The sequence below is a fragment of the Ruegeria sp. ANG10 genome (assembly GCF_040705255.1).
Classification (GTDB): Bacteria; Pseudomonadota; Alphaproteobacteria; order Rhodobacterales; family Rhodobacteraceae; genus Ruegeria.
Window position 1 is genome coordinate 1 of sequence record NZ_JBFCVU010000011.1, and the last position, 115,343, is coordinate 115,343.

The window sequence follows — 115,343 nt, forward strand, 5'->3', positions numbered from 1 at the left end:
CTTCGCCTTGTCGTGGCCGTAAGGCAGCAGATCGTCACTGGAGATGCCAATTTTCGCACCGATTTCCTGAATCGGCTTCTTGTTCGCCTCACGGGCGATTTCGATGTCGGATTTGTAGCTCATTGGGCAGGGTCCCTGATTGAATGCCGTGCATGCCGACGCAATACGTCGGTGCTGATCAATCCATACCGTCGTGTACAATCGCAATGGATATGAATTCCGACATAATCATGGCGTGAAACGGCGTTGACCCAGTTCTGGCGCTGTTAGCGCAACATTCCGAGGCTTATAAGGGTTCCCACGCGCGCTGATCCGGCACAAAAAGCGAGACGGAGTCGTTCAGCTTCAACGTTCCCGGACGTTCAATCCAGGCCGTGACGCCACGACGGCCCCTGGCAGCGGGTTTGAACGTCTTGCCATAGCCTGGAATGTCAGATTCGATTTCTTTCCCTGGATAGATGCAAGGGCGGTTCTCCATATCAACGGTCATCGTAAGCCCATCGAGGGCCTGCAGCCGCGATGAGGGCGGAATATGGGTAAAATCCGGTATTCCCTTTAGCACGATCGACGCCCCCAAATAGGTTGGGTCGAGCGTTTCCAGCCCCATTTCACTTGCGATCTCGTCCAGTTCTTCGGACGACAGAATCGTCAACTGACGCACATTTCGAATTTCAGTATCTTCGGGGTACAGGTTCTTCATACGTATACATGAGGCTCGATTGACCCCTGCGTGACGGGCGCCTGTTTCCCCGGCGAAATCAAGATCCAACCGATCGACCGGACGGGCGCGCAGCGAGCCACCTGACGGTACATGCCCCAACCAGACAACCTGCGCCGAATACTCGGTTTTTCGCATCACCGGCATGTGGGGTCTCGCTCCAAATTCCTGACAACGGTTCTTCGCACCGTACGTATCCCAACTGTGAAGTGAAGCAAAAAAGACCCGGGACAATGCCCGGGTCTAATGTCTTTAAGCTGAAGGTTCCGGCTCCATCCCGCCATCGGGCGGAGACTTCTTTACTTTGGTCTTGGGAATCGCAGTCACGCTGGGCGCGCTACCCTCGTCTGGATTGTCGCCATCATCATCACCCTCACTGGGCGATTCACCGTTCATGACGCGCTTGATCTCGTCCCCGGTCAGCGTCTCATATTCCAGAAGGCCCTGTGCCAGACGCTCCCATTCCTCGTTCTGTTCGGTCAGAATCTGGTGGGCGCGTTCATAACCCTGCTGGATCAGACGCTTCACCTCTTCCTCAATCAGCTCTTTGGTATGAGCCGACACCGAGAACCCGGCGGTATTGCCGGAATATCCATCGTGCGCTTCGGCATAGTCGATATTGCCGACCTTGTCCGACATACCCCAGCGCATCACCATGGCGCGCGCCAGTTGGCTGGCCTGCATGATGTCACCGGCAGGTCCGTTAGAAACATGGTCTTCGCCGTATTTGATCACCTCGGCGGCCTTACCCGCCATGGTCATGGCCAGCTTCTGCTCACATTCGTCACGGTGATAGTTCAGTCGATCCATTTCCGGCAGCGAAACAACCATGCCCAGCGCACCACCGCGCGGGATGATCGTCGCCTTATAGACCGGATCACACAGTGGCAGGGTCAGCCCGACAACGGCGTGACCGGCCTCATGATAGGCGGTCTTTTCCTTCTGATCCTGGGTCAGCACCATTGAGCGACGCTCGGCCCCCATCATCACCTTGTCCTTGGCGTTCTCAAAGTCTTCCATCGTGACAAAGCGACGACCCACGCGCGCGGCCATCAGCGCGGCCTCGTTCACGAGGTTCGCCAAATCCGCACCCGAGAAGCCTGGTGTACCGCGCGCGATGATGCGCAGGTCCACATCGGGGCCCAGAGGCGTCTTGCGCGCATGTACGCCCAAAATCTTCTCACGCCCTTTGATGTCGGGGTTACCAACAGTCACGTTGCGGTCGAAGCGGCCCGGACGCAGCAGCGCAGGGTCCAGAACGTCCTTACGGTTCGTTGCCGCCAGAATGATCACGCCTTCGTTGGCCTCGAACCCGTCCATCTCGACCAGCAACTGGTTGAGCGTCTGTTCGCGTTCGTCATTACCACCACCGTAACCGGCACCACGATGGCGACCCACAGCGTCGATCTCGTCGATAAAGACGATACAGGGTGCGTTTTTCTTAGCCTGCTCGAACATGTCACGGACACGGCTGGCACCGACACCAACGAACATCTCAACAAAGTCAGAGCCCGAGATAGTAAAGAACGGCACACCCGCCTCACCCGCAATGGCACGGGCCAACAGCGTTTTACCGGTACCAGGAGGGCCAACCAACAGCGCGCCTTTCGGGATCTTGCCGCCAAGACGGCTGAATTTCTGCGGGTTGCGCAGGAATTCCACGATCTCTTCCAGCTCTTCCTTAGCTTCGTCAATGCCTGCGACATCATCAAAGGTCACGCGACCATGCTTTTCGGTCAGCATCTTGGCCTTGGACTTGCCAAAGCCCATCGCGCCGCCTTTGCCGCCACCCTGCATCCGATTCATGAAATAAATCCAGACACCGATCAGCAGCAGGAAGGGCAGCAGCGTGATCAGGAAGGACTGAAACCCGGATTGCTGCTGTTTCACGGCCTGAACGGGAATGCTTTCGTCGATCAGCAGCTTGGTGACTTCGGCATCGGCGGGTTTGATGGTGACATAGGTCGCGCCGCTTTGCGTGGAATAGCGAATCTGTTCACCGTCCAACGTCACATTTTTGACTTCGCCACTTTCAACTGCGCTGACAAAATCGGAATAGGTTCTTTCATTGCTCTGAAGCGTTCCGCCCTGACCACTGAAGAAATTGAACAGTGCAAGGATCAGCAGAAACAGAACGACCCAGAAGGCGATGTTACGAGCGTTGCCCAAGGAATATCTCCCAAAAGATTTCGGCAGGTGGGGGTCTGCCGGTTTGCCCTATAAAATAGAGATGATTCAAGCATGTTCAATGCGATAAAAGCGAAGAGTAAAACTCGGGCCTTTGTGGGGCCATTTCGGCTGTCCAACCGTTGGAATAATCAACCAGGGGTGCAGCAAGCAGATTTTCACCGCTCCACACGGCAGGTGAGGCCAAAAGCGCCATGCGTGGTTTGCCCAATGCGCGCCATTCCGGCACCTGCGGCAAACCAGCCTCACCCAGCGCACGCACCTCGGCGCCCACGACCCGCGGGCCGGACAGAACCCAGCGGTCATCCCATAGCTTTTCCGGGGTGGTGATTTCTATCGCCACGGCGTTTAGCTCTCTGCAAAACCACATTTTATCGCCGTGTGGGATCAACAAACAGCCCGCCAGAGTCAGGGTCTTTGCATCCCGAACGGCTGCCACAGCCTGATCCACTGCGGACCCGCGCGGCGGATAGCCCGGCCCTGCAATCCACGTGGTGATTCCAACGATCAACCGCCGTTGGATCTCTACCGGAAGCAGTTCAAAGCCGTTGCGGTCCACGCAAATGTCCCCGCCATCCTCCGCAGTAACCCGACGTGCGGATTCCAACGTATAACGCGCCAATGCTTCACGCGCTTGTGCAAGATTTTCGGCCACGCGCGACAGCGATTGTGCAGAAATCCCCAGCGGTTCCAGCCCTGTCAGGGCTTCACGCGCTTTGATCCGGTCGAATTTGAAGTCCTGATTCGACGGGTCCTCGATCCAACTTGCGCCGATCCGTGACAGGTAGCCGCGCAGGGTTTGCCGGGTGATTCCCAGCATCGGGCGCAGCAGCGACACGCCGTTTTGGTCCCGCACCCAAGGCATCCCCGACAATCCTGTCACACCGGCCGCCCGGCCCAACCGCATCAGAACGGTCTCGGCCTGATCATCGGCTGTATGTCCCAAAGCAATCGCCGGGATGTCATTCCGGTTCGCCCAGTCTGTCAACAATCGATACCGCGCCTGACGGGCCTGATCCTGCAGGTTGCCTGCACCATCCCAACCCTGCCACCGCAGCGTTTCGTGCGGGATATTCAATCCAGCGGCCTGTTCGGCCACGCAAATGGCCTCGGATGCTGATTCGGGGCGCAATCCATGATCCACGGTGGCCGCAAACAGATCGACCTGCTCGGACCGCGCGATTTCAAGCAGCAGATGCAGCAGCGCCACCGAATCCCCGCCACCAGATACGGCGACACCCAAACGTGGCGGCAGCCGGTTAGGCAACCGCGCGCGGAGTTCAGATCGGAGTGTTTCGGCCTGGTTCGTCAAGAACAGCCCAGCGACGCCATTTCCTGAGTGGCGGCGGATACTGTGGCCGAGGCCGGGAAGCGCACACCAACCTCTGTCAGGGTGATACAGGCCTGTTCGGTTTGTCCCAGACGCCCCAACGCGGCACCCAGTTCAAACAGGGCCTCGGGGGCAAACGCACCCTCGGAATCGCCGGTAAAGCTGGCCAGGAACGCCCGTGCGGCCTCACGCGTGTCGCCCAATCCGTCCAGCGCCTGCCCGCGTTTCAAATGTGCTTCGGGAGCAAGCGGGCTGCCAGGGTACGACGTATCGAACTGCGCGAACTGGTCGGCTGCGGCCTGAAAATCCCCTTCGGACAGTGCGAGTGCAGCAGCTTCGAAGTCGGATTGTTCGCCAATTGCCAGTTCCCCTTGCTCGATGACCGAAGGAGTTGCGGGCTCTTCGGTCGCCACAGGCCCGCTCGCCGCGCCTGTATCACCGCCTAGGGTCGAGGTTTCTCCTAGGGTGCTCAGATCTCCGCCTTCCAGTTCGACCAGACGGAACTCCAGGTCGCCGATCCGGTTGGTGCCATCGGTCACAACGTTCTGAACCCGCTGATTCAGCTGCTCGGTCTGGCTCGTGAGGCGTTGCAACTCGGCCTCGATCGCGTCGACGCGTTCCAGAATAGAACTTCCAGACAGGTTCGGCGCCGGAGAGCCGGTCGTCGAAAACTCACGCTTTAGGCGTTGAATTTCCACGTGCAGCACCGTCAATTCCTGACGAATATCCGCCAGCGTCTGCTGATCCTGCGCTTGTGCCACACCGGCGGTCGCAATAACTGCGGCAAGAACCCATCCTGCAAGTCTCATCGTTTTACCCCAAGGTTGAACCGGTCAGCACCGTAACCGCACGGCGGTTCTTGGAATAGCATTCCTCGGTGCTGCAAATCTCAATCGGACGTTCCTTGCCGTAGCTGACTGTTGTCAGGCGATTGCCCGCCACCCCGCGCGAGATCAGATAGTCACGGGCCGCATTCGCCCGTTTCGCGCCCAGACCAAGGTTATACTCGCGCGTGCCCTGTTCGTCTGCGTGACCTTCGATGGTGGCCACAAAATCCGGGTTGGCCAGAAGCCAATCAGCCTGCCCCTGTAAGACCGTCTGCGCCAGCGGCGTCAGCGTGGATTGATCCACTGCAAACAAGACCCGGTCGCCAACAGTTTGCTGGAAATAGGCGGGTGAGCGCGGATCGCTGGGCGAGCCCGGCGCAATGGCACCATTTGCGCCATTTCCAATACCGCCACCCAGTGCAGATGGATCGTTGTTGGTGCAGGCGGCGATTACACTCAGCGCGCCTATAGCCAAAACTTTGCCCAATACGTTCATTTCAAGTGCCTCGTTGTTTTATCGGTTTATTGCCGTCTCTGTATCACAGTGCAGGATTTTTGTGAACTTTTCCAACCGCCTGCCCCGATCAATTCTGCAAGGGTCCCCAGGACGGATCGCTGCCGCCATCCGGAGTGCGCACCGGGCGCAGGTTCCGCCCCGAAATATCCACCGAGTACAGCGTTGCTCGCCCGCTGGCCCCCTGCGTTTCACGGGTGAACATGATAACGCGGCCATTGGGGGACCAGGTCGGCCCCTCATCAAGGAAGGATGAGGTCAGCAGGCGTTCCTCACTGCCGTCCGTACGCATGACACCGATGTGAAAACGGCCCTTGTTCTGCTTGGTAAACGCAATCAGATCGCCGCGCGGGGACCAGACTGGCGTACCGTATCGGCCCTGACCAAAACTGATCCGTGTCGCCTCACCCCCGTTGGCCGGCATGATGTATAGCTGCGGTGTGCCCGAGCGGTCGCTTTCAAACACGATCTGAGACCCATCCGGGGAATAGCTGGGCGCGGTTTCAATGGCCGTCGTATTCGTCAGACGAACACTTCGGCCCGAAGCCAGATCCATCTTCCAGAGGTCGGTATTGCCGCCTTGGATCAACGAATAAACAATCGAGCGGCCATCAGGCGAGAAGCGTGGCGAAAAGCTCATCGTGCCTTCCTGCGTCTGCAATTCGGTTCTTTTCACTCGGTCGACGTCCAAAACATAGATGCGTGGCTGACCGGTTTCATAACTGGTATAGAGCAACCGATCGCCCGACGGCGAAAAGCGCGGGGCCAGAACGATGGCAGCACTGTCGGTCAGGTACTGCACGTTGGCACCGTCATAATCCATGATCGCCAGACGTTTCAGGCGCTGATCCTTGGGCCCGCTTTCCGAAACAAAAGCCACACGACTGTCGAAATATCCGCCCTCGCCGGTAATGCGGCTGTAAACCTGATCGGCCACCTTATGCGCCATACGCCGCCATCCTTCGGTGGTGCCCGCAAATTGCAGACCGTTGCCCAGTTCCTGACCCGAAAACACATCCCACACCCGGAACCGCACAGTCAGGCGGTTGCCCGAGACATTTACGGCACCCGTCACCAGCGCATCGGCGTTGATGGCTTTCCAGTCGGCAAACTGAACCGGCGCATCAAAACTGCTGACCCGGCTGATGAACGCGTCCGATGAGATTTCGCGGAACAGCCCGGTACCGGTCAGGTCGGCGGCAACGACCCGAGAGATGTCGTTGGCATATTGCGCCGCTGCTGGCCCGTCAGGCACGAAGTTCGGCACCGCAAAGGGCAAGGGTTCGATGATCCCCTGATCCAGTTCCAGACGCAGCGGTCCGCTCTGTGCGTATACCGGCGCTGTCAAAATCGTCAGGCCAAGCAATAGGCTGGTCAGAAATCTCATCATTTGATCCGCATCCTCTCGGGATTGAATGTAATCTCAATATCTTTCCACTGCGCGTATTTGTCAGCAGGCAGGGTGTATCCTTTGGCTCCGCAGCGCAAAATTGCCCGGCGGGCAGCCTCATATGCTTGTTTTGCAGAGGCTGCCGTACCGCCAGAGCTGTCGATCATGCGCGGGGAGCCGCCAACAACCTTGCCATCCGGTGTCAGAGAGAATCCCACGACCACGACCGTTTGCAAAGCGTCTGTGGACAACGAGCCCACATTCCAACACTGCGACACGGCCAGACGCATTGCATCTTTCTCACCGCTTGTCAGTGGCGGACCAGAAGGCTCACTGCTCTCTTGCAAAGCCTCGGCCAAAGCATCTTCAACCGCGCTTTCGTTTACTTGCGTTGGCGGGGTCGGTTCCTGCTCCTCGGCCACTTCTGTCTGTGCTGGGGGCGTAGGCCGGTTGGGTCGGACCCTTGGGCGCGGAGAAGTACGCGGAGCGTTCTCTTTGGTTTCCTCGGCTTCGGTCACGATCTCATCCGTGGCCTCTTCCGGGGCGGTCTGATCTTGTTGTTCCTGCTGCGTCTCGGCACCTTCATCCAGCGACACGGCGGGCGTTTCCACTTCATCCGGCTCTGCCTCGGGTGGCGGAGGCGCGATAGGTTCCGGTGCAACCCTGTCGGCGGGGCGCGGTTGCGCCTCGGGGCCCGGAGGTGCGGGCAACACCTCGGTCACAGGTTCGGGCTGATCCAGTGTCGGCGCTTCGTCGACCACTACGGGTTCTGGCGGGGCTTCGACCGGTTCGGGCACAGGATCGGGCTCGGGTTCAGGTGGGGTCACAACCTCGGGCGGAGTCTGTTCTTCCTCAACCGGCGCGGGCGGTGTCGCGTCTTCGGGTGGCACTTCGGGCGGTTGCAGGGCAACGGGTGTCGACACCTCGGGCGCGGTGCGCTGTGCGGTCAAAGCATCGAACTGATCAACCGAGACCACCGAGACCTCCTGCACCGCCATGGGCAGGGGTTCGGACCGGAACGTACCGCCGAGCAAGGCCCATCCGATCAAAGAGACGTGGGCAATAGCCGAGATCTTGGTGCCGGTATCCACCGCGCGGCCTCACTCTCCACCTTCGTCCAGGGCCGGCCCGCCGCTATCGGTCACAAGACCCACATTGGAAAACCCACCCGCATTCAACGCACCCATTACCTGCATCACCTGCGCGTAAGGAATCGCCCCGTCGGCGCGCAGGAACACGCGATCACTGCTGCGTTCTGCCGCAATGGCACGCAGTTTACCAATCAACTCTTCCCGCACCACATCCGTCGTCTGAATCTGCACTCGCCCATCCGCTGTCAGCGTCACGGTCAGGGGTTCTTCGTTATCGCCAGGCAATGCACTTGCCGCCGTTTTCGGCAAGTCCACCGGCACACCCACGGTCAGCAGCGGGGCCGCGACCATGAAGATGATCAGCAACACCAGCATGACGTCCACAAATGGCGTCACGTTAATTTCGGCCATCGGCTGCGCCCGACCGCGACGCCGCCCGCGCCTGCGTCCGTTCCCACCACCGTTTTGCTGAACCGCCGCGCCCATCGTTAGCTGTCCAATTGCCGCGATAGGATGGTGGCGAACTCATCGGCAAAGGCTTCGTACCCGCCAACGATCCGGTCACTATCTGCGCTGAGCTTGTTGTAGAAAATCACCGCCGGGATCGCAGCCAGCAGGCCCAGACCCGTGGCCAGCAACGCCTCGGCAATACCCGGCGCCACAACGGCCAAGTTTGTGTTCTGTTGCTCGGCAATCTCGATGAAGGCGTTCATGATGCCCCAAACGGTGCCAAACAGACCGATAAACGGCGCGGTCGAGCCGACGGTCGCCAGAATTGGCAGGCCCTTTTGCAGCGTCTCAGATTCTTTCGCTATTGCAACGTCCATGGATCGGTCGATCCGCGCCGTGGCCCCTGCGATCAGCCCGCCATCAGTGCGATGAGACCGCCGCCATTCGATCATACCGGCGGCAAAAATCTTTTCCGAACTGCCATCAGGCTGCGTTCCGATCTGCTCGAACAGCTCATCCAAAGGGTTCCCTGACCAGAAACTTTCATCAAACACCTGGGCCTCACGTCGCGCCGCGCGGTAGTTGATCAGCTTTTGAATGATGATGCCCCAGGACCAGATAGATGCGCCGATCAGCATCAGCATCACCAGTTTGACGATAAAGGTCGCGCGGGCATACAGCCCCCACATGGAGAAATCGATCTCCTGCGCCAGCGCCAGCGTTTCAGCTTCCATGAACCTGCTCTTTGTTTTGCCTGTCGGCCGTTCGTTTGGCCTTGTTTTGCCAAACGCTAACCCAGATGGTCCTGAAAAGCCAACAGAACCACCCCAACGCCGCAATTTGTTACACTAATGCGCGAATCTCTGCCGGAAGCCGCACCGGTTTGCCCTGCGCATTCATGCAAACGGCGGTGACAGTGGCGCGAAAAATCTCGGTCTCGCCACGTTTTACCAACTGCCCCATTGTCAGCCGCACGCCCGAATGTGAAATGAAATGAGTTTCAATGGTCAACTTATCGTCGAACTTGGCCGGGGCCAGGTAATCCGCCTCAATCCGCCGGATGACCCAAACGATCCCATCATCGCGCATCGCATTTTGGTCATTGCCCAACCGGCGCACATAGTCCGACCGGGCGCGCTCGATGTATTTCAGGTAATTCGCGTGATAGACCACGCCGCCCATGTCGGTATCTTCATAATAGACCCGAACCGAATAGATGTGCTTTTGCGGGGTGGTCATACTGGCAATCCATCCTGTTGAAATCATTGGAACGGGGCAGGACATGCCTCACACAGATACAGGCCGGCGCGCAATCCCCATAAGGTTACAAAAATCAGATCACCCAACACTTGGTATCGAAATTCATCCCATTGCTGGCTAGGCTGACCAAATAGAGGTTTGAATTTAAAGGGGATCCCATGGCCACCCCCCACCGAGAAGAGGGCAAATTCCCACTGCCCATCCTGCAGGGAATCGTGCCGATCAAGCGGTCGTCCCTGCCGGCTGAGGTTCTTGCCGGGCTGACCTTCGCCTGTCTCGCGATCCCCGAGGTGATGGGCTACACCAAAATCGCAGGCACCCCTGTGGTGACGGGGCTGTACACGATCCTGATACCGATGACGCTGTTCGCATTGTTCGGATCATCGCGGCATCTTGTTGTGGGGGCGGATTCCGCCACGGCGGCCATAACCGCCTCGGCTCTGGCGGGCGTGGCGGTTTCTGGATCGTCCGAATACCTGGCGCTGGCTTCACTGCTGGCGCTGATGGCAGCAGTGCTGTTGATTGCCGCGCGCCTGATCGGCCTTGGATTTCTGGCAGATTTCTTGTCTCGCACAGTATTGGTCGGCTTTCTGACAGGTGTAGGAATTCAGGTGGCCACGGGAGAGGTACCCGGAATGCTGGGGATCGAGGCGTCGGGCCACGGAACGCTGGCCAAACTTCAGGGCTTGATACGGCACTATGACCAGACAAGCTGGCCAACGATTGCGGTATCTTTGTCCGTTCTGGTCGTCGTCATTGGGTGCAAAAGGTTATCGCCCAAAATACCCGGCCCGCTGATCGCAATCTTAGGCATCATCCTGTGCAGTTGGGTTTTCCAGTTCAGCGCGGAGGGCATCACCGTGCTGGGCGCGGTTCCCGGCGGCCTGCCCGCCCTTTCGATCCCGGATGTGGATTGGAGCTGGTCTCTGTTCAAGCAACTGACCCCCACTGCCCTGTCGATCTTTGTGGTGATCCTGGCCCAAAGCGCCGCAACCTCGCGCGCTTATGCGGCACGGTACGAGGACAAGTTCAGCGAAAACACCGACCTTGTCGGGTTGGGTTTGGCCAATCTCGGCGCGGCCTTTACCGGCACCTTCGTCGTCAACGGCAGCCCCACCAAAACCGAGATGGTGGCCAGCGCCGGAGGCCGCAGTCAGATTGCACAGCTGACGACGGTTGCGATTGTTCTGGTGGTGATCCTGTTTCTGACCGGCCCGCTTGCGTTCCTGCCAAATGCCGCGCTGTCTGCTGTGGTTTTCCTGATCGGTCTAAAGCTGATCGACTTGAAGGGCCTTGCTGCCATCTATCGGCAGGCACGGTCAGAATTCTGGATCGCGGTGGCCACAGCAGGTGTTGTGGTTCTGATCGGGGTTGAACAAGGGATCATCTTTGCCATGGTTCTGTCGCTGATCGACCACACGCGCCGGGGATACCGCCCCAAAAACGCAATCATCGCTCAAAGCCCCTGTGGCGGCTGGCATATAAGCCCCGTCACCACGTCAAACCAGTTCAAACCCGGCCTGGTGATCTATCGCTTTTCCCACAGCCTCTACTACGCCAACACGCAACGGCTGTCGGACGAGGTCGCCGAAATCGTCAAAAGGGCCGACCCCAAGCTGCGATGGTTCTGCATCGAAGCTTCTGCCATCGACGATGTGGATTTCACCGCAGGTTACTCATTGCGCAATATCCACGGCTTGCTGCAGTCCAAAAACATTCGACTTGTTTTTCTTCTGGTCGAACCGGATGTCCGCAAAGAACTGGACCGCTACGGTGTCACCGATCTGGTCGGGCCTGAGGCATACTTTGACACCGGCGGCGAACTGGTCGATGCGTTTCAGCACCAGAGCAAACCACCTGCCTAAGCTTTATTGCGGTGCTTGCAACCGCGCAAACAGCCTCAGCGCGTGTGATGCATCCTGCGCGGCCCCGGGCAGGATCGGATCATAGGCCGCGCGGATCACTTCGGCGATTTCGGGTCGCAGAACGGTTGTTTCCCCGGCCACAGCCAATGGGGATTGGGTCCGAAATGCGGTGTCCGACCACAGCAAGATGGTCTGCACCACCTGGCTAAGCGCCAGAGTTTCCGCCGGAACCTTGGACATTTCCTTGTCCATCCTCAGAAAAACAAAGGCCGCGCGGATCGCTCCGTCTTCCTCAAAGCGGAAAATCCGGTACTGGTTGGCATCCGCAGCCATCAGACGATCCACCAGCGGTGCCAGATCGGGAATCAGCCGATCCAGATCGGGAACCTCCAACAACTCGTGCCAGTCGCGGAAAAAGAACACCATGCAATTGGCACCCAGTTCCGGATCCGTTTCGGCCATCTTGTGCCCGGCCAATGCCACCACGGCCTCTATCGCGCCTTTGACGGTGGCTAATGTTTCATCCTCAACACCAAAGACAATCGGCACGAGGGGGCGCCCCCAACGGGCAAACAGAAACTCACCACTTTCGCGCGTAAACAGCGCCTCGATCTGATCGGGTGTCACGCCCTGCCCCTTTTCTGAATCAAATACGGCCGCTGGTGGCATAAAATCTAAAGGCTCGCACTTCAACCAAACAGATCGCTCTGTCCCTTCGGCGCGGTCATGCCCAGATGCGTCCACGCCTTTCGCGCCAACATCCGGCCGCGCGGGGTGCGTTGGATCAGACCCTGTTGCAACAAGAAGGGCTCGATCACCTCTTCCAGCGAGTCGCGGCTTTCCGACAGCGCAGCCGACAGAGTCTCAATCCCCACTGGACCACCTGCGTAATTCTCGGCAATCAGCTTCAGATAGCGCCGATCTGCGCCATCCAGCCCCAGATGATCCACACCCAGCCGCGTTAAGGCCCCGTCCGCCAGTTCGCGCGTGATCCGGCCGTCGCCTTCGACAATGGCGAAATCGACGACCCGCCGCAGCAGCCGCCCAGCAATCCGCGGTGTTCCGCGCGAACGGCGCGCAATCTCTCGCGCGCCGTCATCATCCGCAGGTGCCCCCAGTTTCCGGGCATTACGGGTGACAATCTCATGTAACTCATCGACCGTATAGAACTGCAGCCGAGTCGGTATCCCGAAGCGGTCGCGCAGTGGCGTGGTCAGCAGACCCATCCGCGTGGTCGCCCCGACCAGCGTAAAGGGCTGCAATTCAATCCGAACGGTTCGCGCAGCTGGGCCTTCGCCGATCACCAGATCCAGCTCGAAATCCTCCATTGCCGGATACAGCACTTCTTCGACCGCAGGGTTCAGACGGTGAATTTCGTCGATAAACAACACATCGCGCGATTCAAGATTGGTCAGGATCGCCGCCAGATCCCCCGCCTTGGCCAGCACCGGCCCCGAGGTCATTCGAAAGTTCACACCCAACTCACGCGCCATAATCTGCGCCAGCGTGGTTTTGCCCAACCCCGGAGGACCATGAAACAGTGTATGATCCATCGCCTCGCCCCGCTGACGGGCTGATTGGATGAAAATACGTAGATTGGCGCGCGCCTCGGCCTGACCGATGAATTCGTCCAGGCCCTGCGGACGCAGCGCGCGGTCATTATCCTCGGGCATTGGCTCGGGCCGCAGGGTGGGATCAGCATCTACCATTCAATCACCCCTTCGGAGCAAGCAGTTTCAGCGCTGCACGGATCAGATCAGCCTCGCCTGCGTCCGGCAGGTTGGCTGCAGCCTCGGCCACCGCGGATGCCGCGTCAGACGGCCCATACCCCAGATTTGACAGCGCCGACAACGCCCCTGCCGAGGCTGCTGCCGCGCCCGAGGCCTGCTTCACCGCCCGCTTTGGCGCAGATGCCAGTTCCGCCAGTTCGACAACCTCTAACTCTGGACCGTCCATTGCCTCGGTCACGGTTCCACCCATCGCCATCACACCCGGCGCCTTGTCCTTGAGGTCCAGCACAATGCGCTGCGCGGTCTTTGGTCCGACACCCTTGGCCGCCTTAACCGCGCCCCAATCGCCCAGAGCAATTGCGCGGCTGACCCCGTCGGGCCCCAGCGCCGAAAGGATAGCCAGCGAAACCTTGGCCCCAACGCCCTGCACCGAGCACAGCAGGCGGTGCCATTCCTTTTCCACCAGCGATAGGAAGCCATATAGCTGCATCAGGTCTTCGCGCACCACCATGTCGGTGTAGATCGAGACCGCCTCACCCACACCGGGCAGCGCCGCCATTGTCCGGTCCGAGCAATAGACGAGGTAACCCACGCCGCGCACGTCGATCAGCACGTGATCCGCCGCGCGATAGTCCAGCCGCCCTGTCAGTTTTCCAATCATGCCCGCACCTCTTTCATGCGCGCCTGTGGCGCTGTGCCGTAATACGAATGACAGATGGCAATCGCCAGCGCATCAGCCGCATCCGCCCCTTTGGGCTGACACCCCGGCAGCTGTAGTTTGACCATGTGAAGTACCTGCTCTTTTTCGGCATGACCGACACCCACAACCGTTTTCTTGACCCGGTTGGGCGCATATTCCCCCACCGGTAAACCGGCCTGCGCCAGTGTCAGCAGCGCCACGCCGCGGGCCTGACCCAGTTTCAACGTTCCAGCCCCATCCTTGTTGACGAAGGTCTGTTCGATTGCGGCCTGATCAGGTTGATGCTCGGCGATGACCTCGACGATCTGATTGTGCAGCGACAACAACCGCTCACCCAGATCATCCCCGTCTGACTTACACAAACCGTTGGCTACATGGCTCAGGCGGCTGCCATGTGATTCGATGACGCCCCATCCCAGGGTCCTTAGCCCCGGATCAATGCCCAGAATTCGCATGTTGTGCCTCGGCCTGCTCGGGTTTTTTGTGATCTTTGTTTCCGATTAGCACGAAGCGTGAACATTTTCCAAGCGAATTGACACGAAGTCTGAAAACGACACACCTGCTTCACCCGCGACAGCGCGGCCTGTTTGCGACAGTGAAATGCCTGAATTCGACACGTTTCATGACCGTTAAATGGCCAATAAATTAAGGGTTTTTTAGAAAATCCTACCCTTGCAGAAATTGCATAGGACACATGCAATTTCTGCTCTTGCACGGCCAAATCGGCATCACTAGATGCCCGCTTAGTATCAAAACTGTAACACCAACTAGAAGGAAACAGGATATGGCTGCACTGGACACAACCCGCACCACCACTGGCTCATTCGGCCTCGTCGGCCGTATCGGCGCAACTTTCGCATCGGTCGTGAACGCCGTTGCCGAATGGAATGACGCCCGTGTAACCCGCAACACGCTGAGCGGTCTGACAGATCGCGAGCTGGAAGATATCGGCATGTGCCGCGGCGATATTGACGTCGTGGTGGAAGGTCGTCGGTAAGACACAACCATCACTCATTCGCCCCTTCCTCCCACAGGGGCACAAAAGAACGCCGCGCATTTCACGATGCGCGGCGTTTCTTTTAAACGCTGACCGAATTCAGCGAATGAGGCTATTGATATTCGTCGCCAGAAACTCTGACACCGGGTCGACCTGCATGACCCAGGCGCCGGCCTGTTCAACCGACGTACCCTGCGCCAGACTGTCAACGCGATATTGATAGGCCGAAGCGCCAAGGCTGGTAAGCAAAAAGGTCTTGAACGCAAACAGCCCTGCAAGACAGAGCAAAAGCATCTTGGCCGGAACCGCAGATTTGATCCGCTGCGGTTTCATCACCACCAGGCCATCTTTGCGCATCGTGGCGCGATAACCGCGGCTGAGCTTGGCGTGTTTCTTGTTCAGGCGATGAACGCGCTGACCAAATTCCAATTGTTTTCCCGTCATGGCAGCCTCCAATAAACCGCCCCCGTAACCACGTCCTGACGGTAGTTACAGATTGCGACAAAAAAGAGGCAAGAATCCATGAAACTCCTGAAAATGGTCTAAATTACGCCCTGTTTGCTTAAGATTAGCGTTGTCCATTCACCAATCTCATCTCTTTTAGTCAAATTGAACTCGTTTTGCAGATAAACCGAGATCACATCATCGGCCTGCTCATTGAGGATTCCCGAAAGAATTGCATATCCTCCGGCCCGCAGATTCGCTCCGATTTCGGGGGACAAGGCAACCAGTGGGCCTTTGAGAATATTCGCAAAAATCAGATCGTAAGGGGCGTGCGACTGCAAATCCGGGTGATCAATTCCGGCGGCTTCGATGCATTGAACCCTACCGGCCATGTCGTTGGCCTTCAGATTGGCTTCGGCCACATCTACCGCAACCTGATCTATGTCACTGGCGATTATATCACCGTCCCAGACCCGAGCGGCGGCCATGGCCAAAACGGCTGTCCCGCAGCCGATATCGGCAACTTTGGATGCCGTGAATCCATCGTCCAGCAGGTAATCCAGCGCCTTGAGGCAGCCCAAGGTCGTGCCATGGTGACCCGTGCCAAAGGCCATCGCGGCCTCGATCAACAGCGGGATGCGCCCTTCGGGCAGCTTATCGGCATCGTGGCTGCCATAGACGAAAAACCGCCCCGCTTCGACAGGGGCGAGTTCGCGGCGTACATGGGCAACCCAATCGGTTTCGGGCAGTTCCGAGACCACAAACGGTTTGGCCTCGAATGCTGCGGCCAGAACGGCCAATGCGGTGTCATCGGGGGCTTCGGTGAAATAACCGCCGACTTCCCATAGGCCCGAGCCGTCCTCGACCTCGAACACGCCAACGCCTGTGGGTTCCGGGTCTAGCCGCTCCATCGCTTCGCCCAGACCTTCGGCGGCTTTCTTGCCGGTCAGAGTGGTAAGCGCGGTGAATGTGGGCATGGGGGCCTCCTGTCTCAGTTGAAACAGCGCCTAGGGGTTGGGCCCGCCAAGGTCAAGCAGTTGCGCCTATTCGGCAGGGGCCGGGGCGTATTTCGACAGGATGGTTTCGTTGCCGGCCTCAGGATGGCGAGGGATCAGCAACGACAAGCCCAGCGACACCATCGCCATCGCGGCGGCCAGAGCAAAGACCGCACCAGGCGAGGCCACCCAAAGCAGGCCCAGCAACGCAGGCAGGAACACTGCCGCGATGTGGTTGATGGTAAAGGCCACGGCTGCCGTGGGCGCAATATCGGCCGGATCGGCGATCTTCTGGAAATAGGTCTTCAGCGCCAGCGCCAGCGCAAACAGGACATGGTCGATCACATAGAGGGTTGCGGCCAGTATGACGCCCCAGCCAAACCAGTAGATGCCTCCGTACGCGGCGAACACGATGGCCAGACCGGCATATTCAAAGATCAGCGTACGCCGTTCGCCGAACCGTGCCACCGCCTTGCCCAGCAAGGGGGCGGCCATCATGTTGATCATTAGATTGATCAGATAGAGGCTGGTCAGTTCATGCACTTCAAATCCGAACTTCTCGACCATCATAAAGCCCGCGAAGACGACGAATATCTGCCGCCGAGCGCCAGCCATGAACTGCAAGGCATAATACAACCAATACCGGCGACGCAGGACCAATTTCTTGGTCTGCGGCGTGGGCGCATCAAATTGCGGGAAGGCGAACAAGCAAAACAGCGCCAACAGGGCCGTCGCTCCACCTGCTGCCATAAACACGAAGTTATATGACAGATCGAACCGTTCCCAAGTCAGTACGATCAGACCGTAGACAACCGCCGTAGCGGCCGAGCCCGTGGCCACAAGCCAGCCCAGCACTTGCGGCGCGCGTTCTTTGGGCAGCCATTGCAATTGCAGCGACTGATTGACGGTTTCGTAGTAGTGAAACCCGATCGAGCTGAACAGGGTCACAAACAGCAACCCGCCCAGGCTGGGAAACCATGCCGTCACGGCAGTCGCCACACCCAGCATCATCAGCGATATCATCGCCAATACCTGCTCGCGGACGAAAATGATCACTGCGATCACGCCCACCGCCAAAAAGCCCGGAATCTCGCGCACCGTATGCAGCAGACCGATATCCGCGCCGTCGAAATTCGCCACTTCGATGACGAAGTTGTTCAACAGCGCGCTCCATGCGTTGAAAGCAATGGGCATAGTCAGCGCCATGACGAACAGCAGTGTCATGGGGCGGCGCCAGAACGGAAGGCTCTTCGCCTCGGAAAGGGGCATGGGTTTCAGCATGGGACCCCTCTACGCCCATTTATGCTGCTTGGCGAGAGGAAAGCTGCACATGCACAATCGCTCTGCGCCAGTGCAGAGTCAGTAAAAGCTCTGCGGGTCGATATCCACAGTCAGGCGGATGTCACCTTTCAGGCGCAAGAGGGCGATCCAACGGGCAATAGCGTCCTGAATTGGCGCACCTTTCGGGGCTTTGACCAGCAGGCGTACACGGTGTCTGCCCCGGATACGCGCTATTGGCGCGGGGGCCGGGCCGAACACCTGCGCCCCGATATCACGCAGCGGCGCATCGTTTCGGGCCATGGCATTGCCGATATCGAAAACAGGGCCGACCTCAGGGCCGGACAGAACAATCCCGGCCATCCGACCATAGGGTGGCACCCCAGCGGCTTGTCGCCCAGCGGCTTCGGCCTTCCAGAACCCCTCTTCATCTCCTGAAAGAATGGCGCGGATCACCGGATGTTCCGGCTGAAACGTCTGTAACAGCGCCTGCCCCGGTTTGTCCGCACGACCAGCACGCCCCGCGACTTGCCGCATTAACTGGAACGTACGCTCAGCAGCGCGCAGATCAGCACCATGCAGGCTAAGATCGGCGTCGATAACCCCCACCAAGGTCAGTTTGGGAAAGTTATGTCCCTTGGCCACCAACTGCGTGCCAATCACAATGTCCGCGTCCCCGGCTGCAATCTCTTCGATCTTAGCCTTCAGTGCGCGCGCCGAGCCGAACAGATCAGAACTGAGCATCGCGATTTTGGCGTCGGGGAATGTCGCCTCGGCCTCTTCTGCCAACCGTTCGATCCCAGGCCCGACCGGGGCCAGCTTGCCTTCGACACCGCACGAGGGGCAGGCATCAGGCATTGGTTTGGTCTCACCACATTGATGGCACATCAGACGCTTGAGGAACCTGTGTTCAACCATCCGCGCATCACAGTGATCGCAGGCAATCTGTTCGCCGCACGCCCGGCACAACGTCACCGGCGCATAGCCGCGGCGGTTGATGAACAAAAGCGACTGCTCGCCCCTTTCAATCCGCTGCCGCACGGCCTGCCGCAAGCTCGGAGAAATCCACGTACCCGGCTGCATCTGCTCGGCCCGCATGTCGATGGGTTTCATCTCGGGCAAAACCGCTGCACCGAACCGCGAGGTCAGGTCGAGTCGTTCATATTTCCCTGCCTCAGCGTTGGCCCAGCTTTCCAGCGACGGCGTGGCGCTGGCCAGAATCACCCGCGCACCGCAAATGGCCGACCGCAGGACCGCCATGTCGCGGGCACTGTAATGCACGCCGTCTTCCTGTTTGTACGAGGTGTCGTGTTCTTCATCGACCACAACCAAACCCAAATCCCGAAACGGCAGAAACAAAGCCGAACGGGCCCCCACCACCAGTTGCGCGTCGCCCTGCCCGACCATCCGCCAGACCCGGCGGCGTTCGGTCATGGTCGCACCCGAGTGCCATTCGGCCGGGCGCGCGCCAAAACGCGCCTCGACCCGCGTCAGGAATTCGGCGGTCAGGGCAATCTCGGGCAACAACACCAGCGCCTGCCTTCCCATCCGCAACGCCTCAGCCACCGTTTCCAGATAGACTTCGGTCTTGCCCGAGCCGGTCACCCCCTTCAGCAAAGTCGTTCCATAGTCGCCGGTTCGCTGACCCGCCTGCAATTTGGCAACCGCTGCCGCTTGATCTTCCGTCAGCGTCTTGCCCGGCAGATCCGGGTCCAGATGCGGATAGGGTAAATCCCGCGGGCTTTCTTCTTCGCGCACGGCGCCCTGTTTTACCAAGCCTTTGACGACAGACGATGTCACACCCGCCTGTTCCGCCAGTTCCTTCAGCGTGAACGCTAACCCACCATAGTCCCGCAAAACCTCCAAAACGCGGGTCCGCGCGTCGGTCATCCGGCCTGGCTCGCCTTGTCCAAGGCGGTAAATCTTGCGCATTGACGGTGGATCACCCAGTCCCGGCGCGCGCGTCGCCAGCCGCAGCATCGAAGGCATCGGCGTCAGCGTGTAGTCAGCCACGCGCCCCAGAAACACGCGCATTTCTTCGCGCATCGGCGCAACCTCAAGCACGCGGATCACCGATCGGGCCTTGCTCAGGTCAAAGCCGCCCTGCCCTGGCCCCCAGACCACGCCTAAAACCTTGCGCGGGCCCAGCGGCACCTCGACAAACGCGCCCAGAAAACACCCGCCCTCGGGCGCCTTATAATCCAGCGTCCGGTCCAGCGGCTGTGCGGTCAGCACGGCCACCAGCTCACCTTGGTCGAAATACTCCTGAGTACTCAATGCATATCCTTGGGCCAGGGGGTTTCAGCATGGGTCTCTTTGAGGTAAAGGCATCCGCGACCAAGGCCAACCCATCAAAGGACTGCCCTCATGAAATTCTTCGTAGACACCGCCGAGATTGACGCCATCGCCGAACTGAACCATCTGGGCATGGTGGACGGCGTAACCACCAACCCTTCACTGATCCTGAAATCGGGCCGCGACATTCTGGAAGTGACCAAAGAGATCTGCGATCTGGTCGACGGCCCCGTGTCTGCCGAAGTGGTTGCGACCGAAGCCGACGAAATGATCGCCGAAGGCCGCAAGCTGGCCAAGATCGCGTCAAACATTGCCGTCAAAGTTCCGCTGACCTGGGCCGGTTTGAAGGCCTGTAAAACACTGACCGACGAAGGCCAGATGGTTAACGTGACCCTTTGCTTCTCGACCAATCAGGCGATTCTGGCCGCCAAGGCGGGTGCAACATTCATCTCGCCCTTTATCGGCCGTCTGGATGACATCAACCTCGACGGCATGGACCTGATTGCCGACATCCGTCAGGTTTATGACAATTATGGGTACGAGACTGAAATTCTGGCAGCTTCGATCCGCACCGTGAACCACGTGACCGACAGCGCCCGCATCGGTGCAGACGTAATCACCGCGCCGCCCGCGGTGATCAAAAAGCTGGCCGATCACCCACTGACAGACAAAGGTCTTGAAACCTTCCTGGCCGACTGGGCCAAGACCGGCCAGAAAATCCTCTGATCATGTAACACACCCGCGCGGCGCCGTCAGGCGTCGCGCCCGACCCAACTGCAAAATCTGATCTTTTGATCAGGGCATTGCAGGCGGGAGCTTTTCCGACACAGCCCAAGTTTAATTCTACTTTTGCCTGTATTTTTTCCAAGGCAAATGCACCAACCCGTGTTATAAGCCGCTCAACAAAAAAAAGACCGGACGGGACATGAGCAGCAACACCAAACTCAAGGATAATCTCCGCGCCGCGATTCTGGCCGAACCGGACGCCGTTCTGGACGACAAGGATCTGATGCAGGCGCTGGTCACCGCCAATGAACAGGCCCGCGGTGACAATGTCATCGACCTGCGCGGCATCGCCATGCAACGGCTTGAGGCGCGGTTGGATCGGCTTGAGGACACGCACCGTTCGGTCATTGCAGCGGCGTACGAAAACCTGGCGGGCACAAATCAGGTGCATCGCGCCATCCTGCGCCTGCTGGAACGGGTCGAATTCGAAGATTTCCTGCGCGCGCTAGGCAGCGACGTGGCCGAGATTCTGCGCGTCGATCACATCACGTTGGTTCTGGAAACAACGGCGATGCAGGAAGACCAGGCAATCGAAAAACTGGGCGGCGTGCTGACCGTGGTCGAGCCGGGCGCGATCAACGCCTATCTCAGCCAAGACCGCGGCGGCCCCGCGCGCGAGGTTGTTCTGCGTCAGGTGCCAAACCCAAATCCCCGGATTTTTGGGGCTACGGCCAATCAGTTCAGGTCCGAGGCCTGTCTGAAATTGAATTTGGGTGACGGGCGTTTGCCGGGCATGATTGTCATGGGCTCCAAAGACGCCAACCATTTCACGCCGCAACTGGGCACCGATCTGCTGTCGTTTTTTGCCAGCGTGTTCGAACGATCAATGCGCCACTGGCTATCATGACTTTGATCTCTCCGGCCTGTCGCGATGCGTTACAGCATTGGTTGGACAGTCTGGGGGCATTGGCCGGACGATCAGAGAATACTCAGACCGCCTATCGGGGCGATATTACCGATTTCCTATGCTTCATGACCCTGCACCACAGCGAGCGGCAGGGCCTGGCGGCGCTGGCGCGGATCACCGTATCCGACATGCGCGCCTGGATGGCCGATCAACGCGCGTCTGGCGTGGGCGCACGCTCGCTTGCCCGCAAACTTTCAGCCGTCAAAAGCTTTTATCGCTGGCTGTCAGAACGTGAGGGGTTCGAACCCACTGCCGTGCTGTCGACCCGCGCCCCGAAGTTTACCAAGAAACTGCCCCGGCCACTGGCCGAAGACGCCGCCCGCGCCATAATCGAAACGGTCGAGCTGCAATCGACCAGCGATTGGGTCTCGGCCCGTGATGTGGCGGTGGTCACGCTGCTCTATGGCTGCGGGCTGCGAATTTCCGAGGCGCTTTCTCTGACCGGTGCCGATACGCCCCTGCCCGAAACCCTGCGCATCATCGGCAAAGGCAACAAAGAGCGGATCGTTCCGGTTCTGCCCGCAGCCCGTGCCGCGGTGGACCACTATCTGCGACTTTGCCCACATCCACACGCCAAGGACAAAGCCCTGTTTCGCGGTGTACGCGGCGGCCCGCTGAACCCACGCGCCATCCAGGGGGTAATGGCCAAGGCCCGAATGCAACTCGGCCTGCCGGCAACCGCCACGCCGCACGCACTGCGCCACAGCTTTGCCACGCATCTTTTGTCCGCCGGAGGAGACCTACGGTCCATTCAGGAACTGCTTGGACACGCATCGCTTTCGACCACACAGACATACACTGCTGTGGATACAGCGCGGTTGATGGAGGTCTACAACCGCGCCCATCCCAAAGCGTGATGTCGCTACATCGTAACGTTGGGTACTCACTCTAATTTTGCTTTTGGTTTGCATCTGCCGAATGCATCGTACATGAACCCTGCATGACTCTTAGATTCAAAGCCCTTTCCGTCCATCTGTTCACGGCCACAGGTGCCGTTTTCGCAATGCTGGCCATGCTGGCGGCCGTCGAAGAAAAATGGAGCCTGATGTATCTCTGGCTGGTGGTCTCGTTCATCGTGGACGGCATCGACGGCCCACTGGCGCGGCACTACCATGTCAAAAAGAACGCACCCGAATTCGACGGGGTGCTGTTGGATCTGATCATCGATTATCTGACCTATGTGTTCATCCCGGCCTTCGCGCTGTTTAAATCCGGATTGATGGATGGCTGGACCGGCTGGTTCGCCATTATCGTCATCACCTTTGCCAGCGCGATGTATTTTGCCGACACACGGATGAAAACAAAGGACAACTCTTTTTCCGGCTTTCCCGGGTGCTGGAACATGTTCGTGATTGTCATCTTCGCGCTAGAGCCCAATTTCTGGGTCATTCTTCTGCTTGTGTCGCTGCTGTCGCTCGCGATGTTCCTGCCGCTGAAATTCATCCACCCAGTCCGGACCGAGCGCTGGCGTGCAGTGTCGCTGCCGATGGCGTTTGCCTGGACATTCTTTGCAGGTTGGGCGGCCTGGGTCGATTTTCACCCCGAAAGCTGGGCGCATTGGGGTTTGGTGATTACCAGCCTGTACCTGGTGTTCGCAGGAATTGCGCAGCAGATCATTCCACAGCGCAAGAGCGCAGATTACAAGACTTCCTGAACCTCAAACTCGGTCCCATTGTGGGTGAACACGTCACCCTCTTGCAGGCCGATCATGGCCAGATAAATCGGGCTTTGCGTTGAGATGCCCATATAGGTTTTGCCGTCCACGTCGAACCGTGTGGTTGAAACGCAGACCACGAACCGGCGGTTGTTGAACTTGACGACAGCCCCGGGCTGTACCCTATCGGTGATGCTAAAATCGGTGTTTTCGATCACGTCGATCTTAGCGTGATGGGCGTGTACGGGAGCGTCAAAGGCTGCTGCCAGATCCGCGTTCTCGCGCGAGGCCGCGATATCGTCCTTGTCATGCCCTTCCCGGTCATCCAGCTGAGAATCCTTCAGGAAAGCGTCGTAATGGGCCTGTGCCGTCGCCAATTCCTGTGCTTCCAATGACATCAGTTTATCAATGATGGCCTTTTTTCGGACGGCCGGGTCTGTTGAGGCAGTCATGCAATGCGATCCCTTGAATTCTCTGTCTGATACAAGTTGAGCCTCAACCAGCCGGATTGCAACAGATTTCCGTGATCAGATCAGCAAGCCCGCCGCCCGTTCATGGCGCAGCAGGGCGACCTTGGTCTCGACCCCGCCCTTGGCCGAGAACCCACCCAGACCGCTAGCCGACAGAACCCTGTGGCAAGGAATGATCACAGGGATGGGGTTACCGCCACAGGCCTGCCCCACAGGTTGTGGTGGTTGGCCGACTTCCTTGGCAATGTCACCATACGTTCGAGTTTCGCCGAACGGGATGGCATACATCACGTCGCAAATCTGCTTTTGAAAAGCTGATCCGGCGACGAAATATGGAAGATCAAACTGCTCCAACTGCCCAGCATCATAGGCTTCCATCTGTGCGGCTGCTTCTTGCAACAAAGCGGAGTCTGGTTGGTCGTCTTCACCGTCCCAGACAACGCTTGTGATCGCACCATCTGTCTCTTCAATTCCAAGGCGACCAAACTGGGTATCTACAGCAATCATAGGCATGACCGCAGCGTTTCAGATCGCCAGGCTGGGCGCAAGAAGAGAAAACCCCCGGCGTGTGGGCCGGGGGTTCAAAGGTTAGCTCAGCGCCTCGTCGCAGCGTCCGCAGACGCCTTCATGGGCGTGGCGGCCCACATCGGGCAGGATTTTCCAGCAACGCTGACATTTGTCGCCCTCGGCCTTTTCGAACAGCACCGCGACGCCTTCGATTTCCGGCACGCGGAACGCCTCGGCCGGGGCCGGGTCCCCGGTCACCGTCAATCCGGATGTGATGCACATGTCATCCACGTCGAAAGTCGCCAGCAGGTCGCGGGTGTCGCCATCCTCGACATGCACGATCGGGGCCGCTTCGAGGCTGGAACCGATCACCTTGTCCTGACGTTGGATTTCCAACGCGGCGGTTACAGCCCGGCGCACACGACGAACCTTGGCCATGTTGGTCTCAAGCTCGGCGTTGCGCCAGTCGGCGGGTGTTTCCGGGAAATCCACCAGATGGACCGAACTGTCGTCGCCGGGGAAACGCTCCAGCCAGACCTCTTCCATGGTGAAGACCAGAACCGGGGCCAGCCATGTAGTCAGGCGGTGGAACAGGATATCCAACACGGTGCGCGCGGCGCGGCGGCGCAGCGTGTCGCCATCGCAGTACAGCGCGTCCTTGCGGACGTCGAAATAGAACGACGACAGGTCGACAGTGGCAAAAGTGAAGACCGCGCTAAATACGCCCTGGAAGTCGAAGGACGCATAACCTTTGCGCACTTGCTCATCCAGATCGGCCAAACGGCTAAGGACCCAACGTTCCAGACGCGGCATTTCCGCCGGATCAACCCGATCCGCTTCGGTGAAATCAGCCAGCGAGCCCAGCATGAACCGCATCGTGTTGCGCAGACGGCGATAGCTGTCGGCGGTGCCTTTAAGAATCTCAGGCCCAATCCGCTGGTCAGCGGTGTAATCGGTCTGAGCCACCCACAGGCGCAGGATATCTGCGCCGTATTGCTTGACGACCTCTTCCGGCACGATTGTGTTGCCCAGCGACTTGGACATCTTGTTGCCTTTGGCGTCCAGCGTGAAGCCATGGGTCACCACGTTGCGGTACGGCGCGCGACCTTTGGTGCCGCAAGCCTGCAGCATGGACGAATGGAACCATCCGCGGTGCTGGTCGGTGCCTTCCATATAGACGTCGGCGATGCCGTCGTCGGTCCCGTCCTCACGATCACGCAGAACGAAAGCGTGGGTTGAGCCGGAGTCGAACCACACGTCCAGCACGTCGAACACTTGATCGTAGTCGTCGGGGTTGGCGATGCCGTCGAGGATCTTTTCCTTGAACCCGTCGGTGTACCAGATATCCGCACCGTCATTCTCGAACGCCGCCTTGATGCGGGCGTTCAAGTCTGCGTTGCGCAGCAGGTAGTCCGCATCGGTCGGCAGCGCGCCCTTCTTGGTGAAACAGGTCAGTGGTACGCCCCAAGCGCGTTGACGCGACAGAACCCAGTCCGGGCGAGCTTCGATCATCGAGTACAGACGGTTGCGGCCGGTCTGCGGGGTCCATTTCACCAACTCGTCGATGGACCGCAAGGCACGTTCGCGGATGGTGTCGCCCATCTCACCCATGCCATCGTCCAACTTGCGGTCGACGGAGGCAAACCACTGCGGTGTGTTGCGGTAGATGATCGGCGCTTTCGAGCGCCACGAGTGCGGATAGCTGTGCTTGATCTTGCCACGCGCCAGGAGCCCACCGACCTCGACCAGCTTGTCGATCACGGCCTTATTGGCGTCACCTTCGCCACCCTTGCGGGACAGGATGTATTTGCCACCAAAGAACGGCAGATCAGCCCGGAAAGAGCCGTCATCCATGACGTTATAAGTGATGACCTGCTCGAGCATGCCCAGATCGCGGTACAGCTCGAATTCCTCCATCCCATGCGACGGCGCGCAGTGAACGAAGCCAGTGCCTTCGGTATCGGTTACGAACTCAGCGGCGCGGAAGTCGCGGATGTCATCCCATTCGCCGTTGCCACCTTCGGCACCGGCCAGCGGGTGGCTCAGTTGAACATTGACCAACTCATCCGTCGTCACGTCGCGGACGCGTCTCCACTGATCGTCGTTCAAACGCGCACGGCCCAGAACGTCAGCGGCCAGATTGTCTGCCAGCAAGAATTTGTCGCCGACACTGGCCCAACACTCGTCCGGTGTGTCAGTGACTTCGTACAGGCCGTAAGAGATGTCCTGGCCATAAACGACCGCTTTGTTCGACGGCATGGTCCACGGAGTCGTGGTCCAGATCACCACAAAAGCGTCATCCAGGTCGCCTGCATTCACGACTTTGAATTTCACCCAGATCGTGAAGCTTTCCTTGTCGTGATATTCGACCTCGGCCTCAGCCAGAGCCGTCTTTTCGATGGGCGACCACATCACGGGTTTCGAACCCTGATAGAGCGTGCCGTTCATCAGGAACTTCATGAACTCATCGGCGATCACCGCCTCGGCATGATAATCCATGGTGATGTAGGGATCGGCCCAGTTGCCGGTGATCCCCAGACGCTTGAACTCTTCACGCTGAATGTCGATCCAGCCCTCGGCGAACTTGCGGCATTCCTGACGGAAATCGACGACGTTCACCTCGTCCTTGTTCTTGCCCTTCTTGCGGTACTGTTCTTCAATCTTCCACTCGATCGGCAGACCGTGGCAGTCCCATCCGGGCACATAGCGCGCGTCATGACCCATCATCTGATGGGATCGCACGATCATGTCCTTGATGGTCTTGTTCAGCGCGTGACCGATATGCAGGTGGCCGTTGGCGTAGGGGGGGCCGTCGTGCAGGGTAAAGGGCGTGCGGTTCTCTTTTTCACGCAGGCGGTCATAGACACCGATGGTCTCCCACCGTTCCAGCCATGCGGGCTCGCGCTTAGGCAGGCCGGCGCGCATGGGGAAGTCGGTTTTGGGCAGTTTCAGCGTGTCTTTGTAATCAGGTGTCTGGATCGTGTCGGCGCACATTGGGGGCGTCCTTTGGATGATCTGGTCGTCTTATGGCTCGAAGCGGTCGGTGCGAAGTCTCAAACACCTTTGCCCGGCGTCTCAATGGGTCAGAGCGCCGGGGATATAATTCGAATAATGATGGCCATCCGGTCATACATGGCCGCGCTTATAGGACGCCCGCCCTCAATGGTCCAGAGGTTCCGGGTCCTGCGGCGAATGGCGCAGCTTGGCCCAGCGGTTCAGCCATGCCAGACCGGCCAGTGCGAGGCCCAGCGCCAACAACGAGAACACCCGGATCAGCCCGCCCAGGCCAGCGATATCGATCAGGAACACCTTGGCCACGGCCAGCCCGATTACCGCCAGACCTGCCTTGCGCATCAGGTCGGATCGGCGCGCCAGCGACTGGTAGAACAACACAGCACCAATCGCCAGCAGGGCCATGGTATAGGTATAAAGTTCAGGCTGAGACACGCCGTTGCCTTCATACATCCCCGCAGCGCCCTGCCAGATATGGCGGATCATCAGCCCCAACCAAAGGGCGGCAAGTACACTGGCCATTCCCCAACAGGCGCGTTTCAGCCAAAGCGGGGTTGCGTAAATGCGCCAGACCGAGAAACCGATGATCAGCGCAGGCAGCAGATAGGCGACCGCCAGCGTATTCAGAACCGGCGGTCCCAGAACCGGTGGCACGGCTGTGCTGAGCAGCGGGTTCGCCTCGACCACTGCCTCCACCAGCCGCAACACGCCATGACCGGCAAAGAATGCGGCTAGCAGATAGCGGACGTAGTTCAGCTTACCCCCCAGCTCCAACCGCTGGACTTGCGCGAAAGCGAGCAGCAGCCAGATAATCGCCAGCAAGCCCAATCCCCAGTGACTGTTGGTGGCATTGCCTTCGCCAAAGCTTTGCAGCCAGCGTTCCAAAAGCAGGGACAGCAGTATGCCCCCGGTTGCCCAAGCCGCGCTTTCCAGCAACAGGCTCGCCACCGGGCGGTGCAGCGGTCGCAGCAGCAACCACCCAACTACAAATCCCACGGTGGCCCCGCCGTAGACCAGCGACATCTCAGGCACCGGTGCATAGCTGGCCCAGACTAGGCCCGGGGTCAGAACCAACCGAACGGTGACGGTGAACACGCCTGCCCAGATGAACCAAGTCATCGGTGGCAGTTTGAATTGGCGGTCCAGCGCCGCTGCCACCACGACCATCACAACCAGCGCAATGGTCAACGCGGCCGAGCTGAGAACAATGATGCAGGCAAAGCTGAGGCAGGACAGGGCCGATATCGTAGCCAAAGCCGGACGCATCCGATCCTCGCCATCTACGCGCGCAAAACGCTCTGCCAGAACGACCATCAGCACGCCCAACGCAATTGCGTGCAGGGCCCAGGGGTATGCCCCGATGACGTGGGCCGGATGCCAGCCGACCTCAAGCGCGATGGCCAACGCGGGGGCAAAGACCGCCGCTCCTCCGGCCCAGATTGCCACGTATCTTTGCGCATTCATCGACCGCCACGCCGCAGTGATCGAAATAACCACGCCAAGGGCGGTGAGAATGGTCACCACCCAAGGAAAATCAGCCTCGGGCGTCTCTGCAAAGGTCTCGGCAAATTGACGCAAAGCGATCCCGTTGTCCCAGCCATGCATCAGGACATACCAGACCAGGCCAAGCGCAGGCAGTACTGTGGCGTCCTGCAACGCCTCGGCTCGCCGCCCCCAAATCATCAATCCAAGGGTCATCCCCGACAGCAGAGTAACGCCCAGCCAGAACTCATCGACGCTGTCCGCCCAGTGCAATGACACAATCGCTGCACTGACAGCAATGGCGCTAAATCCAAGCCGGGTCGGGAATTCCGGCCATGCGTCCCCCTTTTTCCGCCTAACGATTTCGCTGATCATCGACCCGCCATGATTGGGCCAAACGCGCCGGACCGGAATTGCGATGGCGATCACAGCCAGCGCCGTCACGCAAATCAAGTATACGCCCTCGGTCAGGGGCGAAGACAGCACCAGCAGAAGGCAGGTTGTATAGGCCCCAAACAAGGTCAGAACCGAGATCCATGCCCAGCGCCGCACCGTGTCGATCCCCAGACCCAGAACAGCGATGACGAGGAAATAGGCATACAACCAACTTGGGTTCTCGGATGTGCCACCAACCACGTAGGGGGCCGAGAACGCTCCGATCAATCCGACGGCGGCAAGCAAAGGGCCGTGAAACCAACCCAACACCAAACCCACCAGCGCAACCACGACCATTGCGGTCAAAGCGACCTCGGGTCCGATCAGGTCATAAAGCTGTCGCGCGGCCAGTACGCCTCCGAACAGCGTGACCAGCCCAGCACCGGAAAAGACCGACGGCAAATAGGCAGTCGCTGTGCTTTCGTCATCACCATATCTGCGCCGGATGACCTCTCCGGCAACGATCAGCACTGCGCCGAAAAGCAACGCCGCGATCACCCGAGCGGATGGCGGCAACAGCCCGTTTTCGACGCCGTATTGGACCAGAAATATCCCCGCCAGCGCCAGAGACAGGGCCGAGACCGCGTAGAACCAGTTCTCGCGCAGCCAGGTAGTCAGGGCGGCCATTCGATCTTCGCGGAACACAACGGCTGCGGGTGGTGTTTCTTCGGCCGGGCGATCGACTTTCTGAGCCTTAGCGGGGGACCACGGGGCGGGTTTTGAAGGTTTGTCCGACTTTTCGGACGGCTTGCGCCGCTCGGCCTGTTGCGCTTCGGGGGCATCACTGCCAAGTGACCGAATTTTCTGCTCCAAATGCTCTACCCGGCGGCGCAGGCGCGTCTGGTTCACCAACAACACGACGATGGCGACCGGAATGGCCAGCACAATCAATCCGACTAGGACAAGAAGGGATTCCAAGGGGTTCTCCGAGTGGTTTAGACTTCAGGCTATCTGACGCGCACAGTCAGCAACAGTCAGAAATCCAGATGAGTTGCTTGTCGAACCCTCTGCTAGATCCAACCAATCGACGGGCGGGCGATCATCAGCCAGATGATAATCAAAACCGACGCAAAGGCAGGAAATCCGCAAGCGAACCATATGCGGAACAGGCGGTGATAGGTCCGGGGTAGTGGCGTGTTCGCCTCTGCGGCGGCCTGCGCCAACCCGCGCAACCGAACCTGTATCCACACCACAGGCAACCAGAACACCCCGGCCACCGCAAAAAGCACCAGCGAGGCGAGGACCCACCCCTCGGTCATGGGCCAACCCAGGCGCCAAGCCAGCAACCCGCCTGTCACCGGTTGCAGCACAACCGCCGTTGCCGTGAATAGCAGATCGGCCAGCACCACGGTTCCTGCGGTCTGCGCGATGAACCGGGCGTCACCGGAACGATGCGCGATCAGCATAAAAAACGCGATGCCTGCCCCCGTGCCCAACAGGACGCATGCGCCGACAATATGCAGCCATCGCAGGATCAGGTCAGGGTCCATCAGCGGCTCTGCAATAGAGGCCAGGCGACAAGCGAGAGTGTCATCGCTGGCAGGGTTTTGATCAACGGGCCAAGCGGGTCCAGCCACAGGCCGGGTACGGTGAAACTGGCCGCCAGCAAATAGAACAAGGCCACCGCGACCTGCGCCAGACAGGCGCGCGCAGCCCAGGGTCGCCACAGGATGGCAAGCCCTAAAGCAATATCCAGAATTGACCACAATAGAACGCTGGCAACGGCCATTCCGGTGCTCCACCCGGCCCCGGTCAGAACCGATGTAGCCTTAGGCAGACCAATCAGCCCGAACAGGCCAGACAGCAGCCAGAACAGGCTTAGCACGGCAACGACCAATGGCATCAGCAACGACATCCTGGCAGTCAGCCGATGTTCGTGGGAACAGGCCAGGCCCGCATAAATCCGGGGCAAGCGCGCCAGAGACTGACATGTGGCGGCGCGATAAGGTTCCGGATCGCCAATTACTCCGTCGCTCATCAAGGTCATTGCATTACTGCGCAGGGGCGAACGCCACCCCAAATGACCCAAGGCATCCGCGCCGCCTGTGATCAGGCCTGCGATGGCCGCTGGCATACGCGCCGTGATCCGTGCCGGAGTGAAGCCCATCCATCGGCGTGTCTCGGCCAGAACATCAGATAATGGGGCCGGGGTATCTTCGACTAGATCGTATGTGCCCTGCGGGATCTCATCGGCCACGGCTGCAATCACGGCGCGGCACAGGTCCGGCATGCCCACACATTGAACAGGCGTTTGCGGATACGCGATGGGTTGCACCAAAGGGACGGCCGCCAGCATGCGCAGCAACGCGGTTCCACCGTAATCGGATTGGCCGATCACCAGACCGGGTTTGAATATCCAAAGCGGCACATCACAGGCCCGCAGCGCCGCATCCCCAGCCGCCTTGGTGCGCATGAAATCCGTGTCTGCATCAGGGTCAGCACCAATGGCAGAAATTTGGACCACAGCAATGCGCTGTCGCGCACAGGCTTGGCCCAGGGCTGCGACGGCGGTGTGGTGAACCGCCTCAAGATCGTCGGAAGGACCATCCTGCAACGCTCCTGCACAGTTCACGACACAGTCGACATGTTCCAGATGCGCGACCCAGTCCTCAGGCTGTAGGCAGAACCGCAAGTCACCTTGCACCTGTGTGACACCTGGCAGGACCTGCATCCCGGTTTTCACGTTGCGCACAAAGGCCGCCACATGCGCGCCCTCAGCTTGAAGAGACCGCGCCACCGCCGCGCCGATGAAGCCATAAGCCCCCAAAACCAGGACATTTTTGCTCTCAAGCCGCAATAGTTGCTAATTCCCCTGAACCTGTTCGCGGCAGCCTAGCCGCTGGCTAGGATTTAACCAGCCCCATGGGACGTCCTGCGACAATCTTGGCCGTCAGGGGTGAAACAGCGAGCCGACAAGATACGCGATCAAGGCCGCCGCCCCGCCGATCAAAAAGGTCTCGAGCCCGGACCGCCACCACGGGGACAGCGACCAATGGGCTTTGAAGGCCCCAATGGCAAAGAAAACACCCATCGTCATGCAGGCCGAGACGGCAAAGGCATGATCGACCGACAAAAGGAATGGCAACAAAGGCACCATGCCGGCGACAAGAAAGGCGATGAAAGTCGCCATGGCGGCTTTGAGCGGATGGGGGTCGACGCTGCCCAACCCATATTCGCCTTCGACCATCAGGTTGATCCAATTGTCGTGGTTGGCGGTGATTGCATCGGTTGCTTCTTCCAGAACGTCGCCTGACAGGCCCTTTTGGGCTAGTATCTCGCGCACCTCACGGCGTTCACCATCCGGGTAAAGGCTGATGTGGCGTTCCTCGATGGCGCGGATGCGGCGGATGTTGTCCAGCTCGGCCTTGGTGCCTGAGTAATTCCCGGCAGCCATGGAAAACCCGTCGGCCAGAACATTGGCCAGCCCCAGCGCCACGATGATGAACGGCGAAAGCCCCGCTCCGGCAACCCCGGCTACAATAGCAAAGGTGGTGACCGATCCGTCGATGCCGCCATACACCACATCCCGCAGTACCCCTCGCCCCGGAGGCGCATTGATCCGCGCGGCGATTTCCTGCTGGCTGTGTCCGTGATCGGTCATGGCTGGCTCCGGCTTTGTTATGCACGCCAGCGGGCCACAGGACTTTGCGTCAGGTCAAGTTTTGGAAAACAACCCGCTGAGCGCGCGTTTGATCATCCCACGCGTGGACGGCTTGTGCCGGTCTGAAAATGGCAGTGGTCGGCAGACTTCCATCGCAGCCACGCCAACTCGAGCGCTGAGCGCACCATTCACCAACCCCTCGCCGAACCGGCGCGACAGTTTGCTGAGGATCGACCCGCCCAGAATGGGTTCCAGCAGATCGTCACCCACAGCCACGGCCCCGGTCGCCACCAGATGCACGAACACGGCGCGGGTCAGGCGCCAGCTGCCCAGAAATCCCGCGCGCCCGCCATATATCTCGGCCACTCGGCGGATCATCCGTAATGAGGCCGCAAGCGCCGTCACAACATCCGCCAGTGCCAGCGGAACCAGTGCGGTCACCGTGGCAACCTGCCGGGCGGCGGCTTCGACCTCGCGGCTGGCGGCGGCGTCCAGCGGGGCCAGCAATTCGTCCTCGGCCAAGGTCAACAGGGTTGAGGCGTCGAATTGCTCACCCATCCTTTCAGCCAGACGGTCGCGGCCCCACCGTGTTTCCTCGCGCCCTTTGTAAAACGCGATCAGGCGGTTGGTGACTGTGCGAGCCTGCGCCAAATCACCCTCGGCCAGCGCGGCATCTGCGGCGCGGCGCATCCCATCCACGCGGGACAAGCGCCCGATGGCTGCCAGCTCCCGAAGGGCGATGATCAGGGCGACCAAGACCAGCGCACCGATCAAGCCGGTTACGGCCCAGCCCAATATCGGTGACCGCAACAACAGCGAGGTGGCGAAATCCCATGCGGCAACAGAAACGACCGCGCCAATCACGGCCAGTGCCAGACCCCAAAACCAGCGTGACAGGACCGAGGGTTTCCGCGCAGCCAGCCGCGCAGCCGCTTGCATCGCTTGGCCCTGCGGCGGCTCAATATCGGGAACCGGCGGGGCCTGTGCTACGTCGGCCGCAGACTCTTCCGTATCCAGATCGATCAGTACCGGACCTTTAGCCATCCGCCGCCCCTTTCCGCCACCAGACATATTTGATGTCGGGCAGGTTTTCATCATTGTCAGCCCCGTCACTGCGGGCCACTTCGGCAAAACCGTTGCGTTCATAAAACCGGCACGCGCCGTGGTTGGCCTGAAACGCAAACAGGGACAGTTCTGCCTGATCGGATTTGGCATGGTCCAGCAAGCGCTGCCCAATCCCCTGCCCGCATATTGGCGGCGTCAGATACAAGGAATGAACTTCCGTCCCGTTGAGCGCTAAAAACCCCACAACGTCAGTATCGGTTTCGGCCACGGTGACCCAACCCCGATCAATCATCCAACCGCAAAAGGCGATGGTTTCAGCGCAGGTATGTAGCTCGGGCATCCAGTCGCTGTCACGGGCAAAGCCGTACAGGATCTCTCCGATTTTTCCGGCATCCGTCGTGCGCGCGGGGCGGAGGGTTACGGTCACAGGCGGTCTCCGATCAGGAACTGCGTGGCACGGTCCAACCGGATATGGGGCGGGCCATCGCCCGGACGCAGGGTCAGATGCGCGGGTGCAAAAGCCATGAAACCGAAATCCTTGTCTAGCCAGCTTTCTGCCCCGTTGCGGGCCGGGCCCAGCAAATGGGCCGGGTCATCGGGCAGATCACCGGGGTAAAAGGCTGCCTGTTTACCGTTCAGCAACGTCCCACGCACACAAGGCAAATCTGCCTCGTTATGCGTTCGGATTTCCTCGGTCGTGGCGCGCAGGGCAGCCAGCGACAGCGCCGCCGTCTCGGCCCCGGCAAAGCTAGCCCTGTCGCGGGCATCCCGGATCAGGGCCTCCATGATATGGGTCAGACGGGGGTGCTGTGTGTGGTGCAGGTGATCGGCCTTGGTGGCTGCGAACAGTATACGTTCAACCCGCTTGCCCAACAGCAGCTGGCTGAGCCACGCATTGCGCCCCGGTCGAAAGGCCGACAGGATATCGGCCATCGCCCGGCGCATATCCTCGACCGCTTGCGGCCCTTTATGGATCGCACCCAGCGCATCGACCAGAACCACCTGACGGTCGATCCGCGAGAAATGATCGCGAAAGAAGGGTTTCACCACTTGCGATTTATACGCCTCATATCGGCGCGCCATTTCGCGGTGCAAGCTACGGCGCGGCGCGTGGCCCTCCGCCGGCAATGGCGCAAAGGTCAGCACCGGAGAACCCGCCAGATCGCCGGGCAACAGAAACCGCCCCGGCGTGCAATCATAAAACCCTGCATCCCGTGCGGCATTCAAATACGCAGCAAAGGCTTTGGCCAACGCCTGCGCCGTGGGTTCGTCATGAGCATCCGCAGGATTTGCGGCCCTGGCCTGCGCCAAATACGCGGCCGCTTCGGTCCGCGTTTCGATACGGTTTAAGGTTTCGGCTGACCAGAGCTCGTATGATTTGTCCAGTAATGCCAAGTCCAGCAGCCACTCACCCGGATAATCCACAATATCCAGATGAACCGTGCGCGGCCCCTGCAAACCCGCAAGCAACCCTGCTGGACGGGCCTTGAAGGACAGGCGCAGCTCGGACACGGCACGGGTGCTGTCTGGCCAATGGGGCTGTGGCCCGGTCAGCGCGGCCAGGTGGTTTTCATAGTCAAAGCGCGGCACCGTATCGTCCGGCTGGGGTTGCAGATAGACCGAATTGATGCGGCCTTCCTGCTGCGCGACCAATCCGGGCATCCGTCCCCGATCCAGCAGATTCGCAACCAGAGACGTGATGAACACCGTCTTTCCCGACCGCGCCAACCCGGTAACGCCCAGACGGATGACCGGTTCAAACAGAGTTTCAGACACACGGTCGCCCACGGATTCAACACCGCGCACAAGACTGTCTGCCAGGGATGAGATGACCAAACTGTCGCCCCGCTTTTTTCGTTTCGCTCAAGATAGGTAGAGGTCAGCAGACATACCAGCGCTTTCCCACTCTTGCCCGTCCCCGCGCGGCGCGTTACCAGCAGCCCATGCCTAGATACGCGCTGAAAGTCGAATACCAAGGGGAACCGTTTGCCGGGTGGCAGCGGCAAAAGGAATTGTCGTCTGTGCAGGGGGCAATCGAACAGGCCCTGTCGCGTATTCAGCCCGGCGATCACACCATTGCCGCTGCGGGCCGCACCGATGCGGGCGTGCATGCGCTGGGTCAGGTCGCCCATTGCGATCTGATCAAGGACTGGGACCCGTTCCGCCTGTCTGAGGCGCTGAACTATCACCTCAAGCCGCAACCGGTGGCCATCGTCAAAGCAGCGCAGGTGGACGATGACTGGCACGCCCGGTTTTCCGCGTTAGAGAGGCAATACCTGTTCCGCATCCTGATGCGTCGTGCGCCTGCAACCCATGACGCCGGGCAGGTCTGGCAGATCAATCACCAGCTGGATGTCGATGCCATGCAGTCCGGGGCGGATATGTTGATCGGGCAGCATGACTTCACCACCTTCCGCTCATCCATCTGTCAGGCTGCGAGCCCGGTCAAAACGCTGGATGAGTTGCGGGTTGAACGGGTTGAGGGCTTTTCCGGCCCCGAGATACATTTTCACGTCCGCGCCCGGTCGTTCCTGCACAATCAGGTGCGCAGCTTTGTGGGGACTCTGGAGCGTGTCGGTGCAGGCGCGTGGACGCCCGAGGATGTGCGCGACGCGTTGCAGGCCGCTGATCGCGCCGCCTGTGGGCCCGTATGCCCGCCGCAGGGCTTGTACCTGGCGCGGGTCGGGTATCCGGAACCGGTCTTCGGTTAAATCGCGCGCAGTAGCAAACCACTGGCGATAACCGCGATTGTGAGACCCGCCACCAATTCGATGGTCGGGGCCAGCACAGATGCAAACCGCGTGGCCGAAGCCGACGCCAGCAATCCACCGCGCAACCCGAACGACGTCCACCCGACCAGAGTCGTCACCAGCGCCGTGCCCAGCGCCATGGCAAACGCCCCGGCGATGCCAACCATCGCGATTCCCATCTGCCAAGTCAGGATCAGCACAAACAGCGCCCCGGTACAGGGTCGGGCCGCGATACCGGCAATCAGCAGCAACGCCTCGCGCAGACTACCAACCTGCGCAACTTCTTCCGCTGAGGGGCCGTGACGATGGCCGCAATCTGAACAGACATCGTGGTCGTGATGATGGTCGTGACCATGGTGATGATCGTGGTCGTGACGCGCTTGCGCCGTGTTATCGCGGTGTCTACGGGCAAAGCTGCGAATGGCGCGAAACACCAGCCACAGACCTATCGCGGCGATGGCAGCATAGCTGATCGGGGCCATGACCTGTTCGGTCGTTCCCACAAGGCTTTCGCGTGACATCTGAAACACCAGAACGCCCGCGTAAACCAGCACAACCGCCGTTACCGCCTGCCCCAGACTGGACAGCACGCTGATCGCGGATAACCGCCAAAAGGCGACCCGACGACCCAGCCCGTACCCGCCGATCAGCACCTTGCCATGGCCTGGGCCGATGGCATGAAAGAACCCATAAGCAAAACAAACCGTTAGCAGGGTGGCGACGGCCTCGGGCTGTTCCGCCCGTGCGGCGCGTAAGGATCGGGCGATCTGGTTCTGAAACTCGCGCTGCTCACCCGCAGCCCATGCCGCCAAGCTGTCAAACCCACCGCTGCCCCAGAACCACAGAAGCAACGCTATGGCGATGGCAACCGGAACAATCAAGTATTTGGACATGAAACGAAAATCTCGGTCGCAAAGTTTTCCCCGACCAGCGGGATATCGTTTTCCTCAAGGTCGTAATCGGCGTCCAGTGTCAACAAAAAGGCCTGCATCTGCGCCAGCTGACCATCGATATCGGGGTCGATCCGATCCATCTGACAGGACGCAGGGCCACTCACCGTCACCGGGCGGGTCAATTCATAGGCAATGTAGAACGTCTCATCAAAAGCCTTCGCCGTCAGCGAAGATGCAGACACCGCGTCGCCATCGACCGCGCGCAAGTGGGTTGTCACGATACGACCATCCTCGGTAGTTGCTGTCGGTTCCAACGGGCCGGACAGCGAGACGGGCACGCCATCCGCCAAGACGACCAGGTCGCCGTTGTACCCTTCGATCCACTGCGCATCGAAACCGGCCAGGAATTTCTCTTCATTTTCAGTGAGGACGCCGTCGAAATCCTGATCCAGTTTCATGTCTTCAAGTTGATACAGCGAGTAAAGTTCATCATAGGCCCAGGTCACGCGCACATGGGTCAGTTGGCCAGCGTCATCCACAATGAATTCCAGCCCGGTGTCGATAAAGACGTGCGGGTGTGCCATTGCTGGGATCGGCAGGCAGCAGGTCAACAGGGTTACAATCCAACGCATGCGTGAAAGATAGGGCCTGAGATCACGCGCGGCAATGCGATTCAATCAGCACCCGCAGAAACCGGCCAAAGGATCATTTTGGTGGGAACAGAACCAGCGTTTGCAGGGCCGTACCGACAGGGCCTTGCGTGTCATACAATACGGACTGGGACATTCCGATCCCCGACGGCTGCCAATGGCACAGCGATTCTGAGGCCAGCCAATTCGACACCGGCTCACGGTGGATTTGCACGGTCAGATCTGTGTTCATGAACCCCATCTCGGCCGTCGGTGCGTTCCACGAAATGCCGTTGCCACAATCGGCCAGCGGGCATAGTGCCTGAATCGGCGAAGGGTCCTCGCCCTCAAGCAAAGCCGGTGTGCGCATCCAGACCGTCTTGGGACCGGCGCCCTGATTGCCGTCTTTCGGGTACAGCACTTCTGAGTGGTTGGCGAAGCCTGGCAGGTCGTGGCGTATTTCGCCGATCGGAAATGGCCCCGTCACCGCATCCTCCAGCTGGGGTGGAGCAATCGTGACATTCGGAACCGGCCCCAGGTTACGGCGGGCCAAGTGCATCGTGGTCGCAGTGGCGCAGAGCGTGTCGTCCAGATCGTGAACCGTTACCCGCGTGGTCGCCAGCGTTTTGGTGTGGCGTGTGGTCTCGGCGGCCACACGCAGCCCGGTCAATGGTTGCGGACGCAGCAGATCGACCGTCAGGCGGGTCAGCATCTTTTCCGGTCCCACCTCGGTTTCCGCAGCGCGCACGATCAGACCGCTGACCGGACCCGCGTGACAGTGATCCGCTGACCACGGCCCTCGCGCCGGGTCATTGCCCACAAAGGCGCCATCAGGGCGCAGATGAAAATAGGCCTGTTGGCTCAGGTCTTGTGTCCCGTTCATACGCTACCTCAAACGTTTTCTGTACGCGCCTGTTCACACGATCCTGCAAACGGGCTTTACCTTCCGCCAAAGAATGACTTAGCTGCGCCAACGATGTCCAGTTCGGTGACGGGACGTCATTGCAGGCAAATTGAAGCAGAGGGGGCGCGACATGGCGTTGCTGATCGAAACCGGGTTGTCCGACTGGATAAGCGACAACGACATCGCCCAAGACATTCGGCGGCTGCACCCGGACATGGATGTACGCACGCCCGAAACCCTTGGCGATCCGGCCGACATCACGATGGTCGCCGTGGTTGTCCTAAGCAACGACCACCCCAAGCGGCTGCCCAACCTGAAACTTGTGCAAAAACTAGGCGCCGGGGTCGAAACCATCGTCAGCAATCCGCACCTGCCCGAGCATGTGCGTATCGCACGGCTGAAACCCGACGCCCCCGCACAGGGTATTGCCGAATGGTTCGTCGCTTATGTTCTGCGTCATCAGCGACACATGACCTTTTATGAAAAGGCGCAAAATCGCGCGGAATGGGCACCCAGAGCACCGCTCTATTCACCTGACACCGTGGTCGGCGTTCTGGGGCTAGGCCATATCGGTGCCCGCAGCGCCAAAATGCTGCGTGCGGTCGGGTTTCAGGTGATGGGTTGGAGCCGCTCAGCCAAGCAGATTGACGGAGTAACCTGCCTGCATGGTGACGCAGCCCTGCCCGAGCTGCTGGGTCAGTGCGACCATGTCTGTGCGATCTTACCGTCGACCCCGCAGACAATCGGACTGTTCGATGCCGGGATGCTGGCGGCAATGAAACCGGGTAGCCAGTTGCTGAACGCAGGTCGCGGCGATCTGATCGACGAGGCCGCCCTGATCAGTGCGTTGGACGCAGAAACGCCGGGCCATGCGGTGCTGGACGTGACCTCGACCGAGCCGCTGCCGTCTGACAGCCCGCTTTGGACACATCCCGGTGTCACTATCACGCCGCATGTCTCGGGTTGGCATCTGGGCGAAGCGCTGGCAGATGTGGGCGATAATTTCCGCCGCCTGAGCGCCGAAGAACCCCTGCTGCACGAAGTCGACAGGGTCCGCGGTTACTAGACCCAGATCAGGGTGTCAGGATCCAGTTTCCGCCTGCGTCGCGGCACCGGCGGGTCCTGACTTCGCGGGTCTGATCCGATCCTTCGGGTCGAATGAAATGCTGCAGGTGTACGCAGTTGTCACGTACGTCGCGGACGCGAATCGTGCCTTTCGATCCGGTTTCGTCGTTTACCCAATTGCTTTCTGCACCGACCCGAGGCGCACCGCCTGCCAGCATCGCGTCCGAAGTCGCACTCAATATCTCAAAGTCTGCCGGGCTCAGGCCCATATCTGCGATGATTCGGGAAATCGTTTGGGCCTGCACACCCAAGGACGTTCCCAGTATCGTGATTGCTACAACTGTAGAAGAAATCCAGGCTTTCATGATCGCCTCGCCTTGCTGAAATAGATTTGCATTCAAGACTATACCGGCAAAGAACGGGGGCCAAGCCCTGTTGGGCGAACGCTAAAGTTGTTCAGGGTTATTCTTTCGATTGTCTAAGGCCGCAACTGGCACGGCATGTCATTCGTGGCGTTCGCCCGGCACGACTGAGCTACCCCGCACGAATGCTCCGCATGGTGCGCGGACGGACCGAAACAGCCAGGATCAACTGTGCAAAGACGCGAACCAGCAATCACCCCACCACTGGCTAACCACTTACGCCGATTCAGTTTTTCCCGCGCAGGGGTTCACAGAAGCGCTTGAATCTGGTGAAATAGTACCGTTTTTAGCACTGGAGATTGTTCAATGGTACTGCGCGGATCCCTGCTGGCACTGGCAGCTGTAATTGGCCTGACGGCCTTAGAGGTGACCCCTGTTGCCGCCAAAGAGGAAACCAAATCGGTCTTCGTCATGAGCCGCACATGGGCTGTTACGCAGGTCTCGGATGCCCCGGTCGTGTACCGCGCCACGCGCGATAACAACAATCTGAACCCGTTCGGCCCGCCACCGCGCCTGCGCACTATTCAGGCCATGGCCGCCATTCAGGCAGCCACCGGATGCAAGCCGATCCGGGCCAGCATGTATCAAAACATCTCAGGCCAGTTCTTTTCGCAGGTCAGCTGCAATTGATCCTGCCGCGAAACGGGCATTGAGGTCAGCTCGACCCGCTGCCATAGCTTGCGCATGAAACTCGCAATCAATGGATTCGGCCGTATTGGCCGCACGATCCTGCGGCAGCTGCTGGCGTTGCCGTGGGGCAAGGATATTGAGCTGGTGCTGATCAACGATATTGCACCGCTGGAAACCTGTGCCTATCTGTTCAAATACGACAGCACTTTCGGCCCCTACCCTGGGCCTGTCGATACCGGCGACGGAACCCTCGTCATCGACAGCCACACAATCCCAGTGACCCACAGCCCTGATCTGTCCCGCGTCGACCTGAGCGGCGTGGATGTCCTGATGGATTGCACCGGGGTCGCACGCACCTCGGATGTTGCCAGCCAGGGGCTGACCGCAGGGGCGGGCAAAGTGCTTATCTCGGGCCCCTCGCCCGCAACCGAAGTCACGATCGTTTTGGGCGCCAACGAAGCTCAACTGGGTAACGCCCGGATCGTATCAAACGCATCCTGCACAACCAATGGGCTGGCCCCGCTGGTCAAGGTGCTGGATGGGATCGGCGGCATCGCCTCGGCCCACATGACGACCATCCATTGCTATACCAACAGCCAACCCATGATCGACGCACCGCGCGGCGATCTAGCCCGGTCACGCGCCGGCGCGTTGTCCATGGTGCCCACCACCACCAGCGCCACGCACTTGATTGATGAGGTCATGCCGCATCTTGCGGGGCGCATCTCGGGCGCGGCGGTGCGGGTTCCTACGGCCAGCGTGTCTGCGGTGGATCTGGTCGCGACGCTTGAACGCGGAATGTCCATCACTGACTTTGAATCCGAACTGCGCCAGGCGGTCGCGCAGTCTCCCGTTCTGGGTTGGACCGATCACCCGCTGGTGTCGTCAGATTTACGGACACGGCCGGAATCTTTGGTCATTGCAGGCGCCGAGACCCGAATGGTCGGCGACCGGCAGGTTCGCATTTTCGGCTGGTATGACAATGAATGGGGCTTTTCAGCACGTATGCTCGACGTCGCCCGCCTGATGGCATAGCCCTGATCGAACGGCACCGCAGCGCGCGGGCCTGCCCGTGCGCTGCCCGGCCCAACGGGTCACAAGCATCTTTGATGCGATGGGACCGGGCGGGAGCGGCCCCCAACGCGATCATTGGCTAGCGCCGCAAACCCAACCCTGGAAACAGGGGCTGGAGGGGCACACAAACCGGTAATTTGGCATCTCATTCGATAAGTTCTTTCCCTGTGTGAAAACTGATGCTCTAACATGAACGTTATCAGCCGTTGTTTTACACAAGACGGCGAAATTGATTTCGACTTGGGGCAGTTGGAGCCATTCAATGCGGGGAAGCAGGCCAAAGGCCTTTGTGAAATACTGTCTGCTTGGCGTTATCGCCGCCGCTCTGCCCTCATCTCTGGCCGCGCTGGAAACATCCCTGTCCGCGCCCGGTGCGCCCCAGGGCGTGGTTGAACGTATCGAAGAAACCTCCTCGGTCCTGACGGCAGATGAACGTGGCTTGGATACCCCGCTCGAGGTTCTGTCTGCCGCCCTGTCGGATTACCGCACACTCGTTCAGATTCTGTATGACGAGGGCTATTTCAGCCCGGTCGTCAGCATAAAGCTGGATGGCCGAGAAGCGGCTGACATCAGTTCGCTAACCGTACCCAACACGATCAACCGAGCGGTTATCACGGTAAATACCGGACCGACCTTCACTTTTGGAACGGCTGTCGTCGCCCCCGTTACGCCGGAAACAATCCTGCCCGAAGAATTCGCACCCGGCAAACTGGCGACGACCGGGGCCATCCAACAGGCGGCCTCGGCCGGGGTGCAGGGTTGGCGGGACGCCGGACATGCCAAAGCCCAGCTTGAAGACCAAACCGTCATTGCCCGCCACGCGCGAAACATGCTGGACGCTGAAATCGACCTTGCACCCGGTCCGCGCCTGACCTTTGGCAGGATGTTCATCAAAGGCGATACAGATGTACGCCACCACTCTATCAACAAAATCGCTGGTTTCCCCTCGGGCGAGGTTTACTCGCCAGCGGAAATCCAGAAGGTCGGCACCCGCTTGCGTCGGACAGGCACATTCAGCATCGTTTCGATCGAAGAACATGAAACGCCCAATCCCGATGGCACGTTGGATTTCGATGCAACTTTTGAGGACATGCCCAAACGCCGCCTGACCTTCGGGGTCGAGCTGGCCTCAAACGCCGGGCTGGACGTCACCGCAACCTGGACACATCGCAATGTTTTTCGCCGCGCTGAACGGCTGCGGTTCGAAGCCGCGTTGCGCAACATCGGGGGAACTGAGGATCTGGACGGCCGCATCGGTTTGCGCCTGGATCAGCCCGACCGGCTGGGCCCGGACGACAATACCTTTTGGAGTGCTTTGCTGGAGCGGCGGAATACCGAGAATTACAACGTATCCGTGGCCTCGCTGGCCTATGGTGCGCGTCGCACCTTTTCCGACCGGCTTTATGCCGAAGCCTCGGCTGGATTTCAGTGGTCGGATGCAGATGACGCCTATGGCAGCGGCCGCAAGTTCCGCTATTTCATTATCCCAACCCGGTCTGAATGGGACGAGCGTGACAGCAAGGTCAGCGCGACTCGCGGATTCTATCTGGATGCGCAAATCATGCCGTTCGTTGGGTTTTCCGGCACTGACACGGGCATCCGGCTATTCGCCGACACACGCGCCTATACCAGTTTGGGCACGGGCGGGCGGCTCGTTCTGGCCGGGCGTGCTCAGATAGGGTCGATCATCGGGCCTTCGCCAAGCAATGTGACCCCGGATTTTCTGTTCTTCTCGGGCGGGGCTGGAACCGTGCGCGGGCAGCCGTTCGAAAGCCTCGGCATACCAGTGAATGGCGGTGTAGCGGGCGGCAAGTCCTTCATTGGATTGTCCGGCGAAGTCCGGGGCAAGATCACCGATACGATATCCCTTGTCGGATTTTATGATTTCGGTACCGTGGACACGTCTTCATTCATCGGCAGCGATGCAGAATTCCATTCAGGCGCCGGGCTTGGATTCAGGTATGATCTGGGTGGATTCGGCCCGCTGCGCCTCGACCTAGCCCTGCCAGTTCAAGGTGACACCGGAGATGGTCTGCAATTCTATATCGGGATCGGACAAGCGTTTTGATACGGCAGTATTCATATCCGGTTGTGACTACGGTGCTGATCCTGACAGCGCCGCCTGTACTCGCGCAAGAGGATAATGGCGGCGGCAGCATGTTAGAGCGTTTCCTGCAGGACACCTTGTCAGGAGATGATCAGAACGTCACCGTCAAAGGGCTGCAAGGCGCGCTGAGCGCCCGCGCCACGATTGAAGAGATTACAGTGTCGGACGACGAAGGCGTCTGGCTAACCATCAAGGATGCCGAACTGGACTGGAACCGGCTGGCTCTTATACGGGGTCGGTTTTCCGTCAATGCCCTGACCGCACAGGAAATCGATATCGCCCGCGCGCCGGGCACAACCACCAAGGACACCCCTGCGCCGACAGCCGAGACCAAACCTTTCGAACTGCCGGAACTGCCCGTTTCCATCGAGATCGGTGAAATCAGGATTGATGAGTTGTCACTGGGTGAACCACTGATTGGGGTTGCCGCCGATTTGTCGGTGACTGGGAACCTGTCGCTGGCCGATGGTACATTGGACACCAATCTGGATGTCACGCGCCTGGACCGCGGAGGGGATGAGGTGACACTGACCGCCGGGTTCCAAAACACCTCGCGCGAGATCAATCTGGACCTGCAGGTGAAAGAGGCCGCAGGCGGCGTGATATCAACGGCGCTGAATATCCCGGACAGCCCACCGATCGGCCTGTCGGTCACAGGTACCGGCCCAGTGACCGATTTCACTGCCGATATCGCCCTGAGCAGTGACAATCAGCAACAGGTCACAGGGCAGGTACAGCTGCGCGCCGCTGAAACCGGTGCGGCAGACGGGATCGCCTTTACCGCCGATCTGGGCGGCGACCTGACCCCCTTTATGGCCGAGGATCTGGACCCGTTCTTTGGCCCGAAAACACGCCTGTTCGTAGACGGCCAAACCAAACCGCAGGGCGCGCTGGACATCCCCGATCTGGAATTGACCACGCAAGCCCTGGACCTAAAGGGAGAGTTGCAATTGGCCGAAGGCGGCACATTGCAACTGGTGGCCTTGCAGGGTCGGATCACCCCGCCCGACGGAACAACGGTCGTATTGCCGGTCAAAGGCGGCGATACCTCAATTGAAGCGGCGCAGATTTCCGCTCTGTTCGATCAGAAGAACGGCAATTTGTGGGATCTGAGCCTGACGGCGAACGCGTTTCAATCTCCGCAAGCGAAACTGGACACGGCCCGCATCACCGCGCAGGGCACGTTGGAACAGGGCACCGCATTCAGTGTAACGGGAGACCTTCAGGCCATCGTGGACGGGATCGATCTGAATGATCAGGCCCTGAACACGGCCTTGGGTGAGAACATCACGCTGGATGGACAGTTCGATTACGGCAGTGATCAGTCGTTGAACCTGTCGGGGTTCGAACTGGTGGGAACCGACTATACCCTGGGGCTGGATGCGTTGATCGACGGGTTGACCAGCGGTCTGACGGTTGACGGTTCGGCCACGCTTGAGGCATCGGACCTGGCGCGGTTCTCGGACCTGGCGCAACTTGATCTGGGCGGTAGTGCCTCGGCCCGCGTTGACGGCACAGGCTCACCATTAGAGCGTAGCTTTGACGGCAAGCTGGTGCTTGAGGGCAGCAATCTGGTCACCGGGCGCGACGATATCGATCCCGTCATCAAAGGCGAAACCACCATCACATTGGATGCCAGCCGAGGCAGCGATGGTATCACCATTCGCGAGTTTGACCTGAACAGCGAGGCCGCGCAGGCAAAGGCCAGCGGCGAGGTCACGACACTTGACGGCAACCTGACGATTGACGGCAAGGCCAGCGTGAATGCGTCTGACCTGTCGGTCTTTTCCGGTCTGGCCAAGCGCGAACTGGGCGGCGCCCTGCGGGCGGAAATGGATGGCAAAGGCACAGTGCAGACCCTGGAATTCGACGGCACAGCCAGCGTGATTGGACAGGATATAAAAACCGGCATGTCTGACATCGATCCGTTGCTGACCGGCAAGACCACGATCACCTGGGACGGGGCACGCACTGCCGATCAGATCGAAATCCGCGAAGCGACAGTCAACGGCACCGCCTTGACCGCAAAAGCCGCCGCAACGGTGGATGACCCTACCGGAGAGCTTTCGGTTGACGGCACCGCCCGTGTAAACGCCCCAGATCTGTCGTTGTTCTCGGGGTTGGCCAAGCGGGACCTAGGCGGCTCAGTCGCCGCGAATGTGCAGGGCAATGGAAATCTCGCCAATCGTGTCTTTGACATTCAAGGCAATGTGAACGCCGACGACATTCAGACCGGCATTGATCTGGTCGATAAATTGATCCAGGGCCGTACGACCCTGAACATTGATGCCGATAAAGACGAAGACGGCATGGAAGTCCGTACATTTAGCCTGAGGGGCACTGCCCTATCGGCTACAGCCTCGGGCAAACTGGACCGAGAGGCGGGGGGGGTGACCTTCTCGGCCCAGCTTGACGACCTGTCCCGTGTCGTGACGTCGATGTCCGGCCCGCTGACGTTGGATGGGAATGTTGCCCCAACGGGATCGGGACTGGAAGGGGACATGCGCCTGAGCGGCCCGGACAGTTCCTATGCAGCCCTGACCGGAACGGTAGACACCGATGGTTCCGCCGATTTGGAGTTCGACGCCAAGCTGAACAGGATCGAGCGGTTCGCGCCCGAATTCCCCGGCACCGTTGCAGCAACCGGCACGGCCAAGCGCGACAACGGCGTCTGGACCATTGACGGGTCAGCCAATGGTCCGGCTGAGATCAACAGCACCATCGCCGGAACCTTCGATGAAAACAGCGGCGACGCCGATTTGCGGGCGCAGGGTGGCATCAATCTGGGCGTCGCCAACATCTTTATCTCACCCAACAAGATCGAAGGATCGGCCAGGCACGATCTGCGGCTCAAGGGGAAGCCCGAGCTAAGTTCGCTCAGCGGTTCTATCACCACTTCGGGCACGTCAATTGCGATCCCTGAGATCGGACAGACAATAACCGGCATCAGCGGCTCGGTCGAATTGGCGCAGAGTCGTGCCAATATCTCGTTGAATGGCGGTATGCGCGCGGGCGGCACCTTTACCATCTCGGGGCCATTGGACCTGACACCGCCGCTGAACGCGAACATTGTTACGCGGCTCAATCAGTTGGTGCTAACAGACAAGCTTCTGTATGAGACCACGCTGAACGGCGAGATCGCTATGACCGGAGCGCTGGCAGGCAACAGCGCCATTACCGGACAGATCACCTTTGAGGAAACCAATATCAACCTCGCTGCCGCGGCTGGTGCCGTGGGCGCCGCACCGATCCCCGAGATCAGGCATGTCAATGAAAGCTCGGCTGGTTACCTCACACGGGAACGCGCCGGCCTTGTTGTCGAGGAAGGCGCGGAGAAAAGCGATTCACGTATCGCGCTGGATGTCAGCCTGCTGGCGCCCAAAGCCGTTTTCGTGCGTGGCCGGGGTGTTAATGCCGAACTGGGTGGGCGGCTGAATATCGGCGGCACGACCGCTGCAGTTATCCCATCCGGCCAGATCGAACTGATCCGGGGGAATTTCGACATTCTGGGCCGCAGGCTGGCCCTGACAAAAGGAATCGTGACACTGCAAGGCGACCTGACGCCGTATATCGAGTTCGCCTCATCCACCAGCACGTCCGATGGCACCGCCACAATCGAAATCGCGGGCCCGTTAGATGCGCCCGAGGTGGACGTTTATTCCGACCCTGAACGCCCCGCCGAAGAGGCACTGGCCATGCTCTTGTTCGGTAACCGCTTTTCCGAAATTTCACCCTTTGTGATCGCCCAGATGGCGGCGTCTCTGGCGCAGCTCAGCGGTGCCGGGGGGGATGCAACCAAAGGGCTTCGCGACTCGACCGGCGTTGACACGGTGGATATCGGCGCGTCCGAAGGCGGTGCGGGCCGTCTGGGGGCCGGAGCGTATCTGAGCGACAATCTCTACACCGATTTCACCGTCAACACCGAAGGTGACACCGAGGTGAACCTGAACCTTGACGTGTCGGACAATTTTACCGTCCGCGGCTCAGTCGATGGGCGTGGTGAGACCGGAGTTGGCGTATTTTTCGAACGGGATTATTAATCGCTGCGGCGGATGCCTATCGCGTGTCCAACCTGGGGTGCGGGGTCCAGCGGTGCATGATCTTGAACCATTCGGGCCAACCGCGCGACCGCCCAATCTGGGTAGGGTGCCGAACGCCCGGTCGTGTGGCTGACATTCATAAACAACGCCTCTTGCGTCGCGCAGAGCGTGTTCTCACTAGATAGCATCTGAGCAAAGTAGTGCCCGCGTTTCCGGTCGGAATCCAACATGCGAAAGCGAAACCAGAACGGTTCGTCCTGCCTAATCTCGCGCAAAAAATTCATATGCGTCTGCAGGATGTAAGGCCCCTGCCCCAATGCGTTGACCTGCGCCTCGCCCAGACCCAGATGATCATCCATCAAGTGATCCAACGCGCGGTCGAAGGCCACGCCATAGAACCCCACATTCATGTGGCCGTTATAGTCGATCCATTCCGACAGAACCGTAAACCCTCGTATTTCAATCGGGGCGTCATAGGGTCCATCGTGACCGCTCAGGGGGTTAGTCATCTGGATCTTCCTCGAATATTGCGACGGCGCGCACAAAACCCGCCGAGGCTCCCTTGATCTTGAACGGAAAACACGAAATTTCGAAACCCGTTGGTGGCAGGTCTTCCAGATTGGTCAATTTCTCAATGTGGCAATAACCGATATCCATCGACGCCCGATGACCTTCCCAGATGATCGAAGGGTCGCGCGTCTCGGCATATTCCTGCGCTGTCAGCGCAAAGGGTGCGTCCCAGCTCCAGGCGTCCGTGCCGGTAACCCGCACGCCGTGTCGGGTCAGATACAGCGTCGCTCCACGCCCCATACCGCAACCTTTCATCAGGTAATCGGGCTGTCCGTATTGCGTACCCGCCGAGGTGTTCACGACCACGATATCCAACGGCTTCAAGGTATGGCCGATCCGCTTCAACTCGGCCTCGACATCCTCAGCAGACACCACATAGCCGTCGTCAAAGTGGCGAAAGTCCAGCTTCACGCCGGGGTTCATACACCATTCCAGCGGCACCTCGTCGATGGTGATCGCCCTTTCGCCATTATTCATGGTCGAGTGATGATGATACGGCGCGTCCAGATGAGTGCCGTTATGTGTGGCGATCCGTAGCCGCTCGATGGCCCAGCCCTCGCCGCCCGGCAGGTCTTCTTTTTGCAAGCCGGGAAAGAAGGACATGACCTGTTCGGCGGTCTGATCATGGGTCATGTATTCGATTTCGGGCAGCATGATTGGCGGGTCCGAAACGATCCCGGTTTCCAACGGAACGGAAAGATCGACGAAACGGCGGGTCATGTAAAACTCCTGCACCAGTGACGGCGACAGGGTTGGCTGCAAGTAACTTGCTGTCAAGGAAAGAAAAAGGCGGCCTAGTCGACCGCCTTTCAAGCTTCGTACGCGATAGGATTATTCGGCCGCGACCGCGTCTCCGATTTTTTCAACCCGGATAGCCGAGAACTTGAACTCGGGGATTTTGCCAAACGGGTCGATGGCCGAGTTGGTCAGGATGTTCGCCGCCGCCTCGACATAGGCGAATGGGATGAACACCATGTCCTCGGCAATGGCACGGTCCGCGCGTGCCATGATCTCGATCGAACCACGCCGTGTGGTCAGACGGATCATTTCGCCTGGTTCGATCCCCATCAGCTTGAGCGTTCGGGGGTTCAAGGAACAGTTCGCCTCCGGTTCTACCGCATCCAGAACCTTGGCGCGGCGGGTCATGGACCCGGTGTGCCAATGCTCCAGCTGACGCCCTGTCGTAGCGATCATTGGATATTCCTCATCCGGCGCTTCGTCCGGTGGGATGACGCTGGCAGGGGTAAACCGCGCACGGCCATCGGCACGCGGGAAACCATCGCCAAACACAATCGCCTGACCCGGATCGGTTTCGCTGAGCGATGGGTAGGTGATCGTCTCTGTTTCCAGACGCTCCCACGTAATGTTGTCCAGCGACTCCATGGTCAGCTTCATCTCGGCAAAGACCTGAGACACATCCGTGTAATCCCAGTTCAGACCGATGCGCTGCGCCAGTTCCACCGTGATCTTCCAATCCTCGCGCGCCTCACCCGGAGGCGTCACAGCGGGGCGCACCCGCTGCACCTGACGGTTGGTGTTCGACACGGTGCCGTTCTTTTCATACAGCGCCGAGGCGGGCAGGATGATGTCAGCATAGTTCGCCGTTTCGGTCAGGAAGATATCCTGCACGATCATCAGATCCAACTTGGCCAGTGCATCGCGCGCGTGGTTTACATCCGGGTCGGACATGGCCGGGTTTTCACCCTGAATGTACATCCCTTTGATGTTGCCCGCATACGCCTGATCAATGATCTCAGTAACCGTCAGACCCTTCTCGTTCGAGAAATCCTCAGAGTCCCATACGTTGTTGAACTTGGCGCGGATGTTGTCGTCAGTAACCGACTGATAATCCGGCAAGAACATCGGGATCAGACCAGCGTCCGAGGCACCCTGCACGTTGTTCTGACCGCGCAGCGGGTGCAAACCCGCGCCCGGCTTACCAACATTTCCGGTCATCAGAGCCAATGAGATCAGGCAGCGCGAGTTATCCGTACCATGGATGTGTTGGCTGACGCCCATGCCCCAGAAGATCAGACCGGCCTTGGCCTGCGCAAAGGTGCGGGCGACGCGGCGCAGCTGGTCCGGTTCAATGCCACAGATCGGCGACATCGCCTCGGGCGTGAACTGGCGCAGATGCTCTTTCTCGGCCTCCCAGTTTTCGGTCCAGCGGTGGATGTATTGGCTGTCATACAGCTCTTCTTCGACGATCACATTCATGATCGCGTTCAGCATCGAGACATCTGCACCCGGGCGGAATTGCAGCATCTCATCCGCGAACTTGCGCATCCCAACGCCGCGCGGATCCATCACGATCAGCTTGCCACCGCGTTTGGTGAACTGCTTGAAATAGGTCGCTGCAACGGGGTGGTTTTCGATCGGATTAGCCCCGATGATGATCGCCACATCCGCGTTTTCAATCTCGTTGAAAGTCGCAGTCACCGCGCCCGAACCCACGTTCTCGATCAGTGCCGCCACCGACGATGCGTGGCACAGACGGGTGCAGTGGTCGACGTTGTTGTGGCGGAAGCCCTGACGGATGAATTTCTGGAACAGATAGGCTTCTTCGTTGGTACATTTGGCCGACCCAAAGCCCGCGACGTTGCGCGGGTCATCCTCGCGCAGCGCCATCAGCTTGGTAGCGGCCAGATCCATTGCCTCTTCCCAGGTCGCTTCGCGGAAATGGGTTTCCAGATTGCCAGGGTCGACGTTCAAACCCTTGGCTGGTGCATCTTCGCGCCGGATCAGAGGTTTAGTAAGGCGGTGCGGGTGGTGGATGTAGTCAAAGCCAAAGCGGCCTTTGACGCACAGACGGCCTTCGTTTGCGGGGCCGTTGATGCCCTCGACATATTTGACCTTACCGTCCTTGACCTTCAGCGAGACCTTGCAGCCGACGCCACAGAACGGGCAGACGCTTTCGGTTTCGCTGTCGTAATCCTTGCTGTCCCCCTGCTGTTGGTCGTTCAGCACGGTGGCCGGCATCAGCGCGCCAGTCGGGCAGGCCTGAACACATTCACCACAGGCCACGCAGGTCGATGCGCCCATAGGATCGTCCTGATCGAACACCACTTGCGAGGTATGACCGCGACCGGCCATACCGATCACGTCGTTGACCTGTACGTCGCGGCAGGCCCGGACGCAAAGGTTGCAGTTGATACAAGCGTCCAGATTTACGCGCATCGCGACGTGGCTGTCATCCAGCAGCGGGATTTTCTCGGCCTCTTTCGCCGGGAAACGGCTGTCGCTGACATCGTTCAGCTTGGCCATGTCCCAGAAGTGGCTGGACACATCATGCGGCTGTTCGGGTTGGTCGGCGACCAGCAGTTCCATGACCATCGCACGTGATTTCTCGGCGCGGTCGGTGTCGGTTTTGACGACCATTCCCTCAGCCGCCGGACGGATACACGAGGCGACCAGAGTTCGCTCACCCTCTACCTCGACCATACAGGCGCGGCAGTTGCCATCGGGTTTGTAGCCTGGCGCGGGCTTGTGACACAGGTGCGGGATTACCAGTCCACGGCCATTGGCCGCGTCCCAGATCGTGGTGCCTTCGGGCACGGTGACGTCATCGCCGTTCAGGTTGAAGGTGACGGTCTTGGTTGGGCTTGCATCAAGCATGGCTCTGTCTCCCTCAGATTTCGTCAGCGAAGTGTTTCATGACAAGGCGGATCGGGTTTGGCGCCGCCTGCCCCAGACCGCAGATGGACGCGTCGCCCATGACCTGGCACAGGTCCTCCAGCAGGTCCTGATCCCACTTGTCGGCCTGCATCAGCTTGACCGCCTTTTCACAGCCCGCCCGGCAAGGCGTGCACTGGCCACAGCTTTCATCCTCGAAGAACCGCAGCATGTTTAGTGCCGCGTCACGGGCCGTGTCCTGATCGGACAGAACCACCACGGCCGCCGATCCGATGAAGGTGCCATGCGGTTGCAGCGTGTCGAAATCCAGCGGGATATCGTCCATCGACGCAGGCAGCAGACCCGAAGACGGTCCACCGGGCTGATACGCCTTAAAGGTCTGACCTTCGACCATGCCACCAGCGGCGTCAATCACATCCAGAATGGTCGACCCTGCGGGCAACAGATAAACCCCCGGCTTCGCCACCCGGCCCGAGACCGAATAGCTGCGCAGACCCGTGCGGCCATTCTTTTCAGTGCTGTTGAGGCACTCAGGCCCCTCGCGGCACACCTTGGTGACCCAATACAGCGTCTCGACATTGTGCACCAAAGTAGGGCGGTTAAAGACCCCAACCTGCGCCACGAACGGAGGACGATGACGCGGCAGCCCTTTCTTGCCCTCAATCGACTCGATCATCGCGGATTCTTCACCGCAGATATAGGCACCAGCACCGCGGCGCAGGTCGATATAGCCGGGCTCAACGATCCCGGCATCTTCCAGCGCTACAATCTCACGGCGCAGGATTTCCAGAACCGCCGGGTATTCGTCGCGCATGTAGATAAAGCAGGTTTCGGCTTCCACCGCCCAGGCGGCGATCAGCATCCCTTCGAGGAAGACATGCGGCGTACGTTCCAAATAGTAGCGGTCTTTAAACGTGCCGGGCTCGCCTTCGTCACCGTTCACGGCCAGATAGCGCGGGCCTTCGTTCATGCGAACAAAGCCCCATTTCTTGCCAGACGGGAAACCAGCGCCGCCCAGACCACGCAGACCCGAGGCTAGGACGTCTTCCTGCACCTTCTCCCAATCACCGTTGTCGCGCAGCTCTTTCAGCTTGGCGTAGCCGCCGTTTGCCTCATAGGCAGCAAAGGTCTCGTAGTCGGGCAGATGGGCGTGAGTGTCACCGGCGGCAATCGCCGCCTGCACCTTTTCCGGCGTCGCATGGTCGATATGGTTGTGGCCGATCTCAAGCACCGGGGCCGTATCGCAGCGACCCATGCAGGGGGCACGGACTACGCGAACCTCGGACGCGTCCAGACCATCCTCAAGCGCCTTCTGCAATTGCTGAGCCCCGGCCATTTCGCAGGACAAAGAATCACAGACACGAATGGTCAGCGCGGGCGGAGGGGTCTCTTCTTCTTTCACCACATCGAAATGGGCGTAGAAGGTCGCCGTTTCATAGATCTCAGCCTGCCCCAACCGCATTTCGACCGCCAAAGCAGCAATGTGGTCCGCGCTGATATGGCCGTGTGCGTCCTGAATCAAATGCAGGAATTCAATCAGCAGATCGCGACGGCGTGGGCGGTCGCCCAGCAGGCGTGCAATTTCCGCCTGTGCCTCATCCGTAAATTGACGGCCTTTGGGCGTGTGCCGCCCCTTGCCTTTACCTGACTTCCAGACGCCCTTGGGTGCGCCTGATGGCTTGGTGTCTAATGGTGCCATGATGCCCTCCGATTGAGGCTCCGTGTCTCATCAGTTTAGCATATCGTCAAATCGCATATTTCAATCGCACGATAACGACAGATTATCACCGTAAAGACGTCACCACGGCACGCAGCGCTTCGACCGTTGGCAATTCGGGGTCCCGTGTCAGGGTCGCAAGACAAATCGGTTTGCTGACAACGGGATCGACCAATGGCAGCGCCTTTGTTCCCTTCAGATCACCCAGCGCCCGCACCAGCACCCGAGGGACCACGGTGGCCGCCAGCCCTTCGCGCGCCATGACCATCGACGCGGTAAATCCGCTGGTTTCGGCGACGACATCCGGGTGTAGGCCCTGTTCAGCGAAAATCCGATCGAGGATGCGCCGGTTCTGCATCTGCGGTTCCAGCAGGCTGATCGGGAATTCGGCGACCCGTGCCCATGGGATGGGGCCGGTTTCATCTGTCATATGCGAAGGCACCAACAAGACATAGGTCTCTTCATACAAGGGTTGCACCTGCCGCAGATCGGTTCCGATGCTGTCCCCATAGGTGATGCCCGCATCCAGACTGCCCTCGTCCAGACGGTGCTGAATGGCTGTGGCAGACATGGTCTCAATGCGCGTGATGATACGGGGATGGGCATCCCGCAACCGTTTGGTCAGACGCCCGGTAAAGGCAATCGCGGTCGGGATCACACCCAGTATCAAGGTGCCGGTGATCTCCCCCTTGGCGGCCAGCACCTGCTGTTCCAGCGCCTTGGTATCATCAAGGATACGCCGTGCCCGCTGGACGATCATCTCGCCCTCTTCGGTCAGGCCCTGAAACCGGTTGGCGCGGCGGACGATGGAGACGCCCAGACGGTCCTCAAGATTGCGAATGCGCATGGAAAAGGCGGGTTGCGATATCCCGCATTCCTCGGCCGCTTTGGCGAAATGACGGTGGCGCGCCAAAGCGCTGAGCAGTTGCAGGTCGCGGATTTCGATCATGCCGTTATTCTTCTTAAGATCAGAAGTGCAGAGTAGCGTGTTTGCGGCCCGGTGAAAGCACAAGTTGCGATCCGGCGACCCGCAGAAGGCACTTTCCGCAATGGCCCGGCGCGCGCTATCCTGAACAGGTGTCGGCATGATGGACGGAGGAAGCCAATGACCAGACAGCTCACCGGCTTGGCTGCGCGTATTTTGACGCTAACACTACTACTGACAATTGCGGCAGGAGGGAACGCGATGGCTCAACAGATTGATAGCTCCGTAGCAAAAAATCTATCACGGCAGGCTGTTGAAATGTGGGCCGCGGGTTCCACTATTAACCGATCAATTTTCGCCGACAGTTACCAAAACCATCAGGCACCTTTGGCCACAGGCGGCACCGGAAGCGTCGATTTGGCCACCTGGGCTGATATTGTCGAGGCAAATCACAAAGCCTTTCCCGATCTGAAGGTTGAGATTTATGGGCAGATCGCCGAAGGCGATCGGGTGTCCACCCATTGGCGCTTTTTCGGAACCCAGAAAGAGCCATACCTTGGCGTGCCCGCCTCTGACCGACCGGTAAACTGGACCGGCGTTCAGATCGACCGGATCGCCGATGGAAAGATCGCGGAAAGCTGGGTTGTCTGGGATTTCTTTACCCAACGACAGGAACTGGAACTCGGAAAATAGTCTCAGAAACTTTAGAGCGCCCGGCCCTTGATGGACCGGGCATTCAGGTCCCGTTCAGGTATTAAACAGGAAGTGCATCACATCGCCGTCCTTGACGATGTAACCCTTGCCTTCGGCCCGCATCTTGCCGGCCTCTTTCGCGCCCTGTTCACCATTGGCCGAGATAAAATCGTCATAAGCGATGGTTTCGGCACGAATGAAGCCCTTTTCGAAGTCGCCATGGATCACACCAGCAGCCTGTGGTGCGGCGGTGCCGGTGCGGATGGTCCAGGCGCGGGCCTCTTTCGGGCCGACGGTGAAATAAGTCTCAAGCTTCAACAGGTCGTAGCCCGCTTTGATCAGACGGTCGAGGCCGGGTTCCTCCAAACCCATCTCTTCCAGAAACATCTGCGCCTCGCCCTCTTCCAGCAGGCTGATTTCTTCTTCGATCTTGGCGCTGATGATGACGTGGGAATTGCCCTGCTCAGCTGCCATTTCGGCAACTTTGGCGGAATATTCATTGCCCTCGGCGGCCTCTTCCTCGGACACGTTGCAGACATATAGAACCGGTTTGGTGGTCAGCAACTGCAACATTTTCCAGGCTTTAGCGTCTTCGTCCGATACCTCGACCAGACGCGCGGGTTTGCCGTTTTCCAGCATCGCCTGCGCCTCGGCCAGCAAGCGTTCCTGCTGCTGCGCTTCCTTATCATTGCCTTTCAGCTTGCGCACCAGATTGGCGCGGCGCTTTTCGATGCTTTCCAGATCGGCCAGCATCAGCTCTGTCTCAATGGTGTCGGCATCGGCCACAGGGTCAACGCGGCCATCCACATGGGTCACGTCACCATCTTCGAAACAGCGCAGTACATGGGCGATGGCGTCAGTCTCGCGAATATTGGCCAGAAACTGGTTGCCCAGCCCTTCGCCCTTTGAGGCACCTTTAACCAGACCGGCGATGTCCACAAAGGTCATCCGCGTCGGGATGATCTGTTTCGAGCTGGCAATCGCCGCCAGTTTGTCCAACCGGTCATCAGGCACGGCCACATCCCCCACATTGGGTTCAATGGTGCAGAACGGGAAATTCGCCGCCTGCGCGGCTGCGGTTTTGGTCAACGCATTAAAGAGGGTCGACTTGCCCACATTCGGCAGACCCACGATTCCCATTTTAAAGCCCATAGCGGCCTCCTGATGCCATTCGAGAGGTGCTTCTATGCAGGTCCGGATCAATGCGCAAGCCAGACTGCGGAAACGAGGAAAAGACCAATTTGCAACATCACGAAATTGTTCGTCATTCGTGAACTTGCCCGGATTGAAATGGGCGCACTAAGATCACCACGTAAGGTGTTGCAAACAAACACATAGTGAATGCGTAATATGAAGTGTACCTCTGTAATTCTTGCGCTGCTTTTGGCCGCACCAGCAGCGCAAGCTCAATCCCTAGTCTTTGGCGCAGGATTTTCGGATTTCTCGGACAGCCAATCCGAGGACGAGGCTGCGTTCTCGCTCGAATATCAACACAGCCCTTTTCACGAGGCCTCCCGGTTTTCCGCAACATGGGGCAGCGCCCTGACCGTGGATACCGCGGGTGATGTTCATATCGGCATCGGCCTAATCGGAATTTACGGGTTTGCCGAGCGTTGGTTCGTCGAAGGTAGTGTCATGCCGGGGTATTTCTCAGAGGGCGAAGGCCGCAACGATCTTGGGGGAGAGTTCCAGATTCGCACTCTGTTGGGTCTCGGATACACCTTGGACAGTGGTAACAAAGTGTCCTTGGCAATCACCCACAAATCCAACGCCAGCACACAGGATGACAACCCGGGTGTTAATTCGGCACTGGTGCGATATCATTTCGCATTCTGACGGTATCCCGCGGGACCGGGATTGATTTTCGCGCAAAGTTTCTGCACATCAGGTCGAAACCTGACTGCAAGGACATCCGATGACCCGTATCGACGCCAAGTTCGCCGCCCTGAAGGCCGAAGGGAAAAAGGCTTTTGTCGCCTATATCATGGCGGGGGACCCCGACTATGAAACTTCGCTTGAGGTGGTCAAGGGCCTGCCGGGCGCTGGCGTGGATGTGATTGAGCTGGGCTTGCCGTTCACCGATCCCATGGCGGATGGCCCGACCATTCAGGCCGCAGGGCAGCGGGCATTGGACGGCGGCATGACCTTGCAGCGGACGCTGGACCTGGCTCGCGCCTTCCGTGAAACCGACGACACCACTCCGATCGTTCTGATGGGCTATTTCAATCCGATCTACAGCCGTGGAGTGGACACCTTTCTGGCCGATGCGCAAGCTGCCGGTATTGACGGCCTGATTATCGTAGACCTGCCGCCAGAAGAAGATGAAGAGTTGTGCCTGCCGACCCAAGCCGCAGGTCTGAATTTTATCCGCCTGGCGACGCCGACCACCGATGACAAACGCCTGCCCCGCGTTCTGCAGAACACTTCGGGCTTTGTCTATTACGTCTCGATCACCGGCATCACCGGTGCAGCCGAAGCGCAAGCCACAAATGTCGGCCCCGAAGTGGCCCGGATCAAATCCGCGACCGACCTGCCCGTGATCGTGGGCTTTGGCATCAACACACCCGAGAAATCCAAAGCCATCGCCAGCGTTGCCGACGGCGCGGTTGTCGGCTCGGCCATTGTCAGCCAGATCGGAGCGGGAAAGCCCGTGGCCGAAGTTCTGGACTTTGTAAAAACACTATCCGCCGGCGCCCATTCGGCCTGATCGACCAATCACACGATCGAATAAAACAAAACCGCGGCAAGCCACCGGCCTGCTGCGGTTTTTTCGCGCCTCAGCCAATTGCGCCCTTGATGTTGCGCCAGTAGAACTATCTGACCGACCAATCAAAGGCGCAGCCCCATGCCCGTAATCACCACCATCGAAGACCTTCGACGTATCTATGAAAGACGGGTGCCTCGAATGTTCTACGACTATGCCGAAAGCGGCAGCTGGACCGAGCAAACCTTTCACGACAACAGTGCGGATTTCTCGGATATCCGTCTACGTCAACGGGTGGCCGTGGACATGGCAGGACGATCGACCGCTTCGCAGATGATCGGTGAAGATGTGGCGATGCCGGTCGCGCTGGCGCCGGTTGGATTGACGGGCATGCAGCACGCAGACGGCGAAATAAAGGCCGCCAAAGCCGCTGAAGAGTTCGGTGTGCCCTTTACCCTGTCGACTATGTCGATCAATTCAATCGAGGACGTGGCCGAGCACTCGTCAAAACCGTTCTGGTTCCAGCTTTATACGATGAAGGATCAGGACTATGTCAGCCGCCTGATCCAACGGGCCAAAGATGCGAAATGCTCGGCTCTGGTCATCACGTTGGATTTGCAGATTCTGGGCCAACGGCACAAGGATCTGAAAAACGGCCTGTCTGCACCGCCAAAACTGACCGCAAAAACGATTGCGAACCTGATGACCAAGTGGGCCTGGGGCATCGAAATGCTGGGGGCGAAACGGCGTGAATTCGGCAATATTGTCGGCCATGTCGAGGGTATCTCGGATGCGTCATCCTTGGGTGCGTGGACAGCTGAACAGTTCGATCCCAGCCTCGACTGGGCCAAGGTTGAAAAGCTGATGGACCAATGGGGCGGCAAGGTTATTCTAAAGGGCATTCTGGACGCCGAAGACGCTAAAATGGCCGCGAAAATCGGCGCTGATGCCATTATCGTTTCAAACCACGGCGGGCGTCAGTTGGACGGTGCGCTCAGCTCTATTCGCATGCTGCCGCAGATCATGGATGCCGTCGGCGGTGACATCGAGGTTCATTTGGACAGTGGAATCCGCTCTGGTCAGGACGTGCTGAAGGCGCTGGCTCTGGGGGCCAAGGGCACCTATGTCGGTCGCGCCTTTGTCTATGGGCTGGGTGCGATGGGCCAGAAAGGTGTCACCACTGCGCTGGACGTCATACAAAAGGAACTGGACACAACCATGGCGCTATGTGGCGAACGCAATGTTGGCGACTTGGGACGTCACAACCTGCTGATCCCCGAGGATTTCGGCGGCCTCTGGCAAAATACATCGCCTGCGAGCTGACCCGCAGCAGGACTACGGACTTTACAGCCGCCTCCACTGTATCATTCAGGCCGGATGAACCCGGAACCCCTTGTTCATCTGGCCCAAAATACCTCGGAGCGCGAGGCAGAGCCTCGATAAAAATTATTCGGGTGAACCCCTTTCCAAACCTAATGAATCAAGATAAGGACGCGGCTTCACGCGGGCATACAGCCTTGGAGGATGCCCGCCCTAACATTGGAGAATTATCATGGCTGGAGAGATTCCTGATCTCGTAGCTCTGGAACGGACGGGGACAGGCAAGGGCGCCGCTCGTCAAGCACGCCGCGACGGCATGGTTCCGGGCATTGTTTTTGGTGGCGATAAAGAGCCGCTGCCGATTCAGATCCCGTTCAACGTCCTGTTCAAGCGCCTGAAAGCAGGCCGGTTCAAGTCGACCTTGTGGAACCTGAAGGTTGAAGGCCACGAAGATGTCCGCGTCATCTGCCGCGACGTTCAGCGTGACGTTGTCAAAGACCTGCCGACCCACCTGGACCTGATGCGCCTGCGTCGGACCACCAAGATCGCGCTGTTCATCCCGGTTGAGTTCATCAACGAAGAAGAAGCACCCGGCATCAAAAAGGGCGGCGTTCTGACCGTTGTTCGTCCGGAAGTCGAACTGATGTGTACCGCAGGTGACATTCCTGAGAAGATCACCGTCGATGTAACCGGCATGGAGATCAACGACGTTGTCACCATCTCGGCCGTGGACCTGCCCGCAGGCACTAAGCCGACCATCGACCGTGACTTCGTGATAGCGAACGTTTCGGCACCGACCGGTCTGGCGACCGACGACGATGAGGAAGAAGGCGAAGAAGTGGCAGTTGACGAAGTTGAAGTCGTCGGCCAGGAAGAAGCAGAAGAATAAGTCCGGACCCAACAATTCGGATTTGGAAACGGGGCCTTGATCGGGCCCCGTTTTCTTTTGGCGCACATGGGCTGGAAAACTAATGGCATTCCGTGCCATCAACCACCTGCTCATGTCGTAATGCACAAGGACGAGACTATGAAATTGTTTGTCGGATTGGGGAACCCGGGGTCGAAATACGCCCGCAACCGGCACAATATCGGCTTTTTGGCCGTTGATCGCATTGCCGAGGATCACGGCTTTGGCCCGTGGAAATCCAAGTTTCAGGCCGAGATCGCCGAAGGTCGGTTGGGCCGCGAAAAGGTATTGCTGATCAAACCGCAGACTTTCATGAACCGTTCAGGTCAGTCCGTGGGTGAAGCCATGCGGTTCTACAAGCTCGACTCGACCGATGTGACCATCTTTCACGACGAGCTGGATCTTGCCCCCGGCAAGGTGCGCGTTAAGGCGGGCGGCGGACATGCCGGACACAACGGGCTGCGTTCGATCCACGATCATATCAGCCCAGCCTATGATCGGGTGCGGCTGGGGATTGGCCATCCGGGCCGAAAGGAAATGGTCTCTCCTTACGTTCTGGGCGATTTTGCCAAGGCCGATGCGGACTGGCTTGACGACGTGCTGCGTGGCGTGTCGGACGGTGCAGGCTATCTGGCCGACGGGGATGGCGGCAAGTTCATGAACGCCGTCGCCCTGCGCACAGCCCCACCCCGGTCCTCAAAATCACTGGCCGAGGCGCCCAAGCCAACCACCAAGCCAACAGCAGAACCAGAGGTCGATACGCGCTCGGCCATGCAAAAGCTATTGGACAAGTTCAAATAGGGCGGTGACCTTGCCGCAACGTCCCAATTGCACAACGGCTTTTGGCGCGCTCCAATGCGGCACGGATCGGGGAGGCGACATATGAGATCTATGTTGAAATGGGTGCTGCGCATCGTTTTGATGCTGGTATTGGCTGCAATTGTTGTCGGATTCTGGAAACGCGAAGAGCTGCAACGCCTTATGGCCGTGAACTCGTTGTTTTCCGAGGAAAAGATCGTTCACAACTTCTCTCATATGAACGACGCTTTTTTGACAGTCGACTTGCCCCGTGGCGACGGGCCGACCTGGGATTTGCCTTACGGACCTGGCTTTGACCTGCCTGAGGGCACCGATGCGTGGATCGAAGATCGCGCCGTCACCTCTCTGCTGGTGATGCAGGACGGGCAAATCCGGTTCGAAGAATATTATCTGGGCACCACGCCCGAGGATCGCCGGATTTCGTGGTCGGTGGCCAAAAGCTATCTGTCCGCGCTTTTCGGCATCCTGTTGGCCGAAGGAGCAATCGACTCGCTGGACGATCCCGTAGTGAAATATGCGCCACAGTTGGAGGGCACCGCTTACGACGGCGCGTCGATCCGGAATGTGCTGAACATGGCCAGCGGCGTTACTTTCAATGAGGATTACTTCGACCCTAATTCAGACATCAACCGAATGGGGCGCGTTGTGGCCCTTGGCGGAGAGTTGGACGATTTCGCAGCCTCACTGCAGGACACTTTCGCCACGCCCGGCGAGACTTGGCAATACGTGTCCATCGACACCCATGTCATTGGAATGGTCATCCGTGGGGCGACGGGGCGCAGCGTGACGGATCTGTTAGTCGAAAAGATCATTCAGCCGCTGGGGCTGGAACACGACGGCTATTACGTGACTGACGGTGCCGGAGTTGCTTTTGTGTTGGGTGGTTTGAACTTTACCACACGTGATTTTGCACGCTTTGGTCAGATGATTCTGCAAAACGGCGTCCATGACGGCCAGCAACTTGTACCTGCGGACTGGATCGCAGAATCCGTCCTGCCCAGCGCGCCAACTGCACCTGGCAAGATCGGCTATGGCTACCAATGGTGGATTCCGCTTGGCGCGCATGAGGGCGAGTTTTTGGCCCGTGGCGTTTACGGTCAGTACATTTATTTCGACCAACCGCGCGGCGCGCTGATCGTCACAACCGGCGCAGATCGCCAATTCCGCGATCCCGGCATCAACGAAGCAAACATAGAAATGTTCCGCAAGATCGCCCAAAGCCTGTAAGGTGGTCTCATGCAAAAACAAGACAGTATCAATGTATTGGGCGGCGTTCTCAGCCCCTGTTCCCGTGATCCGCTGACTGGTTTCTTTCGGGACGGGGCCTGCAACACTTGTCCCGAAGATGAGGGCAGCCACACGGTTTGCGCGGTGATGACGGCCGAGTTTCTGGCCTTTTCGAAATACGTTGGAAACGACCTGAGCACCCCGCGCCCCGAGTTCAACTTTCCAGGCTTGAACCCCGGTGACAGCTGGTGCCTGTGCGCCGCGCGCTTCCTCCAGGCCCACGACGAAGGTTGCGCGCCCAAGGTGCATCTAGAGGCCACCCATCAGCGGGCGCTTGAGATCATTCCGCTACGCCTTCTGAAAGAAAGCGCAGCTTCAGAGTAAGCGGACCGGCCCAGGAAACCCCGGACCGGCCCTTATTCGGGATCACTCCCGCAGTTTGACAAGGTCAGACATCAGCCCTTCGGTCCCGTTGTGAACCGTCAGCCGTTCGACTTTCCCCGCGATGGTTTCCAGAGCTTCCAGCTCTTTCAACCGCAGCATCACCGGGTTTTCCGACATCACCTTCGCGGTGTTCAGCAGAGACCGCGTGGCGTTGGTTTCTTCCCGCCGCCGGATGACGTTGGCCTCGGCCTGTTTTTCGGCTGCGACCACGGCGGTCAGGATTTCCCGCATCTCCCCGGGCAGGATGACGTCTTTCAACGCGATCTCCCCCACTTGGATACCGATCCCGGCCATCTGTGTCCGCACCCGATCCGCAGCCTCGGTGTCGACGGTCACCTTCTCGGCCAGCAGCCGGTCTAACGTCATCGCCCCCAAGGTCTTCCGGAACGCCAGTTGCAGCGCCCGGTGCAGGGCCTGATCGAAGTCCTTGACCGACCCCACCGCCGTGACCGGATCAATTACCCGGTAGTCGGCAGACAGGTTGACCCGGATGGTAACCCGGTCCTTGGTCAGGATCTCTTGCCCCGTCACCTCATGGGTCCGTTGCCGCAGGTCGATCTGTTTAACCTCGACGTTCCGCCCCACTTTCCAGAAGGCATGCGCCCCAGGGTCCAGCTGACCCACCAGTACCCCATCAACCGTCAGCAGCCCGGTATGCCCTTCGGCGACCTCAACCTGCGTCAGGTTCAGCCGCACCCCGGCCCGAACCAACCGCTGTGCCGTCACTTTGGGCACAGCCATGTTATCGGTCAGCGCGTGATGCTCGACCTTCCACGGCCCTGCGGCCTTCCAGACAAGCGCCCGCCCTTCGGGGTTCAGCACTCGAACAGGGACCCCATCCCGCAGCAGAACCAAAACTTCGTCAGGCCCAGCCCGGTACTCGGTCAGATGCTTGGCAGCCAGCTCGGGCCGGTTCTGCATCAGCGCCCGCTCATAGGGCGACATGAAAAAGAGCTTCTCCAGATCGTGCAACTCGGTCAGCACATCCTTGCGTGGCAGCCGGTGTTTCCCGGCACCCAAGATTGCATCGAACACCCCGTTGCGCAGGACCAGCATCCGCTGGGTCTCGGTCAGGGTCAGCCGCCGGTGCCCGGTCAGCCGGTCAATCAGATCTTGGAACAGTGTCATATCATTTCTCCTTTTCGTCTCGCTCTATCGTCGTCGCAAATGCGAACTCCTTTTCATGTTTTCAGTGGGTTGCACCCCGAACGGGTGACAGGTGTGAAGCCTTCGGACGAAGGCAGGAAAGATCCGGGCATCCCCCGCGCCATGCCCCTGCGCGGGAAGGTCAGAGAGAGGGGCGCGGGACCGATGCGCCACCTTGCCCAAGGGGCTAAGCGGGGCACCAATCCGGCGGCACCTTCATCTGCACTCCGGCACAAAGCCAGAGCAGCGAAGACCCCTGCCTCGCCCGGCCAAAGCCTGACGTTGCGCGGTGCCACCCCTGCTGGGGAGCACCCGGACCCTTATGATTTTGGACCGTTTTCACGGGCCGGCGTGGAAGGCCGGTGCTGACTTAACAGCTTTGTCAAATGACGGGATTCGAACCCGTTACACATCGATTTGCGGTCGATTGCTCTCACCAGAATGAGCTACATTTGGAGCTTTGGAAGGAATTGAACCTTCGCCTACAGATGGGAAACCTGCCGCTCTATCCAATTGAGCTACAAAGCATACCAATCCCCGGTTCGGCCCTGGCATACGGGATCGGCAACGCCGCCCGCACCGAGAGAGTGATCACCTCTGCCCGCTAGGGTCCGGCCCGTCGTGACCGGTAACGGCGGGTTTAGGCGAAGCCGCTGGATTCGCTCAATAATTTTTTGAGGCCCGAAATCAGACCTGTGGCTGTCGCGCAACAAAATTACCCAGTTGCGCAATATTCAAAAAGCCTAGGACTAAAATACAAAGCGGCGCACCCGGTTCAGGCACGCCGCTCTTGTCGAAAATTTCAAATTTTACCACTTGGTCAGTCGGCGCTGCGGCCTTCGGTATCCGACATGTCGAAGTTCAGATATTTGGCCACGGTCTGCACGTCCTTGTCACCGCGCCCACACATGTTCATGCAGATCAGGTGATCCTCGGGCAGTTCGGGTGCAATTTTCATCACATGCGCCAGCGCGTGGCAGGGTTCCAACGCTGGGATGATGCCCTCGGTCGCGCAGCACAGCTGGAACGCTTCCAACGCCTCTTTGTCGGTGATTGCAACGTAGTTGGCGCGGCCAATATCGTTTAGCCAGGAATGTTCGGGCCCGATGCCCGGATAATCCAGCCCGGCCGAGATCGAATAGCCTTCCAGAATCTGCCCGTCATCATCCTGCAGCAGATAGGTGCGGTTTCCGTGCAGCACGCCCGGACGACCACCGGTCAGCGAGGCGCAATGCTCCATCTTTTCGTTTACGCCTTTACCACCGGCCTCAACGCCAATGATGTTGACCTCTTTGTCATCAAGGAACGGATAGAACAGACCCATCGCGTTCGATCCACCGCCAATGGCGGCAATGATCGTGTCGGGCAGACGGCCTTCGGCCTTCATCATCTGTTCCTTGGCTTCCTTGCCAATGATCGACTGGAAATCGCGGACCATCGCTGGATACGGATGCGGCCCCGCGACGGTGCCGATGCAGTAGAACGTGTCACGGACATTGGTTACCCAGTCGCGCAGCGCGTCGTTCATCGCGTCTTTCAGTGTGCCACGGCCAGAGGTCACCGGAATCACCTCAGCCCCAAGCAGGCGCATGCGGAACACGTTCGGAGCCTGACGCTGCACGTCATGCGCGCCCATGTAGACTACACATTTCAGGCCGAATTTGGCGCAGACGGTCGCGGTAGCCACGCCGTGCTGGCCTGCCCCCGTTTCCGCTATGATGCGGGTCTTACCCATACGCCGCGCCAAAATGATCTGGCCCAGCACGTTGTTGATCTTGTGCGCGCCGGTGTGGTTCAGCTCATCGCGTTTCAGGTAGATTTTCGCACCGCCCAGATGCTCGGTCAGGCGTTCCGCGTAATACAGCGGCGAGGGACGGCCCACGTAGTTCGCCCACAGATCGTCCATCTCAGCCCAGAAGTCCGGATCATCCTTGGCCTTCTCATATTCCTCCTCCAGGGACAGGATCAGAGGCATCAGCGTTTCGCTGACAAAACGCCCGCCGAAGATGCCGAAACGGCCCTTTTCGTCGGGGCCGGACATGAAGGAATTAAAAAGATCGTTGGCCATGGGTGTCTCCCTCGTCGTACCCGTTGTTCATAGGAGGTGACGACAGGATTTGCCATGGCAAAACGTATCATTCCGCCGCTTCAACTTGCTGTGCCCAAACCTGCAAAGCCTGTTGGTTACTGGGCACCGCAATACAGGGGAAGTGATAGAACTGGTTCACATCTGCCAGCCGATTGGCCGCTAGCACGACCTGGCGGTGGGGCCCCGACTGGGCAAAGGTTAACATGGCTTCCAGGTCGTGCCATACGCTAAGCGAGAAATACAGCCCCTGGTGTGGGAACACGCCAGCATGCAGGCACAACGGGTCGCCACGCGCCTGAAGCAAGGCCTGATGGGCGCGCCAGAAGAACTCTGGCCCATAGTACCATCGTTTCAATGAAACTCCGCCGATCGCCGCCAGCATTATTGCGTCCTCCCCTACCGGGGATACGCAGGTGCGGGCCGATCAGATCACCGGGTCGCGTCGATAAAGGCCCGGACCAATGCCGAATCCTTGACACCGGGCGCGCTTTCTACACCTGACGAGACATCCACGTGTCGCGCGCCGGTCATGCGGATCGCCTCGGCGACGTTCTCGGGCGTCAGCCCCCCGGCCAGCATCCACGGACGCTGCCAGTATTTACGCCCCGCCAAAAGGCGCCAGTCAAACGCCAGTCCATTGCCGCCCGGCAGTTCGGCATTTCGCGGCGGCTTGGCGTCGATCAACAATTGATCGGCCACCTCGGAATATAGATCAATCGCCGCGAGGTCTTCCGCCTCGGCCACGCCAATGGCTTTCATCACCGGCAAGCCAAACCTGTCACGAACCTCGGCCACCCGATCCGGGCTTTCCTTACCGTGCAATTGCAACATGTCCAGCGGTACATTGGCGACGATCCGGTCCAATTCCTCATCCGTCGCGTTCACCGTCAGCGCGACCTTGGCAACTCCGGCGGGCACCAGATGTGCCAACTCTGCTGCAGCCGAGACCTCAAGATGACGGGGCGACTTGGGAAAGAAGACAAAACCGACATAACGCGCACCAGCATCCACCGCTGCACGCACGTGATCAGGGGCGGTCAGACCGCAGATTTTGACGGATACATCAGACATAAAAGGGCCTCAGCTGGCCTCGTCCAAAAGCGCCAGAACTTCGTCTTGCCCTTCGTTCTGCTTTTTCTTGAGCTTCTTGACCTCACGCTCAAGCTTGCGCACTTCGCTTTTCTTTGCAGTCGCATCACGGCGGTGCTTGTGCTCGCGCAGCCATTCCCAAATGAACCCGATGATCAGGCCGGCAACCACGCCGCCCAGCACCACGACAAACAGCGGCAGCGACGTGCTGAGGTTAAAGCCCAAAAGCTCGGCAAAAGCTTCGGGCATCAGGGTCAGTTCAACCGTTTCGCGATTCGCCAGCGAGACGGAGATGAGAACGATCCCGAGGATCGCCAGAAAAGCATATCGAAGGTAGCGTATCATGCCCTAGGCTTTACCGTTCAATCGGTCCCTAAGCAACTTGCCAGTTTTGAAAAATGGAACACATTTTTCTTCGACCTGAACGGTTTCACCGGTGCGCGGATTGCGGCCAACGCGCGCGTCGCGCTGTTTTACCGAAAAGGCACCGAAACCACGCAGCTCCACACGGTCACCACGGGCCATGGCATCCGTCACTTCTTCGAACACGGTATTCACGATCCGCTCGACGTCGCGTTGATACAGATGCGGGTTTTCGTCGGCGATTTTCTGAATCAGTTCTGAACGGATCATAAGCGTTACCCTCCCAGGCGACCGGTTAGCCATCTCTATTTATTTGGACAGTATAGGAAAAAACCGTGATCGGGGGAACGTAAACTCTGTGTGCAAAGCCTTCATTTTCGCGCCAAGTCACGCGTTTTTTTGCTTGCGAGCGTGAAATTCACCGCAAAAGCGCGAACGACAGCCGGAATAAGCTCAAATTTTGGAACATATTGATTCGCAACAAAAACGACCCCGCGCGGATACGCGGGGCCGTAAATTCGGCTAAGACTGAAGTTTGGGCTTAGTCGCCCGATTTCAGTGCTGCACCCAGGATGTCGCCCAGCGATGCGCCCGAGTCGGAGGAACCATACTGTTCCACGGCCTCTTTCTCTTCGGCGATCTCGCGTGCCTTGATCGACAAGCCCAGACGGCGGGTCTTGCTGTCGACGTTGGTGACGCGGACGTCGACCTTGTCACCAACCGAGAAACGCTCGGGGCGCTGTTCGGCACGGTCACGCGACAGGTCGGAACGGCGGATGAAGGACTTCATGCCTTCGTATTCCACCTCGATGCCGCCATCTTCGATTGCGGTCACTTCGACGGTCACGATCGAGCCACGCTTCACGCCGCCCACGGCTTCGGCGAACTTGTCACCGCCCAGGGCTTTGATCGACAGCGAGATACGCTCTTTTTCCACGTCAACTTCCGAGACAACGGCCGAAACCATGTCGCCTTTGCGGTAGTTCTGGATCGCATCTTCGCCACGCTCGTCCCAGGACAGGTCGGACAGGTGAACCATGCCGTCGATGTCGCCTTCGAGGCCAATGAACAGACCGAATTCGGTGATGTTCTTGACTTCGCCCTCGACCTCGGTGCCCTCGGGGTGTGTTTCTGCAAACACTTCCCACGGGTTGCGCTGAGTCTGCTTCAGGCCCAGAGACACGCGACGCTTGGCGCCGTCGATTTCCAGAACCATGACGTCGACTTCCTGGCTGGTCGAAACGATCTTGCCGGGGTGGACGTTTTTCTTGGTCCAGGACATTTCGGACACGTGCACCAGACCTTCGACACCGGCTTCCAGCTCGACGAACGCGCCGTAGTCGGTGATGTTGGTGACGCGACCCTGATGGACCGAGCCCAGCGGGTATTTCGCAGCAACCAGATCCCACGGATCTTCCTGCAGCTGCTTCATGCCCAGGCTGATGCGGTGGGTCTCTTTGTTGATCTTGATGACCTGAACCTTGATGGTTTCGCCGATCGTCAGGATCTCGGACGGGTGGTTCACACGACGCCATGCCATGTCAGTGACGTGCAGCAGGCCGTCAACGCCGCCCAGATCAACAAATGCACCGTATTCGGTGATGTTCTTGACGACACCCTCGACGGTCTGACCTTCGGACAGGTTGCCGATAACTTCGGCACGCTGTTCGGCACGCGATTCTTCCAGGATTGCGCGACGCGAAACAACGATGTTGCCACGGCGGCGGTCCATTTTCAGAATCTGGAACGGCTGCTTCAGACCCATCAGCGGGCCAGCGTCGCGCACCGGGCGAACGTCAACCTGCGAGCCGGGCAGGAACGCAACTGCGCCACCCAGATCGACAGTGAAGCCACCTTTGACGCGACCAAAGATTGCACCTTCGACGCGCTGGTCGTCGGCATATGCTTTTTCCAGACGGTCCCATGCCTCTTCACGGCGGGCCATCTCGCGCGAGATGACAGCTTCGCCACGGGCGTTTTCTGCGGCGCGCAAGTAGACTTCTACCTCGTCACCAACAGCGATTTCAGGGGCTTCGCCGGGATTTGCGAATTCTTTCAGATCAACGCGGCCTTCCATTTTGTAGCCTACGTCGATGATGGCTTGGCCGGCTTCGATCGCCAGAACCTTGCCTTTGACAACAGAACCCTCTTCGGGTGTGTCCATTTCGAAGCTTTCGTTCAGGAGGGCTTCGAATTCCTCCATGGATGCGTTAGCCATGTGGCGTTGTTTTCCTTTACATACGTTTTTGCTGGCCGAGCGGTTGTTTCCGCCGGTCTTGTTTCATGATGCCTTCGGGCGTGATCCGGGGCGCATCTGACTACACAAACACAAAGGGCCGAGGTAACCCGGCCCTGCTCAGATACGTCATCCGGACGTTGACCGCCCTTGTTCAGACGCGTGCTCTATAGCGAGTCTGCTGAAGCACTGCAAGTCAAAGCCGGAAAGCGACCCAGTTGTCGCAAGTTGAAGTCCTCCGTCGGCGAAACGGTGCTAGGCTCAATCCAGCGATCAAGGAGCAGACGATTTGAATTTTCTGGTCATAATTTCAGACGAACACCGTAAGGACGCGATGGGATGCGCTGGCCACCCGATCGTCAAAACCCCCAATTTGGATACCTTGGCGGCGCGGGGTACGATGTTCACCTCGGCCTATACGCCGTCGCCGATGTGCGTCCCGACCCGCGCTGCGTTGTCTACCGGAGACTGGGTACACACCACTGGTCACTGGGACAGCGCGACACCCTATGCCGGGCATCCGCGCAGTTGGATGCGTCAACTGCGAGACGCAGGGCGCGAGGTCGTCTCGATCGGCAAGCTGCATTTTCGCTCGGCCGAGGATGACAACGGGTTCTCGAAGGAAATACTCCCTATGCATGTTGTTGGAGGAATCGGCTGGGCCGTGGGCCTGCTGCGCGAGAACCCGCCCGCGTATAATTCAGCCGCCGAGCTGGCGGGTGATGTCGGCACCGGGTCCAGCACCTATACCGACTATGATCTGGATATCACCGCCGCGTCCGAGGCATGGTTGACCGATCCGAAACGTCACGATGCACCATGGGCCGCCTTTGTGTCCCTGGTCAGCCCGCATTATCCGCTGACTTGTCCCGAGGAATGGTACGACCTTTATGATCCCGCGGATATGGACCTGCCGGTGGGTTATGGCCAAGGCCTCCCTGATCACGCAGAGCTGCAAAACATTGCGTCGTTCTTCAACTACGATGACTATTTTGATGAACAAAAGATGCGCGAAGCCAAGGCTGCATACTACGGTCTGACATCGTTCATGGATGATTGTGTGGGGCGTATCCTAAAGGCTCTGACGGAAAGCGGTCAGGCCGAAAATACGGTCATTGTCTATGTCTCGGATCATGGCGACATGATGGGCGATCAGGGGTTCTGGACCAAACAGGTGATGTATGAGGCCAGCGCCGGGGTTCCTATGATTGCGGCCGGGCCGGGAGTCCCCGCCGGTCGTCAGGTCTCGACCTGTACAAACCTGACAGACATTGCAGCAACCGCGCGGGACGTCTGCGGTGTTCTTGATGATGCAGGCAATGCCGATCAACCCGGCGTTTCGCTGATCGATCTGGCCACGGCACCGGATGATCCCAACCGAACCGGGTTCAGCGAATATCATGACGGGGGGTCAAAAACCGGCAGCTTCATGGTGCGCTGGGACAAATGGAAATACGTCTATTACGTTGGGCATGACCCCCAGCTTTTCGATCTTGCATCGGACCCGCATGAACAGGCCAATCGCGCCATGGACGGGGTTAACGACCCCGAAGTTCAAGCGGCATTGGTCGAAGGCGAACGCCGTTTGCGCGACATCTGCAACCCTGAAGAGGTCAACGCGCGCGCCTTTGCAGATCAGCGTAAGAAGATTGCCGAACTGGGCGGAGAAGAAGCCTGTCGAACGGCCTTCGTCTTCAATCACACTCCAACCCCGTCCGAACAAGAAAAGCAGCGGGAAGGATCCGCGCTTTAGCTCAGATATCCTCGCCCTTTTTTAGAAGCTTGTAGGTCAGCTCACGCTGAAGGTCGCCGCCCACGAGCTGTTGCGCCCTGCCGCAATAGCGTGCCCTGATCGTCAAAGAGCCATTCTGAGGGCAGAGATGTAACACTCCACCCTCAGCTTCACCCCAAGCGCCCTCTGTAGCGAGCGCAAAGAAGGTCTAGAACAGTTGCAAATCCTTCGCGCCGCTTTGGATTTCGGCGAAGTTCGGCATGTTCTGGATTGGTACAGATGATGTCGCTGCACCTGGCATCGCCACTGTCGGCTTCGTCGCCATCGTTTTGCCGAATGCTGGTCGCTGCAACTCCCCTCGGATATCGTGTAGCAGCATTTTGTGATCCGGCATTTTCGTGAGGATCTGCGCAAGATGTGCTTTCGCAGTCTTCATACCCTGGAACCAAATCTGTCGCTTTAGTGGCCGCAGACGATCGCGGATGCCGGTTCCATAACCGGTATCATAAACCTGTTTGCCCAATAGAACCGTTTGATAAACACGAAAGTTGAACAACGTCGCAAATTCGATGTCATGTTCCATTGGCAGACGATGCTGCCATAGCTCCAGGTTTTCGGCCAACCGATCCGGTATCTTCATCTCGTTGCGCGCGTCGATCCAATACTGATCATCAGTGCGGTTACCCAATCGATAGTGGAGACAGATGAACTCCAGAACCTCATCATAAAGCTTGTTCATCTGCCGATTATACCGCGTCCGCAAGGATGGCTCGATGTCCCGCGTGGGCAAGTGTTCCGCGAACCACCGCACCGCATGATCGACCATGTGAATCGCCGTACTCTCTAGCGGTTCAATAAACCCGCCGGACAGGCCGATCGCCAAACAGTTCTTAACCCAGGCATTGCGCACACGCCCTATGCGCATGGGGATCACGCGCGGCGTCGCGCCCTTGCCGCTGTCACCCAGCCATTTGAGGTATTCATCCGCCGCCTGATCATCCGTGCGATGCGCGGAAGAGAACACATAGCCCGTTCCCACACGGTTATACAGAGGCACCCGCCAGGTCCAACCTGCGCCAAGAGCGGTCGAGCGCGTGACGCTTTCGATCTTCTTTGGGTTTGGATGCTCGATCTGCAACGCCATGGCTCGATCGTTTGGCAAATAGTCCGAGTAATCCATAAACGGTTCGCCAAGCGCTTGGTTGATGATCAAGCCGCGGAACCCTGTACAGTCTATGACCATCTCGATGTCATGGCGGCCCTGGCGTTCCAACATCAGATGGCTGACATTGCCCTGTTCATCCAGTTCGACCGATTTCACCTCATCTTGAATATGCTCCACACCGCGCTTGGTGCAGACTTTGGTGAGCATGCCTGCAAATTTCACGGCATCCAGATGATACGCATAGCCAAACCGCTGTTCGTATTCAGGCTGCCCCAACTGCCGCGCGCCTTTGCACAGACGAGCCAAATCATCATGAGGCGAAATGGACCGTGTAAAATCCCGATCCCCATTGCCAAAGCGCAAGAAATACTCGGCGGTTTCCAACCCTTCCAACAATTGGCCATGCGCAAAGGGGTTCACATAATCGATGCGATTGCCTTTGCGGTCCTTGTTCCAGTTGCAAAACTTCACACCCAGTTTGAACGAGGCGTTGGTTTCGCGAAAAAAATCCCGCTCGGAAATGCCCGCCTGCCGAAGTGTGACCGGCATGCGCGGCACTGTCGCCTCGCCCACACCTACAGTGGCGATATTGGGGCTCTCAATCAGGCATATGCGAGGGCGATCTTTTTCCGCTGACGTGCGGGAAAGCACCATTTCCAGTATCAGCGCGGTCATCCACCCCGCTGTGCCGCCACCGACGATGGTGATCTTGCGCAAACGATTATTCATGTTTTTTTGTCCCTGTTGGCTCAAGGGATTTTAAAGCTACGTGCCCATTTTTTGTGTCTTGGACTTAGATCGCAGCTTTCCCTTCTGGCGTACCGAAGACTATAACAGCTTTATTGCGTCCAGCTAGGGCCTATAAACTGGGGATATCAGGCCCATCACGCACGAAACAGAACTGTGAGGCGGGCTGCTATCAGCCCAAGCGCAAATTCTGAGCGTTCGTCAAATCTCCTCACCTTTCTTCAGAAGATCTTCGATCAATTGCCGCTGCAATTCGTTGCTGTCACCGCCGCCAAATTGAATCGCCCCACCGGTATAAGACGTGCCGTAGGTTGCAGCGATATTCACTGTTTGAGCCAAGCCTGAGATCAGTTGGTCCTTCTTCAAAGACGAAAGCGGATGAATGAATGTTGCCCAAACGATTCCGTTGGCAATCGCATAGCGAGCATCCAAAGCCGTGTCGAAATTGGCCTGCATCATTCGGTGCAATTCCTCTTTTGACAGCTCATCAGCACTGCGGATGGCCACCATCGCACGCATGCGATCGGTGCTGATATCAGTGACGACCAGAACAGGCACATCCGACAGCGTCAATGCAAAGCCCGGCCCCTGCGGCTGTGCCTCGGGATCAAGCGCAAAGAGGATCTTTCCCAGACGTTCATAGTTCATCGGTGGCTCGGTCTCAGGCGCATCTTGGGCCGCCAGACCTCCGGCTAGAAAAATCAACACTAGGGCTAGTCGGATCATGGCATCTCTCCTGCAGGCTACACCCTTACAATAGGTACCCGCCTGCACCCTGACCAAACAAAGCTTAGTGAAGAGTATGCCGTGCGCCGCCACAGGTTTGAACGATCTGCAAGGTTTGCCGATCTTACTGCGATAGCCCGTTCAAAACCTCGCCCCTAGCTTTGTTTCAGCGGTTGGCTCCCCCGCCGACCCGAACCTGAACAGGAAAGGAAAACACAATGAAGTCTCTGGTTCTGACAACCCTGATCGCCACCTTGCCCCTGATCGCCGCGCCGGCCTTTGCAGCAGATGAGATCAATGTCTCGAACGGCATCTCGGCTGCGGGCGCGCCCTTGGCAGCGCATGGCGTCGATCTGGTGGCCTTGGTCAACGAAGGCAACCCGGTCGAAGGGTTTGCCACCCATTCTTCGACCTATGACGGGGCATCATACTACTTCACCAGCGCCGCCAATCTCGAAGCGTTCGAGACCAACCCGAAGGCTTATCTGCCCCAGCACGGCGGGTTCTGCTCGTTCGGCGTGTCAGTTGGTAAAAAGTTCGACGGCGACCCGGATCAGTATCTGGTTGCGGACGGCAAGTTGTATCTGTTCCTGAACGCTGAAACGCGCGCCGCGTTTCTGAAAGACGTACCAGCCACCGCAAAAACCGCGGATGATCAGTGGGCGCAGATCAAATCTGTCGCTGTAGGCGAGCTGTAAATACCTCTCCCCGCGGCGTTAGGACGTCGCGGGGCGTTTGCTTTTGACAAGGGCTACGGCCTGCGCCAAAGCTGCCTCAATACTCAGGTCAGACGTATCCAACAGCACAGCATCTGCGGCAGGTTTCATCGGCGCAGCACTGCGTTCGGCATCCCGTACATCTCGCTCGCGCACATCTGCCAGCACAAACTCTCGGGTCACATCAGCGCCCTTTGCACGCAGTTCCAAAAAGCGGCGCTCCGCCCGAACCTCAGCACTGGCGGTGACGAACAGTTTCACTTCGGCCTCGGGGCAAATCACCGTTCCGATATCGCGCCCATCCAGCACAGCCCCCCCTGCCCGACGGGCAAAGGCGCGTTGGAAATCCACCAGCGCCGCGCGCACCTCGGGGATCACTGCCACTTTCGAAGCCGCCTGTGCAATCTCGGCCGTACGCAAATCGCCTTGTTCCAACTCTTGCGTAGTCAATGCCTGCGCGGCCTCAACTGGGTCGGTCCCGTCCAGAGTCCGGCGCCCAACAGCGCGATACAGCAGCCCCGTATCCAGATGCGCAAAACCGAACTGCGTCGCCACCCCTTTCGAGATCGTACCCTTGCCCGCCGCCGCAGGGCCGTCAATGGCGACGGTGAAACTCATGTGCGTTCGACCTTGGCACCCAGGGCGGCCATCAGCGGCTCGAAAATCGGGAACGAGGTCGCGATTGGCCCGCCGTCATCCACGGAAACCGGAGACTTCGCACCCATCCCCATGACCATGAACGACATGGCAATGCGGTGATCAAGATAGCTTTCGCAGGTGCCGCCACCGGGGACATTACCGATGCCCAACCCTTCGACCGACCACCATTCTTCGCCCTCGTCCACGGTCACACCATTGGCCCGCAACCCGCGCGCCATGGCGTCAATTCGGTCGCTTTCCTTGACGCGCAGCTCTTTCACGCCGCCCATCATCGTGGTGCCGTTGGCATTGGCCGCCACCACAGACAACACAGGATATTCGTCGATCATCGAGGCCGCCCGTTCCGGCGGCACATTGATCCCCTTCATATTCGGAGAGTATTTCGCGCGCAGATCAGCGACGGGTTCGCCGCCCTCTTCCCGCTCATTTTCGTATGTCAGATCCGCGCCCATTTCACGCAATGTGGTGAACAGCCCCGCGCGGGTCGGGTTCAGGCCGATGCCCGGCACCAACACGTCCGAGCCCGGCGTGATCAGTGCCGCACATACCGGAAAGGCCGCGCTGGACGGGTCGCGCGGCACGGCGATGACCTGCGGCTTCAACTCAGGGCGACCGGTCAGGGTGATCACTCGGCCCTCATCCGTATCCTCGACGGTGATTTCGGCACCAAATCCGGCCAGCATCCGTTCCGAGTGGTCACGGGTGGCCTCTTTTTCGACCACGACGGTCTTACCCGGTGCGTTCAGACCGGCCAGCAACACTGCGGACTTCACCTGCGCCGACGGCACCGGCACCTCATACCGCACAGGCACGGGTTCAGCTGCACCAACGATGGTCATTGGCAGTCGCCCGCCCGAGCGGCCCACCGATTGCGTCCCGAACAACGCCAGCGGATCGGTGACGCGGGCCATCGGGCGTTTATTCAGGCTTGCATCGCCGGTAAAGGTCGCCGAAATCGGACAGGTCGCCATCGCGCCCATGATCAGCCGCACACCGGTACCCGAGTTGCCGCAGTCGATCACCTGATCGGGTTCCGCAAAGCCACCGACGCCGACGCCATGCACGGTCCATTCGCCGCCGCCGTGATCCGTGACCTCGGCCCCGAAGGCACGCATGGCTTTGGCTGTGTCCAGTACATCCTCACCTTCCAACAGGCCCGAAATCTTGGTCTCACCCACGGCCATTGCGCCCAGGATCAGCGATCGGTGCGAGATCGACTTGTCGCCGGGCACTTCTGCTGTGCCAGTCAGCGGGCCGCAGGGATGCGAGGTCATCGGGATGGGCGTGCCGTGTCCGGACATGGGGGCTCCTGTTTTCGCTATCAGTTCAAGGCGGATTAGCGAATTGGGGCCGGTTGGTCCAGCGGCAATCAGTCTTTGCGTCGGAAGGTCAGATAATGTGGCGTCCGACCTTCACGCAAAGCCTTTTGTTCATAACGGGTGGAAATCCAGTCATCCCACGGCTCGCGCCAGTCAGCGGGGCGTTCGGCCAGCCATTCAAACCCGGCGCGCGGAACCTCTTCCAACGTCTGGCGGACATAGTCGGGAATGTCGGTTGCAACACGGAAGATCGACCCGGGCTTCAGGACGCGCGCCAAAGGCTCCAGATGCTCGGGCGTTACAAAACGGCGACGGTGGTGCCGCGTCTTGGGCCACGGATCGGGGTACAAAAGAAACGCACGGGAAATGCTGACCTCAGGCAGAACATCGAACAGATCCCGCGCATCGCCGGGATGAACGGCCAGGTTTTCCACCCCAGCCTTGCGGATCTTGCCCAGCAGCATGGCAACGCCATTGATATACGGCTCGGCCCCAATGATACCGACATCGGGATTTCTGGCGGCCTGATGCACCAGATGCTCACCGCCGCCGAATCCGACCTCGAGCCAGACATCCTTGCCGCCAAACAGCGCCTTCAGGTCCAGCGGATGGCGTTCAGGGTTGGCCTCCCAATCCACAGCCCCCGGCGACAAGGCATCTAGGTCTTCGTCCAGATACGTCTTTTGACTCTGCTTCAGGGTCTTGCCCTTGAAGCGGCCATAGAAGTTTCTGCGGGGGCGTTGGGGTGTCTGGGTGCTCATGCCGGTGCCCATACTGCGCAGACGACGCCGAGGCAAGGGGCGGTCATATCAGTTCAATCGACACGAGCGCCCCATTTGACAATCTTAATCAATAGAGCGCGCCCTCAAGGGCGCACCTTTTGATAGCGGAACGATCAGACCGCCGCTTTCAGCGCGTCGGTCAGATCCGTGCGCTCCCAACTAAATCCGCCATCGGCATCCGGCTGACGACCAAAGTGGCCATAGGCCGCCGTACGCTGGTAGATCGGCTTGTTCAGTTGTAGATGCTCACGAATACCGCGCGGTGTCAGATCCATCACCTGATCAACGGCTTTCTCGATATCCGCATTCGCCACCTGACCCGTTCCATGCGTATCCGCGTAGATCGACAGCGGCTTGGACACGCCAATCGCATAGCTCAGCTGAATGGTGCAGCGCTCTGCCATGCCTGCGGCAACCACGTTCTTGGCCAGATAACGCGCGGCATATGCGGCCGAACGATCCACCTTGGTCGGGTCCTTGCCCGAAAACGCACCGCCGCCATGCGGTGCGGCACCGCCATAGGTGTCCACGATGATCTTGCGCCCGGTCAGACCGGCGTCGCCATCAGGACCGCCAATCACGAACTTGCCGGTGGGGTTAACGTGCCATTCGGTATCAGCGTTCAGCCAGCCTTCGGGCAGGGTTTCAGTGATATAAGGTTCGACAATGGCCCGGATGTCATCCGAGCTCAGCGCCTCATCCAGATGCTGAGTCGACAACACGATCGAGCTGACGCCGACCGGCTTGCCATCCCGGTAGATCACGGACAGCTGCGATTTCGCATCCGGGCCCAGCGCGGGCTCAGACCCGTTCTTGCGCACCTCGGCCAAGCGCCGGAGGATCGCATGGGAATACTGGATCGGAGCGGGCATCAGCGCGGGGGTTTCGGTGGTGGCATAGCCGAACATGATGCCCTGGTCACCGGCGCCCTCGTCCTTGTTGTCCGAGGCATCCACACCCTGCGCAATATGGGCGGATTGCTCATGCAGCAGGTTCGTCACCTCGACCGTTTCGTGGTGAAATTTGTCCTGCTCGTAACCGATATCCTTGATACAGGCGCGTGCGATCTCGTCGATGCGGCCCATATAATCGTGCAGCTTTTCCTGATCAGACAGACCTACTTCGCCGCCAATGACGACACGGTCGGTGGTCGCAAAGGTTTCGCACGCCACGCGGGCTTCGGGTTCTTCGTTCAGAAATGCGTCAAGTACAGCATCCGAGATTCGGTCACAAACCTTATCCGGGTGCCCTTCGGATACGGATTCCGAAGTAAAAGTGTAGTTCTGTCGGGACATGAAAGTGCTCCATTAAGATTTCCCCATCACGCCAGGAAGCCGTTGTGACGGGCATGCGAGGGGATACGCCCACACAAACACAGGGTCAATCGGTAATTATGCGTGTTCGCGCCGGGCGTTGCGCCAAAACAGCGCGAAGAGGGCCGCCAGCAGGACAAAGATCGGAACATCCCCATTTCTGGAGTACACCGTTGGGACAAGCGGAGCAGGCAGTTTTGCATCGAAAAACCCAGCCTGACCCAAAGGTAGCGCCTGTGTGATGCGCCCCAACGGGTCAATCATCGCTGACACGCCGGTATTGGCCGACCGCATCATCGGCAGGCCCAGTTCGATCGCGCGCATCTGAGCCTGGGCCAGATGCTGATAGGGTCCAGACCGTGTGCCGAACCACGCATCATTGGTGATCTGCAACAGGAAATCCGCGCGCGCCGGCGCGGACAAAACATCCTGCGTGAACACGGCCTCATAACAGATCAGCGGCAGCGCCTTGCCCAGCTTGCCCGCATCCATCAAAGCTGCCCCGGGCCCAGCGCTGAACCCATTGCCGGTGGTCGCTGCCATGCCGTAGATACCGAACTTTGCCATCACCTCGCCGAACGGTACATATTCCCCAAACGGGGCCAGGTGGTGCTTGTCGTACAGACCCTGCTGCTGGCCCTGCTCATCCAGATAGATCATCGAGTTATAGATACGCGGCCCATCGCCACGCTGAATGCCCAGAAAAACCGGCGTGCCCTGCGCCGCATCGGCAATGGCATCCAGATAGGGTTGCGCGCTGCTCAGCCAGGCAGGCACCGAGGTTTCGGGCCAGACGATCAGATCAGGCCGAGGCTGCGCCGCAGTAAACTCAATCTGACGCGCAAAGAACAAAGGCGCGTATTCCGGGTCCCATTTCTGATGTTGTGGCGCGTTGGGTTGGATCAGGCGCACGACATGATCGGTTTCCGTAACCGTCGGGCGCGTGGCGGCATAGCCCAGCGCCAAACAGGCCGCGCCTACTGTCAATCCAAGCGATAATGCAAATACACCGCGTTGCGCCAGCGCCGCCCCCAAGGGCAAAGTCGCCAACAGGGTCAACGCGCCCAAACCATAGGGTCCGACCAATGACAAAAGTTGGGCCACCGGAGAGCCGACCCAAACCTGCGCCAACCCCGCCCAAGGGAACCCTGTCAGCACATAGCCGCGGGCGATTTCCGCTAGTGACACGGTCACAACCAGAAATACAGCTTGTGTGATTGCGCCACCCTCAGGCCGCCGCGCGACCCAAAAGGCCAGCGCCCAGAACAAGGCCAACCCTCCGGCCATTAAGATCAGGGCAAAGGGCGCCATCCAGGCGTGACGTTCCGCGTCCACCAAGAACGGCTCGACAATCCAGCTGAGACCATGTGCGAAATACCCGGTGGCAAAAGCCCAACCCAACAAGGCGGCCCTTCCCCGTGTTTCGGTCGACAGGAACAACGGTGCCAGCAACACCAGCGCAATCAGCGTTGCGACCCAAATAGAAAAGGGCGCAAGGCCAAATGCCGCCAGCGCACCCAAAAGCACGGCCAGAGCACATCTCAGCCAAAAGTTCCAGCCCTTAGCAGGGTTCATACAACGAGATCCGGCAACATGACACGCAGACGCTTGATCCGACGTGGGTCAGCGTCGATCACTTCAAATTCAGGACCTTCAGGGTGCAAGACAACCTCACCCCGTGCGGGCACCCGGCCTGATAGCATAAAGACCAGACCGCCCAGAGTGTCGATCTCTTCCTCATCCACGTCCTCGTGACTGGTCAGCGAGCGCCCGATTTCAGCCTCGAACTCTTCCAGTGGGACGCGGGCCTGAACGATGTAACAACCTGGCTTGTCCTGAACCCAAAGCTGATCTTCATCCGCGTCATGTTCATCGGCAATTTCACCCACGACCTGTTCGATCAGGTCTTCGATCGTCAGCAATCCGTCGACCCCGCCATATTCGTCGATCACCAACGCCATATGGCGACGTTCCGTCTGCATCTTGGTCAGCAGAACCCCAATCGGCATCGAAGGCGGAACAAACAGCAATGTCCGCAGCATCTTGACCAGATCGAATTCACTGGACCCACCGTTGAATCCGTGGGTCAGGGCAAAATCCTTGAGGTGGACGAACCCCAACGGCGAATCCAGCGTGCCCTCATACACCGGAATCCGCGACAGACCGCTTTCGCGGAACACCTGCGCCAGCTCATCCTTGGTGATTGTTGAAGGGACCGAGATGATCTCGGCCGTTGGGATGGCCACATCCTCAACCCGCATCCGCCGCAGGTTGATCATGCCGCGCGGCTGTGCCTTGTCGACCTCGTGACCGTTGGTCACCTGGCTTTCCTCATCCTCGCCCTGCGGCGAAAACGCATCCACTATTCGAGAAAAGAAACCGGCTTTCTCTTTACTATCTTCACCGCTGTTCCTGGTTTGCGCGCCCTGCGCCGCCATAGAACTGCCGTCTGTCTCGCCCATAATCCTATTCCAAATAATCGGCCTTGATGGCCCGTCTACATATTATATGGGTCATCGATACCCATTTTGCCAAGTATAGCGACCTCAACCGTTTCCATCAAAGTGGCGTCGGTGTCACGAATGTGATCATAGCCCAGCAGATGCAAGGTCCCGTGAATGATCAGGTGCATAACGTGATCATTCATTGATTTCCCTGCCTCATCCGCCTCGCGCGCGCAGGTGTCGTAGGCAATCGCAATGTCCCCCAACGGGATTTCACCGGTGAAATCCAGCTCAGGCGGCGCCGGGCTCTGCCCCGGTTCCTCGGCTGCCAAATCCTCGGCGGGCCAGCTAAGAACATTGGTTGGCGCAGGCTTTTCCCGAAACTCCGCATTCAGTTCAGCGATACGCGCATCATCACAGGCCAAAAGGCTGACTTCGCACAGGTCAGCGTCCAGACCGCAATAGTCCAACACCGCCTGAATGGCGCGCGTGGCCAAAGGCTCCAGCCCCTGCCAACGCGCATCCTCAATTGTCAGTTCAAGGTTCATATCACCACGTCCAAAGCCTGCGGCTGTGGACGATTATCCCGTTTCACGGCCCGAGTCGGCCTCATACGCCTCGATAATGGCGGCGACAAGCGGGTGGCGGACCACATCTTTCGAGGTGAAGTAGTTGAAGCTGATATTTGGGATCGTCTTCAACAAACGTTCCGCATCTTGCAGCCCCGACTGAACCCCACGTGGCAGGTCCACTTGCGAGCGGTCACCGGTGATCACCATGCGGCTGCCTTCACCAAGACGAGTCAGGAACATCTTCATCTGCATGGTCGTGGCGTTCTGTGCCTCATCCAACACGACAAACGCATTGGCCAAAGTCCGCCCGCGCATGAAGGCCAGCGGCGCGATTTCGATTCGCTTTTCCTCGATCAGTTTGGCCAGTTGCTTGCCGGGCAAAAAGTCATTCAGCGCGTCATATAGCGGCTGCATGTACGGATCGACCTTGTCCTTCATGTCGCCGGGCAGATAGCCCAGCTTTTCACCGGCCTCGACCGCGGGACGGCTGAGGATAATCCGATCCACATGCCCACCGATAAACATCGAAACGCCAGCGGCAACAGCCAGGTAGGTCTTACCCGTGCCTGCGGGACCGATCCCGAACGCAAGTTCGTTGTGGAACAGCGAGTGAACATAGGCCTTTTGCGCATCGGTGCGCGGCTCGACCAGCTTTTTGCGGGTCTTGATCTCAACCGTGCCGCCCTTGAACATCTCAAGCTGATCACCGTCGCGGCTGCCGGTTTCCTGTTCCGATCCGCCCATCCGCAATTCGCGATCCACATCGGCGGCTTCGACATCGCGCCCACCCTCTAGACGAGTGTAAAGGGCCTGTAGCACCTCTATCGCTTGCTTCTGAGCGTCTTCGTCACCCATAACAACCAACTGATTGCCACGGCGCACGATCTGGACGGACAGCTTCGTTTCGATTTCGGTCAGGTTGCGGTCATACTCGCCGCACAAATCAATCAACAACCGATTGTCAGGGAATTCAACAAACGCCTCACTTTGGGGCATGTCATCTTGCGGTGGGGTAAGGGCACCGATGGCCAATCCGTTCTCCTGTCTTGGCGTTTATACCCCGAGCGTAGACAACATTTCTCGGTGGGCGCAAGCCACAGTTTCAATTTTTCCCAAACAGAGGGTAAAACCGCCGAAATCAGACGCAGCCGCGCACCACCCCAATCGCGGACAGCTTCAGAAGGTGTAATTCAATCCAAAACGCAAACCACGGTAGCGCGGTGTGGATTTTGTTGAGAACCCATTGTCAAATTCAACCTCGCGCGAGTCGAATTGCACATATTCAAACTCACCCGTGATCGACCAGTTTTCGTTCAGACTGTGTTCTGCACCGATACTGGCTGAAAATCCATTGCGAGAGTCACTGTCTTCAAAGGATTGGACCGTGCCCCCTGAGGACAGGCTGCTTGACGTTGTGATGTCTCCCTGCACGTACCCGACCGAGACAAAATACAGAACGGTGCCGCTCTTGTTGGTCAAACCGTTGCGAAAACGCAGGGAAATAATGTCCGAAACCTCAGATCCGCCAGTAACCGCTACTGTGCCAATATCCGTCGACACTTCATCGTCGATCTTTCCGAAGTCATATCCGAGTTCGAACCCATAAACATAATCCCGGCCGCCGATTGCCGGCAGAACACCACGCCAACCGCCACGGATACCACCGTAGCCGCCACTCAGGTCCAGCTCTCCGATTTCGAAAATATCCGTCGGGGTGCGCAGTCCGAATCGGTCCGTGCCTCCCGACGCGTAGGCCCCGCTCAGACCCAGATAGAACGCGCTAACGTCGCTGCCCAAACGCTTGGGGCTGACAACCGGGGGATCCGTCACCCCCTGTTCGAGGTTACCCGCCACCGTCGCGCTGGAAAAAAATGATAGCGCCAGCACCGCCGGAAAAACAAACCGGCCGTTTGGCCCAAAGAAACGCGTTAGGAATTTCACTCGTACCCTCCATCGTCCTGACCCGAAACCGGGTCAGCACCGACCTGAATTTTAGGAAACAGAAACCCTTTTCCCCAAATACGTCCGGCTTTTGTCCGAACATAGTTACCGGCGATAAATCAAGGGTTAATTTTTGGAACAATTACCCACTATGGCTTTCAAACAGCACTTTTGGGGCGCCTCATATCAGCGCACCGGCCAGCGAATTTGCCCCTGAGGCGGTGATCTGAACACCTCGCAATTCTCCGACCGCGACATCGGCGTCAGACACGTGAACCGAATGTAAATACTCGGATTTTCCGACCATCTGGCCCGGCAAGCGACCGGATTTTTCAAACAGAACCTTGACCTTGCGCCCTACCATTGCGTCCTGAATTTCCCGCTGATGCTGGGTGATCAGGGCCTGAAGGCGTTGCAAGCGATTGTCAGCCGCATCCGGGTCAACCTGAGGCCGCTCGGCTGCAGGCGTTCCCGGACGTGTCGAGTATTTGAAGGAATAGGCATATCCGTATTTAACCTCTTCGACCAAATCCATGGTGGCTTGGAAATCCTCTTCGGTTTCTTCAGGGAAACCGACGATGAAATCGCCAGACATCACGATGTCGGGCCGTGCAGCCCGAATACGCTCGATCAGGCGAAGATAGCTTTCAGCGGTGTGGCTGCGATTCATGCGTTTGAGGATTCGGTCCGAGCCTGACTGCACCGGCAGATGCAGATACGGCATCAGTTTCTCGCAGGTTCCGTGCGCCTCGATCAGGTCGTCGGCCATGTCATTGGGGTGCGAGGTGGTAAAGCGGATGCGCTCCAACCCATCAACCTTGTTCAACTCCCAAATCAGCCCGGCCAGCGTCATGTCTCCGTTCGCGCCAGCCCCGTGATAGGCATTTACGTTCTGCCCCAGCAGAGTGATCTCGCGCACGCCGCGTTCAACCAGGTCTTGCGCCTCGCGGATGATACGATCTGCGGGGCGGCTAACCTCGGCACCGCGGGTATAGGGCACCACGCAGAAGGCACAGAACTTGTCACAGCCCTCCTGCACGGTCAGAAACGCCGTCGGGCCACGCTTGGCGTTGGGACGGTTTTTGAGCTTTTCGAACTTGTCCTCTTCGGGGAAATCCGTGTCCAGCGCCTTGGCGCCGGTGCGCGTCTTGGCCTCCATCTCGGGCAGGCGGTGATAGCTTTGCGGCCCCACAACCAGATCGACCAGCGGCTGACGGCGCATGATCTCTTCACCCTCGGCTTGCGCCACACAACCCGCCACGCCGATCTTGAGGTCAGGCTTTTCGGCCTTCAAACCTTTGAACCTGCCAAGTTCGGAATAGACCTTTTCGGCGGCCTTTTCTCGGATATGGCAGGTGTTCAGCAAGATCATGTCGGCATCATCGGGGCTTTGCGTTTCCACATAGCCTTGCCCACCCAGCGTCTCGGACATGCGTTCGCTGTCGTAGACGTTCATCTGGCAACCATAGGTTTTGATATACAGCTTTTTGGGTTCCGACATGGGTATGGCCTTTGCGCTGACGGGATCGGCGTCATCTATACCCTACGAACGCCGCTTGCAATGCCGGGGCGGATACCCGATTTTGACAGCAGATTCCAGCAAAGTGGAACCGGACAGGCAATGCAATACGACTCTCTCGATGATTTCCTCGCCTCAGGCAAATCCGCCTTGGCCAAAGGTCCTGTCGCGCTGATCTTCGTCGAAGATGATGTCGAGGTCGACAGCACCCTGCGCCACCATCTGCATCTGGGTTTTAAATCCGTGATTGCGTTCATGCCGCAGGATTTCGCGCTGGGTTCTGAACTGTCTGAGCGCATCCACAGGGTCACCCTGACCTGCGTGCCCAGCACGGTTGCATTTGACACCATCAACAAGATCATTCAGGCCGCGCCGGGTATCTGGATGTATTACTGCTATAATGCCGAGTACCTGTTCTTTCCATTTTGCGAGACCCGCACGGTGGGCGAATTGTTGGCCTTCCATACCGAGGAACGCCGCGACGCCATGCTAAGTCATGTCGTCGACCTTTATGCTGACGACCTGAACACCTTTCCAAACGGCGTTGCCCCGGATCACGCCATGCTGGACAGCACAGGATATTACGCCCACACCCGCCATGACGCCGAAGGCCACCCGGTCGAGCGGCAGTTGGACATGTCCGGCGGCCTGCGCTGGCGGTTCGAAGATCACATCCCCTATGAACGCCGCCGCATCGACCGGATTGCTCTGTTCAAATCGCGCAAGGGGTTGGAATTGCGGCCCGACCACACCTTTAACGAGCCGGAATACAACACCTATTCCTGCCCGTGGCATCACAATATGACGGCGGCCGTATGCTCATTCCGCGCGGCCAAAGCGTTGAAAACCAACGCCGGGTCCACCTTCGACATTCCAAGTTTTTGTTGGCACAACTCGGTGTCATTTCAGTGGAAGTCCGGCCAATTGCTCGATCTCGGACTGATCGAATCGGGCCAGTGGTTCTAAGTCCGCCTAGCGCCGTAGCAGCACCGGGAACCAATCCTCGCGCAGGCGTTGGCCGGGCGTCATGTCATGGCCCGGGAACGGGGGCGAGGTCCGGCCCGGTCGCTCCGCATAACGTGCATCATCCCCAACCAGACGCAGCGAAAACGCCCTGCGGCGGCTGTCTGATTGGTTCCCGCGCGCGCCGTGCAGCGTGCGATAGTTGAAAGCCACTGCATCACCCGGCTCCATTTCGAATTCCACAACCTTCATGCCCTCGGCATCCGGGTCCGGAACGGGGATGTACTGGCCTTCGTCGGGGAAGAACCCTTCTTCCGATACCCAGCGGGTCGGCAGGACCTCTTTCTCCCAACGGTGCGACCCCGCCACGCAACGCAGCGTCGCCTTTTTTACCGGATCCAGCGGCGACCAGAAGCTGATCGTCTGCTGCCCTTCCACGAAATAATACGGCCCGTCCTGATGCCACGGTGTCGCCATCGAGGTGCCCGGCTCTTTGACCAGAACGTGATCGTGGAACATCTGCACGGTTTGCGACTGCATCAGATCCGCTGCAACCTCGGCCACCGGAGAGTTTTCGATCACTTCCCGAAACTGATCAATCCGCGACCAGTTGCAGTAATCGTCAAAGAACAGACCGGTCTCACCCTGTTTCTTGTTTTCCGACGCATACGGGCCCGGCTCGGCCATATTCGCGGCAACGCCTTCGCGCAGCGTTTCGACGTGACCGGTATAAAGCCCCCTGATCAGGACAACGCCGTCCTGCTGGAAAGTGTCGATCATCTCTTGCGTGACCAGAGGGTGCGTCATGTCTGTCTCCGTTCCGTAGGGTTGTGTGATCTGCACATGACAAAGCCCTCTGTTCAAGTCATATCTTTCAAAGGTAGACTTAACTTCATGTTATATATTTCCCTGCGCCAATATGAATATGTCTGCGCCATCGGGCGGCATGGCAGCCTGTCCGCCGCCGCACTGCACCTGAATGTCTCGCAACCTGCGCTGTCCAACGCGTTGACGCGGGTCGAGGAACAGCTGGGTTATCCCCTATTCGCCCGCAGGCGTGGGGCAGCCATGGCGCTGACACCACAGGGCCGCAGTTTCATCGATGAGGCCGAGGCGCTGCTGGCCAGTGCCGCCCGGTTGGAAAATGCCACTGATATCGACGCGGGTAAGACGCGACTGCGGCTGGGGTGTTTTGTTGATCTGGCGCCCTTCCTGCTTTCACGCGCCTTGCGCCAGTTGCGTGTGCAGATGCCGGACGTTGCAATCACCTACAGGGTGGACAGTTTCGAAGGGCTGATCTCGGGCCTGATTGACGGGCGGATTGACCTTGCCCTGACCTATGGGCTCAGCATGGATGCAAGTTTTACCCAGCAGACGCTGTTCACAAGCACGCCGCATGCTCTGCTGGCGCCGGATCATCCCTTGGCCGCACAAAGCGACGTTTCCCTTCAGGACCTGGCGGCCTACCCGCTGATCCTGTCAGAGGAAGGGTTGTCGGCACAGCATGTATTGGGGCTGTTTCGACAGATTGGGGAAAATCCAACGGTTGCACATCGCGCGGCCTCGTTGGAAATTCAGCGCAGCCTCGCGGCGCATGGCGAAGGAGTTGCAATCAGCTATGCCAATCCACCCGCCGATATCAGTTATGATGGGATGCCTTTGCTAAGCCTGCCCGTCTCGAACCCGTTCACGGCAGAACCCGTGGTCCTGGCACGACATGGCACTGGCCCCTCGGACGCGCAGATTGCGACCGCCGAGCAGGCCCTATCTGATCTAAAACCGTAAAATTATTTTTTGCGCAGGCGGATCACGACGTCGACAGATGCGATTTCAACCCCTTCGGGTGCCTCGGGTAAGCGCTGAATCACCAATTGATCCGAGGGCGCATCGCTTAGGCGACTCTCATCCTCCCAGAAAAAGTGGGGGTGATCATGGGTGTTGGTGTCGAAATAGCTTTTTGACCCGTCCACCGTGATTTCCTGCAGCACCCCGGCGTCGCAAAACGCGCGCAGGGTGTTATACACGGTCGCAAGCGAAACAGCATCGCCGTTCTTCTTGGCCGCATCAAACAGGCTTTCGGCCGTGACATGACGATGTTTACCGTCGCCCACCAGCAATTCGGCCAAGACAACGCGCTGACGCGTCGGGCGTAATCCTGCGTCAACCAACCAGGAAGTCGCTATGTTTCGGCTCTGAGGTGTCATGAATCCGATACCTGTTCTTTTCTGAACTATATATAAGGGTTCCGGCCAGGCAATTTCAAATGAAATTCATTCGCAAAGAATGCCCTGAACACAACATGATGTGGGCGACCGCTCTTGCAGGACCTTGCATACGGGTGCTAGGTGAGGCCAGATTAGATAAACGGACCCCTGGCAGGAGAGGCGGCAGAATGGCCCAATTCCCGAGCAGCTTTGACAAAGACGATCTGCTGAAATGCGCCCGTGGCGAGTTATTCGGCCCCGGTAACGCGCAGCTACCTGCTCCGCCGATGCTGATGATGGACCGCATCACCGACATTTCGGAAGATGGCGGTGCGCACGGAAAAGGCCATGTGCTGGCCGAATTCGATATTACCCCGGACCTGTGGTTCTTTGACTGCCACTTTCCCGGCAACCCAATCATGCCTGGCTGTCTTGGGCTGGACGGTCTGTGGCAGCTTACCGGCTTCAACCTGGGCTGGCGCGGCTGGCAAGGGCGCGGCATGGCGGTGGGCGTGGGCGAGGTCAAACTGACCGGCATGGTGCGCCCGGACCGTAAAATGCTGACCTACAAGATTGATTTCAAGAAAGCGATCCAGACTCGCCGCCTGACGATGGGCGTGGCAGATGGTATCGTCGAAGCGGACGGCGAAATGATTTACGACGTCAAAGATATGAAAGTCGTTCTGTCCGAAGCCTAAGCCGGACTGGCTTGAAATAAGGAGCACGCACATGCGTCGAGTAGTTGTCACCGGTCTGGGGGTTGTCTCTTCCATCGGGAACAATGCCGAAGAGGTTCTGGCCTCACTCAAGGCAGGTAAATCCGGCATCGTGGCCAACGAGCAGATGGTCGAACATGGCTTTCGCAGCCAAATCGCCGGATCGCTGGATATTGATGTATCCGAGCATGTAGACAAGCGCACCCTGCGCTTCATGGGGCCCGGCGCGGCCTACGCCCATATTGCCATGACCCAGGCAATTGCAGATTCAGGACTAACCGAGGATCAGGTTCAGAACCCGCGCACCGGGCTTGTGGCCGGATCGGGCGGCCCGTCGACCAGCGCCATGCTGACCGCGCATCAGACGGTGCTGAAAACCGGCGCAACCAAGCGGATCGGGCCGTTCGCGGTTCCGAAATGCATGTGCTCGACGATCTCGGCCAACCTTGCGACAGCGTTCAAGATCAAGGGCATCAACTATTCGATCACTTCGGCCTGTTCGACCTCGCTGCATTGCATCGGCAACGCGGCCGAACAGATCATGCTGGGCAAACAGGACGTTATGTTCGCCGGCGGCGGAGAAGAACTGGACTGGACCCTGTCCTGCCTGTTCGACGCGATGGGCGCGATGTCCTCGAAATACAACGACACGCCCGACAAAGCCTCGCGCGCGTTCGACCAGAATCGCGACGGGTTCGTGATCTCGGGCGGCGGCGGCATCGTTGTGCTTGAGGATCTGGAGCACGCGCTGGCCCGCGGTGCCAAGATTTATGCCGAAGTGACCGGCTATGCCGCGACCTCGGACGGCCACGACATGGTGGCCCCGTCCGGTGAGGGGGGTGAGCGCGCGATGCGCTTGGCCCTTTCGACCCTGCAAGAAGGCCGCAAGGTCGGCTACATCAACGCTCACGGCACCTCGACCCCGGTCGGCGACGTGGGAGAGGTCGAGGCCGTGCGCCGTATCTTTGGCGAAGGCAATGTGCCCCCGATTTCATCGACAAAGTCGATGACGGGCCACGCACAGGGTGCCGCAGGTGCGCTTGAAGCGGTCTTCTGCCTGCTGATGCTGCACCATGATTTCATTACTCCGTCGATCAACGTCGACACACTTGCCGAAGGCATCCTGCCCGGTGAAATTGCAACTCAAGTAGTTGAAAACGCAGGCTTGGACAGCGTGATGACCAACAGCTTCGGCTTTGGTGGCACAAACGGGTCCATGGTTCTGTCAAAGTATAACGGGTGAATACGATGTCGGATACTCTCAAGGGCAAACGCGGCCTGATCATGGGCGTGGCAAATGACCGCTCGATTGCGTGGGGCATTGCCAAGGCCATGCACGAAGCCGGCGCAGAACTGGCCTTCACCTATCAGGGTGAAGCCTTCGGAAAACGGCTGGAGCCATTGGCCCAAAGCCTGGGCAGCGATTTCATGGTGGATGCAGATGTCACTGACGACGAATCTCTGGACCGTGCGTTCGATGAGCTGGGCGCGCGCTGGCCGACAATTGATTTCGTGGTTCACGCGATCGCCTATTCGGATAAATCCGAACTGACCGGCCGGTTCCTGAACACCACGCGGGCGAATTTCAAACACTCCATGGATGTGTCGGCCTATTCGTTTATCGAGGTTGCGCGCCGCGCTTATCCGTTGATGAAGGACAATGGTGGTTCACTGCTGACGCTGACCTACCAGGGTTCGAACCGGGTCGTGCCGAACTACAACGTTATGGGCGTGGCCAAGGCAGCGCTGGAATCGGCGACCCGCTATCTGGCCAATGATCTGGGACCCGAAGGCATCCGCGTGAACGCCATCTCACCCGGCCCGATGAAAACGCTGGCAGGTGCGGCCATCGGCGGTGCGCGCAAGACCTACAAGTTCTGCGATCAGAACGCACCGATGCGCGCAAACGCAACGCTCGAAGCCGTCGGCGGCACCGCCGTTTACCTAACTTCGGACGTCGGGGCCTGCACCTCGGGCGAGATAATTCGGGTGGACGGTGGCTTCCATGTTCTGGGCATGCCGCAACCCGATCACATGTGACCTGATCTTTCCCTGTCCGTGCCAAGATTTAACCATCTTTTCCGGGCAGTGATAGCGGCATGAGCAAAGCAGAACAAATCATCGCCACCACCACACGGGCATCCCGGCGCAAATCGGGTTTTCTGGGGCAACGCGGCCGGATCGCATTGCTGGCCCTGACCACGCTGCTGATGCTGTTTGTGTTCTTCACACAGGCAGAAGTCCGCACCACCCTCACATCCTGGACCAGCCTGATCTCAGGCTGATCCAACACGCTGGCCCACAGTTGTCAGTTGATTGAAACAACCTCGATATCAAAAATCAGATCCTGACCGGCCAACGGGTGATTGGCGTCCAGCGTGACGGTTGCGTCATCCACCTCCACCACCGTCACAGGCAGCGCTTGCCCATCCGGTGTCTGCATCTGTAGCTGAGTGCCAGGCTCAAGCGGGATGTCATCCGGTATCCCTTCGCGCGGGATCTGCTGCCGCATCGCCGGATTGATCGGGCCATAGGCATCCACGCAGGCAATCTCGACCCGTTTTTTTTCGCCAGCTGTCAGACCGGGCATGGCCGTATCCAGACCGGGAATGATTTGACCGGACCCAACCACAAATTCCAGCGGGTCGCGCCCTTCGGAACTGTCGAACACGTTTCCGTCCAGCAAAGTACCCTTGTAATGGATGCGAACCGTGTCGCCTTGTTTGATCTCGGTCATAGGTGGCCTCCGGCCGTTAAGAAATTGAGCGGCCAACCCTAGGGGGTAACGCGCTATTGTAAACCCTCCCCCCTTTTGTGCCTGCATCACTTGTGCCAACCTGCGCGCGAATGAGGGAGGGGAATTGATGCCGATCACCACTTGCGTATTCGATGCCTATGGCACGCTGTTCGACGTTGCCGCCGCCGCGCGGCAAGCCGCATCCGAGCCCGGGTTCGAGAAGCTGCAACAGAAATGGCCCGAATTGGCAAATCATTGGCGGCTGAAACAGTTGCAATACACTTGGCTGCGCGCGATCACCGATGCCCATGCCGATTTCTGGGATGTCACGCAAGACGGGCTGGACTGGGCGTTGGACGCCACCGGGCTTGAGGGCGATCCCACCCTGCGCCAACGTCTGCTGGACCTGTATTGGGAATTGCAGGCCTATCCGGAAGTGCCCCAAATGCTGACTGCCCTGAAAGAGGGCGGATTGAACACCGCGATACTGTCCAACGGGTCGCCGCCCATGTTGGATGGTGCAGTGCAATCGGCAGGGATTGGCGGCGTGCTGGACGCTGTGCTGTCAGTCGAAAGTGTCGGCGTCTTCAAACCTCATTCCAGTGTCTACGATCTGGTGCAGCAGCGTTTTAACTGCGCCCGTGACGAGGTGCTTTTTGTCAGCTCGAACGGATGGGACGCCGCCGGGGCCAGCGGGTACGGGTTCGTAACCGCCTGGGTTAATCGTGCAGATGAGCCAATAGACCGCTTGCCATGGAAGCCCGCACATGTTCTGTCCGACCTGACAACGATCCCTCAACTCGCCGGAGTTTAATGGCTTTTTTCACCACGTCTGATGACAGGCGCCTTTTCTTCGATGACATCGGGACCGGTACTCCGGTGTTGTGCCTTGCCGGACTGACCCGCAACAGCCAGGATTTCGCGTTCCTGGCGCCACATATCACCGATGTGCGGATGATCACGATGGATTACCGGGGGCGCGGGCAATCGGATCATGACCCGGACTACATGAACTATAACATCATCCGCGAATCCCTTGATGTGATCGAGCTGCTAGATCATCTGGGATTGGACCGTGCGGTTGTCTTGGGCACTTCGCGCGGCGGATTGATTGCCATGGCGCTGGCCGTCAGCCATCCCGAACGGCTGTCCGGAGTGATTCTGAATGATGTCGGCCCGGTAATCGACCCTGTAGGTATTGCCAAGATCATGGATTATGTGGGCAAGCAGCCGACCTCTAAAACCTATGACGAAGCCGCGATAATCTTGCAGCAGGTGATGGGGCAGCAATTCCCCGGCGTTTCGCAGGACCGGTGGCGGCAGCAGGTGGAAACCCAATACGAACAGACCGAGGACGGCCTAACGTTGCGCTATGATCCGGCCTTGCGGACTGCACTATTGGAACAAGCCGCTGCGGGCGAATTCCCGGATTTGTGGATGTTCTTCGAAGCCTTGCGCCACATACCCACCGGGGTCATTCGGGGCGCAAATTCGGATCTTCTCGGCAAGGATACGCTGGTCGAGATGCACAAACGCAACCCCGATCTTATCTCGGCAGAAATACCGGATCGCGGCCATGTGCCGTTTCTGGACGAACCGCAGTCTTTGGCCCTTATCCGCAAAGTATTGGATACCGTATGAGCACTTTGGAGATGATCGAAGCCGCCGCCGATCGGCTGAGGGGTCACGTTCGGGAAACACCGCTGTTGACGTCGCCCTTTCTGGATGACCTGGCGGGGCGTCGGGTGCTGGTAAAGCCCGAATGCCTGCAACATACGGGCAGCTTCAAGTTCCGTGGCGCGTGGTCGGCGATCTCGGCGCTGAACGCACAGGACCGACAGCGCGGCGTGATCGCCTATTCCTCGGGCAATCACGCGCAGGGAGTGGCATTAGCCGCAGCACGACACGGCATTTCGTCAGTGATCATCATGCCCTCGGACGCGCCCCAGTTGAAGATCGACAACACCCGCGCGCTGGGGGGCGAGGTCGTCCTGTATGATCGCGCAAACGAAAGCCGCGAAGAGATTGGCGAATCCCTGGCCGCCGAACACGGCCTGACCCTAATCCGCCCGTATGATGAACCGCAGGTGATCGCCGGTCAGGGCACCACCGGGTTGGAGCTTGCCCGGCAGGCCGCCGAATTGGGCGTTGAACAGGCGGATGTTCTGGTCTGCTGCGGTGGTGGCGGGTTGACTTCGGGGATCGCGCTGGCGCTCGAAGGTCACGCACCCGGACTGCGCGCCCGCACATGCGAGCCCGAAGGGTTCGACGACGTCAAACGCTCATTGGCCAGCGGTCAGATTCAGGCCAATGCTGAAACTGCGGGCAATATCTGTGACGCGATCCTGACGCCGCAGCCCGGACAGATTACCTTTCCAATTCTCAGCCGCTTGTGTGGTCCGGGCCTGTCGGTCACTGAAGTGGAAGCCATGCGTGCGATGGCTCTGGCCTTTCTGCGTCTGAAAATCGTGCTAGAACCGGGCGGCGCGGTTTCGTTGGCTTCGGCCCTTTTCCGCAAAGAACAAATCGAAGGCGACGCGGTGATCGTCGTGGCCTCGGGGGGCAATGTGGACCCGGAAGTCTTTGGAAAAGCGCTGGAATTCCTGACCTGACATTGATCAATGTTTGGGTCAACCTGATACCTTAAAGTATGACGACAGGGGATTGTGTCATGCAGATCGCAGATATTGGAGAAGTGCAGTTGCACTATCGCGTCGATGGTGATCCAAACGGCGCGCCCATTGTTTTTGCCAACTCGCTAGGAACCGATCTGCGCCTTTGGGACGCGATGCTGCCGCATCTGCCTGCCGGTTTACGGATCATTCGCTATGACAAGCGCGGGCATGGCCTATCGTCACAACCGCCTGCCCCGTATTCCATGGGCGCGCTGGTGCGCGATGCCGAGGCATTGCTGGATCTGTTGGACGTTCGCGATTGCGTCTTTGTCGGCCTGTCCATCGGTGGCCTGATCGCGCAGGGTTTGGCGGTAAAGCGTATGGATCAAATCCGCGCGCTGGTCCTGTCGAACACCGCCGCCAAGATCGGCATCCCTTCAATCTGGCAGGACCGTATGGATGCGGTCCGCCAAGGCGGTATCGAAGCGCTGGCCGATGCGACGATGGAACGGTGGTTTTCCAAAAGTTTCCGCTCAGCGCCGGAACACCTGCTGTGGCGCAACATGATGGTTCGACAGCCCGTTGACGGTTATCTGGGTTGCTGTGCTGCGATTTCGGGCACAGATTTCTTCACTCCTACCAGCGGCCTGCGCCTGCCGACGCTGGGCATTGCCGGCAGCGAGGACGGCTCGACCCCTCCGGATCTGGTGCGCGAAACTGTTGAACTTATCCCTGGCTCGAAATTCGAACTGATGCGCCGGGCCGGTCACCTGCCCTGTGTTGAACAACCGGCGGAATACGCCGCCCTGCTGCGTAATTTTCTGACCGATATCGGACATATTTGAAGGAGCACTGTTTTGGCAGATTTTCTGTTGGTCCATGGATCGTGTCATGGCGCATGGTGCTGGCGTGATGTCATTCCCGCCCTGACGGCACTGGGTCACACGGCGCGCGCAATTGACCTGCCCAGCCACGGCTCGGACCCGACGCCGATTGCCGACGTCACGCTGGACAGTTGCCGCGATGCAGTTCTTTCGGCCTCGACCCCGCAGACGATCCTCGTTGGCCATTCCTGGGGCGGCTATCCCGTCAGCGCCGCCGCCGAGGCGGCCCCGGACGCCATGCGCGCCCTGATCTATCTGTGCGCATATGTTCCGCAAGATGGCCTTTCGATGATTGAGATGCGCAAAAGGGCCCCACGCCAACTGGTCGTCGATGCCGTCGAAAAATCCACCGATTGCCTATCCTACACGTTCAGGCCAGACATGGTGCAAGATTTGTTTTATCACGACTGCGCACCTGAAACCGTACCCTATGCCCTTGCACGCATGTGCCCTCAGCCCATCGCACCGCAGGAAACTCCGCTGTCCGTTGCCGAAAATTTCGCGCGAGTCCCCAAGGCTTACATCACCGCGACGGACGACCATACGATCCCGAGGGAATACGAAGAACAGATGAGCCGCGTGGCACCTGAAGATTTGCGAAAATCGATCAGCAGTTCGCATTCTCCGTTCTTCTCTCATCCCCGTCTTCTGTCCGAAATCCTGGACGATCTGGAACAAAAATTACCGGCGGCATGACCTGACGTTACAGGTGCTTCACAGGTGAACGAAGCGTGATAGGGTCCGGGCGATTCTCGCGAGCGGTATTTATGCGTCTACCCTTTCTCTTTGTACTCGGCACGGTGATGATCGACGCCATGGGCATCGGTCTGGTATTGCCCATCATGCCAGAGCTGATCGTCGAGGTTCAGGGCGGCACCCTGGCCGATGCAGCGATCTGGGGCGGTGTGCTCAGCACCGCCTTTGCCGCGATGCAATTCGTATTTGGGCCAATTCTGGGCAACCTATCCGACGCCTATGGCCGGCGTACTGTGCTGTTGGTGTCGTTGTTCGTAATGTCGCTGGACTATGTAGTGATGGCGATTGCCGGTAGCATCTGGTTGCTGCTGGCCGGGCGTATCGTGGGCGGTATCACTGCCGCCACCCATGCCACAGCTGCAGCGTTCATGGCGGATGTCTCGAAACCCCACGAAAAGGCTGCGAATTTTGGCCTGCTAGGAGCTGCCTTTGGGGTGGGGTTTGTGTTGGGCCCAGTCATCGGCGGGTTGCTGAGCGAATACGGAACCCGCGCGCCTTTCTGGGCGGCAGCGGCCTTGTCCGCGCTGACTTTTCTGGGCGGCCTTCTGGTCATGCCGGAAACGGTGACCGACAAAACCCGCCGGGCCTTCAGCCTGCGCCGCGCAAATCCGGTCAACTCTTTACGCGCCATCGCATCGTTGCCGGGCATCCGCCCGATGCTGTGGGTCTATTTCCTCTATTCGGTGTCCATCTACGTTTACCCCGCAATCTGGGCCTATTTCACAACCGAGCGCTTTGGCTGGTCACCGCAAATGATCGGTCTGTCACTGGGCTTGTATGGGATCGGCATGGCCGCTGTGCAAGGTGGCCTGATCCGCCCCGCGACCCGATATCTGGGTGAGAGGGTAACGATCATCTACGGTATGGCTTTCGAAGTGGTCAGCTTTTTGCTGTTGGCTTTCCTGACCAATGGCTTCATCGCTCTGATGCTGATCCCGATCACCGCCGCCGGAGCTGTCGTGACCCCCGCCCTTCAGGCCCTGACATCTCGCGCCACCCCGGATTCGCAGCAAGGTGAGTTGCAGGGGGTGCTGACCTCGCTGCATGCGCTGTCGATGGTGATTTCGCCACTGGTGATGACCAGCGTGTTCGCACATTTTGCCAAACCCGAGGCGGCAATCTATCTGCCCGGCGCGCCCTTCCTGCTGGCACTGCTTTTGATGGTCGTGGGATTTGCCTTGTTTCTGCGATCGCGCCCAGTCGTGGCGTAACAACGACCTCCTAATGACGGTTTCCGTCTTGCGACTCTCGCTCTCACGCGCCACCGTGGCCAAAACCAAGAGAGTGACACAATGCAAACCATCAAAGCCGCCGTGTGCAGGGCGTTCAACGAACCTCTGGTCATCGAGGATGTTCTTCTGGCCCCTCCCGCCACAGGCGAAGTCGAGGTGACGTTGGATGCCGTGGCCATCTGCCACTCTGACATCACTTTCGCCAGCGGCGCGTGGGGTGGGCATTTGCCAGCCGTCTATGGGCACGAGGCCGCCGGGGTGATCACTGCAATTGGTGATGAGGCCGGGGGTTTCAAGGTCGGCGACCCGGTCGTTGTCACGCTGATCCGCGCCTGCGGGTCCTGCCCGTCTTGCGCAGGCGGCCAGCCAACCATCTGCGAAACGCCTTATGACACCGTCAAAGGACCGCTGCAGACAGTGGACGGTGGTCCCTTAGATCAGGCGATGGCCTGCGGTGCCTTTGCCGAAAAGGTTGTCGTCAGCCACCGCCAGATCGTGAAACTCCCCGCTGAAATGCCCAAAGACGTGGCCAGCCTGCTGTCCTGTGGCGTGATCACCGGGGTTGGTGCGGCGGTGAATGCGGCGAAGCTACGCCCTGGTCAGGACGTGGTGGTCATCGGCGCGGGTGGTGTCGGGTTAAACGCCATTCAGGGGGCCCGTATTGCCGGGGCCCGTCGGATTGTGGCCGTCGATATGACCGAGGAAAAGCTGGACATCGCCATGGAATTTGGCGCGACGCATGGCGTCTTAGCCAGTCAAGACAAGCCATGGCAAGCCGCCTACAAGGCACTGGGTGGGCGCGGCGCAGATGCCGTTCTGATCACCGTCGGCGCAATCCCGGCCTATGATCAGGCCCCGCGATACTTGGGTCGGGGCGGTCGGGCGATCATGATCGGTATGCCGCATTCGGGCGATATGTCCAGCTATGAACCTGTAGTTCTGGCCGCGCTGGGTCAGGGCATGGTGGGCTCAAAAATGGGCGATGTTGTTATTCAGCGCGATATCCCGTGGATGATCGACCTGTATGAACAGGGGCGGCTGAAATTGGACGAGCTGATCTCGGGCCGGTGGTCCCTGGATCAGATCAACGAGGCCATCGAAGACACCAAAACCGGATCGGCCAAGCGCAACGTGATCCTGTTCGACAGGGGCTGACGCCATCCAAGGGGAGGACACCGGATGAAACTGCAGGACCTAGATATCATCGTCACGGCCCCGCCTGCGCCGGGATGGGGCGGGCGGTATTGGATTTTGGTCAAGGTGACGACCGATACCGGGATCACCGGCTGGGGGGAATGTTATGCCTCATCCGTTGGTCCCGACGCGATGCAGCATGTGATCCGGGATGTGTTCGAACGGCATATGCAGGGCGAAAACCCCGAAAACATCGAGTTGATGTTCCGCCGTGCCTATTCCAGCGGCTTTACTCAGCGACCCGATCTGACTGTTATGGGCGCGTTTTCGGGGCTTGAGATCGCCTGTTGGGATATACTGGGCAAGGATCGCGACCGCCCGGTCTATGCCCTGCTGGGTGGGGTGATGAACGAACGCATCCGGGCCTACACCTACCTTTATCCCCTACCGCAACATGATCTGTCCGATTTCTGGACCTCACCCGATCAGGCCGGTGAATGCGCGGCCGAGATGGTACGGCGGGGATTCACCGCGGTGAAATTCGACCCCGCAGGCCCCTATACGATCCGTGGCGGACATATGCCTGCCATGTCTGATATCTCAATGTCGGTCGCGTTCTGCAAAGCCATTCGCGAGGCCGTGGGGGACAGGGCCGACCTACTGTTTGGCACCCATGGTCAGTTCAACACCGCAGGCGCAATCCGGTTGGGTCAGGCGCTAGAGCCCTATTCGCCACTGTGGTTCGAAGAACCCACCCCACCTGACATGATCGAGGATATGGCCCGCGTCGCCCGCAACGTCCGAATCCCTATCGCGACCGGTGAACGCATGACCACCAAGGCCGAATTCGGAGCGGTACTGCGCGCCGGGGCCGCTGAGATCCTGCAACCTGCCCTTGGCCGCGCCGGTGGCATATGGGAGATGAAGAAGGTCGCCGCCATGGCCGAGGTGTTCAATGCCCAAATGGCACCGCATCTATATGCCGGACCAATCGAATGGGCCGCCAATATCCATCTGGCCGCGTCGATCCCAAATCTGTTGCTGCTGGAGACCATCGAAACGCCTTTCCACGATCAGCTGATTAAAGGCGTTTTGCGTGTCGATGATGGGTTCGTGACCGCCCCAACCGCGCCCGGCCTTGGGATCGAGGTGGACGAGGACCTGGCCCGCGCGCATCCCTACACCGGCGACGGGCTGCATTTGCAAATGCAGGAAGAACCTTGCGACTATGTCAACGGCAACGCCTTTCAAGGGGGAGCGCCAGCGACCGAGGGGTGACAACCAAACCGGTTTCAGGGCATATTGGTCCAACCCCATTGCGAATAAACAGGCTGCGTGTGACCCCCAAAGCCCAAGACACCGAAGGCGCACATTCTGAAAACCCGGCGGACATGAAAGAAAGCGCCGCGCGGGCTGCGGCGTTTCTGAAAACACTGGCCCATGAAGGCCGGTTGATGATTCTGTGTCATCTGGGCGACGGTGAAAAATCAGTGGGTGAACTCGAGGACCTGCTGCAAATCCGGCAGGCCGCCGTCAGCCAGATGCTGGCCCGGTTACGGCAGGAACGTCTGGTGTCTACGCGCAGGGACGGCAAGACGATTTACTACTCACTGCACGACGGCAACACCGCGCAGGTCATCGGGCTGCTTTACGAATTGTTCTGCAAGCCCAAGATCTAGTTAGAGACGTACCCAGCAATCACCTGCATCAGCTTGAACGCGGTCGCGGCATCGTTTTCGACGACCGCCAGGAATTCCTCTTCACCGATCCTCAGGCATGACAGTTCTGTCTCGGCAATCATGCTTAACGCGCGGGGTTCTTTGCGGATCAGCCCGAGTTCGCCCACCAGTGCCCCCGGCCCTACCTTAGTGATCAGCTGATCGGGCCCTTCCATCTGCGGCAGGTACAGCCCGGCCTCGCCCTCCAGCACCACATAAGCTCCATCGGTGGGCTGGTCATCCTTCAGGAACACAACCTCGCCCGGTTTGGCATCGAACCAGCGCGCACCAAAGGCCAGCAGACGCAACTGCCTGCGGTCAAGACCGGAAAACAGTGGCGTCTGTTCCAACGCGCGCAGCTTGCGCGCCAGATCGGCTGAGGCGGCGCTGTCCTCTTCCACGGCATCATACCCTCCGTCCGAGACCACACGACCTTGCCGGATTTCGACAAACATGTCGAATACATCCGGATTTTCGAACTGGTCGTTCAGATAGATGACGGTCGTGTCCGGCAACAACTGACGCAGGTTTTTGTAAACAGCGACCTGGGTCGCCATGTCATAGCTGGCGAGTGCGTTTTCCAGGATCAGGATGTCCGGCTTTTTGATCGTCGCGCGGGTAAAGGCCAGTGGTTCGGCAAAAACGGCGGGCAAGTTCTGACCACCGATTGCAACCGGGACGTCATAGATCAGCTCGACCACCTGCGGGCGCGCGCCGTTTTCGTCCAGCACATCGACAATCAGCTTACGCGCCTCGTCCGAACGACCGCCCCCGATCTGACTGACTTTGCCGAACAGAGCGTTTTCCATAACGGTCAGACCCGGCGCAAATGCCGTTTTGTCCAACGAGACGAAAACGTCATGCAACCGCCCCAGCAGTTTCTCGGAATGGCTGTGACGCAGTTCGAGGATTCGGTTCTTTAACTCATCGGTAAAGGCAGGCCCAATCTGTTCCGCCGAAATCACGAATGGCACCGCCAGTAGATTGGCCAGTTGTTCATCATCCAGACCGGATACGCCCTCATTCCTGGTCCGCTCGACCAGTTCCAGCGCGGCCTCATAGGTTTGCGCCTCAAGTCCCAACTTGCGGAACAGCGGGTGGTCGGTGCCGTCCAGACCAAAGATCTGACGCAGCATCTCGATCACATCCCGGGTCAGGCCAACCAGTGTTTCATCCAAGCCAAACTCGCGCAGTTGCCCCAAAAAGACGGTCTGCTGCGCCAGCAATTCCTGCGTGACCGGCACGCGCGGCGTGGCGAACAGCAGGTTTTCCACCACCGGCAAGGCCGGGTTGTAGGTGTCGCGATCAAACACCAAAGCTTGTTGTTCCAACCGAGCCTTTTGCACCGCCTGCTGGACCAAGGGGCGCAGCTCGACCAGTTTGCTGGCCAATTCCGGGTGTTCAACCGGATCAAACACTTGCTCTGATCCACGCTGGAACAAAGCCGCCCCTGACCCCATGCCGTCAATCAGGTGCAACCACCAATCGCGCAGCGCGTCGGGGCTGTCCAACCCGGCCTGAGACGGGTCAAGCCACTCGGCATCATACGGATCGGCGCTGTTGCCTGCCCGCTGTGTCTCAGCAAAATCAGGGTCGTCGGACTGCGTTGTCAGCGGCCTCTGACGCATCGGCATCATCACATTGTCGCCCAACGTCCCCTGAAACATGACCGGGCGTGACGAGGCGTAGCCAATGCGCGCGGCCACCACGCTTTGATGCAGGTTCGAAAGGTTTTCGCCACCAATCTCGACCCGGCCCGCGCTGGGTAGGATTTCCCGCGTCAGCAACTCAGCAACGGCGCGCCGGTCCTCTTCGCTGGGGGCCGCAATCCCAACAGTTTGGCCGCCCTTAAAGGTAAGGTTCAGATCATCCAAAACCTGATTGCCGTCCATATCCCGAACCGAAACCCGATCCAGCGCGATATCCCCATTCAGATGTGGTCGCGTTTCCGGCTCACCCTCGAACAGCTTTTCATCGGGCATTCCCGGCGGAGCAAAACGTTCGACCACCACGTCCCAGCGCAGCGACATGTCCTGCGTCTGGTTGTAGTAGGTCAGCAGCTCTTTCCAAGGCGAGCTCAGGTCCTTATACGCCGCCAGCGCCGCCACCAGCGCCCCCAATGAGACCGAGCCCTGCAAAACCAGAAGGCCGCCAATTAAATAGAACATGAACGGCGTCAACTGCGAAATGAAGTTGTTGATGAACTTCATAAAGAACTTTTTCTGGTAGATCTCGAACCGAATACCGAACAGCCGTCCCAACTGCTCCGAAATCATCGCCCGGCGATAACGCCAACCGCCATTGGCCCGCAGGGTCGAAGCCCCGGCCGCATTCTCGCCAATTTGCGCGGCCAATATGCGGACTTCCTGAATGCGTTTCTTGTTCAGTAAGTTGATCTGACGCTGCAGCTTGGGAATTAGCCAAGCCTGCAGCGGAATCAGGGCCACAGCGGCCAGCCCGAACCAGACGCTTTGCAGGAACAGGAACGACAGGATCGTGATCATCTGTCCGGCCTGCAGAACCGGCTGGCTGATCGCATCGCCCATTAGCCCACCCATCGGCTCGCTTTCGGCAGTGATCATCGACACCATCTCACCCTGGCTGACCCGCTCGAAATACGGTTGGGGGAACCGCAGGGCGCGGTTGATCAACTGATAGCGGAACCGGCGCAGCATCCGTTCACTGAGTACACCTTTCATGGTGTTGATGCGCATCTTCATCAGGCCATGCGCCAGCACCGCCAGCAAGAACGCGCCACACAGGATGATCAGGAATGTAGTCTGAGTAATCTCATAGCCCAGAACATCTACAATTGGACTAGTCGCACCGATGGCATCGTTGATGATGCGCTTGGGCAGTTCCAGTGTCAGGTACAGCAGCGGAAATAGCGTAGATGTCACGGCCAGCAGAATTAGCTGATCGCGTTTTGAGTACTTCCAAATAAACCGGAAAATCGAACGTTCTATGGACCCTGCCCCTGTTTTGAATCACCGATCCGATCTGAAAGAAATTGCGGCGCATCCAACACGCTGAATTTACAGCATTCGTGACCACTGACGCAAATAGTTTCCAGTTTGCACATTAATTCGCCATGTGTGACCTAGTTTATTTGCGCCGCACCAGTTTAGCCCCTAGAGTTCGCTTTAGGACGATATCGGGAGAAACAATTTGACCGCCAGCTTGGGCGCAGTGTTGTTGATGCTCTGCTTGTTGCAGATCAAACATATGTTCGCGGATTTCTACCTTCAGACACCCAAAATGCTATCCGGTCGTGGTGAGTATCTTCACTGGGGTCGCGCGCAACATGCCGGCGTACACGTTATCGGATCCGTTATTGTCTTTGTGCTGTTCGGTGCGCCTTGGGCTTTTATTCTTATAATAGCCGCCCTGGAGTGGATCGTACATTTCAACATCGATTTTGCCAAAGCCAGTTATTCTGACAAGAAAAAACTGATGCCAACACAGGCTGCTTTTTGGCGCGCTGCGGGTCTGGACCAGTTGATGCACAACCTGACCTATATCGCGATGGTCTGGGCCTGGGCCGAATTCGCCACCTGATCTATTGACCGTTTCAGGCGAAATCTCTCAGGGCTGACGCGCGATAGGCAGCCAGCCATTGCTGGTCCAACGCATCAAGCTTGCTAGTGTCGAACCTGTCCGCAACTTCCCAATACCGCCCCGAGGGCACGTGATACCCCAGCTCATTCTCCGACTGGACAATAGCCTGCATCGCATCGGTTTCGGGTAAGTCGTCTCTTGCAAGATCACCGATCCCGACGGACGGAAACAGCAGACGGCTCTCTCCTTTTGACAGCCTGACGACCTGGCATCCCTGCACTGCACCAAACAGCGCCAGGCGCGCCGATTTAGCCTCGAGCGATCGCAAAGTGATATCCGCGCGCAGCGGGTCTGCCTCTCCGGTTCCGTAGAAATGTGTTTTTCCGGCGCTGGGGTAGATCATGTCACAGCCAAAAAAGGCCAGCACCGCAGGCCGTAGCGCCGCCAAAGCCCAATAGCCCGCTGTAAACGCCATCGTCCCGCCAGCGTAGACAAATCCACCGAACCCATTTTGCGCCGGTACATAGTCCTGCGCCGTGATGATCCGCTGATGCGGGGCAAGTCCAGTTGGATGGTTTGTTATCGGGAAATCTTCGGGGTGGATCAGAATGTCCCAATCAGGCCGGATGCGCCAGGCGTTGTTGATCGCGACAATATGGGTAAAGGGATCGCGCGCCCAGTCTTGCACGGCCAAAGCGCCGGGCGCGCTGCCCAGTATCAGAACTCGGTTCGATGGTTCAGTCATCCAGGACCCCGCACGTAGTTCCTGGAAAGACTAGAGCAGTTTTGCAGGCAGGCTAGCCCAGAACCGAAAAACTGCTTTCTTCATTGATCGGACGTTTACGCGAGTAGAAGCCAACATCGATCATCCGCTTGATATAGGGCAGCTCGAATTGCAGGGGATGCACGTCGTGATCGGCCCCGCCCTCGCAATAGTCGATCAGGGCAGTCATCATCTTGCCCGCAATCGGCGCGTTCTTGTACTGGTTCCCGCTGGTGCCGCAGGCCATGTAGAACCCCGGCAGGCTGGATTTGTCATAGATCGGAATCCAATCGGTCGACGCATCATACAGATCGACCACCCCGCGGGTTTTGGATGGAATGCCAAGGCTGGGCACCCGCTGGGCATAGCGCATCGCCTGCGTTGTCCACTGGTCGGTGAAGTCGTGATTGTAGTGTAAGTCATCCTCGCACCATTGATGCGGATCGCATTCGGGATCTTCTGAACCCACGAGGATATGATTGCCATGTTCAGGGCGGCAGTAACACGCAATATCGCTATCCGAGACGATGGTGCCATCGTTCTCGAAATCGAACCCGTCGGGTGCGGGAACGTGGACCACTTCCTGTCGCAGAGGGCGGGTTTCGATGGTCATGTCATCCAATACGCCAGCCATCTTGTTGATGATAGCCGACCCCGGTCCGGCTACATTTACTACGACCTTGGCGCGGATTTCCTCGCCCGAGGCCAGCTTGACCCCGGCCACGCGACCACCTTCCGACAGAATTTCAACCACTTCGGCCCCGGTGCGCACTTCTGCCCCATGCTGTTTGGCGGCATCCATCAGGTTCTGCGCCGACAAGGCCGGGTCGGTGACGTATCCCGCCTGTGGCCAGAACACGCCGCCCTGCATCTTGTGCCCGTTCGGGTGACCAAATTCCGGGTCGTCCATACGTTTGGGTGGCGTGAAGCTTTCCAATGAATAAACCGGCAGACGTTCGGTTATCTTTTCGGGTGACCAGTCCTCGAACGGGCAATCCAGATCGGCGCTGTTTTTCATGTGCTTTTCCAGCATCCCGTTGGCTTCGGTCTTCATCACCAGACATCCGGTTTCACGAAACTGCGCCAGATTGGTATCTGCTGGCAGGCCCAGGTATTCGGCCCAATCGCGCCAATAGTGATAGCCTTCCCACGCAAATGCCGTGCCATCAAAGGTCGAATAATGCATGCGGATGATCGCGCAGGACCCGGCGGTCGAGCCGTGGCCAACCTGTGCGTTCCGGTCCAACGACAGAGTTTTCCATCCGGCCTTGGCCATCTCGAACGCGATGGCTGCGCCAATGACACCGGTGCCAATGATAATTGCGTCTGGTTGACTCATTCTGTTGCTCCCTCCCAATAGCGCTTTGAATAGGCGCTGAATTCTTCGACTTCTTCGGGTCTGGGTTCGACCCCGGTGAAGACGTAAAGGTAATGCGACACCAGAGACAGCCGCGTTTCCATCGGCTCGTTCAACTGCGCCAGATCATACCCGATTTGCATGTAGTACAACACGCGCGCGCGGGTTTCGGCCTCGACCTCAGAATACCCATACCGCGTGAACATGGCGTGCAGCGCCTGAAGCCGTCTTGCGTCCGATTGGTCCAGCGCCCGTCTCACCTTGCCCGATTTACGCGCCCAGTCGCGCACGGCGAAATCCAATGCTGTATCGAAAAGCTCTGTGTTCACCACGCAGCGATGCACATTGCAGACGGCAGCCGTGATGGTTTCTGCCGGTGCTTCGGCCTGCGCGATCAGCGCCGCCGTATTGGTTGCCTGCCAGCGAGCCAGCAGCGCGTCCAGCAATTCCTGCCGGGATTTGAAGTACCAATAGAAAGACGACCGCGACACGGCCATCCGCTCGGCCAGGTTCAGAACCTTGATCTGGTCCACCCCGTCCGAGATCAGCACGTCCATCGCCACGTTCAGCCAATCGTCACGCGTGACCTTGATGTTGCCGACCAGCGGTTCGGCCTTGGGATCGTCCCTGTGCAGGATCGGTTTGGTATTCATTTAACTCTCCGGCGGTGCGCCGCCCTCAGCGGTACGGCGTGCGATAAATTCCTGCAAGGCACCCAATCTGTCGCTGTCCCCGGCGGGCGCTTTGAAGTCGTTCAGGATGGTCTTCCAAACGTCCGTTGCACGGTTATTGGCGTCGATTGACCCGCGCTCGGTCCAGGTGCCGAAATTGGCATAGTCATGCACATGGGGCTCGTAGAATTCGGTATTGTAACGCTCCATCGTCTGGCTGGAGGCAAAGAAATGTCCGCTGGGTTCAACCTCACGTAGGGCGGTGTCATAACCGATCTCGGCCGTGCCCGCTTGTGCGCCAGCACACAGCTCGGCCACCATGTTCAACACTTCGGCATCGCAGATCATCTTCTCGAAGGATACGGTCAGGCCACCTTCGAGCCACCCGGCGGAATGAATGATTACCGTCGCCCCGGCCATCAGGCACCCCCAAAGGCCAAACTGATTTTCATTAGCGGCCTGAACATCGTTAACATTCGACGCCGACCCGGCGGCAGAACGCCATGGCAGACCCAGATGCCGGGCCAACTGGCCCGCCGCCAGGGACGCCTGAAAATGCGAGGGTGTGCCGAATGCAGGCGCCCCCGATTTCATGTCTACGTTGCTGGTGAAGGTCCCATAACATACCGGCGCGCCGGGATTGGTTAGCTGGGTCAGGGTCACCGCCGCCAAAGCCTCGGCATGCGAAAGCGTAATCGCCCCGGCCACCGTAATGGGTGCCATCGCCCCCATCAGAGTGAACGGCGTGACAATCGACATCTGACCGTGGCGGGCAAAGTCGATCAGACCCTGCGCCATAGGGATATCCAACGTGCGCGGGCTGTTGGTGTTTATGATCGTATAGCTGTGCGGGGTGGCGCGGAATTCATCATCCGACAGGCCGCGTGCGGTCGACAGCATCTCAAAGCAGTCCATCACCTGCGGCGTGCCGCGAGAGTAGAAGAACGGGAACTTGTCCGTCAGTTCCATCTGCGCCTGCGTGGTGAAATAGTGGCGCAGATGGGTCGGCACGTCCTGTGGTTCGACTTGCGGCGAGATCATCTGGAACACATCAAAGTGGTGAGTAAGCTTCAGGAACTCCAGATAATCCTGACCCGTCGCGGGGCGGCGGCCTCGTTCCAGATCGGTGGCGTTCGGAGCCCCTGCTCCCGGTTGGAACACTAGGCTGCCCAATTCCAGCGTGAAATCACGGCGGCGCGCGCCGGCACGGCAATTGATCGACTTGGGGGCTGACGCAATGGCGGCCTCAACGATCTCTCGGCCGATAAAGACCATTTCACTGTCTTCTTCCACCCGCGCGCCTGCCTTGTCGAATATTCGGCGGGCCTCGGGCAGCAGAACCTTGACGCCTAGTTCCTGAAGTGCGCGCAGGGCGGTTTCGTGCATATCGGCGATCTGGTCCGCCGGGAATACCTCCATTACCGGGAACGGATTGCGCAACTGTCGGTAATTCACATCGCGACTTGGCGCGGGCGCGGCGTCTGCACCGCGTCCACGACGCCGCCTGCCGCGCTCTGATGTTTGCGAGATTACCATCAGCCCCTCATCGCTTTACCCTGCGGATCGTATGGGGACGGTGCGATCACACGTGCGGGACGTTCAACGCCAACCACATGCACCGTCAGCTCGGTACCCGGTTCGGCCTTGTCGCGGTCGACCAAAGCCATTGCCAGCGATTTTCCGGTATGATGACCATAGCCGCCCGAAGTCACGAAACCCACGCGATTGTCGCCCGACCAGATCGGCTCGTACCCACTGGCATCCGCGTCCAGCGCATCTACTTCCAGCGTTACCTGCACTTGCGACGGGCCGTTGCCATCGCGCTCAGCTATAGCGGCGTCTTTGCCAACAAAATCCTTGCCCCAGTCGATCCAGCGATCCATCCCGGTCATTCCCGGCGTGTAGGCTTGGGTGAATTCCGCCGACCAGATACCAAAGCTTTTTTCCAGCCGTGTGGACAGCATCGCGTTGAAGCCGCATTCGCGGATACCTTTATCCGCACCGGCCTCAAGCAGCATCCGGCGCAGCGCAATGTGATCGCCATAGCGGCAGTTGATCTCATAGCCCTTCTCACCCGTCACTGACAGGCGCGCGACGCGAGCCCGGACCAGGCCGATATCGAATTCACCGCAGCCCATGAAACCAAGACCCGAGATATCCTGTTCCGCCAGTTTCTCGACCACCGACTGCGATTTAGGGCCGACCACGGCGAACCCACAATAGTCCTCGCCCAGATCGCGTACATTGACGCCGTCAATCATGCGATCATCGAACCAGCGCATATGCCAGGCGCGGAGGTAATAGCTGCCCATGATCCACCAGGTGCCATCGCCCCAGTTGAGAACGGTAAGATCCCCCTTGAGTCGCCCGTTCTCACCCAGCATCGGCGCCAGCTTAGCGCGGCCCGGCAGGGGCAGTTTTGAGGCCATGACCTTGTCGAGCCAAGCCTCAGCATTCAGACCGCTGACCTCGAACCGTGAAAAGCCCGAGATATCCAGCAACCCAACCCCTTCGCGGATCACCTTGCATTCCTCGGCCACGATGTCATGCGCGTTGGAACGTTTCAGGGTCGGCGTCTCTTCAAACCCTTTTGGTGCAAAATACAAAGGCACCTCAAGGTCCCAGCTGACGCCCCATTTACACCCCGCCTCGGTCATGGCGTCATGGGCTGGGGCCATCTTCAGCGGGCGGCCTGCGGGCAGTTGCTCATTCGGATAGGTCATCACGAAACGGCGGGAATAGAACTGGCCTGTGGTTTCACGGATGTAGCGTTTGTTCTGGGCGAAATCGCCATAACGCGCCACGTCCATCGGCCATGCATCCGCCTCGGGCTCGCCATGGATCATCCATTCGGCCAGCGTCTTGCCGACGCCGCCGCCCTGCAAGAACCCGGCCATCACCGCACAGGCCGACCAATAGCCAGGCTTGCCCGGCACCGGACCGACCAGAGGGTTGCCGTCCGGCGAGAAGGTAAACGCCCCATTCACCCATGTCTTGATGCCGACGTTCTGGATCGACGGGTAACGCTCAAAGCCCAGCGTCAGTTCGTTCTCAATCCGGTCCAGCTGTTCCTGAAACAGCTCTTCACCATAGTTCCACGGCGCGCCGTCCATGGCCCAGTGTTCGTGGTCCACCTCGTAAATCCCAACCAGAACGCCCTTTTGGTCCTGCCGCATATAGGTGAACCCTTCGAGGTCGACAGTCATCGGCATCTCGAAATCCGCTTGCGCCACTTCGGGCACCGTGTCGGTAATCAGATAGTGGTGTTTCAGCGGCGAGACCGGCAGTTCGATGCCCGCCATGCGACCCACCTGTTTGGCCCAAAGCCCCGCCGCATTGACCACATGTTCGCAAGTGATCGTGCCCTTGTCGGTCACCACCTGCCAACCATCAGCAGTTTGGATCAACTCCTCGACTTTGGTTTCCTCATAATACTCGGCACCACGTTTTCTGGCCGCCGTTGCATAAGCCTGCACCGTGCCGGTCGTGTCGATATAGCCTTCGCGGTCCGCCCACATCGCACCCAACACACCGTCAGTGGACATGATGGGGCAACGGCGCTGCGCCTCTTCCGGAGACAGCAACTCGCAATCCTCAATGCCGATAGACTGAAAAATACGGTAGTTCGCCTGCAGCCACTCCCACCGTTCGGGCGTTCCGGCCAATGTCAGGCCACCGGTCATGTGCATACCGATATTCTGACCCGATTCCTTTTCAATCTCGCTGAGCAGATCGATGGTATACGCCTGAAGCGAGGCCATATTTGGATCAGCGTTCAGCGCATGAACCCCTCCGGCCGCGTGCCAGGAAGACCCCGATGCCAACCGCCGCCGTTCGAGCATCACCACATCCGACCAGCCGAATTTGGCCAGGTGATACAGAACCGAGGCGCCCACAACGCCGCCCCCGATGACTACAACGCGGTACTGAGATTTCATCCTGCCCTCCCAACATGGCCTGGGCAGAACGCTAGACCCACTGTTCACATCTGTCTAGACATTTCTGTACAGTCCTACTGATTCAAGAAACATGAAAGAGTTTGGCCAGTTTAAAGCTGCGCGCTGGGCCGTGTGCCGACCTTTTCGAACCACGCCAGCGCGGCCGAATTTTCCTGCGGTATTCGCGTCTTGATCACGCGGGCAAAGTCCACAAAGACAAAGGTTGAAATGTCAGCCAGCGTGAACTCAGACCCGGCGATATAGGGGCTTTCCGCCAATCGCATTTCCAACAGATCGAAGAAATGCCGAACCCGCGCGGCACCCCGCTGCGCCAGTTCGGGAATCTGAGCGTGATTCATCGGACCGGGAATAGCCCTGTCGGCAAAGGCGGGATGCGTGTTGCGCAAAGTTTCGGCGATGGGCGCGCCGCCTTGCTGTTCAACGATACTGTTCCACGTCAAAACCAACCCTTTTTCATCCGGCGTTCGCCCCATCAAAGGCGGCTCGGGAAAGCGGGCCTCGAGATAGGCCGCGATGCCAAGGTTCTCGGTCAGTGCCGTGCCCTCATCCGTGATCAGCACAGGAAGGGTCGCATTTGGGTTGATCGCTTTGAACGCATCGCTCAGCTGTTCGCCTTTGCCGATCGAGACCTCGCGGGTTTCAATCTCCAGCCCTTTTTCCGCGATGAACATACGGGCCCGGCGCGGGTTTGGGGCGGTCTTGCAATCGTAGAACAGCATGGGATGCTCCTGAGTCTCAGCGGCGATAGACGAAGCACCGGCCCTGAACCGCACCGGGTGGCAAAGGCAGTTCAGTCAGTTCGTCGAAATACATCCGATCACTTGAGACCATCAAACCACCTTCTGCCAGCAGAGGTTGGATCAATGGTGAAACAAATCTGGCAAAGGCGTCGTTCTTTTCCCGGTTATGCCCGCCAAGGTCCGCGTGGACCAGGCTTGCAGTGGCTCCGAAACGCGTCAGCGCGGCGGGCAGCGTTTCGCGCACATCGCCCAGAATCACCCGATCCTCGGGCGGTGTCGAATCTGGGTGGGACGCCACGGCTCGTTCAAACACGTAAACGGGGCGGTCTTTCACGTATTGCGCCATGTGATGATAGGTGCGCCCATTGCCCAAACCCAATTCAAAGACCGGTCCCGCCATGCCACGCGATTCGGTTATGGCAAAATCCAGACAGGCGCGTTGCGACACCATGCGGTCAATGAACAGATCGAGTCGGCTTTGATCGTCGGGCACGGGGAAATCTCTCCTTGATATCAGTCGATTTGCCAGATGGGGTCGATACGCCCCGTGATCGCAAATCCTCAAGACTTTGTGTAGACAAATTGGTGTCAGTTTCACGTTTCCGCGACATTTCACCCTAAGAACGGGTTTGACTAGCCTGCCCCAACCGCGCGAGACTGCGTCAAAAAACACGGGGAGTTGATCAAGCCGATGCCGACCTACGGCCCAACGGGTGGAATACCCGCATGACAGCTTTGTTGTCTGTCCGCGATTTGAGCATCGGTTTTGGTGCGGGTAAATCCGTTGTCAAAGGCGTCAATTTTGACGTCGAGGCCGGGCAGACCCTGGCTCTGGTCGGCGAATCCGGTTCTGGCAAGACCATCTCGTGCCGGGCGGCGCTGCGGATTTTGCCACGCACGGCGCAAATTCGCAGCGGGACGATCATTCTGAATGATTCCAAGGGCACAGAGGATCTGACCAAGATCAGCGAAAAGCAGATGCGCGGCATTCGCGGCAACCGCGTTTCGATGATTTTTCAAGAACCGATGCGATCCCTGTCGCCGCTGCACAAGATCGGCAATCAGGTCAGCGAGGTTCTCTGGCTGCACCGTAGCGCGTCCGAGGCGCAGGCCCGCAAAGAAGTTTTGACTCAGTTCGAGCGCGTGGGCTTTCCCGATCCCCAACGTGCATATGATTCTTACCCGTTTGAATTGTCCGGCGGCATGCGCCAACGCGCCATGATTGCGATGGCGATGGTGTCCAAGCCGGAATTGTTGATCGCAGACGAACCGACAACCGCGCTTGACGTGACGACACAGGCGCAGGTTCTGGGCCTGATCAAGGAATTGCAGCGCGAAACCGGCATGGCGCTGATCCTTGTCACGCATGATCTGGGCGTAGTCGCCAATATGGCCGAGCAAGTCGTCGTTATGCACAAGGGCCGCGTAATGGAATCCGGGGCCGCCGCGCCGATCCTGACCTCACCCGCGCATCCTTATACGCAGCAATTGTTCAACGCAGCCCCCGAGATTCCGGACGAAGACTCGGTTGGGATACCGATGCCCGACGAGGATCTGATCCTGCAGATCAAGAGCGTCTCAAAAACGTACACCTTACGATCCAGCAAAGGCTGGCAGGGCCAACAACTGATCCATGCCTGCCGCGGCGTTGACATGAATCTCGCGCGCGGCAAGACGCTGGCTGTGGTTGGTGAAAGCGGCTCGGGCAAGACCACGGCTGCGCGTATCGCGTTGGGCGCTGAACTGCCCGATCCCGGCGGCGAGGTTCTGTTCCGCACCTCGGCAACTGAAGACCCGATTACCGTCCACCATATGACCCGTGCCCAGCGCACCGCCTTTCAGCGCAAGGCGCAGATGGTGTTTCAAGACCCCTACAGCTCACTCAGCCCGCGCATGCGCATTCAGGATGCGATGACCGAACCGCTAGAGATTCATAAGATCGGCACCGCATCTGAACAGCGTGAAAAAGCCGCGGAGATGCTGCTGCGGGTTGGGCTGAACGCAGACATGCTGAAACGCTATCCCCATGCCTTCTCAGGCGGTCAGCGGCAACGCCTGTCCATTGCCCGTGCCATGATGCTGGACCCGCAGCTGATCGTGTGCGACGAGCCTACATCGGCTTTGGATGTCTCGGTTCAGGAACAAATCCTGACACTGCTGGAAGATTTGCAGGACAGTCTGAACCTGTCCTACTTCTTTATCTCTCATGACCTTGCCGTTGTGGCGCGCATTGCCGACGAGGTTGCCGTGATGCGCCGCGGGCTGGTCGTGGAACAGGCCCCGCCCGAAACCCTTTTCTACAATCCCCGCCACCCTTACACCAAGGCGCTGATTGCCGCCCAGCCAGAACCTGACATCAACCGCCCTATCGACCTGAAATTGGTTGCTTTGGGCGCAGGTTCGCCGGACAGTTGGGATGACGCCTTCCGATTTACTGACTCCGTGATACCTTCGCTGGTAGAGATGGAACCCGGCCATAAGGTACGATGCCATGTTTAAGACCACTCGCCCCTTGCTTCTGGCTGCCACGCTGACGGCTACATGGATGCTGCCCGCCTCGGCGGAAACACCCGCCCCAAAGGAAAGCGGATTTTGGGAAAGTGAGGTGAGCGCGGGCAATCTGCCACCTGTTCAGGATCGCCTTCCCGATGAACCGCTGGTTGTCGATCTGGCAGCGAAGGGGCGTGAATTTGGAACGCCCGGCGGCACTTTGCGCACCATGGTCACCCGGTCCAAGGACATCCGCCAGATGGTTGTCTATGGCTATGCCCGATTGGTAGGTTTCAACGAGAATTACGAACTTGTACCCGACCTCCTAGAATCCTACGAAAGCGAGGACAACCGCAAGTTTACCCTGCATCTGCGCGAAGGGCATAAATGGTCAGACGGATCGCCCTTTACCTCAGAGGACTTTCGCTATTGGTGGGAAGATGTCGCGAATAACGAGCTGCTCAGCCCGTCCGGACCGCCCGATTTTCTGATCGTCGAAGGCAAAACGCCAACGGTGAGCTACCCCGACGAAACCACGGTTGTTTTCGAATGGGAAGACCCGAACCCGGACTTCTTGCAGTCACTTGCACAGGCGCGCCCGCCCTTCATTTACCGACCGGCCGCATTTCTGAAGCCTTATCACGAGAAATATGCAAATCCCGAAGAGATGGCCGCGCTGGTCGAAGACAACCGCGTCAAAAGCTGGGCGGCACTGCACAACAAGCTGGATAATCTTTATAAGTTCGACAACCACGAACTGCCCACGCTGCAGCCTTGGCTGAATGCCAGCTCGGGCAAGAAAATCCGGCACAACTTTGTACGCA

General features: G+C 58.9%; 109 protein-coding genes, 1 tRNA gene and 1 riboswitch (1 of these 111 running past the window's edge). Of the genes, 40 read left to right on the forward strand and 70 right to left on the reverse strand.

The window, feature by feature from the left end; genetic code table 11:
- The 11 genes from AB1A64_RS18830 to ybgC form a co-directional block, all read right to left on the reverse strand.
- Window positions 1-123: formate--tetrahydrofolate ligase (locus AB1A64_RS18830; protein ID WP_366553403.1), on the reverse strand; the 123-nt coding region annotated here is incomplete at its 3' end.
- Between the two features lie 163 nt (window positions 124-286).
- The gene (locus AB1A64_RS18835; protein WP_366553154.1) at window positions 287-865 is read right to left on the reverse strand and encodes a sulfurase; all 579 of its coding nucleotides are present in this window, start codon (window positions 863-865) and stop codon (window positions 287-289) included.
- Between the two features lie 105 nt (window positions 866-970).
- Window positions 971-2,887, reverse strand: a complete 1,917-nt coding sequence (gene ftsH / locus AB1A64_RS18840) for an ATP-dependent zinc metalloprotease FtsH (RefSeq protein WP_170351703.1) — start codon at window positions 2,885-2,887, stop codon at window positions 971-973.
- A 76-nt stretch (window positions 2,888-2,963) separates the two neighbouring features.
- The gene (gene tilS / locus AB1A64_RS18845; RefSeq protein ID WP_366553156.1) at window positions 2,964-4,217 is read right to left on the reverse strand and encodes a tRNA lysidine(34) synthetase TilS; all 1,254 of its coding nucleotides are present in this window, start codon (window positions 4,215-4,217) and stop codon (window positions 2,964-2,966) included.
- Entirely contained in the window at window positions 4,214-5,044 is an 831-nt protein-coding gene (gene ybgF, locus AB1A64_RS18850) for a tol-pal system protein YbgF (RefSeq protein WP_366553158.1), read from the reverse strand. Before ybgF ends, tilS begins: the two co-directional genes overlap by 4 nt.
- Window positions 5,045-5,048: 4 nt before the next feature.
- Complete coding sequence (gene pal, locus AB1A64_RS18855) at window positions 5,049-5,558, reverse strand: peptidoglycan-associated lipoprotein Pal (protein WP_366553160.1); 510 nt, start codon at window positions 5,556-5,558, stop codon at window positions 5,049-5,051.
- Window positions 5,559-5,646: 88 nt separating this feature from the next.
- Window positions 5,647-6,966, reverse strand: coding sequence for a Tol-Pal system beta propeller repeat protein TolB (tolB, locus tag AB1A64_RS18860; RefSeq protein ID WP_366553162.1), 1,320 nt, complete (start codon window positions 6,964-6,966; stop codon window positions 5,647-5,649).
- Window positions 6,963-8,057 carry an energy transducer TonB gene (locus AB1A64_RS18865; protein ID WP_366553164.1) on the reverse strand — a complete coding sequence of 365 codons (1,095 nt, stop codon included), beginning with the start codon at window positions 8,055-8,057 and terminating at the stop codon, window positions 6,963-6,965. The genes tolB and AB1A64_RS18865 overlap by 4 nt, the downstream gene beginning before the upstream one ends.
- Before the next feature lie 9 nt (window positions 8,058-8,066).
- Complete coding sequence (tolR, locus tag AB1A64_RS18870; RefSeq protein WP_170351708.1) at window positions 8,067-8,543, reverse strand: protein TolR; 477 nt, start codon at window positions 8,541-8,543, stop codon at window positions 8,067-8,069.
- 2 nt (window positions 8,544-8,545) lie between these two features.
- Window positions 8,546-9,241: a protein TolQ gene (gene tolQ, locus AB1A64_RS18875; protein ID WP_170379060.1), complete on the reverse strand. Its 696-nt coding sequence runs from the start codon at window positions 9,239-9,241 to the stop codon at window positions 8,546-8,548.
- Between the two features lie 109 nt (window positions 9,242-9,350).
- A complete protein-coding gene (gene ybgC / locus AB1A64_RS18880; RefSeq protein WP_366553166.1) occupies window positions 9,351-9,746 on the reverse strand; it encodes a tol-pal system-associated acyl-CoA thioesterase in 396 nt (131 codons plus the stop codon).
- Window positions 9,747-9,925: 179 nt separating this feature from the next.
- On the opposite strand from ybgC, the gene AB1A64_RS18885 reads away from it, so the two are divergent.
- Window positions 9,926-11,632: a SulP family inorganic anion transporter gene (locus AB1A64_RS18885; RefSeq protein ID WP_366553168.1), complete on the forward strand. Its 1,707-nt coding sequence runs from the start codon at window positions 9,926-9,928 to the stop codon at window positions 11,630-11,632.
- A 3-nt stretch (window positions 11,633-11,635) separates the two neighbouring features.
- Here AB1A64_RS18885 and AB1A64_RS18890 read toward each other — a convergent pair whose 3' ends face one another.
- The 4 genes from AB1A64_RS18890 to ruvC form a co-directional block, all read right to left on the reverse strand.
- Window positions 11,636-12,259, reverse strand: a complete 624-nt coding sequence (locus tag AB1A64_RS18890) for a hypothetical protein (protein ID WP_366553170.1) — start codon at window positions 12,257-12,259, stop codon at window positions 11,636-11,638.
- A gap of 62 nt (window positions 12,260-12,321) precedes the next feature.
- Window positions 12,322-13,341 (reverse strand): Holliday junction branch migration DNA helicase RuvB, encoded by a 1,020-nt coding sequence (ruvB, locus tag AB1A64_RS18895; RefSeq protein WP_366553172.1) that lies wholly within the window; start codon window positions 13,339-13,341, stop codon window positions 12,322-12,324.
- Window positions 13,342-13,345: 4 nt separating this feature from the next.
- Window positions 13,346-14,023: a Holliday junction branch migration protein RuvA gene (ruvA, locus tag AB1A64_RS18900; RefSeq protein WP_366553174.1), complete on the reverse strand. Its 678-nt coding sequence runs from the start codon at window positions 14,021-14,023 to the stop codon at window positions 13,346-13,348.
- On the reverse strand, window positions 14,020-14,517 hold the full coding sequence (ruvC, locus tag AB1A64_RS18905) for a crossover junction endodeoxyribonuclease RuvC (RefSeq protein ID WP_170572909.1): 498 nt from the start codon (window positions 14,515-14,517) through the stop codon (window positions 14,020-14,022). Before ruvC ends, ruvA begins: the two co-directional genes overlap by 4 nt.
- Before the next feature lie 329 nt (window positions 14,518-14,846).
- On the opposite strand from ruvC, the gene AB1A64_RS18910 reads away from it, so the two are divergent.
- A complete protein-coding gene (locus tag AB1A64_RS18910) occupies window positions 14,847-15,059 on the forward strand; it encodes a DUF1127 domain-containing protein (protein ID WP_366553176.1) in 213 nt (70 codons plus the stop codon).
- 99 nt (window positions 15,060-15,158) lie between these two features.
- On the opposite strand, the gene AB1A64_RS18915 is transcribed toward AB1A64_RS18910, so the two are convergent.
- The 4 genes from AB1A64_RS18915 to AB1A64_RS18930 form a co-directional block, all read right to left on the reverse strand.
- Complete coding sequence (locus tag AB1A64_RS18915) at window positions 15,159-15,503, reverse strand: hypothetical protein (protein ID WP_366553178.1); 345 nt, start codon at window positions 15,501-15,503, stop codon at window positions 15,159-15,161.
- A gap of 98 nt (window positions 15,504-15,601) precedes the next feature.
- Entirely contained in the window at window positions 15,602-16,480 is an 879-nt protein-coding gene (locus AB1A64_RS18920) for a 50S ribosomal protein L11 methyltransferase (protein WP_366553180.1), read from the reverse strand.
- Between the two features lie 66 nt (window positions 16,481-16,546).
- Window positions 16,547-17,779, reverse strand: a complete 1,233-nt coding sequence (locus AB1A64_RS18925) for an MFS transporter (protein WP_366553182.1) — start codon at window positions 17,777-17,779, stop codon at window positions 16,547-16,549.
- 78 nt (window positions 17,780-17,857) lie between these two features.
- The gene (locus tag AB1A64_RS18930) at window positions 17,858-20,053 is read right to left on the reverse strand and encodes a primosomal protein N' (RefSeq protein WP_366553184.1); all 2,196 of its coding nucleotides are present in this window, start codon (window positions 20,051-20,053) and stop codon (window positions 17,858-17,860) included.
- A gap of 90 nt (window positions 20,054-20,143) precedes the next feature.
- On the opposite strand from AB1A64_RS18930, the gene fsa reads away from it, so the two are divergent.
- The 4 genes from fsa (at window position 20,144) to AB1A64_RS18950 (ending at window position 23,418) form a co-directional block, all read left to right on the forward strand.
- Window positions 20,144-20,797, forward strand: coding sequence for a fructose-6-phosphate aldolase (gene fsa / locus AB1A64_RS18935; RefSeq protein WP_366553186.1), 654 nt, complete (start codon window positions 20,144-20,146; stop codon window positions 20,795-20,797).
- A 199-nt stretch (window positions 20,798-20,996) separates the two neighbouring features.
- The gene (locus AB1A64_RS18940; RefSeq protein ID WP_366553188.1) at window positions 20,997-21,704 is read left to right on the forward strand and encodes a DUF484 family protein; all 708 of its coding nucleotides are present in this window, start codon (window positions 20,997-20,999) and stop codon (window positions 21,702-21,704) included.
- Complete coding sequence (locus AB1A64_RS18945; RefSeq protein ID WP_366553190.1) at window positions 21,701-22,621, forward strand: tyrosine recombinase XerC; 921 nt, start codon at window positions 21,701-21,703, stop codon at window positions 22,619-22,621. The genes AB1A64_RS18940 and AB1A64_RS18945 overlap by 4 nt, the downstream gene beginning before the upstream one ends.
- An 83-nt stretch (window positions 22,622-22,704) precedes the next feature.
- Window positions 22,705-23,418, forward strand: coding sequence for a CDP-alcohol phosphatidyltransferase family protein (locus AB1A64_RS18950; protein ID WP_366553192.1), 714 nt, complete (start codon window positions 22,705-22,707; stop codon window positions 23,416-23,418).
- Here AB1A64_RS18950 and AB1A64_RS18955 read toward each other — a convergent pair.
- From AB1A64_RS18955 to AB1A64_RS19000, 10 genes are all read right to left on the reverse strand, one after another.
- On the reverse strand, window positions 23,403-23,870 hold the full coding sequence (locus AB1A64_RS18955; RefSeq protein ID WP_366553194.1) for a hypothetical protein: 468 nt from the start codon (window positions 23,868-23,870) through the stop codon (window positions 23,403-23,405). The two genes, AB1A64_RS18950 and AB1A64_RS18955, sit on opposite strands and share 16 nt — an antisense overlap.
- Window positions 23,871-23,945: 75 nt before the next feature.
- A complete protein-coding gene (locus AB1A64_RS18960; RefSeq protein WP_366553196.1) occupies window positions 23,946-24,401 on the reverse strand; it encodes a methylated-DNA--[protein]-cysteine S-methyltransferase in 456 nt (151 codons plus the stop codon).
- 75 nt (window positions 24,402-24,476) lie between these two features.
- Window positions 24,477-27,389 (reverse strand): isoleucine--tRNA ligase, encoded by a 2,913-nt coding sequence (gene ileS, locus AB1A64_RS18965; RefSeq protein ID WP_366553198.1) that lies wholly within the window; start codon window positions 27,387-27,389, stop codon window positions 24,477-24,479.
- Window positions 27,390-27,554: 165 nt separating this feature from the next.
- On the reverse strand, window positions 27,555-30,242 hold the full coding sequence (locus tag AB1A64_RS18970; protein ID WP_366553200.1) for a DUF2339 domain-containing protein: 2,688 nt from the start codon (window positions 30,240-30,242) through the stop codon (window positions 27,555-27,557).
- Between the two features lie 92 nt (window positions 30,243-30,334).
- Window positions 30,335-30,814: a DUF2269 domain-containing protein gene (locus AB1A64_RS18975; protein WP_366553202.1), complete on the reverse strand. Its 480-nt coding sequence runs from the start codon at window positions 30,812-30,814 to the stop codon at window positions 30,335-30,337.
- Window positions 30,814-32,121, reverse strand: coding sequence for an SDR family oxidoreductase (locus AB1A64_RS18980; RefSeq protein WP_366553204.1), 1,308 nt, complete (start codon window positions 32,119-32,121; stop codon window positions 30,814-30,816). The genes AB1A64_RS18975 and AB1A64_RS18980 overlap by 1 nt, the downstream gene beginning before the upstream one ends.
- Window positions 32,122-32,214: 93 nt before the next feature.
- Window positions 32,215-32,925, reverse strand: coding sequence for a VIT1/CCC1 transporter family protein (locus tag AB1A64_RS18985; RefSeq protein WP_366553206.1), 711 nt, complete (start codon window positions 32,923-32,925; stop codon window positions 32,215-32,217).
- 54 nt (window positions 32,926-32,979) lie between these two features.
- Window positions 32,980-33,969 (reverse strand): TIGR01620 family protein, encoded by a 990-nt coding sequence (locus tag AB1A64_RS18990; protein ID WP_366553208.1) that lies wholly within the window; start codon window positions 33,967-33,969, stop codon window positions 32,980-32,982.
- Window positions 33,962-34,417, reverse strand: a complete 456-nt coding sequence (locus AB1A64_RS18995; protein ID WP_366553210.1) for a GNAT family N-acetyltransferase — start codon at window positions 34,415-34,417, stop codon at window positions 33,962-33,964. Before AB1A64_RS18995 ends, AB1A64_RS18990 begins: the two co-directional genes overlap by 8 nt.
- Window positions 34,414-35,826 carry a YcjX family protein gene (locus AB1A64_RS19000; RefSeq protein WP_366553212.1) on the reverse strand — a complete coding sequence of 471 codons (1,413 nt, stop codon included), beginning with the start codon at window positions 35,824-35,826 and terminating at the stop codon, window positions 34,414-34,416. Before AB1A64_RS19000 ends, AB1A64_RS18995 begins: the two co-directional genes overlap by 4 nt.
- 107 nt (window positions 35,827-35,933) lie before the next feature.
- Here AB1A64_RS19000 and truA point away from each other — a divergent pair, with 107 nt between their 5' ends.
- Window positions 35,934-36,701, forward strand: a complete 768-nt coding sequence (truA, locus tag AB1A64_RS19005; protein ID WP_366553214.1) for a tRNA pseudouridine(38-40) synthase TruA — start codon at window positions 35,934-35,936, stop codon at window positions 36,699-36,701.
- Here the strand turns inward: truA and AB1A64_RS19010 are convergent.
- The 3 genes from AB1A64_RS19010 to AB1A64_RS19020 form a co-directional block, all read right to left on the reverse strand.
- The gene (locus AB1A64_RS19010; protein WP_366553216.1) at window positions 36,698-37,633 is read right to left on the reverse strand and encodes a hypothetical protein; all 936 of its coding nucleotides are present in this window, start codon (window positions 37,631-37,633) and stop codon (window positions 36,698-36,700) included. The two genes, truA and AB1A64_RS19010, sit on opposite strands and share 4 nt — an antisense overlap.
- The gene (locus tag AB1A64_RS19015) at window positions 37,618-38,265 is read right to left on the reverse strand and encodes a DUF1007 family protein (RefSeq protein WP_366553218.1); all 648 of its coding nucleotides are present in this window, start codon (window positions 38,263-38,265) and stop codon (window positions 37,618-37,620) included. The genes AB1A64_RS19010 and AB1A64_RS19015 overlap by 16 nt, the downstream gene beginning before the upstream one ends.
- A gap of 73 nt (window positions 38,266-38,338) precedes the next feature.
- The gene (locus AB1A64_RS19020) at window positions 38,339-39,145 is read right to left on the reverse strand and encodes a thioesterase family protein (protein ID WP_366553220.1); all 807 of its coding nucleotides are present in this window, start codon (window positions 39,143-39,145) and stop codon (window positions 38,339-38,341) included.
- Window positions 39,146-39,296: 151 nt separating this feature from the next.
- Here AB1A64_RS19020 and AB1A64_RS19025 point away from each other — a divergent pair, with 151 nt between their 5' ends.
- Window positions 39,297-40,232 carry a glyoxylate/hydroxypyruvate reductase A gene (locus AB1A64_RS19025; RefSeq protein ID WP_366553222.1) on the forward strand — a complete coding sequence of 312 codons (936 nt, stop codon included), beginning with the start codon at window positions 39,297-39,299 and terminating at the stop codon, window positions 40,230-40,232.
- Window positions 40,233-40,239: 7 nt separating this feature from the next.
- Here AB1A64_RS19025 and AB1A64_RS19030 read toward each other — a convergent pair whose 3' ends face one another.
- Window positions 40,240-40,596, reverse strand: a complete 357-nt coding sequence (locus AB1A64_RS19030; RefSeq protein WP_366553224.1) for a hypothetical protein — start codon at window positions 40,594-40,596, stop codon at window positions 40,240-40,242.
- Window positions 40,597-40,959: 363 nt separating this feature from the next.
- Between AB1A64_RS19030 and AB1A64_RS19035 the strand changes: the two genes are divergently transcribed.
- The 4 genes from AB1A64_RS19035 to AB1A64_RS19050 all read left to right on the forward strand — a co-directional run bounded on the left by AB1A64_RS19035 (window position 40,960) and on the right by AB1A64_RS19050 (window position 48,504).
- Entirely contained in the window at window positions 40,960-41,283 is a 324-nt protein-coding gene (locus AB1A64_RS19035) for a hypothetical protein (RefSeq protein WP_366553226.1), read from the forward strand.
- 54 nt (window positions 41,284-41,337) lie between these two features.
- On the forward strand, window positions 41,338-42,318 hold the full coding sequence (locus tag AB1A64_RS19040) for a glyceraldehyde 3-phosphate dehydrogenase NAD-binding domain-containing protein (protein ID WP_366553228.1): 981 nt from the start codon (window positions 41,338-41,340) through the stop codon (window positions 42,316-42,318).
- Between the two features lie 301 nt (window positions 42,319-42,619).
- Entirely contained in the window at window positions 42,620-44,425 is a 1,806-nt protein-coding gene (locus tag AB1A64_RS19045; protein WP_366553230.1) for a BamA/TamA family outer membrane protein, read from the forward strand.
- Window positions 44,422-48,504 carry a translocation/assembly module TamB domain-containing protein gene (locus tag AB1A64_RS19050; RefSeq protein ID WP_366553232.1) on the forward strand — a complete coding sequence of 1,361 codons (4,083 nt, stop codon included), beginning with the start codon at window positions 44,422-44,424 and terminating at the stop codon, window positions 48,502-48,504. Before AB1A64_RS19045 ends, AB1A64_RS19050 begins: the two co-directional genes overlap by 4 nt.
- Here AB1A64_RS19050 and AB1A64_RS19055 read toward each other — a convergent pair.
- The 5 genes from AB1A64_RS19055 to AB1A64_RS19075 form a co-directional block, all read right to left on the reverse strand.
- A complete protein-coding gene (locus AB1A64_RS19055; protein ID WP_366553234.1) occupies window positions 48,501-49,013 on the reverse strand; it encodes a thioesterase family protein in 513 nt (170 codons plus the stop codon). The genes AB1A64_RS19050 and AB1A64_RS19055 overlap by 4 nt on opposite strands.
- Complete coding sequence (locus AB1A64_RS19060) at window positions 49,006-49,794, reverse strand: cyclase family protein (protein ID WP_366553236.1); 789 nt, start codon at window positions 49,792-49,794, stop codon at window positions 49,006-49,008. Before AB1A64_RS19060 ends, AB1A64_RS19055 begins: the two co-directional genes overlap by 8 nt.
- A gap of 111 nt (window positions 49,795-49,905) precedes the next feature.
- Window positions 49,906-52,689 (reverse strand): formate dehydrogenase subunit alpha, encoded by a 2,784-nt coding sequence (gene fdhF, locus AB1A64_RS19065; RefSeq protein ID WP_366553238.1) that lies wholly within the window; start codon window positions 52,687-52,689, stop codon window positions 49,906-49,908.
- A gap of 13 nt (window positions 52,690-52,702) precedes the next feature.
- Window positions 52,703-54,406 (reverse strand): NAD(P)H-dependent oxidoreductase subunit E, encoded by a 1,704-nt coding sequence (locus AB1A64_RS19070; RefSeq protein WP_366553240.1) that lies wholly within the window; start codon window positions 54,404-54,406, stop codon window positions 52,703-52,705.
- Window positions 54,407-54,491: 85 nt separating this feature from the next.
- Entirely contained in the window at window positions 54,492-55,373 is an 882-nt protein-coding gene (locus tag AB1A64_RS19075; RefSeq protein WP_366553242.1) for a LysR family transcriptional regulator, read from the reverse strand.
- 156 nt (window positions 55,374-55,529) lie between these two features.
- Here AB1A64_RS19075 and AB1A64_RS19080 point away from each other — a divergent pair, with 156 nt between their 5' ends.
- Window positions 55,530-56,042 carry an ester cyclase gene (locus AB1A64_RS19080; protein ID WP_366553244.1) on the forward strand — a complete coding sequence of 171 codons (513 nt, stop codon included), beginning with the start codon at window positions 55,530-55,532 and terminating at the stop codon, window positions 56,040-56,042.
- Window positions 56,043-56,096: 54 nt separating this feature from the next.
- Here the strand turns inward: AB1A64_RS19080 and ychF are convergent, their stop codons facing one another.
- A complete protein-coding gene (ychF, locus tag AB1A64_RS19085) occupies window positions 56,097-57,194 on the reverse strand; it encodes a redox-regulated ATPase YchF (RefSeq protein WP_366553246.1) in 1,098 nt (365 codons plus the stop codon).
- Window positions 57,195-57,392: 198 nt separating this feature from the next.
- Here ychF and AB1A64_RS19090 point away from each other — a divergent pair, with 198 nt between their 5' ends.
- From AB1A64_RS19090 to AB1A64_RS19120, 7 genes are all read left to right on the forward strand, one after another.
- Window positions 57,393-57,878 (forward strand): acyloxyacyl hydrolase, encoded by a 486-nt coding sequence (locus AB1A64_RS19090; protein WP_366553248.1) that lies wholly within the window; start codon window positions 57,393-57,395, stop codon window positions 57,876-57,878.
- A gap of 79 nt (window positions 57,879-57,957) precedes the next feature.
- A complete protein-coding gene (trpA, locus tag AB1A64_RS19095; protein WP_366553250.1) occupies window positions 57,958-58,749 on the forward strand; it encodes a tryptophan synthase subunit alpha in 792 nt (263 codons plus the stop codon).
- 138 nt (window positions 58,750-58,887) lie between these two features.
- Window positions 58,888-60,069: an alpha-hydroxy acid oxidase gene (locus AB1A64_RS19100; protein ID WP_366553252.1), complete on the forward strand. Its 1,182-nt coding sequence runs from the start codon at window positions 58,888-58,890 to the stop codon at window positions 60,067-60,069.
- Window positions 60,070-60,298: 229 nt separating this feature from the next.
- Entirely contained in the window at window positions 60,299-60,955 is a 657-nt protein-coding gene (locus tag AB1A64_RS19105; RefSeq protein ID WP_170399175.1) for a 50S ribosomal protein L25/general stress protein Ctc, read from the forward strand.
- A gap of 138 nt (window positions 60,956-61,093) precedes the next feature.
- On the forward strand, window positions 61,094-61,774 hold the full coding sequence (gene pth / locus AB1A64_RS19110) for an aminoacyl-tRNA hydrolase (RefSeq protein WP_366553254.1): 681 nt from the start codon (window positions 61,094-61,096) through the stop codon (window positions 61,772-61,774).
- An 81-nt stretch (window positions 61,775-61,855) separates the two neighbouring features.
- Window positions 61,856-63,019 (forward strand): serine hydrolase, encoded by a 1,164-nt coding sequence (locus AB1A64_RS19115; protein ID WP_366553256.1) that lies wholly within the window; start codon window positions 61,856-61,858, stop codon window positions 63,017-63,019.
- A 9-nt stretch (window positions 63,020-63,028) separates the two neighbouring features.
- A complete protein-coding gene (locus tag AB1A64_RS19120; protein WP_366553258.1) occupies window positions 63,029-63,403 on the forward strand; it encodes a DUF2237 domain-containing protein in 375 nt (124 codons plus the stop codon).
- 42 nt (window positions 63,404-63,445) lie between these two features.
- Here the strand turns inward: AB1A64_RS19120 and AB1A64_RS19125 are convergent, their stop codons facing one another.
- The 8 genes from AB1A64_RS19125 to rpsA form a co-directional block, all read right to left on the reverse strand.
- Window positions 63,446-64,591: a slipin family protein gene (locus tag AB1A64_RS19125; RefSeq protein ID WP_366553260.1), complete on the reverse strand. Its 1,146-nt coding sequence runs from the start codon at window positions 64,589-64,591 to the stop codon at window positions 63,446-63,448.
- Between the two features lie 399 nt (window positions 64,592-64,990).
- Window positions 64,991-65,065 (reverse strand) — tRNA-Cys (locus AB1A64_RS19130).
- A gap of 364 nt (window positions 65,066-65,429) precedes the next feature.
- Window positions 65,430-66,677, reverse strand: coding sequence for a tryptophan synthase subunit beta (trpB, locus tag AB1A64_RS19135; protein ID WP_366553262.1), 1,248 nt, complete (start codon window positions 66,675-66,677; stop codon window positions 65,430-65,432).
- 67 nt (window positions 66,678-66,744) lie between these two features.
- Window positions 66,745-67,080 carry a hypothetical protein gene (locus AB1A64_RS19140; protein ID WP_366553264.1) on the reverse strand — a complete coding sequence of 112 codons (336 nt, stop codon included), beginning with the start codon at window positions 67,078-67,080 and terminating at the stop codon, window positions 66,745-66,747.
- A 47-nt stretch (window positions 67,081-67,127) separates the two neighbouring features.
- On the reverse strand, window positions 67,128-67,769 hold the full coding sequence (locus AB1A64_RS19145) for a phosphoribosylanthranilate isomerase (protein WP_366553266.1): 642 nt from the start codon (window positions 67,767-67,769) through the stop codon (window positions 67,128-67,130).
- A gap of 9 nt (window positions 67,770-67,778) precedes the next feature.
- Window positions 67,779-68,132: a lipopolysaccharide assembly protein LapA domain-containing protein gene (locus tag AB1A64_RS19150; protein ID WP_366553268.1), complete on the reverse strand. Its 354-nt coding sequence runs from the start codon at window positions 68,130-68,132 to the stop codon at window positions 67,779-67,781.
- A 3-nt stretch (window positions 68,133-68,135) separates the two neighbouring features.
- Window positions 68,136-68,420: an integration host factor subunit beta gene (ihfB, locus tag AB1A64_RS19155; protein WP_037310872.1), complete on the reverse strand. Its 285-nt coding sequence runs from the start codon at window positions 68,418-68,420 to the stop codon at window positions 68,136-68,138.
- A gap of 271 nt (window positions 68,421-68,691) precedes the next feature.
- Window positions 68,692-70,368: a 30S ribosomal protein S1 gene (gene rpsA, locus AB1A64_RS19160; RefSeq protein WP_010438032.1), complete on the reverse strand. Its 1,677-nt coding sequence runs from the start codon at window positions 70,366-70,368 to the stop codon at window positions 68,692-68,694.
- A 307-nt stretch (window positions 70,369-70,675) separates the two neighbouring features.
- On the opposite strand from rpsA, the gene AB1A64_RS19165 reads away from it, so the two are divergent.
- The gene (locus tag AB1A64_RS19165; protein ID WP_366553271.1) at window positions 70,676-72,139 is read left to right on the forward strand and encodes a sulfatase-like hydrolase/transferase; all 1,464 of its coding nucleotides are present in this window, start codon (window positions 70,676-70,678) and stop codon (window positions 72,137-72,139) included.
- A 187-nt stretch (window positions 72,140-72,326) separates the two neighbouring features.
- Here the strand turns inward: AB1A64_RS19165 and AB1A64_RS19170 are convergent, their stop codons facing one another.
- Both AB1A64_RS19170 and AB1A64_RS19175 read right to left on the reverse strand, forming a co-directional pair.
- Window positions 72,327-74,012, reverse strand: coding sequence for a tryptophan halogenase family protein (locus AB1A64_RS19170; RefSeq protein ID WP_366553273.1), 1,686 nt, complete (start codon window positions 74,010-74,012; stop codon window positions 72,327-72,329).
- Between the two features lie 219 nt (window positions 74,013-74,231).
- Complete coding sequence (locus AB1A64_RS19175; RefSeq protein WP_366553275.1) at window positions 74,232-74,756, reverse strand: hypothetical protein; 525 nt, start codon at window positions 74,754-74,756, stop codon at window positions 74,232-74,234.
- A 218-nt stretch (window positions 74,757-74,974) separates the two neighbouring features.
- On the opposite strand from AB1A64_RS19175, the gene AB1A64_RS19180 reads away from it, so the two are divergent.
- Complete coding sequence (locus tag AB1A64_RS19180) at window positions 74,975-75,454, forward strand: YHS domain-containing (seleno)protein (RefSeq protein WP_366553277.1); 480 nt, start codon at window positions 74,975-74,977, stop codon at window positions 75,452-75,454.
- Between the two features lie 18 nt (window positions 75,455-75,472).
- On the opposite strand, the gene AB1A64_RS19185 is transcribed toward AB1A64_RS19180, so the two are convergent.
- The 10 genes from AB1A64_RS19185 to miaB all read right to left on the reverse strand — a co-directional run bounded on the left by AB1A64_RS19185 (window position 75,473) and on the right by miaB (window position 86,004).
- A complete protein-coding gene (locus AB1A64_RS19185; RefSeq protein WP_366553279.1) occupies window positions 75,473-76,090 on the reverse strand; it encodes a d(CMP) kinase in 618 nt (205 codons plus the stop codon).
- Window positions 76,087-77,433, reverse strand: coding sequence for a 3-phosphoshikimate 1-carboxyvinyltransferase (gene aroA / locus AB1A64_RS19190; RefSeq protein WP_366553281.1), 1,347 nt, complete (start codon window positions 77,431-77,433; stop codon window positions 76,087-76,089). The genes AB1A64_RS19185 and aroA overlap by 4 nt, the downstream gene beginning before the upstream one ends.
- Before the next feature lie 68 nt (window positions 77,434-77,501).
- Entirely contained in the window at window positions 77,502-78,212 is a 711-nt protein-coding gene (locus tag AB1A64_RS19195; protein ID WP_366553283.1) for a tRNA (guanine(46)-N(7))-methyltransferase TrmB, read from the reverse strand.
- A 134-nt stretch (window positions 78,213-78,346) separates the two neighbouring features.
- Window positions 78,347-79,528, reverse strand: a complete 1,182-nt coding sequence (gene metK, locus AB1A64_RS19200; protein WP_366553285.1) for a methionine adenosyltransferase — start codon at window positions 79,526-79,528, stop codon at window positions 78,347-78,349.
- 5 nt (window positions 79,529-79,533) lie between these two features.
- Window positions 79,534-79,582: riboswitch (SAM-SAH riboswitch) on the reverse strand.
- Window positions 79,583-79,624: 42 nt separating this feature from the next.
- Window positions 79,625-81,121 (reverse strand): apolipoprotein N-acyltransferase, encoded by a 1,497-nt coding sequence (gene lnt, locus AB1A64_RS19205; protein WP_366553287.1) that lies wholly within the window; start codon window positions 81,119-81,121, stop codon window positions 79,625-79,627.
- Entirely contained in the window at window positions 81,118-82,008 is an 891-nt protein-coding gene (locus tag AB1A64_RS19210) for a hemolysin family protein (protein WP_366553289.1), read from the reverse strand. The genes lnt and AB1A64_RS19210 overlap by 4 nt, the downstream gene beginning before the upstream one ends.
- A gap of 35 nt (window positions 82,009-82,043) precedes the next feature.
- Window positions 82,044-82,538: an rRNA maturation RNase YbeY gene (gene ybeY / locus AB1A64_RS19215; protein ID WP_366553291.1), complete on the reverse strand. Its 495-nt coding sequence runs from the start codon at window positions 82,536-82,538 to the stop codon at window positions 82,044-82,046.
- 33 nt (window positions 82,539-82,571) lie between these two features.
- Window positions 82,572-83,594 carry a PhoH family protein gene (locus AB1A64_RS19220; protein WP_170517699.1) on the reverse strand — a complete coding sequence of 341 codons (1,023 nt, stop codon included), beginning with the start codon at window positions 83,592-83,594 and terminating at the stop codon, window positions 82,572-82,574.
- Between the two features lie 144 nt (window positions 83,595-83,738).
- Window positions 83,739-84,503 (reverse strand): outer membrane beta-barrel protein, encoded by a 765-nt coding sequence (locus tag AB1A64_RS19225; protein WP_366553293.1) that lies wholly within the window; start codon window positions 84,501-84,503, stop codon window positions 83,739-83,741.
- A 181-nt stretch (window positions 84,504-84,684) separates the two neighbouring features.
- Window positions 84,685-86,004, reverse strand: coding sequence for a tRNA (N6-isopentenyl adenosine(37)-C2)-methylthiotransferase MiaB (miaB, locus tag AB1A64_RS19230; protein ID WP_366553294.1), 1,320 nt, complete (start codon window positions 86,002-86,004; stop codon window positions 84,685-84,687).
- Window positions 86,005-86,124: 120 nt separating this feature from the next.
- Between miaB and AB1A64_RS19235 the strand changes: the two genes are divergently transcribed.
- Complete coding sequence (locus AB1A64_RS19235; protein ID WP_366553296.1) at window positions 86,125-86,988, forward strand: hypothetical protein; 864 nt, start codon at window positions 86,125-86,127, stop codon at window positions 86,986-86,988.
- 6 nt (window positions 86,989-86,994) lie between these two features.
- Here the strand turns inward: AB1A64_RS19235 and AB1A64_RS19240 are convergent, their stop codons facing one another.
- On the reverse strand, window positions 86,995-87,792 hold the full coding sequence (locus AB1A64_RS19240) for a phytanoyl-CoA dioxygenase family protein (protein WP_366553298.1): 798 nt from the start codon (window positions 87,790-87,792) through the stop codon (window positions 86,995-86,997).
- Window positions 87,793-87,879: 87 nt separating this feature from the next.
- Here AB1A64_RS19240 and AB1A64_RS19245 point away from each other — a divergent pair, with 87 nt between their 5' ends.
- On the forward strand, window positions 87,880-88,770 hold the full coding sequence (locus AB1A64_RS19245; protein ID WP_366553300.1) for a LysR family transcriptional regulator: 891 nt from the start codon (window positions 87,880-87,882) through the stop codon (window positions 88,768-88,770).
- A 2-nt stretch (window positions 88,771-88,772) separates the two neighbouring features.
- Here AB1A64_RS19245 and irrA read toward each other — a convergent pair whose 3' ends face one another.
- Window positions 88,773-89,189, reverse strand: a complete 417-nt coding sequence (gene irrA, locus AB1A64_RS19250) for an iron response transcriptional regulator IrrA (protein ID WP_366553302.1) — start codon at window positions 89,187-89,189, stop codon at window positions 88,773-88,775.
- A 188-nt stretch (window positions 89,190-89,377) separates the two neighbouring features.
- Here irrA and fabA point away from each other — a divergent pair, with 188 nt between their 5' ends.
- From fabA to AB1A64_RS19270, 4 genes are read left to right on the forward strand one after another with little or no spacing between them, the layout of a single operon-like run.
- The gene (fabA, locus tag AB1A64_RS19255; protein ID WP_058283235.1) at window positions 89,378-89,887 is read left to right on the forward strand and encodes a bifunctional 3-hydroxydecanoyl-ACP dehydratase/trans-2-decenoyl-ACP isomerase; all 510 of its coding nucleotides are present in this window, start codon (window positions 89,378-89,380) and stop codon (window positions 89,885-89,887) included.
- Window positions 89,888-89,918: 31 nt separating this feature from the next.
- Window positions 89,919-91,148, forward strand: coding sequence for a beta-ketoacyl-ACP synthase I (gene fabB, locus AB1A64_RS19260; protein WP_366553304.1), 1,230 nt, complete (start codon window positions 89,919-89,921; stop codon window positions 91,146-91,148).
- A 5-nt stretch (window positions 91,149-91,153) separates the two neighbouring features.
- On the forward strand, window positions 91,154-91,945 hold the full coding sequence (locus tag AB1A64_RS19265; RefSeq protein ID WP_170517680.1) for an enoyl-ACP reductase: 792 nt from the start codon (window positions 91,154-91,156) through the stop codon (window positions 91,943-91,945).
- Between the two features lie 59 nt (window positions 91,946-92,004).
- Window positions 92,005-92,190 carry a hypothetical protein gene (locus tag AB1A64_RS19270; RefSeq protein WP_170351780.1) on the forward strand — a complete coding sequence of 62 codons (186 nt, stop codon included), beginning with the start codon at window positions 92,005-92,007 and terminating at the stop codon, window positions 92,188-92,190.
- Window positions 92,191-92,213: 23 nt separating this feature from the next.
- Here AB1A64_RS19270 and AB1A64_RS19275 read toward each other — a convergent pair whose 3' ends face one another.
- Window positions 92,214-92,642: a peptidylprolyl isomerase gene (locus AB1A64_RS19275; protein WP_170351781.1), complete on the reverse strand. Its 429-nt coding sequence runs from the start codon at window positions 92,640-92,642 to the stop codon at window positions 92,214-92,216.
- A 127-nt stretch (window positions 92,643-92,769) separates the two neighbouring features.
- Between AB1A64_RS19275 and AB1A64_RS19280 the strand changes: the two genes are divergently transcribed.
- From AB1A64_RS19280 to AB1A64_RS19320, 9 genes are all read left to right on the forward strand, one after another.
- Entirely contained in the window at window positions 92,770-93,456 is a 687-nt protein-coding gene (locus tag AB1A64_RS19280; RefSeq protein ID WP_366553307.1) for a haloacid dehalogenase type II, read from the forward strand.
- The gene (locus AB1A64_RS19285) at window positions 93,456-94,283 is read left to right on the forward strand and encodes an alpha/beta hydrolase (RefSeq protein ID WP_366553309.1); all 828 of its coding nucleotides are present in this window, start codon (window positions 93,456-93,458) and stop codon (window positions 94,281-94,283) included. Before AB1A64_RS19280 ends, AB1A64_RS19285 begins: the two co-directional genes overlap by 1 nt.
- Window positions 94,280-95,254 (forward strand): threonine/serine dehydratase, encoded by a 975-nt coding sequence (locus AB1A64_RS19290; RefSeq protein ID WP_366553311.1) that lies wholly within the window; start codon window positions 94,280-94,282, stop codon window positions 95,252-95,254. Before AB1A64_RS19285 ends, AB1A64_RS19290 begins: the two co-directional genes overlap by 4 nt.
- Window positions 95,255-95,313: 59 nt before the next feature.
- Window positions 95,314-96,102: a 3-oxoadipate enol-lactonase gene (pcaD, locus tag AB1A64_RS19295; protein WP_366553313.1), complete on the forward strand. Its 789-nt coding sequence runs from the start codon at window positions 95,314-95,316 to the stop codon at window positions 96,100-96,102.
- Window positions 96,103-96,114: 12 nt separating this feature from the next.
- Complete coding sequence (locus AB1A64_RS19300) at window positions 96,115-96,837, forward strand: alpha/beta fold hydrolase (protein WP_366553315.1); 723 nt, start codon at window positions 96,115-96,117, stop codon at window positions 96,835-96,837.
- A 71-nt stretch (window positions 96,838-96,908) separates the two neighbouring features.
- Window positions 96,909-98,108, forward strand: a complete 1,200-nt coding sequence (locus AB1A64_RS19305) for a TCR/Tet family MFS transporter (RefSeq protein ID WP_366553317.1) — start codon at window positions 96,909-96,911, stop codon at window positions 98,106-98,108.
- 81 nt (window positions 98,109-98,189) lie between these two features.
- On the forward strand, window positions 98,190-99,284 hold the full coding sequence (locus tag AB1A64_RS19310; protein ID WP_366553319.1) for a Zn-dependent alcohol dehydrogenase: 1,095 nt from the start codon (window positions 98,190-98,192) through the stop codon (window positions 99,282-99,284).
- Window positions 99,285-99,308: 24 nt separating this feature from the next.
- Complete coding sequence (locus AB1A64_RS19315; protein WP_366553321.1) at window positions 99,309-100,541, forward strand: mandelate racemase/muconate lactonizing enzyme family protein; 1,233 nt, start codon at window positions 99,309-99,311, stop codon at window positions 100,539-100,541.
- A gap of 113 nt (window positions 100,542-100,654) precedes the next feature.
- Window positions 100,655-100,942: a metalloregulator ArsR/SmtB family transcription factor gene (locus tag AB1A64_RS19320; RefSeq protein ID WP_170578412.1), complete on the forward strand. Its 288-nt coding sequence runs from the start codon at window positions 100,655-100,657 to the stop codon at window positions 100,940-100,942.
- Here the strand turns inward: AB1A64_RS19320 and AB1A64_RS19325 are convergent.
- Window positions 100,939-103,935 (reverse strand): ABC transporter transmembrane domain-containing protein, encoded by a 2,997-nt coding sequence (locus tag AB1A64_RS19325; RefSeq protein ID WP_366553405.1) that lies wholly within the window; start codon window positions 103,933-103,935, stop codon window positions 100,939-100,941. The genes AB1A64_RS19320 and AB1A64_RS19325 overlap by 4 nt on opposite strands.
- 214 nt (window positions 103,936-104,149) lie before the next feature.
- Between AB1A64_RS19325 and AB1A64_RS19330 the strand changes: the two genes are divergently transcribed.
- Window positions 104,150-104,539 carry a DUF3307 domain-containing protein gene (locus tag AB1A64_RS19330; protein WP_366553323.1) on the forward strand — a complete coding sequence of 130 codons (390 nt, stop codon included), beginning with the start codon at window positions 104,150-104,152 and terminating at the stop codon, window positions 104,537-104,539.
- 13 nt (window positions 104,540-104,552) lie between these two features.
- Here AB1A64_RS19330 and AB1A64_RS19335 read toward each other — a convergent pair whose 3' ends face one another.
- The 7 genes from AB1A64_RS19335 to AB1A64_RS19365 all read right to left on the reverse strand — a co-directional run bounded on the left by AB1A64_RS19335 (window position 104,553) and on the right by AB1A64_RS19365 (window position 112,522).
- Entirely contained in the window at window positions 104,553-105,284 is a 732-nt protein-coding gene (locus AB1A64_RS19335; RefSeq protein ID WP_366553325.1) for a hypothetical protein, read from the reverse strand.
- A gap of 52 nt (window positions 105,285-105,336) precedes the next feature.
- Window positions 105,337-106,641, reverse strand: a complete 1,305-nt coding sequence (locus AB1A64_RS19340; RefSeq protein WP_366553327.1) for an FAD-dependent oxidoreductase — start codon at window positions 106,639-106,641, stop codon at window positions 105,337-105,339.
- Entirely contained in the window at window positions 106,638-107,312 is a 675-nt protein-coding gene (locus AB1A64_RS19345; RefSeq protein ID WP_366553329.1) for a TetR/AcrR family transcriptional regulator, read from the reverse strand. The genes AB1A64_RS19340 and AB1A64_RS19345 overlap by 4 nt, the downstream gene beginning before the upstream one ends.
- Entirely contained in the window at window positions 107,313-108,866 is a 1,554-nt protein-coding gene (locus tag AB1A64_RS19350) for a trimethylamine methyltransferase family protein (protein ID WP_366553331.1), read from the reverse strand.
- The gene (locus tag AB1A64_RS19355; RefSeq protein ID WP_366553333.1) at window positions 108,866-111,268 is read right to left on the reverse strand and encodes an FAD-dependent oxidoreductase; all 2,403 of its coding nucleotides are present in this window, start codon (window positions 111,266-111,268) and stop codon (window positions 108,866-108,868) included. The genes AB1A64_RS19350 and AB1A64_RS19355 overlap by 1 nt, the downstream gene beginning before the upstream one ends.
- 110 nt (window positions 111,269-111,378) lie before the next feature.
- Entirely contained in the window at window positions 111,379-112,008 is a 630-nt protein-coding gene (locus AB1A64_RS19360; protein WP_366553335.1) for a glutathione S-transferase, read from the reverse strand.
- Between the two features lie 16 nt (window positions 112,009-112,024).
- Entirely contained in the window at window positions 112,025-112,522 is a 498-nt protein-coding gene (locus AB1A64_RS19365) for a class I SAM-dependent methyltransferase (protein ID WP_366553337.1), read from the reverse strand.
- A gap of 233 nt (window positions 112,523-112,755) precedes the next feature.
- Between AB1A64_RS19365 and AB1A64_RS19370 the strand changes: the two genes are divergently transcribed.
- Both AB1A64_RS19370 and AB1A64_RS19375 read left to right on the forward strand, forming a co-directional pair.
- Window positions 112,756-114,528, forward strand: a complete 1,773-nt coding sequence (locus AB1A64_RS19370; RefSeq protein ID WP_366553339.1) for an ABC transporter ATP-binding protein — start codon at window positions 112,756-112,758, stop codon at window positions 114,526-114,528.
- A protein-coding gene (locus tag AB1A64_RS19375) for an ABC transporter substrate-binding protein (protein ID WP_366553341.1) crosses the window boundary here: on the forward strand, window positions 114,521-115,343 show its beginning. 1,088 nt of this gene lie beyond the right edge of the window; the window shows 823 of its 1,911 coding nt (coding positions 1-823); the start codon lies at window positions 114,521-114,523; the stop codon falls past the right edge of the window. Before AB1A64_RS19370 ends, AB1A64_RS19375 begins: the two co-directional genes overlap by 8 nt.

Coding starts and splice junctions, on each gene's coding strand:
- AB1A64_RS18835 (WP_366553154.1), bottom strand. CDS start 865: ATGCCGGTGATGCGAAAAACCGAGTATTCGGCGCAGGTTGTCTGGTTG.
- ybgF (WP_366553158.1), bottom strand. CDS start 5,044: ATGAGACTTGCAGGATGGGTTCTTGCCGCAGTTATTGCGACCGCCGGT.
- pal (WP_366553160.1), bottom strand. CDS start 5,558: ATGAACGTATTGGGCAAAGTTTTGGCTATAGGCGCGCTGAGTGTAATC.
- tolB (WP_366553162.1), bottom strand. CDS start 6,966: ATGATGAGATTTCTGACCAGCCTATTGCTTGGCCTGACGATTTTGACA.
- tolR (WP_170351708.1), bottom strand. CDS start 8,543: ATGGGCGCGGCGGTTCAGCAAAACGGTGGTGGGAACGGACGCAGGCGC.
- tolQ (WP_170379060.1), bottom strand. CDS start 9,241: ATGGAAGCTGAAACGCTGGCGCTGGCGCAGGAGATCGATTTCTCCATG.
- ybgC (WP_366553166.1), bottom strand. CDS start 9,746: ATGACCACCCCGCAAAAGCACATCTATTCGGTTCGGGTCTATTATGAA.
- AB1A64_RS18885 (WP_366553168.1), top strand. CDS start 9,926: ATGGCCACCCCCCACCGAGAAGAGGGCAAATTCCCACTGCCCATCCTG.
- ruvB (WP_366553172.1), bottom strand. CDS start 13,341: ATGGTAGATGCTGATCCCACCCTGCGGCCCGAGCCAATGCCCGAGGAT.
- ruvA (WP_366553174.1), bottom strand. CDS start 14,023: ATGATTGGAAAACTGACAGGGCGGCTGGACTATCGCGCGGCGGATCAC.
- ruvC (WP_170572909.1), bottom strand. CDS start 14,517: ATGCGAATTCTGGGCATTGATCCGGGGCTAAGGACCCTGGGATGGGGC.
- AB1A64_RS18910 (WP_366553176.1), top strand. CDS start 14,847: ATGGCTGCACTGGACACAACCCGCACCACCACTGGCTCATTCGGCCTC.
- AB1A64_RS18915 (WP_366553178.1), bottom strand. CDS start 15,503: ATGACGGGAAAACAATTGGAATTTGGTCAGCGCGTTCATCGCCTGAAC.
- AB1A64_RS18920 (WP_366553180.1), bottom strand. CDS start 16,480: ATGCCCACATTCACCGCGCTTACCACTCTGACCGGCAAGAAAGCCGCC.
- AB1A64_RS18925 (WP_366553182.1), bottom strand. CDS start 17,779: ATGCTGAAACCCATGCCCCTTTCCGAGGCGAAGAGCCTTCCGTTCTGG.
- fsa (WP_366553186.1), top strand. CDS start 20,144: ATGAAATTCTTCGTAGACACCGCCGAGATTGACGCCATCGCCGAACTG.
- AB1A64_RS18940 (WP_366553188.1), top strand. CDS start 20,997: ATGAGCAGCAACACCAAACTCAAGGATAATCTCCGCGCCGCGATTCTG.
- AB1A64_RS18945 (WP_366553190.1), top strand. CDS start 21,701: ATGACTTTGATCTCTCCGGCCTGTCGCGATGCGTTACAGCATTGGTTG.
- AB1A64_RS18950 (WP_366553192.1), top strand. CDS start 22,705: ATGACTCTTAGATTCAAAGCCCTTTCCGTCCATCTGTTCACGGCCACA.
- AB1A64_RS18955 (WP_366553194.1), bottom strand. CDS start 23,870: ATGACTGCCTCAACAGACCCGGCCGTCCGAAAAAAGGCCATCATTGAT.
- AB1A64_RS18960 (WP_366553196.1), bottom strand. CDS start 24,401: ATGCCTATGATTGCTGTAGATACCCAGTTTGGTCGCCTTGGAATTGAA.
- ileS (WP_366553198.1), bottom strand. CDS start 27,389: ATGTGCGCCGACACGATCCAGACACCTGATTACAAAGACACGCTGAAA.
- AB1A64_RS18975 (WP_366553202.1), bottom strand. CDS start 30,814: ATGGACCCTGACCTGATCCTGCGATGGCTGCATATTGTCGGCGCATGC.
- AB1A64_RS18985 (WP_366553206.1), bottom strand. CDS start 32,925: ATGACCGATCACGGACACAGCCAGCAGGAAATCGCCGCGCGGATCAAT.
- AB1A64_RS18990 (WP_366553208.1), bottom strand. CDS start 33,969: ATGGCTAAAGGTCCGGTACTGATCGATCTGGATACGGAAGAGTCTGCG.
- truA (WP_366553214.1), top strand. CDS start 35,934: ATGCCTAGATACGCGCTGAAAGTCGAATACCAAGGGGAACCGTTTGCC.
- AB1A64_RS19010 (WP_366553216.1), bottom strand. CDS start 37,633: ATGTCCAAATACTTGATTGTTCCGGTTGCCATCGCCATAGCGTTGCTT.
- AB1A64_RS19015 (WP_366553218.1), bottom strand. CDS start 38,265: ATGCGTTGGATTGTAACCCTGTTGACCTGCTGCCTGCCGATCCCAGCA.
- AB1A64_RS19020 (WP_366553220.1), bottom strand. CDS start 39,145: ATGAACGGGACACAAGACCTGAGCCAACAGGCCTATTTTCATCTGCGC.
- AB1A64_RS19025 (WP_366553222.1), top strand. CDS start 39,297: ATGGCGTTGCTGATCGAAACCGGGTTGTCCGACTGGATAAGCGACAAC.
- AB1A64_RS19030 (WP_366553224.1), bottom strand. CDS start 40,596: ATGAAAGCCTGGATTTCTTCTACAGTTGTAGCAATCACGATACTGGGA.
- AB1A64_RS19035 (WP_366553226.1), top strand. CDS start 40,960: ATGGTACTGCGCGGATCCCTGCTGGCACTGGCAGCTGTAATTGGCCTG.
- AB1A64_RS19040 (WP_366553228.1), top strand. CDS start 41,338: ATGAAACTCGCAATCAATGGATTCGGCCGTATTGGCCGCACGATCCTG.
- AB1A64_RS19045 (WP_366553230.1), top strand. CDS start 42,620: ATGCGGGGAAGCAGGCCAAAGGCCTTTGTGAAATACTGTCTGCTTGGC.
- AB1A64_RS19055 (WP_366553234.1), bottom strand. CDS start 49,013: ATGACTAACCCCCTGAGCGGTCACGATGGACCCTATGACGCCCCGATT.
- AB1A64_RS19060 (WP_366553236.1), bottom strand. CDS start 49,794: ATGACCCGCCGTTTCGTCGATCTTTCCGTTCCGTTGGAAACCGGGATC.
- fdhF (WP_366553238.1), bottom strand. CDS start 52,689: ATGCTTGATGCAAGCCCAACCAAGACCGTCACCTTCAACCTGAACGGC.
- AB1A64_RS19070 (WP_366553240.1), bottom strand. CDS start 54,406: ATGGCACCATTAGACACCAAGCCATCAGGCGCACCCAAGGGCGTCTGG.
- AB1A64_RS19075 (WP_366553242.1), bottom strand. CDS start 55,373: ATGATCGAAATCCGCGACCTGCAACTGCTCAGCGCTTTGGCGCGCCAC.
- AB1A64_RS19080 (WP_366553244.1), top strand. CDS start 55,530: ATGACCAGACAGCTCACCGGCTTGGCTGCGCGTATTTTGACGCTAACA.
- ychF (WP_366553246.1), bottom strand. CDS start 57,194: ATGGGCTTTAAAATGGGAATCGTGGGTCTGCCGAATGTGGGCAAGTCG.
- AB1A64_RS19090 (WP_366553248.1), top strand. CDS start 57,393: ATGAAGTGTACCTCTGTAATTCTTGCGCTGCTTTTGGCCGCACCAGCA.
- trpA (WP_366553250.1), top strand. CDS start 57,958: ATGACCCGTATCGACGCCAAGTTCGCCGCCCTGAAGGCCGAAGGGAAA.
- AB1A64_RS19100 (WP_366553252.1), top strand. CDS start 58,888: ATGCCCGTAATCACCACCATCGAAGACCTTCGACGTATCTATGAAAGA.
- AB1A64_RS19105 (WP_170399175.1), top strand. CDS start 60,299: ATGGCTGGAGAGATTCCTGATCTCGTAGCTCTGGAACGGACGGGGACA.
- pth (WP_366553254.1), top strand. CDS start 61,094: ATGAAATTGTTTGTCGGATTGGGGAACCCGGGGTCGAAATACGCCCGC.
- AB1A64_RS19115 (WP_366553256.1), top strand. CDS start 61,856: ATGAGATCTATGTTGAAATGGGTGCTGCGCATCGTTTTGATGCTGGTA.
- AB1A64_RS19120 (WP_366553258.1), top strand. CDS start 63,029: ATGCAAAAACAAGACAGTATCAATGTATTGGGCGGCGTTCTCAGCCCC.
- AB1A64_RS19125 (WP_366553260.1), bottom strand. CDS start 64,591: ATGACACTGTTCCAAGATCTGATTGACCGGCTGACCGGGCACCGGCGG.
- trpB (WP_366553262.1), bottom strand. CDS start 66,677: ATGGCCAACGATCTTTTTAATTCCTTCATGTCCGGCCCCGACGAAAAG.
- AB1A64_RS19140 (WP_366553264.1), bottom strand. CDS start 67,080: ATGCTGGCGGCGATCGGCGGAGTTTCATTGAAACGATGGTACTATGGG.
- AB1A64_RS19145 (WP_366553266.1), bottom strand. CDS start 67,769: ATGTCTGATGTATCCGTCAAAATCTGCGGTCTGACCGCCCCTGATCAC.
- AB1A64_RS19150 (WP_366553268.1), bottom strand. CDS start 68,132: ATGATACGCTACCTTCGATATGCTTTTCTGGCGATCCTCGGGATCGTT.
- ihfB (WP_037310872.1), bottom strand. CDS start 68,420: ATGATCCGTTCAGAACTGATTCAGAAAATCGCCGACGAAAACCCGCAT.
- rpsA (WP_010438032.1), bottom strand. CDS start 70,368: ATGGCTAACGCATCCATGGAGGAATTCGAAGCCCTCCTGAACGAAAGC.
- AB1A64_RS19170 (WP_366553273.1), bottom strand. CDS start 74,012: ATGAATAATCGTTTGCGCAAGATCACCATCGTCGGTGGCGGCACAGCG.
- AB1A64_RS19175 (WP_366553275.1), bottom strand. CDS start 74,756: ATGATCCGACTAGCCCTAGTGTTGATTTTTCTAGCCGGAGGTCTGGCG.
- AB1A64_RS19180 (WP_366553277.1), top strand. CDS start 74,975: ATGAAGTCTCTGGTTCTGACAACCCTGATCGCCACCTTGCCCCTGATC.
- AB1A64_RS19185 (WP_366553279.1), bottom strand. CDS start 76,090: ATGAGTTTCACCGTCGCCATTGACGGCCCTGCGGCGGCGGGCAAGGGT.
- aroA (WP_366553281.1), bottom strand. CDS start 77,433: ATGTCCGGACACGGCACGCCCATCCCGATGACCTCGCATCCCTGCGGC.
- AB1A64_RS19195 (WP_366553283.1), bottom strand. CDS start 78,212: ATGAGCACCCAGACACCCCAACGCCCCCGCAGAAACTTCTATGGCCGC.
- metK (WP_366553285.1), bottom strand. CDS start 79,528: ATGTCCCGACAGAACTACACTTTTACTTCGGAATCCGTATCCGAAGGG.
- lnt (WP_366553287.1), bottom strand. CDS start 81,121: ATGAACCCTGCTAAGGGCTGGAACTTTTGGCTGAGATGTGCTCTGGCC.
- AB1A64_RS19210 (WP_366553289.1), bottom strand. CDS start 82,008: ATGGGCGAGACAGACGGCAGTTCTATGGCGGCGCAGGGCGCGCAAACC.
- ybeY (WP_366553291.1), bottom strand. CDS start 82,538: ATGAACCTTGAACTGACAATTGAGGATGCGCGTTGGCAGGGGCTGGAG.
- miaB (WP_366553294.1), bottom strand. CDS start 86,004: ATGTCGGAACCCAAAAAGCTGTATATCAAAACCTATGGTTGCCAGATG.
- AB1A64_RS19235 (WP_366553296.1), top strand. CDS start 86,125: ATGCAATACGACTCTCTCGATGATTTCCTCGCCTCAGGCAAATCCGCC.
- AB1A64_RS19240 (WP_366553298.1), bottom strand. CDS start 87,792: ATGACGCACCCTCTGGTCACGCAAGAGATGATCGACACTTTCCAGCAG.
- AB1A64_RS19245 (WP_366553300.1), top strand. CDS start 87,880: ATGTTATATATTTCCCTGCGCCAATATGAATATGTCTGCGCCATCGGG.
- irrA (WP_366553302.1), bottom strand. CDS start 89,189: ATGACACCTCAGAGCCGAAACATAGCGACTTCCTGGTTGGTTGACGCA.
- fabA (WP_058283235.1), top strand. CDS start 89,378: ATGGCCCAATTCCCGAGCAGCTTTGACAAAGACGATCTGCTGAAATGC.
- fabB (WP_366553304.1), top strand. CDS start 89,919: ATGCGTCGAGTAGTTGTCACCGGTCTGGGGGTTGTCTCTTCCATCGGG.
- AB1A64_RS19265 (WP_170517680.1), top strand. CDS start 91,154: ATGTCGGATACTCTCAAGGGCAAACGCGGCCTGATCATGGGCGTGGCA.
- AB1A64_RS19270 (WP_170351780.1), top strand. CDS start 92,005: ATGAGCAAAGCAGAACAAATCATCGCCACCACCACACGGGCATCCCGG.
- AB1A64_RS19275 (WP_170351781.1), bottom strand. CDS start 92,642: ATGACCGAGATCAAACAAGGCGACACGGTTCGCATCCATTACAAGGGT.
- AB1A64_RS19280 (WP_366553307.1), top strand. CDS start 92,770: ATGCCGATCACCACTTGCGTATTCGATGCCTATGGCACGCTGTTCGAC.
- AB1A64_RS19285 (WP_366553309.1), top strand. CDS start 93,456: ATGGCTTTTTTCACCACGTCTGATGACAGGCGCCTTTTCTTCGATGAC.
- AB1A64_RS19290 (WP_366553311.1), top strand. CDS start 94,280: ATGAGCACTTTGGAGATGATCGAAGCCGCCGCCGATCGGCTGAGGGGT.
- pcaD (WP_366553313.1), top strand. CDS start 95,314: ATGCAGATCGCAGATATTGGAGAAGTGCAGTTGCACTATCGCGTCGAT.
- AB1A64_RS19305 (WP_366553317.1), top strand. CDS start 96,909: ATGCGTCTACCCTTTCTCTTTGTACTCGGCACGGTGATGATCGACGCC.
- AB1A64_RS19310 (WP_366553319.1), top strand. CDS start 98,190: ATGCAAACCATCAAAGCCGCCGTGTGCAGGGCGTTCAACGAACCTCTG.
- AB1A64_RS19315 (WP_366553321.1), top strand. CDS start 99,309: ATGAAACTGCAGGACCTAGATATCATCGTCACGGCCCCGCCTGCGCCG.
- AB1A64_RS19320 (WP_170578412.1), top strand. CDS start 100,655: ATGAAAGAAAGCGCCGCGCGGGCTGCGGCGTTTCTGAAAACACTGGCC.
- AB1A64_RS19335 (WP_366553325.1), bottom strand. CDS start 105,284: ATGACTGAACCATCGAACCGAGTTCTGATACTGGGCAGCGCGCCCGGC.
- AB1A64_RS19340 (WP_366553327.1), bottom strand. CDS start 106,641: ATGAGTCAACCAGACGCAATTATCATTGGCACCGGTGTCATTGGCGCA.
- AB1A64_RS19345 (WP_366553329.1), bottom strand. CDS start 107,312: ATGAATACCAAACCGATCCTGCACAGGGACGATCCCAAGGCCGAACCG.
- AB1A64_RS19350 (WP_366553331.1), bottom strand. CDS start 108,866: ATGGTAATCTCGCAAACATCAGAGCGCGGCAGGCGGCGTCGTGGACGC.
- AB1A64_RS19355 (WP_366553333.1), bottom strand. CDS start 111,268: ATGAAATCTCAGTACCGCGTTGTAGTCATCGGGGGCGGCGTTGTGGGC.
- AB1A64_RS19360 (WP_366553335.1), bottom strand. CDS start 112,008: ATGCTGTTCTACGATTGCAAGACCGCCCCAAACCCGCGCCGGGCCCGT.
- AB1A64_RS19370 (WP_366553339.1), top strand. CDS start 112,756: ATGACAGCTTTGTTGTCTGTCCGCGATTTGAGCATCGGTTTTGGTGCG.